This window comes from Peptoniphilus sp. HMSC075B08 (assembly GCF_001815405.1).
Classification (GTDB): Bacteria; Bacillota; Clostridia; order Tissierellales; family Peptoniphilaceae; genus Peptoniphilus_A; species Peptoniphilus_A harei.
This window is the reverse complement of the sequence record NZ_KV820460.1, coordinates 40,377-125,927: the sequence shown is the minus strand read 5'-3', so window position 1 is coordinate 125,927 and position 85,551 is coordinate 40,377. Positions and strand designations below refer to the sequence as shown.

The window sequence follows — 85,551 nt, the reverse complement described above, 5'->3', positions numbered from 1 at the left end:
GACCTTTGCATGGTATCAACAGCATCCCTTGCCAACCTTGGTGGATCAGCATCAGCTCCAATAGTAGCCTCTGCTTATGACGCATCCTATGCAGGTATAGGGGTACTAATGGGAGTACTAGGAGCAGCTGTTGGTAACTTCTTTGGTATCGGAATGGGACAAATCCTCAAGCTATTGAGTTAATTTAATAAGTTTAATAGGTTCAGTAAAAAATTAATTATAAAGGAGGAAGGTTATGTTAAAAAACGTATTTAAAAAATTTAGTTTAATAATGTCGATATTATTTGTTGCAAGCATTGTTTATTCTGGAAATGTATTTGCTAATAGAGATATTAATCAAAATGATGCGGACGATGTTAAAGAAGCAGTATATTTAGGTGTTGAGGGTTATGGTAGTTTGGAAAAAAATGAAGATGAATCATCACTAAAGAATTTCACTCATAAATTTTTTATAGACGGAAAAACTGAAAGTCTAAAAATAAAAAGTGAGGATTTGAGAAGTAATGGATTACCTAAATTTGATTTACAAAATAAACTATGGGAAGGCTACATTTATGATGTAGTAATTTCAAATGGCGAAGTTGTTAATTTATCAAGATTAGATAAATCTGATTCAGACGTGGTAGAAGGAAAAGTTATAGATGTAAAAAATGATAGTATTTTTGTAGATAACAAAGAAATCAAACTAAATGAAGAAAGCAAAGTTTATAAAATTTCTTGGTTACCAGGAGGATCCACTGTTACAGAAAGTAGCATTAATAATCTTGCAAACTCACAAGTTAAAGTTACTTTAAACAGAGATAATACTGCTAAAAACATTTATATAACATTTGTAGCAGAAAAGTATACTACTCCTGTTGTGTATAATCCTGGACAAAGAACACTTAAAAATTTTTTAGCAAGTGCACTTCAACCAGTTGGAACAACACTATATATATATGGTGGAACTTGGGATTGGCAAGATGATGAGTCAAGTATTAATTCAACTAGTATAGGTATAGCAGATTCATGGGTTGATTTCTTCCAATATCAAGATGCAGACTATTCTTATAGCTTAGATGAAACAGATAATGCTAGAGATTATTATCCTAATGGAAGTTGGAATCAATATTATTATGCAGGTATAGATTGTTCAGGTTATGTTGGATGGGCGATTTATAATACATTGAATCAAACTGACGGTAATGAAGGATATGTAATGAGTGCTACAAAAATGGCCAAGACTTTTTCAGAAAATGGATGGGGAACATATACTCAAGATATTTCAATTCCCAAGAACGATATAGAATCAGATTTTAAACCTGGAGATATTTTCTCAATGAATGGTCACGTTTGGATTTGTTTAGGAACTTGTAGTGATGGATCTATTGTAATTATGCACTCAACTCCATCAGATTCAAAAACAGGTAAACCAGGTGGAGGAGCACAAATATCTGCCCTTGGTTATGATAAAAATTGTGAAGCTTACAAGTTAGCAAACTATTATATGACAAGATACTATCCTAGATGGTCAGAAAGATATGACGCTGTATTAAAAGATATTAATGCTTATACTAAATTTAGAGTAGATACTAAAGCTGGAAAGTTTTCTTGGGATCTTGAAAACGGAGTTATAACAGACCCAGATAACTTTGTTAATAAATCTCCTGAAAATATTTTAAAAGAATTATTTGAAGAAACAGATAAGAAAAATCAAGGAAATACAGAATCTTATTATTATAGAGATAGAAATTCAAAGACTTATCCTGTTTTTGTAAGTGTAAAATCTACAGATACAAAAAAATCAACTGATCCAGAAACTAACCAAAACTTATCATCTAAAATTATCTTAACTATTGACTCTAAAGAAGCTAAATTTATAATTAATGGCAAGGAAACAACTAGAACTCTGGACGCTGAAGCTGTTATTAGAAATGGAAGAACTATGATTCCAATGAGATTTTTTGCTGAAAGCATTGGTGTTACAGTAAACTATGATAGAGATACAAGAGTAGCTATATTCGAAAAAGACGGTAAAGTTGCAAAAGTTCAAATTGATGGAAATGAAATTGAACTTAGTGATGGAAGGAAAATAAAAATGGATAGTAATGTCCTTAATATAAACGATAGAATTTTAATTCCTCTAACTAATATAGCTAATGTTTTTGATATGACAAATGGAGATATCAAAGATGGAATAAACCAAGATATAGAATGGGATGCAGATTCAAGAACAGTTACAATTAATCTTATTAAATAAAAAAATCTCTAATTATTAAATAACAATTAATGATTTAGGAGAACCTTGAATTTAGATAGTTTAGTTTTCATTATAGAGACCTCCTAATAAAAATAATTATTTTATTAGGAGGTCTTTTAATTATATTAAATAATAGGAGGAAATTATGATTATAGGTGTTCCAAAAGAAATAATGAAAGATGAAGCAAGGGTATCAGCATCACCAGAATCTATAAAAAAATACATAGATGATGGATTTGAAGTCATTGTTGAATCAAAAGCTGGAGAAGGTGCTCACTATTTTGATGAAGACTACAAAAAGGCAGGAGCGAAAATTGTAGATGGGCCAGCTGAAATATATGAAGAAGCTGACATAGTTTTAAAAGTTAAGGAACCATTATTTAATGAAGAATTAGGTAAACATGAAGTAGATTTAATGCACGCGGGCCAATATTTAATTACATTTATTCATCCTGCAGCACCAGCAAATCATGAGATGGTAAAAAAAATGGCTGAAAAAAGAATAGTTTCATTTACACTTGATGGTATTCCTAGAATTTCTCGTGCACAGAATATGGATGCACTAACATCAATGTCAACATGTGCGGGTTATAAAGGAATCTTGATCGCTGCTAATCTATTAACTAGATTTATTCCCCAAATATTTACAGCAGTGGGTATGATGAAACAAGCTAACGCTCTAGTTATTGGAACAGGTGTTGGTGGTCTACAAGCTATAGCAACGGCAAAGAGATTAGGTGCTAATGTAAAGGCAGCAGACATTAGGCCAGATGCTGCAGAACAAGCTGGAAGTTTAGGGGCTAAAGTAATAGACTTAGGTGTAGATCCTAAACTTGCTGTTGGAGAAGGTGGATATGCTTTAGGACTACCAGATGATGTGTTAGTTAAGGAAAGAGAATTACTAAAGGATCACGTTAAAGAAGCAGATATTATTTTTTTATCAGCTTTAGTTCCAGGAGAATTGGCACCTATTTTAATTACTGAAGAAATGGTAAAGGATATGAAAGATGGATCTGTTATAGTAGATATTTCTATAGATCAAGGAGGAAACTGCGAAATCACTCCTCCAGGGGAAATTGGAAATAAATACAATGTGTCTTTAGTTGGAATAAAAAATATACCAGGTGAATTACCAACTTCATCAACATGGATGTTCTCACAAAACTTATATAATCTTGTAAAGTATCTATTTAAAGATAATAAACCAGTATTTGATTTAGAAGATGAGATAGTTTATAAATCTCTTACAACTTATGATGGAAAAATTGTTCATAAAGGTGCTAGAAAAGCAATGGGATTAGGTGATTAAATGGATATTTTACTAAATCCAATGGCGAAACCTATAATTTCTATATTGCTGTTTGTAGTGTCAATGGTTTTAGGATATAAAATCATAAAAAATGTACCAAGTTTACTTCATACTCCTTTAATGAGTGGTATGAATGCACTATCAGGGGTTACCATAATTGGCGCCCTGATAGTTTTTTCAAAAGAACTTGGAACTTTAGGTAAAATTTTTGGTTTTATAGCTATTGTACTTGCAACTTTTAATGTGGTTGGTGGTTTCAAAGTAACAGATAGAATGTTAAAGATGTTTTCAAATAAGTAAGGAGAATTTTATGTTTATTTTAGGAATCCTTATTTTAGTTATACTCTTTGGAATAAACTTAATGAGTAAGGTCAAAAGTGCAAAGTTCGGTAATAGGTTATCTGCTTTTGCTATGTTTATAGCTATAATTTATACAATGATTGAAGCTGAATTATTAAGTCAACCTATAGTTTTATTAGGTATTTCAGTTGGGCTTTTTGTAGGATACTATGTGGCTATAAAAGTTAAAATGATTGAAATGCCACAAACAGTAGCTTTGTTAAATGCGTTCGGTGGACTTGCTAGTGCTATTGTAGCTATAATATCAATCAATATGGAGGATAAATTTGTAATTATTACAGGAGTATTAGCTATATTTATTGGTGTTGTTACTTTTGTTGGAAGTGTTGTTGCAGCTCTTAAACTTGCGAAAAAGATTAATGGTAGGCCTATAGTTATTAAGGGACATTCAATATTATTAGACATGAGCTTAATAATAAGTATAATAACAGCTATATTAATGATAGCTGGAGCAGCTAATAAAATAATTTCTATATATCTTATTTTAATTTTATCAACAGTCTTTGGAATACTATTCTCTTTAAGAGTCGGTGGAGCTGACATGCCTATAGTAATATCATTACTTAACTCCACATCAGGAGTTGCGGGATCTATTTCGGGAATGGTAATTTTTAATCCTTTGCTTATATCTATTGGATCTATAGTAGGAGCAAGTGGACTTATATTGACACAGATTATGTGTAAATCAATGAATAGAAGATTAATAGATATATTAATAGGATATAAGAAAAAAAATCTTATCAAAAATAAAAGTTTATACGATTCAATAGAAGAAAAGGATTCTGAATCCATTAATAAAGTGTCAGAACAAAAACTCTACAATCATTTTGACTATGGTAATCTAAATAAAGTAACAATAGTGCCAGGCTATGGGATGGCTTTATCGCAAGCACAGTCTAAAGTAAAAGAATTAATGGAGGCTTTAGAGCAGAAAGGTGCAGAGGTGGACTTTGCAATTCATCCAGTAGCAGGTAGAATGCCAGGGCATATGAATGTTTTACTTGCAGAAGTAGATATAGACTACACAAAATTTAAAGAACTAGAAGAAGCAAACCAAGAGTTCAAAAATGATGACTTAGTAATAGTTATAGGTGCAAATGACGTAGTGAATCCAGCAGCAAATACAGCAGAAGGTACTCCAATATATGGAATGCCAGTATTAAATATAGATGAATCTAAAAAAATGTTCATCTTAAACTTTGATAAAAAACCAGGCTATGCAGGAGTAGAAAACCCACTATATGAGGATAGTAATACTAGATTAATTTTAGGAGATGCTAAAGAATCGATAGGTACATTACTAGAAGAAATTAGAAGAGATAATACAAGTCAAACAGTGAACGAGAAAAAAATAAGCGATAAAAACATAAGCTACAATAATTTAAAGAAAGTAACAATAGTACCAGGTTATGGAATGGCTTTATCGCAAGCACAATCTAAAGTAAAAGAACTAATGGAGGCTTTAGAGCAGAAAGGTGCAGAAGTAGATTTTGCAATCCACCCAGTAGCAGGCAGAATGCCAGGACATATGAATGTTTTGCTTGCAGAAGTGGATATAGACTATACAAAATTTAAAGAACTAGAAGAAGCAAATAAAGAGTTCAAAAATGATGATTTAGTAATAGTCATAGGTGCAAATGACGTAGTGAATCCAGCAGCAAATACAGCAGAAGGTACTCCAATATATGGAATGCCAGTATTAAATATAGATGAATCTAAAAAAATGTTCATCTTAAACTTTGATAAAAAACCAGGCTATGCAGGAGTGGAAAATCCTATATATGAAGATAGTAATACGAGATTAATTTTGGGAGATGCTAAAGAGTCGATAGATATATTATTAGATGAAATTAGAGGATGAAATCTATTAAAACTATCAAAATAATTTTTATAACATAAAAAAATAATATAAAGTTATAAAAATATTTTCCTAAAAGAAAATTCCTCCTAAATTGATTAAAAATATTACAAAAAGATCTCCAGTTTTTGGAGATTTTTTTATTGGGTAAAACAAAATTTTTAATAAGAAAACAAAGAAAAATACACTTTTAAATTCTCTATAAAATTGTATTTTTAGAGAAGAGTCTTGAAATTAAATTTTTAAAAATCTAAAATCCTATTTCACTTAAAAGAGATATAGACTTGTATTTCTAAAGGGTCAAAACTTTAACTATAAACTAATTTAAAGCGAAATAAGTCAAAGGTGGGAAGGGAAAAATGTTTTTCTTATTTATTAAATTCACTAGACTAGGCTTTTTGTTAAGGTTATAATTAATTTAATCATGCAATTATTTTTAATGAGAGGAGACTTTATATGCAAGATTCACAAAAGAAAATTAAGTGGAATGCCCTGGCTTTTATGGCCTTCTCCACTTTATGGGGTTTTGGAAATGTTGTTAACGGTTTCGTATTCTTTAACGGAATCCAAGTAATATTTTCATGGATCCTAATGTTCGCACTTTATTTTATTCCAAACGCTCTAATGGTTGGAGAACTTGGTTCAGCCTTCAAGGATGAGGGTGGTGGAGTTACATCATGGATAAGATCAACTTCTAGCGATAAGTTAGCTTATTACGCAGGTTGGACTTATTGGGCATGTCACATTACCTACATTGCTTCTAAGGGTTCTGGTGGACTAAAGGCTATGTCTTGGATGTTCTTCCAAAATGCAGAAGTTTATGACTCCCTACCAACTGTTTATGTACAAATCGCAACTCTAGCAGTATTTTTAATTTTCTGCTGGGTAGCAAGTAGGGGACTTAACCCACTTAAAAACCTTGCAACTATTGCGGGTTCAAGTATGTTTGTTATGGGTATTCTTTACATCTTAATGATGCTAGCTGCACCAAAAATCAACCCAAATGGTGGTTACCAAGCTATGGACTGGTCTCTTAATAATTTAATCCCAACATTTGATATGAAGTATTTCACTTCTTTATCAATTCTTGTATTTGCTGTTGGTGGTATTGAAAAGATGAGTCCTTATGTAAACAACATGGAAGGTAACTCTTCAAAGGAATTCCCTAAGGCAATGATTTTCGCTGCTGTAATGGTAATTATTTCTGCTATCTTTGGTACTATTGCCATGGGTATGATGTTTGATCCTGCTATTATTAATTCAGATCCAGCAACTTTTGACTCTTATGCAGCTAACGGTGCTTACTGGGCCTTCCAAAAAGTTGGAGAATACTATGGTCTTGGAAATTCAATTATGATTGTTTACGCTTTATGTAACACTATCGGTCAATTCTCTACACTTGTTGTAAGTATTGACGCACCACTTAGAATGTTACTTGATGATGATAAGACAAATAAATACATCCCAAGAAAACTTCTTAAGAAAAATAAATACGGTGCTTACATCAACGGTATTAAACTTATAATTGTTCTTGCAGGTTCAATCATACTTGCACAAATCCTTGTGCCAGGTGCTGCAACTGTATTAAGACAATTAACAAAACTTAACTCAATCACAATGCCACTTCGTTACCTATGGGTATTCTTGGCATATATCTTCTTGAGAAAGAACAGGGGCGACGTAGAAAGAGACTTCTACTTCACTCGTAAGCAAGGTCTTGCTCTATTCTTTGGATTCTGGTGCTTCGTAGTTACAGCTGCTTGCTGTATCCTAGGAATGATTTCAGATGACCCAATGCAAATGGCACTTAACATAATTACACCACTTGTACTTGTTGCACTTGGAGTAATCCTACCAATGATTAGGGCAAAGGAAGATCAAAAACTTAGCTAAATTCTAAAAGGAGGAAGTATGAATTATTTAGAAACTTCAAAGGAATTGTTAGAATTTATTAGAAAATCTGCAAGTATGTTCCACACAATTGATACTGTGAAGACATATCTTGACAAGGAAAACTTTAGTGAATTAAAGGAAGGCGAAAGCTGGACTATTGAAAAGGGCAAAAATTATTACACTACAAGAAATGACTCAAGTATTATTGCCTTTAAGGTAGGTAGTGACCTTTCAGATTACCACTACCAACTAGTGGCTTCTCACTCAGACTCACCAACTTACAAGGTAAAGAGTATGCCAGAGCTAGATGGCCCAGGAGACTATGTAAAACTAAATGTAGAAGTTTATGGTGGACCAATTGATTCAGTTTGGTTCGACAAGCCACTTACTCTTGCAGGCAGGGTACTAGTAGAAGAAGATGGCGCCATAGTTTCAAAGCTACTTCACATTGACAAGGATATTTTAATTATCCCTAATGTTGCCATCCACATGAATAGGGATGTAAACAAGGGCTATGAATACAATAGACAAGTTGACCTTCTCCCACTATTTACAAGTGGAGCTATGAAAAAAGGCGACTACAACAAGATGATAGCTGAAGAACTTGGAGTTAGTGAAGATCAAATTATTTCTAAGGACTTATTCTTAGTAAATAGACAAGAAGGAAAAATCTGGGGCTACAAGGATGAATTTGTTTCATCTCCAAAACTTGACGACCTAGAATGTGCCTTCACTTCACTTAAGGCCTTTATTGCAGGATCTAACGACAAGGCAGTAAATGTTTACTGCTGCTTCGACAACGAAGAAGTTGGATCAAACACAAAACAAGGTGCCATGTCTACCCTTCTTCACGACACATTAAAGAGACTTAACGCAGGTCTTGGTTTTGAAGAAGAAGAATACCACAAGGCTGTTGCAAAATCCTTCCTAGTAAGTGCTGACAACGCTCATGCAGTTCATCCAAACCACAAGGAATTAACTGATGACGAAAACAGAACTTTCATGAACGAAGGAATTGTAATCAAGGAAGCTGCTAACCAAAAGTACACATCAGATGCCTTTTCACAAGCAGTTTTCAAAAAGATTTGCGCTCTTGTTGATGTACCAGTTCAACACTTTGCCAACAGATCTAACATGCAAGGTGGCTCAACACTTGGAAACTTATCAAACACACAAGTTTCCCTTCACGCAGTTGACATTGGACTACCTCAACTAGCAATGCACTCCAACTACGAAACAGCAGGAGCAAAGGACCCAGCTTACATGGTTAAGGCCCTTACAAAATACTACAACACAAATATAAAAATCGATGGAGCATCAAAAATCTCTGTTGAAGAATAAAATAAGATTTAAATTCTAAATTTAAATAAATACTTTTTAGAGTAGGCTTAGGCCTGCTCTTTTTTTATTGAAATAAAAATTTTTACAGAGGATTTACTTTTAATAATCTCAATTTAAACAAAATTTTTTTATACTTATCAAAGGAAAATTTAGGAGGTTAAAAAAGTGAAAAATAATTTGAAAAGAAGTTTTTTGTCATTATTTTTACTTGTTGCATTGTTTGTATCACTTATTCCAAGTGGAATATTTGCACAATCAAAAGTAGTTGCAGAGTGGGATTTTAGTAAAGAAAATTCTACTGGTTCCATTGGTGATGGAACTTTAAAGATTAAAGATACAAGTGGAAATAATAATGACTTGGAAATGCAAACTTACACAGGTGGACATTTAACTGATGATAAGTCTAGTGAAAATTGGGAAGATTATCTAAAGTTTTCGAGTGAATCTATAAATGGAAAGGGCTCAATTGAATTTGCTGGACTTGCAAAGGATAAGGGTGCCGATTTTGTAACAGTAAATGACGCGCCAATAAACAAAGAAACATTTAGTGATGGCTATACAATTGAAATCTTGTATTATTTGCCAAAGGACTGGACTAATAATGACAAATGGATGGGAATGCTTGCAAGACAAGTTGCCGACACAAAGAATGTAAAGACAATGGACGAGCCTGAACTTGGTTCAACTTCTATTGCAGTTTCAAATTGTAAAGAAGTTCAATACTTAACTGTGAACGAAGATGATTCTCATCTTATGAAATCTGCTGTATGGTCTGTTGCCATGGATAAGGGCGGTCAATGGTATCACATAGCCATAACTTGTGATAACCAAGGAAATATAAAGTCTTTCTTAAATGGAGCGGAGTCTTTTAGGAATTATAAATCAAGTGATGGTGGAGCTATGAGAGGAATTTTTGCTGACCCAGCAGACGGAAGATTTAGAGTTGGTTCATCTTGGTGGAAAGAAGGAAGTCAAACTCTTGATAAGTTTTTAAATGGAAATATTGAAACAATAAGAATTTCTAAGGGAGCACTTTCTAAAAGTGAGTGGTTAATTCCAAATCCAGAAAGTCTAGCAGGAGATTTTGGTACAAATAAGGAATTTGCCTTGGAGAACAAAAATAATTACAATTTTGTATTTTTACCAGATACACAAAACACTGTAAAATTCAAACCAGATGTAATGGACAGTGCCATTAGAGGTCTAGTTAATGATGCAGACAAGGGAAATATTAAAGCAGTTTCACACCTTGGAGATATTGTAGAAGACTTTGATGACAAGACACAGTTTGAAAATTCTAAAAATACATTTTATAAACTTGCTGATTCTAAAATAAAAACCTTGATTATTCCAGGTAATCACGATTACTGGCCAGAAGAAGGATATGGATATAATGATAAAGAATTTTACATGAATCCAAACAACAATCCTCTTGATATGTTTTATAGAGATTATTATGGAAAAGATTCAGATTTTACTAAAAAGGCCACATATGTAGTAAATGATTCTCCTTCTGGCAGATCATCTTACATGAAGGTAAGGGCAGGCTCCTATGAATATTTAATGGTGGGTCTATCTTGGTATGACCTTGGACGCGATAAGGATTGGTTTGAAAATATTTTAAAAGAAAACAAAGAAAATCCAACAATAATTGTGGCTCACAACATAGTTGACTGTTCAGATACAGAACCATCTTCAGTTCAATTTTCAGGCGTTGGAGATGAAATCTGGAATATAATTAAAAAATATGATCAAGTATTTATGACAGTGTCTGGTCACTATCATGGAGCAGGAAATAAAGTTTATATGAACGACAAGAATAAACCAGTTATAACAATTCTAGCTGATTATCAATTTTCCTATAATGGTGGAAATGGATTTTTCAAATATGCAGAATTTGACGAAGATGCAAATAAAATTTTCTTAAAGACTTATTCACCTTATGCTGCAAGTCTTTCTGATTCTGAAAAAACTTTCTTTGATGTAAATTATATGCTTGGAAAGGGAAATGACGATGTACTTGACTTAAACTTCGACAATAGATTTGATTTTGCAAAAAAATATCCAAGAGAAGTTGAAAAAGATGACAAGAATGTAATTCCTTGGACTGAAATAGAGGACAATGCCAAAATAATTGATAATGATGTGGAAGAAAATTGGAATGATAATTTAACCCACAGAAAACATCATGAAAAAACTTATCCAGTCTATGCTGGCACTTCAATATTTTCTGAAAACAAAAATCTTGAAAAAGAAGTAGACAAGAAAACAGAAGGCAAAAAAGCTGATGTAACAGATTATGAAGGCCACTGGGCAAAAGAATTTATCGAAAAAGTTTTAGATAAGGATCTTATGGACTTAATAAATGGAAAATTCTTCCCAGATAGAAAGGCAACAAGATTTGAACTTGTAAAGGCACTTGCAAAGATGCAAAATGTAAATCCTAAAGAGTACACTGAAAATATTTATAAGGATTTAAATAAAGATTCAGAAGAAAGTGGCTATATTGTATGGGCAAGCAAGAAGGGCATAGTATATGGATATGAAGATGGAGAATTTAAGGGAAATAGAGAAATTTCAAGAGAAGAAGTAGCAGCTATCTTAAATAGATATGTGGAAAAACTTGGAATTGAAAGAAAAGAAGCTGAAGATATTAATTTTAAAGATGAAGCAAAGATATCTTCTTGGGCAAAGAATGAAGTCAAAAAAGCAGTAAGTAGAGGTCTATTTACTGGAAGAGATGATGGAAGCTTTGACCCTAAAGAAAATATAACAAGAGGAGAAATTGCGAGAGTAATTGTAAATTTACTTTAAAAAATTTTCTTTTCTTAATTTAATAGATCCTTAAAGAGTAGGCTTAGGCCTGCTCTTTTTTAATGAAATAAAAATTTTTAACAAAAAATTTTACGGGGTGGTAAAATAAGTCTAGCTAGAGAGATGGCAGGGTGATATTGTGGAAAAATTTATTAGAGTTCGCGACGGCGCAAGGATTTATGTAAAAATTCTTGGAGAGGGCGAGGACCTTCTTCTCCTTCATGGCAACGGTGACGATTCCAATTTTTTTGAAAAGCAAATAAGGGAATTTAAAAAATTTTACAGGGTCATAGCCATGGATACTAGAGGCCACGGAAAGAGTGACAGGTCTAAGGACTTAAACATGGAGGACCTATCTCTTGACGTCCTAGATGTCTTGGACTTTTTAAAAATAGAAAAGATAAACTTGCTTGGCTTTTCTGATGGAGCAAATCTTGCCCTAACCTTTGCCAAGAATTTTCCAAATAGGATTAAAAGACTTATTTTAAATTCTCCCAACAAAGAATTTTCTCAAGTCAAATTTATTCCAAGAGTTTTATCCTATATTTTTTACTACAACCTATTGTTTTTATCCAAGATCTTCACAAGTCTTGAATATTATTTCTCTGTCTATTCATTAAATTTTTCTAAGTTAAAGATAAAGGACTCGGACTACGAGAAGTTTGACTTCCCAGTTTTAATTTTGGCTGGAGAGAAGGACTTAATTTATCTTGAGAACTTTTATAAAATTGCTAAAAAAATAAAAAAATCTAAATTATACATTATAAAAAATCACGGTCACAAGGTTGCCAGGTCAAACCCTAAAGAGTACAACAGGGTGGTCCTTGATTTTCTAAAAAAAGAGGTTAAGAAATGAAAAATTTAAAAAAAATATTGTCTTGGATAAGGCCCATCTTCCTAGGTGGTGTTATCTTACTTGTTGTCCTTGAATTTACAAAACTAAGAAAGGAGATTTCTCCACAAGAAATTTCAGCAATCTTCCATGAACTTTCTTTGGTAAAAGTTTTTGCCATGGGAGCCTTGGGTTTTCTTGCCTTCTCTCCTATGATATTTTATGACATCTTGTTAAGTGACTTCTTGGAACTTGACAGAAAAAAATCCTACATCATTAAGAGGTCCATTACAGTTAACTCCTTTAACAATCTAATAGGTTTTGGAGGAGTTATAAATCTTGGCCTCAGGATAAGATACTACGGACAAGGAAAAGAGGACAAAAACCTTTTAAAGTTTTTAGTTAAGTCCCTCTTATTTGATATAGCAGGCCTATCAAGTTTGGCACTCTTGTCCCTTGTCTATATCCTTGCATCAGGTGAGGAAGTCCTCTTCCACTACAGCCCTTGGCTTTTTGGAGCAATTCTCTACTATCCAGTTTTATTTTTTGTTTCAAAATTTAAAAATGATGGAGACTTTTCTATTTCCAAAAAATACGCAAGAGATGTGTCTTTGGTTTCCCTAGTGGAATGGTCCTGCGCAAGTTTTTTCTTCTATATTATCGGAACTTTTCTTGGTGTAAGACTAAGCATATTTAAGGTCATAGGAATTTTCGTAATTGGATGTATTCTTGGACTTGCTTCCTTTATACCAGGTGGACTTGGATCCTTTGAACTTGTTGTCTTGGGAGCCTTAAAATCCTTCGGCATTGACACAGAATTAATTTTATCCTGGCTTCTCCTATACAGACTCTTTTACTACATCCTTCCCTTTATGGTGGGAGCAGTATTTTTTGTTCATGACTTGGGATTTATCTTTGATGAGAAGAATGACAAGATTCCCTCGAGAATTATAAAGTCACTGGGTCTTGATATTTTCTCTGTAATGCTTTACCTTGGTGGGGCCTTTATGATTTTTTCATCAACAATTCCCGACGAGTTGTCAAAGTTTCATTGGCTTAGGAACTTTTCGCCTATTAATGCCAACTTGCTTTACCAATTCCCAAGTATAATCTTTGGACTTGCCTTTATTATTTTGGGACGAGCCAAGAGGGAAAGAGTGAAGAGGGCAGGAGGCTTAAGCTTAATAATTTTAAGTCTTGCCTTAGTTTATTCAATCTTTTCAGGCTTTGGCTTAATTGAAATTTTCTACATCTTAATATTAATTTACCTAGGAGTGAAAACTAAAGACGTGGCAACAAGAGAACAATTTGTTTATTCGCCAGAGGCCCTAACTTTGGATATTCTTGTCCTTGCCTTCATCTCTCTTGTGACGATTTATTTTATGGCTTTAAACTACAGGCTCACTCCCCTAAACTACAAGGACTTTCTTTTGATCCCCTTTGAAAGATCCTTCCTCAACTTTTTCTTCCTCTTCTTGATTTTAATTTTTATAATGAAGGTTTTGATGGGATACTTAAAGGGAGAAAGAATTAAGCTAGGCGAAGAACTTGATAAGGACAAGGTCATGAAGATTTTATCAGGCTACCAGTCTGGACCAGAAGCTTCCCTAGCCCTAGTTGGCGACAAGAAAATTTATTATTATGAAGAAGAAGGTCAGGCAACTTGCGGCATGTCCATTTACACCTATTGGGACAGGGTTATTGTCATGGGGTCACCCTTTGGTAAGGAAGAGGACTACAAGAAGCTCCTTGAAAAATTTGTAAGCGATGCAGACCTATATGGTTATAAGGCAATTTTTTATGAAGTTGGAGAAGAAGAAACTATTAAGCTCCATGACTTTGGCTTCTCCTTTATAAAGTTTGGCGAAACAGCATTCATTGACCTAGAAGAATTTAGCCTAGAGGGTCGTGACCACAAGTCACAAAGAAATGTAATGTCAAAATTCGAAAAGAACTCCTACAGCTTTGAAGTTGTAAGTGGTCCCTTTGACAAGGACTTCTTAGATACTCTCGAAGAAATTTCTAATGATTGGCTTGGAGGAAGAAGGGAAAAGGGATTTTCTCTTGGCTACTTCGACAGGGACTACCTGGGACTTTGCGACATGGCAATAATAAAAGATGAATATGGAAAAATTCTTGCCTTTGCAAATATTATGCCAAACCCTGGAGATACTTGGGCAACAATTGACCTCATGAGGTATTACAGAGAGGGAACTCCCAACAGCATTATGGAATATTTATTTTTAAATCTCTTCCTCTACTTTAAGGACAAGGGAAAAAAATATTTTGCAATGGGGATGGCGCCACTCTCCAATGTTGGGATCAACAGCAACAGCTTTGTGGAAGAGAAAATTGCTTACTTGGTTTATAAGTTTGGTTACAAGTTTTATTCCTTTGAAGGCCTTAGAGCTTACAAGGAAAAGTTCAAGCCAATTTGGGAGCCAATTTATCTTTCCTACCCAAAGAAGTCTTGGCTTCTTTACACAATGATTGCCATCTTCATGGTGGATAGCTTGGCGGCAAAAAACAAGAATGAATAAAATTATTTGTAAAAACTCATAAGAGAAATTTTGTTAAGATTAAAAAAATATTTAATCGAGAAAAACTTTAAAATTTAAAAGGAATTTCTAATTTACAAATATTTTATGTTATAATGAAGTCATCACATTTATGGAGGATTGTTATCTATGTTTTTAGGCCTAATGTATTCAAGAAAATATACGGATAAAGCTCACGGCCCAATTGACTCTATATTTGCGACTAATTTTTTATAGGTATTATTAGCTCATCTTTTTGATGGGCTTTTTTAATTGGAGGAAGAATGGAAGATTTTTATTTTTGGAAGAATGAGGTGGCAGACTAATGTGTGGAGTTATAGGCATTTACTCACAAAAAGACGTGAGCAAAAAATTATTTTATGGACTCAACTCCCTTCAACACAGGGGACAAGAAGCATCAGGTATTTGTGTTTTTAATGGGGAGGACTTGATACTAGACAAGGGTATGGGACTTGTTTACGATCATTTTGATGATGAAAGCTTTTTGAAGTTAAAGGGAAATGTTGGGATTGGACATGTTCGTTATGCAACAGCAGGTGGATCTTATAGATACAACTCTCAACCCCTACTTGCCTTCTCAAAGAACAAGGAGTTTGCCCTTGCTCACAATGGAAACCTTGTTAACCACAAGTCCATTAGGGAAGAGCTTGAAGACGAAGGTATGCTTTTTCAAACTGCCATTGACACAGAAGTTATCCTTTCACTAGTTGCAAAATACTACCAAGGCGACATTGTGGAAGCAGTTAAGAAGACTATGGCAAGGATCAAGGGAGCCTACAGCGTTGTAATGCTTTTTGAAGACAAGCTTATTGCCTTTAGGGACCCAAATGGTTTTAGACCACTTTTAATTGGCAGGGCAAAAAACGGTGAAGTTATAATTGCATCTGAAAATGCTCCTCTTGAAATTATTGGAACTGACGCCATAAGAAATGTTGAACCTTCAGAAATTATTGTTGTTGATAAGGATGGAATCCACTCAGACTTTTATGAAAAGGACGACAAGAAGCACTGCATCTTTGAATATGTTTACTTTGCAAGAACTGATGCCAACTTAGACGGTGTTAACTCCTACAACTTTAGGAGAAGATGTGGAGAAATTTTATCAAAGGAAGCTCCAGTTGAAGCTGACCTTGTCATTGCAGTTCCAGACTCTGGTACACCAGGAGCCATGGGTTATGCCCAAGAATCAGGAATTCCCTTTGCAGAAGGTCTTGTGAAGAACAGGTACATGGGCAGGACTTTTATAAAGCCAACTGCTGAAGAAAGAGAGCTTTCTGTAAAGTTAAAACTTAATCCCCTTGAAACAGTTTTAAAGGGAAAGAGAATTGTCCTAGTTGACGACTCTGTTGTAAGGGGAACAACTTCCAAAAATCTTATCAAGAGGATGAAAAAGGCCGGTGCCAAGGAAGTTCACATGAGGGTAGTTTCTCCTCCAGTAAAATTCCCTTGCTATTATGGAATAAACACGCCATCTAGACAAAAACTTATTGCCGCAAACTATTCTGTGGAAGAAATAAGAGAAAGGATAGGAGCAGATTCCCTTGCCTTCATATCCATGGAGGGAATGCTAGATGCAACTTTGATGAAAGAAAATAAATTCTGCGAAGCCTGCTTTAATGGATCTTACGCAGTAGAGCCAAAGGAGTTAATTGAAGATGAAAAATAATGTTAAGAGAATTTATATCTGCAAGAAAAATGAATTTGACCACCAATCAAAGGCCCTAAGAGAAGAAATCAAAAATTCTCTTGGAATCGAAGCTACTTATATAAAAACTTATAGAAGATACGACATAGACATAAAAGATGAAAGTCTAGAAAAGACTTTGGCCAGTGTTTTTTATGAAGCTCCAGTAGAAGAAGTTTATTATGAAGACTACAAAAAATTAGAAGAATCTTTTGAAAACCCAATTGGAATCCAATACCAACCAGGACAATTTGACAACAGGGAAGACGGACTTATCCAAACTCTTGCCCTTTTCACTGACGAAAAACTAAGGGCCAAGGTTACAGAAGTTTATGACATTGGAGGAGTGAGTCAAGCTGACCTAGAAAAGATCAAGGCCTTCTTAATAAACCCAGTTGACTCTCAAGAAGTTGATGTTTATAAGGAAACTGAACTTAGAGAAGAGGCACAAGAAAACCACGAAAATTTAGTTTATGATGGCTTTAACAAACTTGACAAGGATGGACTTGTTAAATTTGTTGAAGAAAAATCCCTTGCCATGAGTCCAGAAGACTTAGAAGTATTACAAGACTACTTCAAGTCAGAAAACAGGGACCCAAATGAAACTGAAGTTGCAATAATTGATACTTATTGGTCTGACCACTGCAGGCACACAACTTTTAACACAGAACTTGATGTTGACTTTGGTGTTGTGACTGAACTTGATAGGGAAATCAAAAGAGTCTTTGATGACTACCTAAAAATGAGAGAAGAGCTTGGAGTTAAAAAACCAATTACCCTTATGGGACTTGGCACAATTTTATCCAAGGAACTTAGAAAAAATGGAAAGCTAGATGACTTAGAAGTTTCATCTGAAATAAATGCCTGCTCTGTAAAGATCAAGGCAAAGGTAGAAGTTGATGGCAAAGTAGAAGACCGCGACTACCTACTTATGTTTAAGAACGAAACTCACAACCACCCAACAGAAATCGAACCTGTTGGCGGTGCCTCAACTTGTCTTGGTGGTGCCATAAGAGATCCACTTTCTGGAAGGTCCTATGTTTACCAAGCTATGAGGGTAACAGGAGCAGGAGATCCTTTCACTCCAATTGAAGAAACTCTTGAAGGTAAATTACCACAAAAGAAAATTATCACAGAAGCAGCTCTTGGCTACTCTTCTTATGGAAACCAAGTTGGAGTTGCAACTGGACTTGTAGACGAATTATATCACCCAGGCTATGTGGCAAAGAGGATGGAAACTGGTGCAGTTATAGCAGCTTGTCCTCTTGAAAATGTAAAGAGAATTGAACCAACTGAAGGCGACGTAGTTATCCTTCTTGGTGGTAGAACTGGTAGGGACGGAATTGGTGGAGCAACAGGCTCATCAAAGTCCCACAATATTTCTTCTATAGAAACAGAATCTGCCCAAGTTCAAAAGGGTAATGCTCCTGAAGAAAGAAAAATTCAAAGGCTATTTAGAAATCCTGATGCAGCAAAATTAATCAAAAAATGTAACGACTTTGGTGCAGGTGGAGTTTCCGTTGCCATTGGTGAACTTGCTGACTCTATAGAAATTAAACTTGATAAGGTTCCACTAAAATACATGGGTCTAAAACCAAGAGAAATTGCAATTTCAGAATCTCAAGAGAGAATGGCAGTTGTTATCGACAAGGACGACGTAGACAAATTTATGGAACTTGCTGACAAGGAAAACCTTGAAGCAACAGAGGTTGCAAAAGTAACTGGCGACAATAGACTAAAGATGTACTACCAAGACGAACTTATCTGCGACATGAGTTATGACTTTGTAAACCAAACTGGTGCCAAGAGATTTGAAGAAGTTGAAGTTGTAAGCGAAGATCTTCCTAAGTTCTTAAATAATAAAGGTGGAGTGGAAGACTTTGAAAAATATTTATCTGATTTAAATATAACTTCTAAGAAGAATATGATTGAGCTCTTTGACTCATCAGTTGGAGCATCAACAGTCCTACAACCCCTTGGAGGCAAAAAGCAAAACACACCAGCCCAAGTTATGGCAGCCCTTATCCCAACAGATGATGGCGAATCAAGGACAGCTTCAGTAATGTCCTATGGCTTTAATCCAAAACTTTCTGAAGAATCACAATTCCTTGGCGGCTACTATGCAGTAATAGAATCTATTGCAAAACTTGTGGCAGCAGGAGCGCCAGTAGAAGGTATTAGACTTTCCTTCCAAGAATTTTATGAAAAGATGGACAACAAGAAGTCTTGGTCAAAACCACTTAAGTCACTTCTTGGAGCCCTAAAGGCATCAAGGTTCTTTGACGCACCACCAATTGGGGGCAAAGACTCCATGAGTGGAAGCTTCGAAGACATAAATGTTCCACCAACACTAATTTCCTTCGCAGTAAATACTGCTGATGCAAAAAATATCATCAGTCCAGAATTTAAGGGCAAGGGCAAGATTGGTCTTATAAGAACAAAGAGAGATAATATTGGAGCGCTTGACCTAGATATGGCAAAGGAAAACTTCCTAGAGCTACAAAAAGAAATTGAAGGAGGAAATATAATTTCTGCTGCAGCAATTACTCACAAGGGAAGCCTTCCACAAATTTTTGAAATGGCAATAGATAATGTTGGTTTTGACATAAAATTAGATGACCTTTACTCACCACTTTACGGATCTTTTATAGTTGAATACAAAGAAGACAGGGACTTCATAGAAAAACTTGGTGACTTCAAAGAAGATGAAATGCTTGTAAATGGAGAAAAGTTAGATGTAGAAAAATTATCTAAGGCTTATCTTACAACAATGGATAAAATCTTCAAGCCACTTGACTCACAAAAACTAGAAGAACTTGACCAAGCTAAGGCTCCAAAGAGAAGGATGAAATCCAAGAAGCCAGTTGATGAAGTCAAGGTTGTTATACCAGCCTTCCCTGGCACAAACTCAGAGTACGACACAGCAAGGGCCTTTGAAAGGGCAGGAGCAAAAGCTGAAGTTCTTGTATTTAGGAACAAGGACGAAAAAGCCCTTCAAGAATCACTTGATGAATTGGCAGAAAAAATTTCCAAGGCACAAATCCTCGCAATACCTGGAGGCTTCTCACTGGGAGATGAACCAGGTGGATCTGGTAAATTTATAGCCAATGTAATTAGGTCCGAAAAAGTTAAGAAGGCAATTGAAACTTTATTAGAAGACAACGACGGACTTATACTTGGAATTTGTAACGGCTTCCAAGCCCTTGTTAAGACAGGACTTCTTCCTTACGGCAAGATCAAGGACCTTGAAGAAGATGACCCAACCCTAACTTACAACACTTGCTCAAGACACATTGCAAGAGTTGTGGACACAAGGGTTATATCAAACAATTCACCATGGCTTGCAAGACTAGAAGAAGGCAAAACTTACAAGGTTCCAATTTCTCACGGAGAAGGAAGATTTATTGCAAGTGAAGAAGTTATAAAGGACATCCTTGACAAAGAACAAGTTGCAATTTGCTATGAAGATGCGCCAAATGGTTCACTCTTAAATGTTGAAGCACTTATGTCAGAAGATGGAAAGATCCTTGGCAAGATGGGACACAGTGAAAGATTTGTAGAAAATACTTTCAAGAATATTTTTGACATGGAACTTGAAGACATCTTCACTGCAGGAGTAGAATTCTTTAAAGAAGATTAATTAAAAAACAAATATAAAAAATATCTAGGGGCTAGTTTTCTAGTCCCTTTAAAATACAAAAATTTAGGAGTATAATCTTATAAATAGACTTTTAAGAGGGGGAGAAAAATGTTACTAAAAGAGATTTTTGACGAGATAGACAAGAGACAAGATGAAATGGTGGACCATCGCCGCCACATTCATGAAAACCCAGAACTTTCCTTTGAAGAAGTAGAAACTGCAAAATACCTTGCCGATTACTACAAGGGCAAGGATGTGAAAGTCACAAAAAACATGGGAGGAAATGGACTAAGAGTTGTCATCGACACAGGAAAACCAGGCAAGACTATAGCCCTTAGGGCAGACTTTGATGCCCTACCAATCCAAGAAGAGACAGGCCTTCCCTTTGCATCAAAAAATCCTGGAGTAATGCACGCTTGTGGCCACGATGCCCACACAGGCTACCTAATGGTCTTGGCAGACATACTCCTTGAGAAGAAGGAAAAGCTTAGGGGGAAGATTGTAATTATCCACCAACACGCAGAAGAGACACCTCCAGGAGGGGCAAAAGCTATGATTGAAGCTGGAGTCTTAGATGGAGTGGACAATGTCTTTGGTATCCATGTAATGTCAAATATAGACTACGGAGTAGTCCACTACCACAAGGGCAATATCCAAGCAGGAAGGTCTAGATTTGCCATCAAGTTCCAAGGAAAGGGTGGACACGGGTCCATGCCCCATCTTGCAAATGACACCATAGTTGCAGCTTCACACTTTGTAACAGCAGTTCAAACTATTGTATCAAGAAGGCTATCTCCCTTTGAAAACGGAGTTGTTACAATTGGATCCTTCGAGGGAGAAGGAAGCTTTAATATAATCAAGGACTCTGTGAGACTTACAGGAGACATTAGGTCCCTATCTGACGAAACAAGGGAAACTATTGAAAGAGAAATAGACAGGATTGCAAGAGGAATTGGAGAAACTTTTGGCATGGAAGTAGAAGTAGAATGTACAAGCGACTACCCAGTCCTCTACAATGACCCAGACATGACAGACCTTGTAGTAGATGCAATTAAAGAAGCAGATATAAAAGAAGTGAGAGAAATTTACGATGGAGGACCTCTCCCATCATCAGAAGATTTTGCCTACTATGCCAAAGAAAGACCATCTTGCTTTTATTATGTAGGTGCAAAAAAAGAAGATGCACCCTATGCAAACCACAATCCAAAGTTTGACATAAGAGAAGATGCCATGGTAATTTGTGCAAAGACAATGGCAGCAGTAGTAGTAAAGTATTTAATGGAAGATTAAGAAATATAAAAGAGGAGCTTAGGGCTTCTCTTTTTGTGTGTCTATCTTTTTTACTGAATAATCTTTTATTAAGAGGCAAAGATTATTGTGATATGATAAAATTGTCTTGAGGTTGATATTATGAAAGAGCTTAATTTTTCCTACGACAGGAATATAGAAAAGGAAAAAATAAATTTAAAATGCTACGCTTATTATGTAGGTGCCTTTAACTATAATTGGCACGAAGATGTTGAGTGTTTAGTTGTAATAAATGGAAGTCTTGAAGCCTGCGTCAATGGAAAAATTTACAAACTTTCTAAGGACGATATAATTTTCTTTAATACCAATGAAGGCCATGCAACTCTTGCCAAGGAGAGAGAAACCATTGCCCTTGTCCTTCATTTTAGTCCCAAAATCCTAAATTCCTTCGCAAGAAATAGAGATAGGTATTCTTGGCAGGGAGCAACAGATGAATTTACAAGAAATAGTGAATATGCAAAAGAAATTAGGAAATCTATTGTAAATATTATCTCTTCCTTTGAAGATGATTCTTTGGAGAACAAGATGTTGAGGTCACTAGCAAGTGATAAAATAATTTTAAATTCCTTGCTACACTTTGCAGAGAAAGAGGAAAAAAGTAACAATGAAAAGTCTGGTTCTGACAGCGATGAGGTCATGAGAAAGATAATAAAATATCTAGATGATAATTATAGGGAAAAGATCAGTCTTCAAGACTTGGCAGACCTTGTTGGCTACCATCCAAACTACACATCAGAAATAGTATCAAAGAACTTGGGAATTTCTTTTACAGAATACTTACAGAGGAAGAGACTTTCAAATGCGACGAAGGATCTAAAGCAAAGTGAGAAAAAAATTTCTGACATTGCCTATGACCACGGATTTTCGAATGTGAGGAGTTTCAACAATGCTTTTAGAGAAAGCTTTGGAAGGTCGCCTTCGGAGTATAGAGATAGCCTAGACAAGGAGACTCTTGAGATAGATGCTCAGTTTAAAAAAGTATTTCTAAGTGAAGATAATAAACACTGGTTAAGAGCAAAGAGTGACTGGTCTCTGAAGACAGAAAACAAGGAAGAAGACAAGATAAAGTTAAGGACTCAGGATATTGAGAGAGAAGTTTATAAAAAAATAATTGATAACCTAAAAAAGGAAATGGAATCTTTATAAGGTAAGAAGCTTCGGTTTTGCCGAAGTTTTTTTATTGAAAATTAAAAATATAAATTTTCAAATCTTAAAATTTTACCTATCAAAGATTTAAGTCGAAATTTTTGAATAATTATAATAAAAGATGGATTTAATGGGATAAATTGGGACAAAAGATGTAAAATCTTAAGCTGACATGGAAAAGCTTTTCTTAAAAATTATAAAAAAAATATTTTTTTTCTTTTCATGATAAAATTTTAACTTAAGATATGGATAGATTAGATAGAATGCCTTCCGTATAATGAAATCAACAAAGTTTAAGGAGGGTGCTATGAACACACAAACTATTACTATTGGATTTTTACTTTTTGCTATAGTTATGTTTGCATGGGAAAAAATTCCACTATGGGTTACTGCAATGATAGTTGCAGTGGGTTTAACACTTACAAATATTTTAGAAGCTAAAGATGCCTTTGCCGGTTTCACAGACTCAAATGTACTTTTATTTATGGCGATGTTTATTATTGGGGCTGCTTTTTTCGAAACAGGTATGGCACAAAGAGTAGGTGGACTTGTTACTAAGTTTGCAAAAACGGAAAGACAACTCATCGCTGCAGTTATGATTATAACTGGTTTGATGTCGGGGATTTTATCAAATACGGGAACAGCTGCAGTTTTAATTCCAGTCCTAATCGGAATATCTCAATCTACAAAGTTTCCAAAATCGAAAATTTTACTGCCGCTTGTTTTTGCAGCAGCTATGGGTGGAAACTTGAGCTTGATTGGGGCGCCAGGCAACATGATTGCCCAATCAGGACTTGAAACCATAGGAGAGTCTTTTGGTTTTTTTGAATATGCAAAGATTGGACTACCTGTTTTGATTGTTGGAATAATATTTTTCGTTACAATTGGATATAAACTTCTTCCTGACAATGTAGCTAATGAAGATGCAGATTCAATTTATTCACAAGAAAAATCTTATGAAGATGTTCCTGAATGGAAGGGATGGGTTTCCCTTATAGTTTTAATTTTCACTGTACTTGCAATGGTCCTTGAAAAGAAAATTGGAATAAAACTTTTTGTGTCAGCTTGGATCGGTGCCCTAGTTCTTGTAGTAACAGGAGTTATATCATCATCAGATGCTATAAAGTCAATTGATATGAATACAATTCTATTATATGTTGGATCACTTGCACTTGCATCAGCCCTAAAGGAAACGGGAACAGGTGACTTAATAGCCAACTCAATTGTATCAAAGCTAGGAGATAATCCTTCTCCAACGGCACTTATGATTATAATTTTTATTATCTGTGCAACACTTACAAACTTTATGTCGAACACAGCTACAACAGCTCTTATGGTTCCGATTTCCATTTCAATTTCACAGGCAATTGGAGCAGACCCTAGAGCAGTACTAATGGCAACAGTGATTGGTGGATCTATGGCTTACATTACACCAATTGGAATGCCAGCTAACACAATGGTTTATAACATTGGGGGATATAAGTTTAATGATTATGTTAAGGCAGGTCTGCCACTTATTATAGTTTGCGGAACTCTCGCCCTAATTTTACTACCAATATTTTTCCCATTCTTCCCAAATTAAAAGGAGTATAAAATGAATAAAGAAAATTTAGAAAAGAAATTAATTGATGAAATGTCAGCTTTTGTTGGATTAGTGAGTATGAAACTTCCAAAGGACGTGGAAGATAAACTCGAAGAACTTTCAAAAAAGGAAACTAGTCCACTAGCAAAAACTATTTACGAAACAATGAAAAAGAACCAAGAACTTGCTTGGGAGATGAAGAGACCTTCTTGTCAAGATACAGGTGTCCTACAATTCTTCTGTGAGGTTGGAGAAGACTTCCCACTAAGAGGAAATCTGGAAGAACTTTTAAGAGAAGCAACTTATAAGGCGACAATGGAGACACCCCTAAGACACAACAGTGTTGAGACCTTTGAAGAGTACAACACAGGCAAGAACATTGGAAAGGGAACACCAACAGTATTTACCAAAACTGTTCCAGGTTCATCAGCGAGAATTTACACTTATATGGCAGGAGGTGGCTGTTCACTTCCAGGAGCAGGAGTAACTCTTATGCCAGGTGAAGGCTATGAAGCTGTTGTAAAATTTGTTCTTGATAGGATGACTTCCTATGGTCTTAATGCTTGTCCGCCACTTTTAGTTGGAGTTGGTATTGGTACATCAATTGAAACTGCAGCAGTAAACTCTAAGCTTGCCCTTATGAAAAAGGTTGGAGAAGAAAACGAAGACGAAAGAGCTAGAGACTTAGAGAAGAGACTAGAAGAAGGAATCAATAAAATTGGAATTGGACCTCAAGGTTTTGGAGGAGAAAACTCTGTGATGGGAGTTAATATTGTTAACACAGCTAGACACCCAAGTGTATTATCTGTTGCACTTAACGTTGGATGCTGGTCACACAGAAGAGGCCTAATTGTACTTGATGAAGAAATGAATTATGAAATACTAAGTCATGAGGGGATAGAACTATGAGTAAGAAAATTTTAACAACACCTATATCAGCTGAAGATATAAAAGACTTAAAGGTTGGAGATATTGTTTATTTAACAGGAAGAATGGTAACTTGTCGTGACGTTGCCCACAGGAGGGTAATAGAAGAAGGACTTGAACTTCCAGTGGATGTAAAAGACAAGGCAATCCTACACGCAGGTCCAATTATTGCTGAAAAAGATGGCAAGTATGAAATGATTTCTGTTGGACCAACAACTTCTATGAGAATGGAAAAGTTTGAAGAAGAATTTATAGATAAAACTGGCGTGAGAATAATAATAGGAAAGGGTGGCATGGGCGAAGGAACAGCTCGTGGTTGTAAGAAAAATAAGGCCCTTCACCTAGTTATCCCAGCAGGAAATGCTGTTTGGGCAGCTACAAGGGTAAAAGAAATTGTAGACGCACAGTGGAAAGATCTTGGGATGCCAGAAACTCTTTGGGTATGTGATGTCGAAGAAATTGGTCCCCTAATTGTATCTATTGACAGTGAAGGGAACAATATTTTTGAACAAAACAAGGTAACTTACAACGAGAGAAAAGAAGAAGTCTACAAGGACATCATAGACCACGTTCACTATATCAAATAAGTAAAATAAAATAGAAAAAACCAAACCTTATAGAGAAGATAGGCAAGATACCTATCTTTTCTTACTTTGCAAAAGAAAGGCCATCTTGTTTTTATTATGTAGGAGCAAAAAAAGAAGATGCACCCTATGCAAGCCACAATCCAAAGTTTGACATAAGAGAAGATGCCATGGTGATTTGTGCAAAGACAATGGCAGCAGTGGTAGTAAAGTATTTAATGGAAGATTAATAAAATAAAAATTTTGTAGCTGATTCCTTTATGGGTCAGCTATTTTTGTTAAGTTTAGGTTAAATTTTTAGAATCCCCTACACTAACAAAAATTTTATATTATAATCATAGATACAGAAGAATTTTTCTTATTTTATAAAGGAGGATATTATGGATCCTGTTAAGAGAATTAGTGAGATGGAAAAGATTTTAAATGATCACAATGATTTGATTGTAGAACTAAGGGCTGCAATTGAAAAATTTGCTGACCATCAAGAAGAATATATGAAGCTTAGCAATTATTACAGCTCCCAAGAATATTTTGACGACCTAGAGAGGTATGACAAGGGAGAATTGCCAGAAGACCTTCCATGTGGAGTTCTCTCTGAAGATGCTGTCTTTGACCTCTTTGGTGAAAACTTTAATATTGCCATTGAGATGCTTGAACTTGCAACTGAGGTAATTAAATACCGTTAAAAAAGAAGCCGCAGGATTTTTTCTCCTACGGCTTCTTTTAATGTCTTAGTTAAAATTATTGCTCAAAAATTCTCTTATAGCACTGTTTATAAAACTTAGAACTATTGATGCCCAGAAGGCTGTTCCAAAACTTCCTATGGATGCAGTTGAAACTAGTTTAAAGGCAATTTGAAGTACAACTGCGTTTACAACTAGGGAAAATAAACCCAAAGTCACAACTGTTATTGGAAATGACAAAACCTTTAGGATTGGTTTTATTGTAAGGTTAACCAGTGAAAAGATTATTGCCATTGCCACAAAGGCACTTGTTTTTTGAAAATATATATTGCTAAACATTAAATCTAATAAATAAAATGATAAAAAGTTTGCAACTAAAGCACCAAATATTTTTTTCATGTCTTCCTCCTTTATGTATCGTCTATATCTATTATACCCAAAAGAAAATTTTTTATAAAAGCTTTTCTATTTTAATATTGGCATAAATTAAAGTACAATTTTAATTATTTAACAAGTTAGAATAGTTAATGAGAATTATTTATTGATATAATTATTTGTGTTATACTTGTTTTAAAGATCAAGGAGATGATACTATGAGAAAATTTAATTACAGTTCAGTTATACTTTTAATGATTTTAAGTGGAATTATAGCTGGGGTTTTTGAAAATATTTTTGATGGAAATCTTACTGTAATTGGAACGATATTTGCTTGGATTATTAATTACATAATTTGTAGAGGTCTTTTATATAATAGAGAAGGCAGCTTTAGCGAGTATTTTAGAGGAATAAAGACGATGACGGGAAAAGTCTTCTTGATGAATATTTTAGTTTCCCTTATAAGTGCAGCTGCGCTTATTTTTTCAGCTTTAACTTCATTAACTGGAGCTGATCTTGCTGCATCTGGAATGAGAGGAATTGTATTCATTTCAATTTTATATATTTTGGTTACAGTATTTCTTTCACTTATTTTTGCTTATTCAAATTTTGTTATGGCAGATATGAGATATAGAGATTTGCCATTTTTTAAGTGTTTAAAACTTATTATTAAATTAGGCTTTAAATTATTTTCTGAAACTTTTATAATGGGCTTAAAGGTTTTTAAGGTTACAATTATTTCTTCGATTGTGGCAATTTTTATGGCAATTCTGGAAAGGACTATGCCAGCGATTTTTACAATATCTTTTATTGCCTTGGTAGTTGCAGTAATTGCAGCTGTTATTATGGGACCAAACTATATTGCAAGGCTCTCTGATATATACTTGGACAATATCGAAGGTATTTATGATGACATGAAAGAAGATATAGAAGTTATATAAGACTTATAAATTTTCCACTACTTAATGTAGTGGACTTTTTTTAATAGAAATTTTAAGGGATAATAAAGAAGACTTTTACTTTATCTTCCTTGGTCTAATTATAGTTATCCTCTTGGTAATTTTTAGAGGATAGTCAAAATTCATTGGTGACTTCGACTTAATTAATCCCAATGTTTTTGATTATGTTTATTTATAAAGAAGATTTCCTAAGCTTATGGATAATTAGAAATTTTACACCTGGGTAAAAATTTTGTAATAGCAAATTAATTTGTGATAGAATAATTTTATAAAAAGATCTAAGGAGATGGTTTAATGAGAAAGTACAATTACGGATCTATTATCTTAATACTTATTGTCAATGCAATAATTTCTGGAATCTTGCAAAATATTGCTGACGGTAACTTATCAATTCTAAGTGGCTTTGTAGCCTTTATTTTTGATTACATAATTTGCAGGGGACTTCTTTATAATAGGGAAGGAAGCTTTTCTGACTATTTTAGGGGAATAAAGACCATGACAGGCAAGGTCTTTTTGATGAATATCTTGGTGGGCGCCATAACTGTAACCCTAATTTTGCTTGCCACATTTGCATCAGGTGCAGGCTTTTTACTTACTTCTTATGCAGTAAACAGCCCCAAGATTTTTATAAGTTTTGTAGTTTTAATTGCCCTAGTGACAATCTTTACTTCTCTTCTTTTTGCCTACATGAATTTCTTTATGGCAGATGAGAGATACAGGGACCTGACCTTTTTTGACAGCTTAAAGCTTATTCTTAAGGCTGGTATAAAATTATTCTCTGAAAGCTTTATGGCAGGAGTAAAGGCCTATAAGATTACCTTGCTAGCTGGTGTCATTGTCCTTGTAACAGGGGTTCTAGCATTTCAAACTCCAATGGCAGCTATAATTACATTTATATTTGCACTAATCGCTGCGATATCCCTCTTCCTATGTACACCACCCTTCCGTGCAAGCCTATCTGACATTTACATGGACAGGTCAGAAGAAATTTACGAAGAAGTCATGGGATGTGAAGATTAAAAAAAGAAGTCACTTAAATGTGGCTTCTTTTTTCATTTCATTAGTAGTGGCTTATGTCCTCAACTGTTTCCAAAGTACCCAGATAATCACCAGCTTCATCATAAACTGCAAGGTATTTAACTAAGATTTTCTTTCCCTTAATGTCTTTACATATAACTAAACGATCTCTCTTCCTGCTCTTAAAATCATCAAGCAAGGACTTTACCATTGGCACAACTTTTGGAGGATGACAAGAAGCTACATCTCTATTTAAACAAGACTTAGGTCTAGGAAAAATTTTGTCCTTTCCCTCAGAATAATACCTAACGAAGTCATCCTTATCTATAAAGGTTAGCTCGACATCAATGGTCCTAAAAATTTGAAGGGCTTCCTTTATCTTTAAACTTCCAGTTTCGAATTCAAGACTTCCATAAGAATTTTCTTCCTTTGGTAGGATTTCTTTGGGTTTGTAGTCCTTCCAAAGGGGGACATCATCCACTAGGTCTAGTCCATATTCTCCAAAGTCGCCATAGATTTTATTCCACTCTTCTTCTGTGAAGTTTTCTTTTAAAAGTGGGAAGAGGATATTCTCTTCCTTATATATCATTTCATAGATCCTATCTAAAACCTTATTTAAGTTTTCCTCATTATAAGAATTTATTTTTACAATACGTGACAGGTCACTTCTTATTTCATCGTCGACAGCCCACATAACATCACTGGGACCAACAATATCATATTTAGTTTTCAAAAGGGGATAAATAAGTCCAGCCTTTTTGCCGTAATGAGAATTTATTTTTAAAAGCTCTCTTATCTTAGCTAACTTGTCTTTGCTATTTTTGACTTCGTCAGCTAAAAATTTAATTTTTTTATTTTCTACACTTAGGATATTTAGAGGATGACCTGGAATTTTTTCCAAATCCTTTTGACTCTCATCTACAATATTACTTTCGTGGAAAAGTGCAGAATGGATGTCGCAAAGTTTTTGGACTTTTTCTAGGGGAAGGCCACTCATAATTAGTTCTTGTTCAGCATCAACTATTTCCTTTGAAGAGACATCCTTAAAATTTTTTACAAAATCACTTCTAACAGCTTCCAAGTCTTCGCCCTTAGAAAGTCTTTCGATATAGGATTTTAAGAGACTAAGTCTATCATTATCTTCTTTGGAATCATCACTAACATTTTCAACATCAACTAGATTAAAGCCTTCTTCTCTCAACTTTTCTTTAATTAAATCCAAGTCTATATTTTTTATTTCGGCTCCTTTTTTTATTGAAACCATTTTTCCAACAGTAGAAAGGGCTAGGGGATTTGTAATTTCAATAAAACCTAAATCCTTTAAAATGTTTTTTATATTTGGAAATTTTTCAATGAGATTTGCTACAGGTTCGTCTACGTTTATGTTCTTCATATTTCCTCCTAAAATTTTGTTAGGCATATTATACCCAATATTAGAAAATATTTATTAAATTTAATCAAATAAAAAGAGACTCTGTCGAGCCTCTAGACTTTATTTAGCTTCTAAAATCAAAGCTTCTATTAACTTGTAGACAGCTACAAGGCAGATGAGGATAAAGATGCTTAAGAAGGGGTCCTTTGTGTAAGTAACAAGTCCCAGTCCAAGAAGCATGCTTATTAAACTCCCTAAAAATTTTTTATTTTTCATGCTTATCCTCCTTGTCAAATTTTTATGTACTTAATAGAATATTTCTTATCAATTATTATATACCTCAATAAAAGAATTTTAAAGGATAAACCTTTAATTAGATAAAGAATATTAAAAATTTATAAAATTTCCTTCTTTAAAAATAATTTTTACAATTAAATGTTATCATAGATAAATGGAGGAATTATGTTAATTAATTTTTTTAACGGGATGGTCATGGCAATAGCCGACTCTGTGCCTGGGGTCAGCGGGGGAACCCTTGCCTTCATCCTAGGTTTTTATGATAAATTTATAGATAATTTGCACGAATTTTTTGGAGGTCAAGGGGAAAAGAGGAAAGAAGCCTTTAAGTATCTTTTTAATCTTGGACTAGGCTGGCTCTTTGGCCTCTTATTGAGTATTTTTTTCCTGTCAGAACTTTTTCAAAAGGAAATATACTTTATGACTTCGGTCTTTCTTGGCCTAACCCTCATGTCACTTCCCTTCCTAATCTCTAGCGAGATAAAAATTTTAAGAGACAATAAAGAAGAATTTTACTTTATCTTCCTTGGTCTAATTATAGTTATCCTCTTGGTAATTTTTAGGGGAAAGTCAAAATTCATTGGAGACTTCGACTTAATTAATCCCAATGTCTTTGATTATGTTTATTTATTTTTAGCAGGGGGACTTGCCATATCTGCCATGGTCTTGCCAGGGATATCTGGGTCATCAATTCTTCTCATAGCGGGAGTTTACATACCTGTGGTGGAAGCCCTGGGAGAGGTCATGAGGTTTAACTTCGACAAGCTCATGCCCCTTGTAGTAATGGCACTTGGAGTCCTCTTTGGAATTTTTATGTCCATAAGGATTATAAGGGAGAGGCTTAGAAAGAATCGTGACAAGATGATGTATCTCATTCTTGGTATGATAATAGGGTCCCTTTATGCAATAGTAATGGGTCCCACAACTCTTGGAGGAAATCCTCCACTTAACTTATATAATTTTTCAATCCCTGGGTTTTTCTTGGGAATTTTAATCTTGTTCATATTAGAATTTATTAGAATATTAAGACTTAAAGAAGAAAAGAAGACTGGTCATTAATCAGTCTTCTTTATTTTTTTCCACTAATTCTATTAAATTGTCATTGGTCATGAGGTTTTTGGAGTAGTCGATACATATCTTGGCCCAGTCCGATTCCTTCTTTGCTTGGTCAAGAGGAAGGGGCCTCCTCGTCTTCCTGTCAATTAATCTTGAATTTTCAAAAACTCCGTCACGAGAATATTCGAAGACCTGGTCCCTATTTATATAAGAACCCTTTAAGAGGTAGGTTTGGGGATAGACTGCATTGTTTTCTATTTCTTTGCCCCAGCCAAGCAGGTCAATGCCAAATGTAGGGATGTCACTTCTGTACCAGCCCATGAGATTTAAGATAGTGGGATAGAGGTCAAGTTGTGAGCCAACACTGTGTCTCGTGATATTTTTATTAAAGTCAGGGACATGGATGACAAGGGGGATGTTCATCATGTCGTCGTAGTCAATTTCACGTCCCAGCCACCTCTCCATGGACTCTCTGTCCTTTTCCTTGTTAAGGGTGTAGGCGTGGTGGTCTCCGTAAATAACTATGACAGTCTTATCTAAGATTCCAGATTTTTCTAGCTTGTCAAAAAATTCTTCCATGGCCCTGTCGGTGTAGCGGGCACAGGAAATATAATCGTAGACAAAGTCCGTCTTGTCATCAGCTTCCTTTGGAATTTCACGCAAGTTATCTGGCAGATTGTAGGGAGTGTGGGTAGTAAGAGTTACCATAAGGGCAAAAAACTTTTTGCCTTCATCGTCAACTTCTTTTATCTTGTCAAAGGATTGGTTGAAGAAGGACTTGTCTGATAGGCCCATCATGACTTGGTCAGTCTGGTCATAAGTCTCCCCAAGATAAATCCTGTCAAAGTCAAAATTTTTATAGATTTCTTGTCGATTATAAAACTTGCCAGTGTTGCCGTGCATGGCTAGAGTTTCATAGCCCATCTTCTTGGCTATTTTTGGAAGTCCATAAGTTTTTTTATCCTTGTAGACAGAATAGGCCTGGCCATCAAGGGTAGGATAAACTGATGTCATGGAGACAAACTCTGCATCAGATGTGTTGCCAAAGCCTAGGAGTTCAAAATAATTATTAAAATAGATAGAACCCTGCTTCTTTATCAAGGAATTTAAGAAAGGAGTCACTTCTTCTCCATTATAGGTCCTATTGACCACGGCATTTTGCAGGGACTCGCATTGGATGAAGATTATATTTTTGTCTTTTGCAAGTCCAGTAAAGTCATTGGCTTTAGTCTCTTGTAAGCTAAAGTATTTTTTTATGTCAGTCTTTTCTAGGGACTTGGCATCGTGCCTGGCTTCCACTCTTGTGTAAATAGGAGATAAGAAAGTTGAAGTGTAGACTTCTGTTCCCCTTAGGGGTTTTATAAAAAGTCCAGGTAAGATGAGGATGGCAAAAAATATTCCAAGTTCTTTATAAAATCTTTTCTTATTAAAGGCTTCTTCCCAATAATATTTTTTTATCAGATAGGCAAGGCCTAGGCCAGCTAAAATCATGAGGAAGTAGGCAGGAGAAAAGTCCTTAAAGATCACAGGTAGGACTCCGCCAGCTTCTCTTGCAAGCCCAAGCCTTCCAAATATATCAAAGGAATGGAACTCCCTAAAGTAAATTGAAAGGCCAATCTTTAAAAATACAATTAAGCCCACCACAGTATATTTATAATTTTTCTTGGGATAGAGATTTAAAAGTATATAATCGAGACGGCCTGTCAAGATAATAGAAATAATTAATATGTAAAGACCCTTGTCACTTGTGGGGCTTCCAAGAGAAGTCCTATAGAAAATAAGATTTATAATAAGAAATAAAGTTTTTGTAAGATTTTTAAAGTGTTTTTCCATTTGTCCTCGTCCTTAATAATAAGCTTAAGGAAATTATAAAATAAGAAGGATTTTTAAGCAAGAAAAAACCAGCCTCTTGGCTGGTATGACTTTATATACTTTTTCTATTAAAGGTATCCCATTCTGACAAGTCGCCAGCCTCGTAACCCTTCTTGAACCAACGAACCCTATTCTCACTAGATCCGTGGGTAAAGGACTCTGGCCTTACATAGCCTTGGGCCTTCTTTTGGATTGTGTCGTCACCAATGGACCAAGCAGCTGATACTGCCTCTTCAATGTCGCCTGGGTCAAGATAGCCCTTGTCCTTTTGGTATCTTGCCACAACTCCTGCCAGGTAATCTGCTTGAAGTTCAAGCCTAACTGTCAAGGCGTTTCTTTCTTCTTCAGACATTTGACTAGCAAGCTCTTGGTATTGTTTCATGATGCCAGTGACTTCTTGGACATGGTGACCAACCTCGTGACTAATTACATAGGAGAGGATAAAGTCTCCCTCGTCAGCCCCAAAGTCCCTTATGAGTGAGTCGTAAAAGGAAAGGTCCATGTAGATAGTCTCATCACGTGAGCAGTAGAAGGGTCCCATGCCTGAGTTGGCAATACCGCAACCACTTTTTACTTGGCCCTTGAAGATTTCCATCTTGGGCTCCCTATACTCTATTCCTTCTTTTTCTAAAATTTCGTGCCAAGCATCTTCGGTGTCAGCCAAGACAACTGATGAATAATCGTAAAGAGTTTGCTCTCTCTCAGACAGTTGATATTCCTGTTGAGAGTTTTGGGCTCCCCCACCAAGTCCTGACCTAATAGCATCTCTTGGGCTTCCTGTTATTAAAAAAACTATAAGTGCAATTATAAGTCCTCCGCCACCAAGGGCAACGCCGCCACCCTTAGACCTGGAAACATTTGAACTTTTTCTTCTACCTTGCCATTTCATAATATCCCTCCAAGGCTTTCTTACCCAAATTAAGGAGAGATTATTGGAAAACATTTAAAGATTTACTATAATAAAATACAAGTGATGAATTATGAAAAAATTATTTATAATAAGTTCCAAGTCGGGCAGGGGCCGTGACAAAAACTTTGAGAGGGAACTTTTAAAATATTTTAAGGAAGACGAAATTAAAATTACAGAAAAGCCTGGGGACACAATCTCCTTTGCAGAGGACTTTAGGGATAGTGGCGGCGACCTCCTCTTTATAAAGGGAGGAGACGGTGCCTTATCAGAAGTTGCCAGCGTATTGAGGGGAAGTGACACAGCCCTTGGACTTGTGCCAGGTGGAACGGGCAACGACTTTTCCAAGAACTTCGGGCCCTTTGATCTTTCAAATATTTTAAACTATGAAATTTTCCCCATTGATTTAATAGAAGTAAATGGAAAGACTTGCATAAATGTAACCAGCCTTGGATTTGACACAAATGTCTTGAAGTATGCCTATGACCTCATGAAGAGGAAGAATATTTCAGGCAAACTTGCCTACCTCTACGGGGTCATAAAAAGTGTTGCAAACTTAGAAATTGTAAATTTAAAAATTTCTTATAAGGACCAAGAAGATATTGAAAGAGAAATCAAGGGGAGATTTTTGGTTTCTGCCCTTTGCAATGGGTCTTATTATGGAAATGGATTCAATCCCTCACCAAGGGGAAGGCTCGATGATGGACTTTTGAACTTAATCTTGGCTCATGAGATGGGGCCAAGGGGGATAATAAAATTATTTTTATCTTATCGCAAGGGGACCCACCTGGGAAAGCCTGGAGTGAAAGAAATCATTACAAGGTCTGGGGTGATTTCATCGGACCGAGAATTTTTATATAACATTGACGGAGAAATTTATAGGGCAAGGGAGATAGACTACAAGGTCTTGCCCAAGGCTTTAAAGTGGATTTATTTTAAGGAGTGAGAAGATGAAAGTTGTAGTATTTGCAGGAACTCATGAAGACACAAGGATGGGAGCAGACCTCTTGAGGGAGAGGGGGTTTGAAACTTTGTCCTATCCTATTTCCAAGAACCCCAAGGACCAATCCCTCCTTCAATATTATTCAAGGGAAGAACTAACAAGGCTTGTTGAAGAAAAAATTGTAGATGCAAAAAAATCTGGCGCAGAGAAAATTTTTATCTACTGCAACTCTCTTTCAGCATCAATAGATCGAGGGGACTTATCTAGCCGCCAGGACATCCAAATTATCACTCCCTTGGACTTTTATAAAGATCTTGACTCTAAGTATAAAAAGTTAATTATACTTGCAGCAAACTCAAAGTCAGCTCATGGAGTGGATGCCCTTCTTTGCCAAAAGAACTTTAGGGACACAATTTCTATTGGAATCCTAAGTCTTGTGGAAGAAATCGAAAAGAAGACTGAGCCAGAAAAAATTGTTGATAAGCTTGGTCTAAAAGACCTCTTTAACTTTTTTAACAAGATGGAAGAAAGACCTGATGGAATTATCCTCGCCTGCACCCACTTCCCCTACATGAAAGAGGAATTTAAAAAATTGACAGATATAGAAATCTTGGATCCAGCAGAAGATATGATAAAAAGACTTTAAAGACAAACAATCCACAGAAAATTGAAAAATTACACAAAAAAAAGAGCTTTTTCTTAGCTCTTTTCTTTTTTTACCCACAAAAGTTGATAACTTTTATGAAATTGTGGATAAGATTGTATAATTTTTATAAAATCCCCTTAAAATTCTTGTAAATTTACAAATTTTTCTTGTTTTATGATAATTTTTTCAAAATGTGCATGAAATGTGCAGAACTTTTCAAGACAAATGTTCATATCCTTGTGGATAATGTGGATAAAGCTGGGGATAAAGTCTATATCACAAGTAGGCTTGTGGAAAGAAACTTGATAAGATTTTTATCAGCCCTCAAGTTCCATCCACTTTTCATAAAGCTCTTCTAGAGTATTTGCAAGGCTTTCACGCTCTATTGATAAATCGCTGGCTAGTTGATAATCGCTGTAAGTGTTAGAGTCTGCAAGTTTTGAGTCAATTGTGGACAACTTTTCCTCTAATGTTGAAATCTCTTTTTCAATTTTTTCTTTTTCCTTGCGAAGGGCCTTATTTTTTTTGCGTTTTTCTCTCTCTTCACGCTTTTCTCTTTCAATTTCTGTCCTGGACTTGTAGTCCTCATCATCAGTTTCCACTTCAGTGGTCTTTTCAAGATAATAATCGTAGTTTCCAAGGAAGGTGTTAATACCAGACTCAGTCATCTCAAAAATCTTATCAACAGTCTTATTTAAAAAGTACCTGTCGTGGGAGATGGAGAGTACAGTTCCCTCGTATTTCAAGAGGGCGTCTTCAAGGATTTCCTTGGAGTCAATGTCCAAGTGGTTGGTAGGCTCATCAAGGACAAGGAAGTTTGCCCCCTTTAGCATAATTTTTAAAAGAGATAACCTTCCACGCTCTCCACCCGAAAGCTCGTCGATGGTCTTGAAGATGTCGTCACCCACAAAGAGAAATTCTGCCAGGTACTTCCTGATTTGGAAGTGCTCAAGCCTTGGGAACTCGTCCCAAATTTCATCCATGACAGTTTTGTCTAGGCTTAGGTTGTCAAGCTCTTGGTAGAAGAAGGCCACGTCCACATTGGACCCCAGCCTGACCTCTCCAGATGTTGGGGAAATTTCTTCAGCAATAATCTTAAAGAGGGTGGACTTGCCCACTCCGTTGGGACCAATTAGGCCGATCTTGTCATTCTTGTAGACAAAGGCATTGAGGTCATGAAAGACTTGGTGGTCGCCAAAGGACTTTGAAAGGTCTTTAATCTCCAAGACATCCCTTCCCGAAGTCTTCTTGGGAGTGAAGTGGAGATTGGTCTTCTTGTTGGAAGTTGGCATCTCAATCCTCTGCATCTTATCTAGCATCTTCTTACGGCTCTTGCCCTGCTTGATAAACCTGTCACGACCAAGGTTCATGTACCTTTTTATAATTTCTTCCTGTCTCTTAATTTCCTTTTGCTGGTCTTCATATTGCCTCTTTAGGACCTCGAAGTCCTTCTTCCTCTGCTTCATATAGTTGTCGTAATTGCCCTTGTAAGTTTTAGTTCCACCATTTTCCAAGAGGACAATCTTGGAGACAATGTTGTTTAAAAAGTACCTGTCGTGAGAGATTATGATTACGGCCTTGTCAATGTCCTTTAAGTATTTTTCCAGCCAAGAGATGGCCCCAATGTCCAAGTGGTTGGTAGGCTCGTCAAGTAGGAGCAGGTCTGCATCTTCAAGAAGGAGCATGGCCAGGGCCACACGAGACTTTTGTCCACCAGAAAGGGTGGAGATGTCCTTGTCAAAGTCCTCTTCAGTGAAGCCAAGACCAATTAGGGTTCCCCTGATCTTGGAGTTGTAAGAGTAACCGTCCCTCTTGTGAAACTCGTCTTGGAGCCTTTGGTACTTCATGAGTTCTTCATCTAAGTTGTCTGGATTTTCTGCGATTATGTGCTCTTGATTTCTCAAGTTTTTTTCAAGTTCTATTAGGTCAGCAAAGATTGAAAGGCAGTTGTCGTAAATAGACCCTTCAGTGTGAAGGCTAAGCTGTTGCTCCAAGTAGCCTATCTTTAAATCTTTTTTCCTAAAAATTTCTCCCTCGTCGTAGGAGAGGTTTTCTGTAATTATATTAAAAAGAGTGGACTTGCCACTTCCGTTGATTCCAATAAGGCCAATTTTATCCTTATCTTCCACTATTAGGTTTCCGTCTCTAATAGTTTCTTCATCAATATAGGATTTTTTTATATTTGTTAAACTAAGTATTGGCATAATGACCTCCTGGATATATTTTATCAAATTAGGAAGACCTTTAAAAGAAGCTAGACCTGGAAGGGGTCTTAGAAGAAGTGAGTAAGTAAAAAATTATGACTTGATAAAAAAATACGACTTAATGAAAGTTTGTGACTTGATAATAAATTGTAAGATGATAAAAAATTATGAGTTTAAGAAAAACTGTGACTTTATAAAAAATTATGAATTGATAAAAACTGTGACTTAACAAAAATTTATAAAATAAGAAAAATTCCCAACAAAAAAACTCTACCATTAAAAGTAGAGTAAAAATTAGTCTGAATAGCCCAAATTTTTTGAAAAATCAATGCCGGCATTTTTCACGGCCTCAATATATTCTTTTTTGGACTCTTCTGTGATCCTTTCCTTGGGGATAACCACACCAATGGCGCCAACAAGTTGGTCCTTGTAGTTAAAGACAGGAGCCCCAATTCCAATGACAGAATCGATATATTCTGAATCAGAAACAGAAATTTTATTGTTTCTTATGTGCATTAAGTCATGCCTCAGGGCTTCCTTGTCAACAGGTGAGTCAAGGTAGTCGGAAAGGTCCTTTTTTAAGTAGTAGTTTATATAATCATCAGATTGAAAGGCAAGTATAGTTTTTCTAATTGCTCCCTTGTGGAGGTCAATCTCTATTCCAAAATTTTCCACAATCTTTAGGGAATGCTTGCCTTCAGCTTTTGAAAGCATAAGGCCCTTGTCCCCAGACTTAATAATAAAATAGGAATCCTCCATAGTCACATCAGACAGTTTTTCTAGGACTGCCTTGCCAACAGCTTGTGGATCCAGCTTTGATGATGCCTTGATCCCTAGGGGAATTAGGGCTGGTCCTAAGCCATAGAGGTGGGTCCTCTCATCCTTTGACACATAACCAACACCAATTAGGGTTGATAAAATTCTGTGGGCTGTGCTTGGGGGTATATTTAAAAATTCAGAGATTTCTGCAATTGTAAGTTCTCGATTTTCACTTTTTAAGATGTCTAAAACATTAGCTGCCTTGACTAAACTTTGAATCATAATTTCACCTTCCAGCTAAAATTATACCACATACTGGAAGCTATTTCATTCTTAGAAATGATGTCAGCTTTAACTTTGTCCATAAGTAAGGAAAAAGGAGAGTCTTTTAATTATTATAAGTTATATTTATATTTTTTGTAGGAAAAGTTAATTAAAGTTAATTTTTTGATTTTTTTAGAGCGGGAAAGACAAAGTTGTTGAAAATAATTTTTGACTTGTGAAAGATTATAATTTTATAGAATAGAAAATTTATAAGTTGTTTTTAGTAATAATTATTTTCTTGGTTAGTAGATTTTAGATTGATTTTGAAAAGAATCACAGTACCTGTGAATTGAGAAAAGACTTGTAAAGTTATAGTTAAAAATCAAAAATTATTAAACTATTTAGACAAATTTCAAAATAGTCTTGACAAGAAAAATAAATTTTATATAATTAAATTAACCATTTAGATAATTATCGAAATAGAATTAATGGAAGGGAAGTGGTCCAGTGTTTTCTGATACCTTTAAGGCCTTGTCAGACCCAGTTAGGCTGGAGATTTTAAATATGCTTAGGTCGGGCAGGATGAACGCAGGGGAAATTGCTGAGAAGTTTGACCTCTCCAAGGCGACGATCTCCCACCACTTAAAGATTTTAAAAGACCAAGACCTAATTTACGAAGAAAAAGAAAAAAATTTTATTTATTACGAGCTCAACACTTCAGTTTTCGAAGAAATACTTACATGGATTGTGAAATTCAAAGGAGGTCCAGATGAAAAATAAATTTAGGCTTAGGAAAAGCTCAATAATTTCTATAATTGCATCAATTTTAATTTTAATAACTTTTAATATCTTGTTTTACGACAAGATGCCAGCAGAGCTTCCAACCCACTGGAATTTCCAGGGTCAAGCTGATGACTACAGTTCCAAGTTTGATGCCATGGTCTTGACCCATGGATTTCTTGTAGTCATGAATATCTTCGCGTGCTTTATGCTTGACAACGACCCAAGGAACAAGAAGCAAAAGAACTTCTTAATGACACTTAGCAAGCTTGCCATGCCAGCTATAATGATAGTGGTCTACACTATAACAGTCATGGTTGGACTGGGAAGGGATGTAAATGTCTCAATTATAATTCCACTTTTTGTTGGTCTTTTATTTATCGTCATTGGCAACTACCTTCCAAAGACAAAGAGGAACTACACTATGGGGATAAAGCTACCTTGGACCCTTAACAGTGACGAGAACTGGAGGAGGACCCACAGATTAGGTGGTATTTGCTTTGTAATAATTGGTATTTCTCTTATAGTTTCAGTATTTTTAAAAAGTGAAATTGTATTTTTAGTTCCACTTATACTTGGTGGTTTAATTCCAGGCTTTTATTCTTATTATCTATATACTAAGGGAATTTAAAATTTAAAAAAGACTTGTTTAACTTCCAAGGCGTAAAAAAACTCTTGCAGATATTTTTGCAAGAGTTTCTTTTTTGTAAATTTTTATTTGCTAATTTATAATTTTCTATTTTTCCTAGATACTTCAAGGGGAAGTTTTTCTCTTTCCCTCTTAACCTTATTATTTTCTAATTTTAAGACTGCGTAATTTTTGTCTTCGCCAAGGTCCACTTCAATCTTGCCACTTGGGTCAACTATCAGAGAGTGAGCGTAGGCATTCTTTGATAAGTCATCATCTCTTGCTATGGCAGGAGAGACAAGGTAGCATTGTGAGTCCACTGCACGAGCCCTGTTTAAGAGGTGGAAGTGAACTTCCCCAGTCTTTTTCATGAAGGTAGATGGGACAAAGATGACTTCTGCTCCATAGTCCCTAAAAGTTTGGAAGAGTTCAGGGAACCTCAAGTCAAAACAAATTGCAAGGCCAAAAGTTCCGTACTCTGTTTCAAAAACTCCAAGAGACTTGCCGCCAGAAATTGTGTCTGACTCCTTGTAGCCCTCTATGTCAAAGAGATTGATCTTGGAATATCTGTAGATTTCTCGGCCCTTCTTGTCAAAGACATAGGACCTGTTGTAGATCTTTTCGCCTGACTTAATGGGGATAGACCCACCGATTAAATAAATTTCATTTTCTTTTGCCACTTGGCTCATCTTTTCATAAGTTTCGCCAAAGTCCTCTTCTGCAAATTTTGTGAAGTAGGAATTTTGGTAGGGGCAGTTCCACATTTCTGGTAGACAAACCACATGAGCTCCTTCTTTTTTTACAAGGCCAACATATTCTTCCATTGTTCTTAAGTTTTCCTTTTTGTCGCCCTTAGCAGGCAGCTGAATTATTCCAACATTAAAATCTTTCATACTTTTCACCTCAAATTATATTGAAAAAGCCAAGGCATAGGACCACTAGGCCAAGGACAATCCTGTAATATCCAAAGGGGATAAAGTCGTGTTCACGTACATAGCCCAAGAATTTTTTGATAACAACAAGGGCAACGATGTAGGAGATAACTCCTCCCACAAGGATCAAGAACCATTGCCATAGGCTAAAGGAAAAGCCAATTTTTAAAATCTTTAGGGCAGTTGCACCAAGCATTGTTGGGACTGCAAGATAAAAGGAAAATTTGGCAGAGCTTGTTCTTGAACAACCAAGTAGCATGGCACCTATAATTGTCGCTGCTGAACGAGATGTGCCAGGAACCATGGCAAGACATTGGAAAAAGCCAATGAAGAGGGCAGTCTTAAGGCCAATGTCATTTAGGGTCTCGTACTTAAAGTCCTTGTCCTTATTATTTTTTTCCATGACAATAATTATTATTCCGTAAAAGATAAGTGCAATGGCAACTGTAATTGGGTTGAAGAGGTGAGCGTCGATGAAGTCATCTAGTAGGAAGCCAAAAAAGGCTGCTGGCAAGAAGCCCACAATAATTTTTGCAATTAACCTCATTGTTTCAAGGTCCCTGTACTTAAACTTTTCCTTGAAGCTAAGTTCATTGTACTTTTCTTCTCCAATGACTGGGACAAGCTTACCCTTGGCTATGGGGTTGATGTCATAGAAGTAGAGATAAACTACTGCTAGGATGGCACCAAGCTGGATGATGACACTAAAGGCATTGGAAAAGGCCTTAGGCTCAAGTTTTATAAAACTGTCTGCAATTATAAGGTGGCCTGTTGATGACACAGGCAAAAATTCTGTAAGTCCCTCGATTATTCCAAGGAAGATTACTTTTATTAAGTCTAAAATCATATTTACCTCCAATATTTTTCAAAGTTTATTATAACATTATAGGTTAAAAATATAAATAAGATCCCTGCTTGTGCAAGGGTCTTTAAAAATTTTATTTACTTATTAATCGCTTCTCTGCAAGTTCAAGAATTTTGTAAATTCTTTCTTAAACATCAATTCAACAGTTCCCGTTGGACCGTTCCTGTGCTTGGCAATAATAACTTCACCAACATTTGGCTTTTCCGATTCTTCCTTTGTGTAATATTCGTCCCTGTAGAGGAACATTACAATGTCGGCGTCCTGCTCTATTGCACCAGACTCACGAAGGTCAGATAGGATTGGCCTGTGGTCAGTCCTAAGTTCTGGGGCACGAGAAAGTTGTGAAAGGGCAATGACAGGAACTTCTAATTCCTTGGCAATGGCCTTGAGGTTTCTCGATATGGCAGAAATTTCTTGTTGTCTAGATTCAGACCTTGATGACATCTGCATAAGTTGGAGATAGTCAATTACAATTAAGTCTAGTCCCTTTTCCACCTTCATCCTTCGGCACTTGGCCTTGAGTTCTAGTGGAGAGATTCCAGCTGTGTCGTCGATTTCCATTTTTAGGCTGGACACAATGGGCATGGTGTTGATTATTTTTGTCCACTCTTCTTCGTTTAAGTTACCACTAATTACCTTTTGGAGGTCAACGTGGGAAGTGGAAGAGATAATTCTCTGGAAGAGTTGGTTCTTACTCATTTCAAGAGAAAAGACGGCAACAGATGCCCCACCTCTTAGGGCAGCATTTGTTGCAATGTTAACCATGAGAGCAGTCTTACCCATGGAAGGTCTTGCTGCCAATAAAATCAAATCAGACTTTTGAAGTCCAGAAATTTTTCTGTCAAGGTCCACAAAACCAGTTGTAAGTCCCGTAAGGGCATTGGGGTTTTGGGCCTTTTTTTCCATTTCAGAGAAGGAGTCCAGGGCAATGCTTTTAATATTTACAAGTCCGTTTTTTGTGGAATCCTGAGTTATTTCAAAGACAGACTTTTCTGCAAGCTCAATGATGAGGTCTGCCTTGGCATCAGGAGAATAGGCAGCAGAAATCACCTTGTCTGATGAATCAATAAGTTCTCTTAGGATTCCCTTCTCCTTTATGATCTTGCAGTAGTATTTAATATTTGAAACTGCAGTTACATTTGATGAGAGGTCTGCAAGGTAGGTGATGCCTCCAGCTATTTCAAGGTCGTCAGTCTTTTTGAGTTCTTCAGCAATTGTTATAACATCAGCTGCTTCATTTCTGTTGTAAATATTTAAGATGGCATTATATATTTTTCTGTGGGCCTCTTGGTAGAAGTCTTCAATTTTTAAGAGCTCAATAGATGTTGTGATGGCTTCCTTGGAAAGCATCATGGACCCAAGAGCTGACTCCTCTGCCTCCAAGTTGTGGGGAGGCATCTTTAAATTTGAAACAGAATTAAAATTTAATTCTCCCTTTGCTTCCATATCAATCAAGATTCCGGTCTAACATTAACCTTTAGAGTAGCAACAATATCTGGATAAAGTTTGATGTCAATGTTTTTCATGCCAGCTTCCTTGATGTTTTCTTCAAGAAGAATTTTTTTCTTATCAACATCAATTTTGTGTTCTTGTTTTAATTTCTTTGCAATGTCAGCAGAAGTGATGGCACCAAATAGTCTTCCACCTTCTCCGGCCTTAGCCTTAATAGTTAAAGTTATTTCGCTAATTTTTTTCTTGATTTCATTTGCCTTAGCACGGTTTTCTTTTTCTAATTTTTCTTCTTCTGCTTTATTTTTCTTCCAAGTTTCCATGTTTTCTGGAGTAGCTTCAATGGCAATACCCCTTGGTAACAAGAAGTTTCTAGCATAGCCAGTTTTAGCGTTAACAATTTCGCCTTTTTTACCTAAAGTTTTGTCGTCCTTAATTAAAATTACTTTCATATTATTCCTCGCTTTTATTATCAGTTAAATATTCGTCAATAGCTTCTGTTAAAATCTTTTCTGCTTCGTCTAAGTCAGTGGTATCAAGTTGGGCTCCAGCCATATTCAAGTGGCCGCCTCCACCAATTTTTTCTAAGATAAGTTGGACTGAAACAACCTCTCCACGAGACCTTCCTGATATGTGGGTCTTGCCATCATTTATTGTGAGAACAAAGGATGCGTCAATTCCATTTATATCAAGTAGGGCATCGGCAGCTTGGGCTGCAACGAGAACAGAGTTGTTGGACTCCTTATCAAAGCGTGATACAGCAATATTATCGTGGATCATCTTTGTATTGTGAATTACTTCTGCCCTGTAAACCATGGTATCTAAGTCGTCTTGGAAGAGGGCCTTTACCTTTATCATGTTGGCTCCGGCTCTTTTTAAGACGGAAGCTGCTTCAAAGGTCCTTACACCAGTTTGGAAGGAGAAGTTCTTAGTGTCTACAACTATACCACTCATTAGGGCGTCTGCCTCAAAGTGAGTTAGGTTTAAGTCGCTTGACATATAAGTTAGCATCTCAGTTATAAGTTCACAAGTTGAAGAAGCATAAGGTTCAACATATTGTAGAACTGGATTGTCCACAAATTCCTTGCCCCTCCTGTGGTGGTCTATAACAACAATTTGGTTAGTCTTGTCCAAGAGTTCAGGACATTCTGTAAAGGATGGCTTGTGGTTATCCACTAATACCAAGAGAGAAGAGTGCTTAATCCTATTAATAGCAGTTTCTCTAGAAATTACTTTTTCATAAATTTCTGGCTCTTCTTCCTTCATCCTGTCAATTAAATTGTCAATTGATGGGTTGGATTTTTCAAGGACAATATAGCCTTCCTTGTTCCTATTTAAGGTTGCACGAAGACAACCAATAGCTGCACCAATGGCATCCATGTCAGGATTTTTGTGGCCCATGATGTAGACATTTTCAGACCTCTCAATTAATTGTTTAAGGGCTTCACCAATAACCCTTGCCTTAACCTTGTTTCTCTTTTCAACAGCCTTGGATTTACCACCAAAGAATTCATAGTTATCCTCAACCTTAACAACAGCTTGGTCGCCTCCACGACCTAGGGCTAAGTCAAGAGATGAGTCTGATTCAACATAGGCATCCTTGAAGTTAAGTCCAAAAGAAGAAACTCCAATGGAAAGAGTAATTGGGATTGAGTTCCCCTTGTTTAGGTCTCTCAAGTCATCTAAGATATCAAATTTCTTTTCCTTAATTGCCCTTAGGGACTTAAAGTTCATAACAACAAGGTAGAGGTCCTCATCAGACTTTCTCACAAGGGCATCGTACTCTTCAAAGTATTGAGAAATTGTTGAGTCAATCTCTGCAATGAGAAGGGGTCTGATTTCTGATGGGGCAGAAGATATGGCCTCATCAAAGTTATCTACTTCCACCTTTGCCACAATGGCAAAGTCATCAGTGTACTTGTCCTTTAAATTTTGGTAGGCAGTGTTGTCCACTAGATAAAATAGGACAGACCTGCCTTCTCCCTTTTCAGACTTGTTTTCAACAACGTTGGTATAGATGTTAAAAAATCTTTTGTTTAATTCAACAGGGATTGTCCTCTCACCCTGGGAGTTTAAGATATTAGCGATATCAATATCTCCAATTAGGTTTTCAAGGTCACTGTCTATTACATCCTTTTCGTTGAAAAGATTGATAAAGGGTGTGTTGTACCAAAGTATTTTTGCCTTTTCGTCAGTAACAACTAGGGGAAAGGGCATGTCAAAGATTGCCTGCTTAGTCAGGGAATCAAATCTTTTATTTAAGTTTTCAAGGTTTTTTAAATTTTCTTCATTTTTGCTATTTATTTTGTTGTAGGCCAAGAAGGCTACATAGGCAAGTCCTAGGATCCCAAGAAGACCATAGAGAGGTCTAACAAACAGTAGGATAAGGATAAGTATTATTCCAAAAATAAAAAATGGAAGAAAATCTTTAAAATTATAATTATTTTTCATAGCATTCCCACTTATTTAATTTTTCTAAAGTTAACAATTTGATCAAGACCACCAAGTATTATCACAAAAATCTGAAGAGATGAAATAGTGAAGCTCAGTCCAATTAATATAAATTGTAAAAACCTCTTTACTCCAAACCTCGTCATGTAAAACTTGGCTATGGCAAGACCAGATACATAGAGCATAAAAAACACTAGATTCATTAGGTTTATCATAAAGACTTGTCCTGTGGGTCCAAAGTAGTCGCCAGTTAGTGAAAATAGGGCAAGACTCACAAGAGACAAGATTATAATCTCTCTTGGAAACTTCAAGAACTCAAGAGAAGATGGTTGAATAATAAAGACCCCTCTTGCAAGAAGACTTCTCCCAGCCCATGTATAAGTGACATAGGATGTCACAAGGGATGTGATAATTAGGACTGATGGAAGAATTTGTAAGAACCTCTTGTAGTAAAGCTCAACATTTTCTGTGAAAATCGCCATAGTCCCTGAAGATAATAAATCTTCACCTGCTAGATTTTTGTAAAATTCTGTAATTGCATTAATAGTTTCCTTTGAATTTAGAACTTCACTATTGATCCCAAAGGCAAAGAATAAAACCATTATTGATGTAAAAAATATTAAAGATGTCGCCAAGATAGTCATGGAGACAGATCTTTTCGTAGTTATCATGTAGTGAAAAATTAAGATGAAGGGACCAAAGATTGTAAAGACAACTATGGCTTGGACAGGTCCCATAAAGGCCCCAAGTAATAGTACAACAGCAAGAAGTGTTGCCATTACTTTTATTATTCCTTCCTTCACAGATTCAGCTACATACATAGAAGGAAACAAAATATAGAGAAAGGGAAAGATCATTCCAAGAGTGGAGATGACAATAGACCTTGTGAAGAGTCTAAAGAGTCCCTTATAGTCAGTTTCTTTTTCCAATAAATCAACTCCTATCCACCATATTTTACCATAGAAATCAAATTTGATAAAGAAATCTAGCTTGACTTTAACTTATTGAAGTAAATAAAAAAAGTCCCTAAAATTAGGAACTTTTAAAAACTTAAATTTCTTTACTAAAGTAAGACAAGAATAGGGCGCCTGGACCTGTGTGTGTTCCAACAACGCTACCGATTTGTATAAACTCTGGTGAGGATATTTTATCTTCCCAAAGACTCTTTGTCTCTCTTAGGTATTTTTCAATTTTGCTGCTGTCACGACCTGTGTAGCCAAGTTTTATTGGCATGCCAAAGTCAATAGAACCAGTCTTTTCTATTTCGCTAATGAAAAGATTGTTGGCGTTTTTTATTCCCTTGGCCTTGCCCACAGATGTAATTGCCCCATCCTTCATAGAAAGGAGGACCTTAACAGAGAAGAGGTTTCCTAGAAGAGCTGATGTCTTTGAAATCCTTCCGCCTCTTTCAAGGTATTCTAAGGTGTCAACTAAAACAACAAGTCTAAGTCTCTTCTTAGCTTCATCAAGTAGTTCTTTTATTTCTCTTGCAGACTTACCTTCTTTTACAAGTCTTGTGGCATAGTCCACAAGGGCTCCTTCTGCGTTGGAAACATTTAAGCTATCTACTATAAAAATTTTATCTTCAAGGCCTTCACTGGCAAGCTTGGCACTTTGATAAGTTCCCGATAACTTTGATGACAAGACAATAACCACTGCCTCGTCCCCATTATCGATTACTTCCTTGTAAATATCCATAAAGGCTACAGGAGTTGGTTGACTTGTCATAGGAAACTCTTCCTTCTTCTCTAGTCTTTCATAAAATTCGTCCTTTGTAATATCAACTGAATCTAAAAAGTCTTCATCTCCAAAGGTAACGTGAAGGGGAACTACTATTAAGTCCTTCTTAATATTTTCTTCCACATCACAAGTTGATCCTACAATTATTTTTACTGCCATATATTTCCTCTCAATTATAAATCTATAGTCTAAATTTGAATTCCATCAAATTAAAGTTTTTCTTCTGTCAAGTTCTCAATATTTTCTGAAAGGGCACCTAGGACTTCATAAAAAATTTCCTTTTTGTCCCCTGAAATATTTTTGTTCGCAAGCTCAATGTATTCCATGGTCCTTTCACTTATCTTGGCACCTATGAGCCTTCCCTTTTCTGTGAGATAAAAGCTGCCTCCGTAGTTGTTCTTATTGTTTGATTTTTTTTCTACGATGCCAGACTTTATCATTTGGTTTAGGTTCCTCGACACGTCAGACTTATCCTTGCCGCTTATTTTTACAAGCTCCATAGAATTTAGTTTGTCGTGGTCGTAAAGGGCCAGCATATAGATTAGCTGACTTGCGTTTAGGCCAAAGTCCTTCATGACTTGGCCTGCTAACTTTTGCCAGTTCTTTACAAGATTAAAGATCTCGCTGGAAAAGTAATTGAATTTATCTAGCATAAACACCCCACTAATTTGATGTAAATTTAAGTATAAATAATACTTGTTGACATGTCAACATTTAAATCTTTGGAGATTTTTTATTAAAAATTTGTGTTAAAATGTCATGAGAGATAAACTTCTTAAGGAGATGATTTTATCAATAGGTATTCAAAAATAACTAATAAGACAAAGAGGGAAATTGTCCTTTTAAAGGCAAGGCCTTGCAAGTGGGGGAAGTGTACTTTTTGTGATTATATAGAAGACAATGAGATAGATAATAAGAAGATAGACGAGATAAATCTTGAAGTCTTAAAAAATGTCACGGGAGAGTTTGGAGTCCTAGAAGTGATTGACTCTGCATCAGTTTTTGATTTGACGGAAAATACACTTAAAGAAATAAAAAAAGTAGTTGAGGAAAAAAATATAAAGAGATTATTTTTTGAAGCTCACTGGATTTATAGGAATAGACTTGACGAGATAAGAGACTTTTTTGGAATCCCCATAACTTTTAAGACGGGAATAGAAACTTTTGATAACGACTTTAGGGAAAATGTCCTAAAAAAAGGTGCAAACTTTAAAGACTATAGGGAAGTTAAAAAATATTTTGACTCACCCTGCGTCATGGTGGGCATAAAGGGTCAGACAAGAGAAATGATTGATAGGGACATGGAAATTATAAAAGAATTTTCTCATGCTACAGTAAATATTTTTATGAATAATTCAACCGAAATAAAAAGAGATGAAGATCTTGTGAAGTGGTTCATAGAAAAATACAGGTATCTTGAAGATGATCCAAGAGTTGATATTTTATTTGAAATAACAGATTTTGGTGTAGGCTAAAAAAGACGCTGTGATTAAATTAACAGCGTCCTTTTTTATTAGACTTCTTATATTTTAATATTTTATAAATAGTTAAAATAGATAAGGAACTAAGAAAAATAAAAACATGATTTTGTGGTGATTCAGATGCCATTGGAGAAATAAAATCTCCAATGAAGAATTCTATCAAAACTAAAATAATATAAATTATAGCAATACATTTTAGATGGTTACTAAATTTAAAACTATAAATTTTTTCAAAAAAGCTTAAAATAAGTAGGCTTAAAATACTATATATCAAGACGGCTATTTTATTTATTGGATAAAAATAGTTTACAAATGCAAGTGCTATAAAGACAAATAGATATAGGATATGCAAATTTGTATTTTTTAAAAGTTTCATCATAAGTTCCTTTCAATTAAGAATAGTATTATTTTAACAAAAAATAAGGATTTATGGTTTGAAAATTAAATTTTTTGGAAGCCAGTCATGAATTATTTTCTTACAATTTAATAGAAGCTGACATAAAAATACCCGGTGAATTTCCACCGGGTTTATTTTTATTGAGAATATTTTATTTTAGATAAATAACATTGAAACCATGTCTTGTACATGAAGTGGTGCTTCAGGTCCAACTGGAATTCCAAGTAGGTACCATACAACCATTAATAGTGACCAACCCACTAGGAAGCACATGGAGTATGGAAGCATCATTGATGTAAGTGTTCCAAGTCCAGAGTCCTTGTCGTATTTTTGCATGAATACAACGATCATTGCAAAGTAAGACATAAGTGGTGTGATGATGTTTGTTGAAGAGTCACCAATTCTATATGCAACTTGTGTAAGTGCAGGTGAAAGTCCAAGGTTGTACATCATTGGAACGAAGATTGGAGCCATGATTGCCCATTTTGCTGAAGCTGATCCCATGAATAGGTTAAGGAAGGCTGATAGCAAGATGAACATTAGTAGAAGTGGTAGTCCATTTAGTCCAATTGATTCTAAAAAGTCTGCTCCGTTTTTTGCAAGGATAAGTCCAAGGTTTGTCTTATTGAAATAAGATACGAATTGTGCTGCAAAGAATGCTAGTACCATGTATCCACCAAGACCTTGCATTGCCTTAGTCATTGTGTCAACTAAGTCGTGTGAAGTCTTAATTGTTCCAACTGTCTTACCATAAGCGAGACCTGGAACTAAGAATAGTAGAAGCATTGCTGGGATAAGTCCGTGACCTAAGAAGTTCTTAAGAGTCATTGCGTTCTTACCTTCTTCAAGTTCTCTAAATGGAGCACCTGCTGGGAACATTAGGAAGGCCATTATAGCTACGAAAATGATTAGTGCTATAAGTGCATTTCTAAGACCCTTCAATTCAAGTTCAGTTAATGGATTTTCGTCAACTTGGTAAGTTCCGTGGTATTCTCCTAAGTTCTTTTCAACAATTTTGTTTGTAACAAGTGTACCAACAATTGTGATTAAGAATGTTGAAACAAATAGGAAGTACCAGTTACAAGTTGCTGCTAGTTCCATATCAATTCCACCAGCTCTTAGGGCTTCGTTTGTGATGTTTGTAAGAAGTGGGTCAGTTGTACCAAGGATAAGGTTGGCTGAGAAACCACCACTAACACCAGCAAAGGCAGCTGCTATACCGGCAAGTGGATGACGACCAGCGTTAGCAAAGATAAGTGCTCCTAGTGGAACTACAACTAGGTATCCTGCGTCTGATGCGATGTTTGACATAACACCTGCGAAAACTACTGTAGCTGATAAAACTGTTGGGTTAACATTTGATAATAATTTCTTTAGAGTGGAATCAAATAGTCCACTGTTTTCAGCAACACCAACACCAAGCATAGCTACTAGTACTGTTCCTAGTGGAGCAAAGCCTGTGTAGTTATCAGTTGCAGAGTTAAAAATGTAGCGTAGACCATCCCAGTTAAGTAGGGAAACAGCCTCTTTAGTTACTTCTTCTCCTGCTTTAGCATCGAAGTATGTTACGCTCATGCCAGATTTTGCTGCAAAATATGAAACTATGATTACGATTACACTAAGTATTGCAAAAATTATGGCTGGGTGAGGTAACTTGTTACCAATTACTTCAACACCTTTCAGAAAGCCACCGACATCATTTTGGTCTTTGACTTTTTTGTTTTGTTCTTTCATAAATTCCTCCTTTTAATGAAAATAATATCCTCATAATTTAATACTATATTATCTATGATATACTTGCAAGAAATATTTGGTTTTGCTGCAAATGTTTGTAATACAGCAAAGGGATAAAGTCAAACTTTTGTTAATCCATTCATAAAAGTGAAAGAATAAGTTAAATAACCACTCTTTAGGTCCAAATTCATTTCACAAATTAAGTATATTATGCTAAAATAAGGTCTAAGAAATAAGGGGGAGTCCAATGAAAGAGTATAGTTCGTTTGAAATTCTTGGACCAGTAATGGTTGGTCCATCATCATCTCACACTGCAGGCGCTTGCAAAATTGCAAGACTAGCTGCAAAAATATGTCCAGATGATTATGAAAGCGTTGAGTTTTATCTTCATGGATCTTTTGCTTTTACATACAAGGGCCATGGAACAGATAGGGCACTTTTAGGTGGAATAATGGGATTCAAAACCTACGATAGCTCTATTAGGGATGCCTATGAAATTGCAGATGAGAGGGGAATTAAGTATTCCTTCATACCAATGAATTTAGGTGAAGGTTATCACCCAAACACTGTTAAGATTAAATTTAATTACAAGGATAGGGATAGTGAATATGTAATAGGGTCTTCAATTGGTGGTGGAAACATGATAATTGTTGACATCAATGGAATTGAAGTAGAATATGACGGCAAGTTCCCTACATTCTTATTCCAATATCCAGAACAGAAGGGTGTAATAGCAGACGTGTCAACTATTCTTGCTGACGAGTCCTACAATATTGAATCCATAAACACTACTAAGGATGAGCTTACAAATATTGTAACTCTAACTGTGGAGTTAGATGAAAGTGCAAACAAAAATCTAGTAGATAAATTGTTAAATAATTCCAGATATATCACATCAAAATATGTGGAGGTTTAAATGTTAAATACAGCTAAAGAAGTTATTGAAGCATGTAAAAAAGATAATATCCACATCTACGATTTAGTTCTTAGGGAAGAAACAAAGGCCCTTCATATGACTGAAGAAGAGATGAAGGATAAACTTAAGGGAATATTAGGTGTAATGAGAGGATCATCTCAAGAAACACTGGACAAATCCTTTGAAACTGAATATAAAATGATAGACGGTTTTGCAAAAATGATGAACGACTATCAAAAGGAAAAAGACCCTTTAACTAGCAAGTTCCTAGTTAGGGCAATGGCTATGGCCTTTTCCACATCTGAGACAAACGCAAACATGGGGACTATTGCAGCAGCACCTACTGCTGGAAGTTCTGGCATAATGCCAGCAGCCTTAATGGCAGCCAAAGAAAAGTATGACTTAGATGATGAGGTTTTAATAAATGGACTACTGACATCAATAGGAATAGGGCAAATTATTGGTAAATATGCAACATTCGCCGGTGCTGAAGGTGGATGTCAAGCAGAGTGTGGATCTGCCAGCGCAATGGCAGCAGCTGCACTAGTTGAGATGCTTGGCGGAAGTCCAGAAGAAGCACTAAACGCAGCCAGCATTACACTTATTAATGTAATGGGGCTAGCCTGTGACCCAATAGCAGGACTAGTAGAGTATCCATGTACTTTTAGGAACGCATCAGGTGTTATGAACTCTTTCATATCAACTGATATGGCCCTAGCAGGTATTAAATCAATTGTTCCCTTTGACGAAGTTTGTCAAGCAATGGGAGAAGTTGGTCACTTGCTACATGAATCTATTAGGGAGACTGGTCTTGGAGGATTAGCAGGCACAAAAACTGGCCAAGAAATCAGGGCTAAGTTTTTAAATATTAAGGAGGATTAAGGAAATGAAAGAAAAGAAAAAAATAGGTCTGATTCCTAGACTTATTATTGCCATTGCACTTGGGGTTCTTGTTGGACAATTTTTACCAGAAGTGGTAACTCAAGTAGCAATTACAATATCAGGATTATTTGGAAAGTTCCTAAACTTTATAATCCCACTAATGATTATTGCCTTTGTATCTAAGGGTATAGCAGACCTTTCAGAAGGTGCTGGTAAACTTTTAGGAGCAACTGTAGCTCTAGCATATGGATCTACATTAATTGCAGGTTCACTATCTTATACAATGGCAAGAAACATATTCCCAAGCTTTATTAGACCAGAGCTTGCAGAAGAAATTCAAAAAGCAACAGCAAATGAAGTTGCACCATTATTTGAAATTCCACTAGCACCTTTCATTGATGTAACTGCAGCACTTGTACTTGCATTTATGATTGGACTTACAGTTTCAGCTATAAGAGCTAAAGGATCTGGAGAAGTATTTTACAAAGCAATTAATGAATTCAACGAAATTATAAATCTAGTACTAGCAAAATTTGTAATTCCACTACTACCATTCTTTATCTTTGGTAACTTCTGTAACCTATCATACTCAGGTTCAGTATTTGCAATTCTTGGAATATTCTGGAAAATCTTCATCTGCATCATTGCACTACACCTACTATACCTAATAGTACAATTTTCACTTGCAGGAGCATACACAGGAAGAAATCCTTTCAAATGCTTAAAAGAAGCAGTTCCAGCTTACCTAACAGCAGCAGGTACACAATCATCTGCAGCAACTATTCCAGTTAACGTTGCTTGTAACAGAAAAATGGGTGTTACAGCTCAAATTAGAGAATTCTGTATCCCACTTTGTGCAACAGTTCACTTAGCAGGATCAATGATTACTCTTACAGCTTGCGTATTTACATTACTAACAATGTTTGATATGCCACACTCTTTCCCACTAATACTTAAATTTATCGCAGTTCTTGGAGTTGCTATGGTTGCAGCACCAGGTGCGCCAGGTGGAGCAGTAATGAGTGCCCTTCCATTCCTACCAGTAGTTGGAATCGATTCATCAGGAACACTCGCTACAATTTTAATTTCACTATACCTAACTCAAGACTCTTTTGGTACAGCTTGTAACGTAACAGGCGACAACGCTATTTCTATGGCAGTTGAAAAAATCTATTACAAACACATTGTAAAGAAACCTATCCCAGAAGAAGACTTCGATGATGGTAGAATAAACCTATAATTTAAAAGCATATTTACCTAAAAAGCTATGTCAATGACATGGCTTTTTTCTTTTGCAAAATAATTTTTATAAATTTGGTATAATGAAGTAAAGGTTGGTGGAAGACAGAAGATGAAGACTGTACTTATAACTGGAGCCTCTCGTGGAATTGGAAGAGACATTGCAAGAAGGCTTGCAAGAGAAGATTACAGAATTATTATTAACTACAATAAGTCAGAGGAAGCAGCAAGAGATTTAGAAAAAGAAATAAGAGAAATGGGCAAAGACGCCCTTGCCGTAAAAGCAGACATAAGAAAATTTTCTGAAGTTGAAGAGATGTTTAAAGAAGTAGAGAGAAGATTTAAGGGAGTTGACATCCTAATTAACAACGCAGGCATTTCTTCCTACGCCCTCTTCCAAGATATTGACGAAGAAACTTGGGACGAGATCTTTGATGTAAATGTAAAGGGAGTTTACAATGCAATCCATGCTGCCCTTCCCTATATGCTAAAGAAGCATTCAGGAAAAATCTTGAACATGACATCAATTTGGGGAATAGTTGGTGGGTCCATGGAGAGTCACTACTCTGCAACTAAGGGAGCTATTAACGCACTTACAAAAGCCTTGGCCCAAGAGCTTGGCTATTCAGGCATAACAGTTAACGCAGTTGCCCCAGGTGCAGTGGATACACCAATGACAAGAGAGATTGGGACAGACAACCTCTGCATCTTATCAGAAGACATACCCATGGGTAGACTTGCAACAACAGAAGAGATTGCAGAACTCGTTGCCTTTATGGTGTCAGATAAGAATTCTTACATGACGGGACAAATAATTTCTCCCAACGGTGGAATGATTGTATATTGATGTAAAAGAGAGATGTTAAAATGAAAATTTTATTTATTTACAACCCAAATTCTGGGGATGAAAGTGGGAAAGAATTTGTTGGAAAAATAGAAGATAAGCTTAAAAAATATTTTGATGAAGTTATCTTAAAAGAAACAAAAAAAGCTGGAGATGGGACAAAGTTTGTTGAAGAAATAAGAGGTGTAGATTCCATTGGAGTTTATGGTGGCGATGGGACTGTAAATGAAGTCCTACTTGGAATGAAAAATATTGATTCTAGAGCAAAACTCCTAATACTGCCAGGTGGAACAGGAAACTTATTGGCCAAAAGTCTTAATATTTCTCAAGATAAAGAAGAAGCACTTGAGTCTTTTGATTTTAAAAGGACAGAAAAGATTGACTTAGGAAGGGTTAACGATAAAATTTTTAGTCTCTTTGCATAAATTGGGCCAGTGCCAGAAGCAATTCATGAAGTTTCTTCTGAAGAGAAGTCAAAAATTGGAGGACTTGCTTATATAAAAAAGTCCATTGAAATGTTAGCTGGCTCGGAAAAATATAATCTTGACGTTAAATCAGATGGTGGAAATTATTCTGGTCCAGTAGACCACCTAATGATTGGACTTTCAAATAAAATTGGAAAGCTGGAATTCACATCTGAAAATAAAGAGATGAATAATGGATATGCAAATTTATTTATTCTAACTAAGGATTCTATTAAAGATAGGCTTGAATTATTAAAAGACTCATTAGAAGGAGAAGTGGAGCAAGGCAAAAATGTTTTAGACTTCACCGTTAAAGAAGCGGAGATTTCTTCAATAGATGATAAAGAAGTAAGACTTGATATAGATGGAGATGAGGGACCAAAACTTCCTGTAAAGATAAAGATTTTAAAGGAAGCTGTTGAAGTTTATATCCCGAGAGAGGAATTAACATGACAAAAATTTTATATGCCAAGGACTATGTTGAAAAGAAGACTGGTGACCTAGTTGAAAAAATTAAAAAATTAAAGGACAAGCCAATAATTTCTATTATTAGGGTGGGTGAGGACTATGGATCTCTTGCCTATTTAAAAGGAATAAAAAAATCTGCGGAAAAACTTGGAGTAAGTGTAGATGTAAATGAATTTAAAGAAGATGTGAGTCAAGATGAAATTTTGGATTGCCTAGAAGATTTAAACCAGGACAAAAAAATTGGTGGAATACTTGTCTTTAGGCCCCTGCCAGAAAGTATTGACGAAGATGTGATTTCCCTTGCTATTGATCCCGAGAAGGACATTGACTGCATGAATCCTATTAATAGAGCCAAGGTTTATAGCGGCCACTTAGATGGCTTTATCCCTCTTGCACCAAAGGCTGCTCACGAACTTTTAGAATTTTATGATTACGAATTAAAGGGGAAGGACGTTGTTATCATTAACCACTCCAATGTTGTTGGCAAACCCCTTGCCATGATTTTACTAAATGAGCTTGCAACTGTGACTGTTTGTCACGTGGGGACAAGAGACCTTAGGAAGCACACAAAAGCTGCTGATATAATCTTCACTGCCATGGGCAGGGCTGAGGTTCTTGACGAAACTTACTTCGATGAAGATGCAGTGGTAATTGATATTGGGACTTCAAAGAACAAGGAAGGAAAGTATCGTGGAGACCTTGACGAAGAAGCAGTTGATGGAAAAATTGGAGCTTTCTCACCAGTTCCTGGTGGTATAGGAAGCATCACAAACCTACTTCTACTTGAGAATGTAATAAATTATTACTTGTAAAAACTTAAATAAGAATTCATCCCTCCTCCTGGAGGGTTTTTTATTGAAAATTTGTTATAATTATTTTGTAACTTAAATAAAGGAGAAATTATGATAACAAATAAAGTGATTTTAGTAAGGCCCTACGCCTTTAATTTTAATATAGAGACAGCGACAGACAACATCTACCAAGTTAGCCCAAAGAAGGCTTCTGATGAAGAAATTCAAGAAAGGGCCCTAAGAGAATTTGACAGGGCAGTGGAAAGTTTAAGGGCAAAAAACATTCAAGTTGATGTAATTAGTGACTTTGATGATAGGACACCAGATTCAATTTTCCCCAACAATGTCTTTGTGACCTTCCCTGGCAAAATTTTTATTTCAGAGATGTACACAGACAATAGGAATGAAGAGTATGACAAGATTTTACCTCAGCTTAAAAAAATTCTGGACTACGACAGGGCAGAAGTTGTCGACTTTAGAAATGATGAGGGAAAAGTCCTTGAAGGGACTGGGGCTCTTGTTATAGACAGGTGGAACAATATTTGCTATGGAAGTCTTTCAAAACGTTGTGACAAGGGCGAATTTTTTAAATTTTGCAAGGCCTTTGATTTAAAGCCAGTTTATTTCAGGGCTAAGGACAAGGGGACTTATATCTACCACACCAATGTCATGATGATGGTGGGAGAAAAGTTTGCAATTATTGCGGATGACTTAATTGTGGAAAATAAAGAAGAAGTCCTTAAGTCCCTAAGAGAATCTGGAAAGGAAATTATTTCTCTTAACAAGGAAGAATTTGAAAACTTTGCAGGGAACTCCCTTGAGTTAAAGGGAGAGGACAGAAATATTCTTGTAATGGCCAAGTCAGCCTATGATCATCTTAGAAAAGAAAATAGAGAAAAAATTGAAAAACAGGATGAGATCCTGCCAGTTGATGTAGACACAATTTCAAAATACGGTGGCGGATCAATAAGGTGCATGATAGCAGAAAATTTCTTTGACATAAGGGAGGGTTGATATGGATTTATTAAAATGCCTGGCTTTTATAATTTTTGCCATCTTTTGGGCAAGACAAGTCCCCGAAAATTATAAAATATATAAGGAAGACAAGTCATGGGAAAATTTTTTGATACTATTAGGAAAAATTTTAATGGTCATAGCCTCAATAATTTTGGCAATTGGAGTTTATGTATAATATTGAGAGATAAATTTTATCTCTCTTTTTTATATTAATCTTTTTTATTATAAAATTTTAAAAAAGCTAATCCCAAAAGTAACCAAAAGAAGAAAATAATTAGGGCAGTGTAGCCCATAAAAGAAGGAGTTTTTGGTATGAAAGTGGAGATTACAATTACAGCAGAAATTATTATTGCTGGATAAATAGTTAGTTTTCCACCTGGGGCCTTGAAGGAAGTATAATAATCCTTATCCTTATTAATAAGAGCAGCTAAGGATAGGCAAGTTAAGAACCATCCAATTACAAAAGAAACTGAACCAAGACTGGTCAAGGGGTCAATTAAATTCATGCCCACAAAAGGACCGACAGCAGCAAAGAAAAAGCAGAAAACAAGAGCCGTTACAGGAGTTCCATATTCAGCATGCTCCCTTGCAAAAACCTTTGGAATAAGATTATTTTTTGCCATAGATTGAAGTAGTCTTGCCGATGCCATAAACATTCCATTCCAAGTTGAGAAAAGTCCGGAGACAGTTCCTATTACAATTAATTTATCAAGAATAAAACCAAGCCTTCCTCTGTAAGCATCTTGTAGCAAATATCCCATGGCAGGTGGACTTGCAAGAGAATAGGCTTGCCAATTGGACACGCTTCCTGTTGAAAGAATCACAAGTGAATAAAAAGCACCTGCTGCTACTATAGACAGAACCATGGCAATGGCGACATTTTTAAATTTTTTATCGGGTGAAGTTTCTTCCACAGATTGGGCAATAGTGTCAAAACCTGACATAAAAAAGGGAACAATTACAATAACTGCTATTATTCCACCAAAAAGTGAAGAGTGATTTCCCTCGCCGACGTTTTTATAGAGTGGATAGAAATTATAAATACTTCCAGCTTTAAAGGAAAAATAGATGACTATAAAACCTATTAAAATTATTAAAATAGAAAGTATAGATTGAAGCTTTGAAGCAAAATTTGCCCCCTTAAAATTTATAAAAAATAAGAGAAGAGCGAGTATTACTCCCATAAAAATTGAAGAAGCTTGTATAGGGTAACCAGCCACATAATAAAGGACCTTTGAACTAGATAAAAAAGGCACTAATTTTCTAAGAATTGTGTTTATATAAATAGCCTCCCAAGGCAGTATCGTTAGATAAGAAAGAGCAAGAAACCAAGATGAAATAAAGGATAAGTTTCGACCAAAGGCTTTACTAGTATAGACCATGACCCCACCAGCCTGTGGCAGGGTGGCAAGTAGCTCCCCGTGACATAGTCCAATTGGTATTAAGAGAATAGTTGCAATTACAAATCCAAGAAAGGCAGGAATAGGACCACCAGCTAGAGCTATCCAGCGATTAGAAGAAACTGCCCAGCCAACTCCAACCATAGATCCAAAACCAAGCATGAAAAAATCTAGATAACCCATATCACCTTTCTTTCTACTTTGTCTAATTCTCATTATATTTTTTATATTTGGAATTTTCTTTTTCATTTCACTATATTTATCTTTTTTCAAGAAAAACACCTCTATCAAAAGTATCTACATCAATTTACTGTGTTAAACTATACTATAATAATAAGTTAAAAATAAGTCTCTTGTCAAATTTATAAAGAATACAATTCTTATTTAATACTAAAAACAACTTGAACTAATAAAAATTAGAATATAAGATACCATAAGAAAGGAAAAATATGAAAAATAAAATTTTAACTATAATAGAAATTATTCTTGTGATAATCTTGCTAGTAAGTCTTTATAGGATTTACAATTACAACAAGGAAGACAAGGAGTTTAAGGACGCCACAAGAGAAGTCCAAGAAAAATTCGAAAGAGAAGAGCTAAAGACTCCTGATCCAAAAGTCGATGAAAAAGAAAAAAGAAATCGTGAAGCCATAAAAAAAATAGAAGACCTAAGAAAAGAATATCCATCAATTGTTGGCTGGATAAGGGTTGGTGGGACAGAAATTGACTATCCTATAGTCAAGGGAAGTGACAACGACTACTACCTAAACCACAATTACAAGGACGAGTATAATGTCTTTGGGGCCATCTTTATGGACTACAGGAACGATGAAAACTTTTCTGACCAAAACACAATTATCTATGGACACAACAATGTTAGGGCAGGTAACTTTAAGGACCTTCACAAGTATGAAGAAGAAGGGTTTTTTGCAGAAGATAGGTTTATAGAAATTTATTCCCTTGATGGCTACAAAAAATACAAGGTCTTTGCAGTCTACAATGCAAGTCCCTATGACAAGTTTAGGAGTCCATCTTATACTGAGGAAGAGGGAGAAGACCTCCTTAGATATATAAAAGAAAAAAATACTTTTAATGGAGATCTTCCAAAGAAGATTGAAGACATCTTGACCCTACAAACTTGTTCTCCAGGAGATACAAGGCTTGTAGTTCAAGGAATATTAGTTGATGAATAAAAACTCAGAAAGTCGCCTTAGGGCGATTTTTTTGTGAGAATTTTTAAGGTGCCAAGTCACAAAGCTAGGTTTTAAATTTTTTTATCTTATAAAATTTTTATCAAGTACAATTAAAATACAAGTTAATAAAAAACTACAAGTTCATAAAAAAATATGAGCTTATAAAAATTCGCAAGTTCATAAAAACACATAAGTTAAAATAAAAAGATGAACTAGCTTTAATTTACAAAAGATGAAAAGATTGTTATAATATAAACAATTAGGAGGTGTTAATTTGCCGAAGGATGCAAGGAGTATTTCCGAAACCGTAATAAGGAGAATGCCAGTCTATCACAGATACTTAAAAGAACTCATAGAAGATGGAGTAGAGAGAGTTTCTTCTAAGGAACTTAGTGGCCTCACTGGTTTTTCTGCTTCGCAAATTAGACAGGACTTAAATAATTTTGGGGGATTTGGCCAACAGGGATATGGTTACAATACCAAGGCTCTTAAAGACCAGGTTGATAAAATTCTTGGAATAGACAAGTCTTACAAGAGTATAGTGATTGGTGCTGGTAGACTTGGACAAGCCATTGCAAGATACAATGGATTTAGGGATTCTGGTTTTAATGTCATTTCACTTTTTGACATTAAAGATGACATAGAAGACATTAGTGGGATCAAGGTCCGTAATATGAAGGACTTAGAAAATTACATAAGATATGAAGGTGTAGACGTTGCAATTATCACTGTGCCAAGAGAAGTTTGTGAAGAGGTGGCAGATAGGGTAATTGATGCAGGCGTAAAGGGAATTTGGAACTTCGCACCCTACGACCTAAAGGGACCGGAAGGCATTGTAGTTGAAAACATAAGACTTAATGATTCCCTTTTAACCCTATCTTATTTTATGAAAGAAATTAGCTGACCTATTATTTAATAATAGGTTTTTTATTTATAGGAGTTTTTTATTGATGAAGATAAATTTTGATGAAGGCTTTTGCAAGATCACTGACCTAGAAGAATTTGACCCAAGAGATATTTTCACTTGCGGCCAGGCCTTTAGGTGGTACGAAGAAGAGGACGGGTCCTTCTCCTTTGTAACCCACGGCATAGTTGCCAATGCAAAAAAAGTTGGAGATGAAATAATTTTAAAGGGAGTAGATGAAAAGTCCTTTGAGGAAATTTTTTATGACTACTTCGACCTTTCTCGTGACTACAAAATAGTTATGGAAGAACTTTCCAAAGACGAGGTGATGAAAAGGGCAACAGAATATGGCAAGGGGATAAGGATCTTAAACCAAGACAAGTTTGAGACAATAATCTCCTTTATAATTTCTGCCAACAATCAAATACCTAGGATTCAAAAGGCAATAGAAAAGATTTCTGAAATGTATGGGGACTATCTTGGGGAAGATGAAAATAGAAAATACTATTCCTTCCCAAGTCCAGATCAGCTTGCTCTTGCCAAGCCAGAAGACCTTCGTGAGTTTGCAAGGGTGGGCTTCCGTGACAAGAGGATAGTTGAAACATCAAAATTAATTGCATCAGGTCAAGTTGACATCAATAAAATCGACGACATGGACCTGGAAGATGCAAGAAAGGAACTCCAAATCCTGCCAGGAGTTGGTCCAAAGGTTGCCGACTGCATCCTCCTCTTTGCCTTTGACAGGAAGGAGTCTTTCCCAGTTGACGTGTGGATAAAGAGGGTTATGGAGGAACTTTATTTAAAAGAAGTGACACCAAAGTCCAAGATTGCCATGCGTGGAAGAGAAGTCTTTGGCAAGAATGCAGGATTTGCCAACCAATATCTCTTTTATTATGGAAGAGAAAACAAGTTGGGAAAGTAATTTATAAACTTATAAGAAATAAAGAAAGACTGAGTTTTTTATGACTCAGTCTTTTTTGTGGATTTTTAATTTTTTCTTCTTAAATATATTTGTTTTCAAAAGAAAATCACTTTTGAAAGATTTCTAATTTTTCTATCCTATCAAAGGCCTCGTTAATCCTGTCCTTGTTAACTGTAACGGCAATTCTAATAAAGCCATCGCCAGCATCACCAAAGGCCTTTCCATCAATTAAGTTAACGTGGGCCTTTTCTAAAATTTCTTTTACAACTTCATCAGTTGTCATGCCTGGGACAGAAATTTTTGGGAAGATGTAAAAAGTTCCCTTTGGTCTCATAACTTCAACGTGATTTAACTTCTTTAGCCTATCGTAGGCAAGGTACATCCTCTCCTTGTACTCTTCTGCAAGGGGCGGACAAATTCTCTTCCTGTTTTCAATGCCAACAACTCCTGCGTATTGGCAAATTGTTGGGACTGCGTAAACTGTGTTTGTGTGAATGGAAGTCATGGACTTAATAAGGTCCTTGTGGGCAACAATGGCACCAAGCCTCCAGCCAGTCATTACATAGTCCTTGGACATTGAAGAGATTGAAATCACCCTGTCAAAGTTTTTATCCCACTTGATCATTGGAGTGAAGGCAGACTCGTAGGAATAAATTGTGTAGATGTCGTCACAAATCACTAAGATGTCGTGTTTAACAGCAAGATCATAAATTTCTTTTAGGGTCTCGTCACTATAAACTGCCCCAGTTGGATTGTTGGGAGTGTTTATTATAATGGCCTTAGTCTTTTCATTTATTAATTTTTCAAGTTCAGATGGGATAATGTCAAAATCATTTTCGAACTTTGTGTCATAGAAGACAGTTTTACCACCAGCCATGTCAACTTGGTCTGGGTAGACACTAAAGTAAGGTGAAGGAACTATTACTTCATCGCCTTCTTCTAGGATAGCTTGAAGGATTAAAAACATCCCTTCAGTTCCTGACATAGTAATCATAACTTCATCAGGGTCGCAAGTCACTCCAAAGTCTTCCTTATAAAAGTCTGCTATGGCTTTTCTTAGGCCTATGTAACCTTGTGGATCTGCGTAGTGGGTGTGACCTGCCATTTGTGAGTCGTAGGCTTCCTTTATTATGGTCTCATCAGTAGCAAGGTCTGGGTCGCCAACGCCAAAGTTGATAAAGTCATCATAGATCTCTGAGTAGTCAACAGCGTAAATAGATTCTTCAACATCCCTATATTTTTCACGGATAAATTTCTTCATAAAAACCTCCCTTTATTTCTAATAGTTTATTTTATCATAAATAAATATTTAATTAATAGGCATTGTTTTAATTCCTTAAATAATAAGATTCTCTATGATATAATTAATTTAATATAAATAAAAATATGGGAGGAATCCTTTTGGATAAAATATTAGTAAAATCAAAGGGCCCACTAAAGGGCAAGGTTAGAATTTCTGGTGCGAAGAACGCAGCTCTTCCAATTTTAGCAGCGACTATTCTTGGCACAGAAAAAATTATTTTGGAAGATGTTCCAGAGCTAAAGGACGTTGAGATAATTACAGAAGTCTTAAGAAAACTCGGACTTAAAATAGAAAAAGATGGCAATAGACTTGAGATTGATCCAAGTGGTCTTAATTCTTATGAAACTGACTACGAACTTATGAGCAAGATGAGGGCATCCTTCTTGGTCATGGGACCTCTTCTTGCAAAGTTAAAGAAGGCCCACAACTCTCTACCTGGTGGATGTAACATTGGATCAAGACCAATTGACCTACACTTAAAGGGCTTTAGGGCACTAGGTGCAAATATAGAGATGACTCACGGAGAAATTATGGCTGAGTGCGACAAGCTTGTTGGAACTAGGATTTATCTTGACTTCCCATCAGTTGGGGCAACAGAAAATATTATGACTGCGGCTGTTCTTGCTGAAGGCGAAACTATTTTGGAAAACTGTGCCATGGAACCAGAAATTGTTGACCTTGCAAACTTCCTAAATAAAATGGGAGCCAAGGTGACAGGGGCAGGAACTTCTACAATAAAGATTAAGGGTGTAGAAAAGTTGACTGGCTGCACTCACCAAATTATTCCAGACAGGATTGAAGCAGGGACTTTTATGGTAGCTGCAGCAATTACTGGTGGAGACATCACAATTGAAAATATTATTACTTCCCACTTAAAACCAGTTATAGCAAAGCTAGAAGAAACTGGTGCTCAAGTAATTGAAAATGGAGAGACTGTTAGGGTAATAGGTACAGATGAAATTAAACCGATTGAAATAAAAACCTTGCCTCATCCAGGCTTCCCAACAGACCTACAAGCACAGTTCATGGCTCTATTAACTCAAGCCGAAGGACAATCTTCTATTATAGAGACAGTTTTTGAAAATCGCTTCATGCACGCCGATGAACTTAAGAAAATGGGTGCAAAAATCAAAGTAGTAGATAGAGAAGCTATACTTTTGGGTAAGAACAAACTATACGGATCCAAAGTTGCTGCAACTGATTTAAGAGCGGGAGCTGCCCTTATACTTGCAGGCTTAGTTTCCGAAGGAGAGACTGAAATCTCTGAAATTCATCACATCGATAGGGGATATGAAAAAATTGAAGAGAAATTTAGAAATCTTGGAGCCGATATCAAAAGAATCTAAGAAAGGACGATGATAATGAAGAAAAAAATAATTATTGGAATGCTTTTAGTGCTTTCCCTATTTATGACAGCTTGCTCCTCCAAGGACAAGGGTGATGAAGAAGGAAAGATACTAAAAGTTGCAGTTTCAGAAGATACAACATCTCTTGAAACTTCTTCAATAGATGATGACTATGCTGAAAACATCTTGATCCAAGTTTATGACACTTTGGTAAAGAGAAATGCAAAGGGTGAAATTGTAAATTCACTTGCAGAATCTATTGAAAACCCAGACCCACAAACTTTTAAGATAAAGTTAAGAGAGGGAGTTAAGTTCTCCAACGGAGATCCTCTAACAGTAGATGACGTAATATTTACACTAAATAGGGCTGCAGAAACTGACAAGTTCAAACCATTTTATGGAAAAATCGATAAGAACTCTTATCAAAAAGAAGACGACTTGACTTTCTCCTTTAAATTAACTGAACCAGATGCTGCTTTCTTAAGCTCACTTTCTCACCCAGCAGTTTCAATCCTTTCAAAGGCTTATGTTGAAGGTGGAGCAGATCTTGCTACTGAACCAATGGGAACCGGTCCTTTCGTATTAGACGAATGGATTCAAAATGACCACGCTACTTTCTCAGTAAATGAAAACTATTGGGGAGAAAAGCCACAAATTGCTGGAATCGAAATGAAGGTTATTCCAGAAGCATCTCAAAGGATTATTGAGCTTGAATCTGGTGGAGTAGACTTAGCTTATAAGGTTGATCCAAGTGAAATTCCTAACATCGAAGAAAATGACGAATTAAAACTTTATAGAAAGTTAGATAACTCAGTTCACTTTATTGGATTTAATATGGAAAAGGCACCTTTTGACAAGAAGGAAGCTAGAGAAGCTATGGTAAATGCCATTGACATGAATACAATTTTTGAAACTGTCTATATGAACAGTGGAAAACTTGCAACAAGTCCAATTAACCCTAACTTCAAATACTCTATTGCAGATTCACTTGAAACAAATAAGGTTAACAAGGACAAGGCAAAGGAACTTTTTGCAGCAGCAGGCATGGGAGAAGGAACAAATCTTTCAATCTACACATCTGACAACACTCAAAGAGTTAATGTTGCAACTATGATGCAAGCCCAATTAAAGGAATATGGAATTGGACTTAATGTGGAAAGACTTGAATGGGGTGCTTTTGTTGACGCACTTAAGAGACAAGAACACAATATGTTCATCATGAGCTGGAACCCATCAATTGTAGATGCTCATTATGAACTTTTCCAACCATTCCATTCATCAAACAAGGGCCAAGGACCAAACTACATGTACTTTGGCAATGAAGAACTTGATAATTTAATGAAGGAAGGTCTTTCAACAGTTGATGAAGCAAAAAGAGCAGAAATCTATAAGAGGGCTCAAGAGCTTATAAATCAAGAATATCCATGGTTATACATTTGCTATGGTGAAACACTTGTGGCAGCTAACAATAGAGTAGAAGGACTTCAACTACTTCCAAAATATCCACAAGAACTTAAAGATGTAACTTTATTAGAAAAATAATTTTTTTGAAATTCACCAAGTTCTTATTTGGTGAATTTCGTCTTTTCTAGGAAAGAAAGGATTAGATATGACAAAATATATTTTAAAGAGACTCTTAATTTTAATACCTACTCTCTTGGGAGTAAGTTTTATAGTCTTCTTGCTCCTCTACCTTTCACCAGGTGATGCTGCCCTTGCAGCAGCTGGACCCAACGCAACCAAGGAAACTGTAGAAGCTATAAGAGAGAGTCTGGGACTAAATGAACCCTTTCTGGTTCAATATGGGAATTATTTAAAAAATTTAGTCTTCCACTTTGACTTGGGGACAAGCTACCAATCAGGAAGATCTGTTACAGCAGCCCTCTTAAGAGTATTTCCAACAACAATTAAGCTTGCTGGCGGAGCACTTCTTATTGCAGTAGTAATGGGAATATCCTTTGGAGTCCTTGCAGCCATAAAGAAAAACACAATCATTGATTCTATAATCACAGCTGTGGGAATGGTAGGACTAGCTATGCCAATCTTTTGGTCAGGACTACTACTTATAATAATTTTCTCTACTAAGTTAAAGCTCCTACCGGCATCAGGCTTTTCATCTATTAAACAGATGATCCTTCCATGGTTTGCCCTGGGCTTCCAATCTTCAGCAGTTATTATGAGGATGACAAGGTCAGCCATGTTAGATGTCTTGGACAAGGACTACATCAGGACAGCCTATGCCAAGGGACTTCCAAAATCCAAGATTATCTTTGTTCACGCCCTAAAAAATGCCATGGTCCCAGTTATAACAACTATTGGACTTCAAGCTGGTGGACTTCTTGGTGGAAGTATTTTGACAGAGACAATTTTCTCCATACCAGGAATTGGCAGGTTAATGGTTGACTCCATAAAAACTCGTGACTATCCAATAATCCTTGGAGCCATTATGCTTATTGCCATAGTTTACTCAGTGATATCTATTGTGGTAGACATTCTCTATGGATTTATAAATCCTAGAATTAAGTCAGAGTACAAGTAGGTGGAATATGCTAAAGAGATTTAAAACATTTTTTAAATATTATAAGAGAAACAAGATTGCAGTTGTTGCTCTTGGGATTTTAATCTTAATAATACTTGGAGCAATTTTTGCAGACTATCTTGCGCCCTATGATTACACAGAGCAGTTTCCAGCTGACAACTTCTTGAAGCCAAGTTCAGATCACCTAATGGGGACAGATAACTTTGGCCGTGATATATTTTCAAGAGTCCTAAAGGGAGCCCAAGTCTCTCTTAAGATTGGATTCTCATCAGTAATTATATCTACATTTGTAGGAGTTATCATTGGGGCCCTTGCAGGTTACTATGAGGGAGTCTTTGATGCCATAATCATGAGGGTCATGGATACTATTTTATCTATTCCTCAACTTGTACTGGCTATTGCCCTTGCAGCAGCTCTTGGTGGTGGAATGAGAAACTTAATCTTAGCAGTTTCCCTTTCATCCGTTCCATCCTATGCCAGAATTGTAAGAAGTCAGGTTATGTCTGTTAAGAATTTGGAATATATAGAATCGGCGAGACTTGCTGGAGTAAAAACTTTTAAATTAATTTTTGCAGAGATCCTTCCCAATTGCTTTGCCCCAATAATTGTCCAAGCAACAATTGGGGTTGGAACTGCAATCCTATCAGCAGCCTCTCTTTCCTTTATTGGAATGGGAATTATGCCGCCAGAAGCAGAGTGGGGTCAAATGCTTTCTGAGGGAAGGGCCTATATAAGGAACTATCCTCACATAACTCTCTTCCCAGGTATAGCCATCGCCCTAACTATTTTAGTCTTAAATATAGTTGGCGATGCCCTAAGAGATGCCTTTGATCCAAAGTTCAGGAGGTAGTATGTTATTAGAAATAAAAGATCTTGAAGTTTTTTTTAAAAGCTCTCAAGGTATTGTCAAAGCAGTAAACAAGGTTAATATAAATACTCGTGACGGTAAGACAACTGCCATAGTAGGAGAAAGTGGATCAGGTAAGTCCGTTACCACTCTTGCCATTATGGGACTTCTCGACAAGTCATCTCTTGAAAAAATTTCTGGAGAAATAAATTTTGAAGGTAAGAACTTGTTGGAAGCAACTCCTGAAGAACTTAGGAAGATAAGGGGAAATGAAATCTCCATGATTTTCCAAGAGCCAATGACATCTCTCAATCCAGCCCTAAAGGTTGGCTATCAAATGTCAGAAGTATTTAGGACTCACTTCGATATGGACAAGAAGACTGCAAAGGAAAAGTCCATTGAGATGATAAAAAAAGTTGAGATTCCTAGGGCAGAAGATGTTTACAACTCTTATCCCCACGAACTTTCTGGAGGAATGAGACAGAGGATCATGATTGCCATGGCCCTTTCATCATCTCCCAAACTCCTAATAGCAGATGAGCCAACAACAGCCCTTGACGTTACAATCCAAAAGGAAGTCTTGGAGCTTATGAAAAAGTTAAAGGAAGACATGAATACTTCAATTATTTTCATAACCCACGACCTGGGAGTTGTATCTGATATCGCGGACTATGTCAACGTAATGTACGCAGGCAAGGTTGTGGAAAGAGCCAAGGCAGAAGATATCTTCACCCATCCCCTTCATCCTTACACAAGAGGACTTATTAAGGCTATACCAAGTGCCCACAAGAAGAAGGACGAGCTTTACACAATTAGGGGATCAGTTCCCAATCCAATAGGACTTCCAGATCGTTGTAACTTCTGTGAAAGGTGTGACGAGAGAATGAAAATTTGTGAAGAGAAGGCTCCCGAAGAAGTTGATGTAAATGGCCAAAAGGTCAGCTGCTTCTTGTACAGGTGATATTATGGAAGAAAAAGTAATTTTACAAGTTAAGAATGTAAACAAGGAATTTAATCTTGGCAAGAAGAAGGTCCTAAAGGCAGTAGATGATATTTCCTTTGACCTAAAGACTTCACACACCCTTGGAGTTGTAGGTGAAAGTGGTTCAGGCAAGTCAACTCTTGCCAGGTGCATAATGGGCCTTTATCCCGATGCCACAGGCCAGATAATTTACAAGGGAAAGAATATTTTAGAAGAAAACCAAAGGGAACTTAAAGAATATAGGAAAGACGTCCAAATGATTTTCCAAGATCCTTATTCATCACTTAACCCAAGAAAAAAATGCAAGGACATAATTGCCTCTGGCATAAGAAATCTTTTGGGAGAGAGGGACAAGAAGAAAATCCACAAAAAAGTCTTGGAGACAATGGAAATTTGTGGTCTTTCAGAATACCACATGGAGAGATATCCTCATGAGTTCTCGGGGGGACAAAGGCAGAGGATTTCTATTGCAAGAGCCCTTGCTGTTGATCCCAAAATAATTATTGCTGACGAACCAACTTCAGCCCTTGATGTTTCCATTCAAGCTCAAATAATTAACTTGATGGAAGATTTGCAAAAGGACTTGGGACTTTCTATGATCTTCATTTCCCACGACCTTTCAGTTGTTAGGCACGTGGCAGAAGAAGTTCTCGTAATGTATCATGGCCAGTGCGTGGAATACGACGAGTCAGAAGAAGTTTTTGAAAACCCAAAGATGGACTACACGAAAAAATTATTATCATCAGTACCTGGAAAGACCCTTGCTGAAGTTGAAGAAGTGTAGAAAATTTTAAGCTTGGGTATTATAATTAAATAAAGTAGATAAAACTGTAGGCTTCTACAGTTTTTTATTTTGGAGGTGAAAAGATGCTTGACCCAGATGGCAGAAAAATTTTTTATAGCGATGGAGAAAATAATTTTGACCTTCCTCTTGACTTGATTGAAGATATTTATGAAAAAAATGAAGATGAGATAAAACTAAATTCAAGTGAAGGGTTTGAAAATCCAAAGGAAGATAAAGAAGAAGACTCAATCGATGAGACTTTTGAAGATAAGGGAGAAGCCCAAGAAGAAAGTAAAGAAGATACAGATTCAGAAGATGAAGAAGAAAATGAAAATAAAAATGACACAGGCTTAAAGGACGAAGAAAATTATGACTCTTATTACCTAGAGAGAATTGACGAAGTGGAAGAAATCTTGGAAGACATCTGCGAGTTCATACCATCTTATGCCTTTGACCATCTAAATGGTGGTATAATTCTTTCAGAGGATAAAAAATACCACGAAGAATCTCGTGAAGATGACCTCCTAATAATGGGAGAATACCAAAGGTCTATCCTTGGAAATATGATAAAAATTTATTACGGATCCTTTATGGAGATGTATAGGTATTCATCCAGGGAGAGGCTGAAGGAAAAGCTAGAAGAAGTTCTCCTCCACGAGTTCACCCACCACTTGGAATTTTTGGCAAATGAGTGGGGACTTGTCATTGAAGATAAGAAGTTTTTAGAAGAATATAGAAAAGGGAAAAATAATGAATAAATTTTTAGGATATTTTTATAAGGGGCTGGGGAAATTTTTTGACCTCATCTTGACCCTCTTACTTGTAATAGTTAACATTGCTGTTGATCTCTTCTCGGCAGTGAGAAGATTTTTCTTGTACATAATTTCTATGGGAGGCTGCTTAATAATATTTTTGCTCCTAAATCCCTTTGCCTGGAGGGGCTTGGCAAAAAATGATTGGCTATCAACCCTAATAATCTTGGCAATATTTGTGCCCTTACTTGGTAATGTGTCTGAGTCCTTCTTGAAGTACGTCCACTATGTTGTGACAGAATTTTTCTACGACAGGGCAGACCACTATCTCCTTGGTAAGGAAAATGAATTTGAAAGTATATCTGGCTACGGAAGAGCCTACTGGGAAAAGAAGGAAAGAGAAAGAATTAAAGCAGAAGAAGAGAGGAGGAGACAAAGAGAAGAAGAGTACAGGCAAAGGTTTAAGGACTTTGGCGGCTTTACTTGGACGACTTTTGACGACTTCTCACAATTCGAAGAATTCTTTAGGCAATCAGGCTACGGTGGATTTTATGAAAATCAAGGAGGGTCTTACGGCAACAATTACGGTGGATCTTATGGTGGCTCTTCATCATCAACTGGAGGCTACGGCTTCAAAGACCAATACGAAGATGCCTGCGACACTCTTGGAATAGATTATAATGCAGATAAGTATGAAATCAAACTTGCCTACAGGAAGATGGCAAAAAAATATCACCCTGACCTAAACAAGGAAGAGGGCGCCAAGGAAAAATTCCAAAAAATAAATGCAGCCTACGAATTCTTAAACGACACAAATGTGGAAATGTATAAGAAGATGACTGGGGCAAATTAAATAAAAAAAGAAAGGACCGCGAGGGTCCTTTTTTGGTGTCTAGATTTTTAAAATTTACAACTATTTAATTTATAAGAAAAATGTTCTAACTAACTGCGAGAAATTATTTTATAATTTCTTCTGCCATCCTATAAAATTCATTTACGTCCATATCATCTCCGGCCATTAAGGCATATTGGACTCCCTTGTAGTCAAAGATTAGGTGCTTTGAAGAGTCTTCTTCTCTTTTATCTGAACCAACAGCTAGGTTAAAGAAAGGATCTTTCTTTGATCTTTCAAGTTCTTCTTTTGTTGCATCTTTTTCATCTGGTAAAATTACACTTTCCAGTCTTGAGTAATAAACTTGCACGCCCTTAATAGCTCTCATTTCATGATAAAATTGTTTATCAGTTTTTGAATTGTCGGGACGTTTGTCAATTGCAAGTAAAACTTTGTCGTCTGCTTCGTTTTTATAAGTTACTCTAATTGCCTTTCTCTTATTTAGTTTTGCTCCAGTGTCATCCATGTCTGCCATGTTAACCATTGTGATTCCGTCAAACTTATAGTCCCCTAAACTTTCTGGGGCATAGACATCGAAGCCAGACTTCTTTTCTGCCTTAGCCATGTCAGTATAGTTTGTGTAGTTATATTGAGATGATGAGGATGAAATTGTTCCAGTAATTTTTCCTGCTGCAAATACGCCCACTGAAAGGACAAGGGCAGCGGCTGCCACTAATACAAATCTTTTTTTCATTTTAAATTCTCCTTTTTCTCCTTGTGAATTGATTTCTAAATCAATTTTATTTTTAAGATAATCAGAAGGAGAAGAATCTTCAACAGACTTATTGAGTTCATTTTTTATATACTTATCAAAATCTTTCATAATAACTCTCCTTCATATTCTTCTTGTGTTTTTAAAAGTTCTTTCTTTAAATTCTTGCGAGCCCTATGGAGTCTAGACTTCACTGTACCCTGGAAGGTCTTGCAAATGATTGCGATTTCTTCTATGGAAAAGTCGTTGTAGTAATAGAGGACCAGGACTTCTCTTTCCTTTTCCTTTAGAGTCATGAGGGCATCTTGAATTTCTGATTTTTCTGCAAAGTCATCCTCTCCAAGATAGGTGGGACTTTCTTCTGCCCTATCAAGGACAAATTCATCGGGAAATTCCTTCTTCCTCTTCTTGTATCTTGTGTAGGAAGTGTTCTTTAAGATAGAGAAAATCCAAGGCCTTAGTTTTTCAAAATCAGAAAGAGTTTGTGCATTTTTATAAATTGAAACAAAAGTGTCTTGGAGGACATCTTCTGCATCTTCCTTATTGCCCAAGATCAAGAGGGCAGTCCTATATAAGACTAGGTAGTAGTCTTGGTAAAGGAGGTCAAAGGAATCCTTGTCGCCAGTTTTTAATTTTTTGAAATCTTCTTCTGTAAATTTTATTTCATGATTCATTTTATCCTCCTCTCTTAGATGCATCTACTTATAAGACTATTTAGGACCTAAAAAGGTTCATTTATTTTAAAAGTTTTTATAAAAAAAATCTCCACGCCTTGTGGAGATTCTTAGTTTAGTGTTTTATTTGATATCCAGCCCTTTATTGTGCCTTGTGAAATTGGGCTTTCAACTTCGACATGACACCAAATTCTTTGTCCTTGTTCGATTTTTGTCTCAAGGACGTAGAGTTCTGTTCCCTTGTCGAGAATTTTTAGGATGTCAGAGTCAACGCTAGGTTCGGCCCTTAGGTTGGCTTTCTCTGTTGAGACGGTCCTATAAGTGTGAAGGAGGTCCGAAGCTTTTTTTGCAGTTTCTGCTGAGTCCTTATCCCTCTCTTCCTTCTCAAAGTTTTCTTGGCTTTCCTCTGTATCTACATTTAATTTGTTAGCTTTCTCAATTTCTCTTTTTAATCTTGAAGCCCTTGCTGATTCAGGGACAACATTTAAATAAGAGTTTAAGAGCAAGAGGGCATCAGTCCTATTTACTTCATAGGATGACTTAACTTGGTCTAAAATAATATTTTCTATAGATGTAAGCTTGTCTTGGGCAGGCTTATAATTTTTTTCATCTTCTTGGATGACCTTTTTGAAGTTGTAGGCAGCGTCGATATAGTCGCCTTCATCAAAGAAGTTAGAGGCCCTTTGATAAAAGTTATCTGATGCCACAAGTTTCTTTAGCTTTTCCATCTCGTTTAAGATTTCTGGGCTAGTCTTGTCCCTTGTTGCGTCGTTGTATATTTCAAGGGCCTCTTGGTAGCTGCCAGATAGGGCAAGGCTCCTTGCGTCCTCAATCTTGCTTTTGTTTCTCGATGTCTTTGCAATATTAATTAAAAATAAGGAGACTAAGGACAAAAATATTATAAAGATAAGAGCAAAAAACATTTTCTTCCAAGGGAATTTCTTGGACTTCTTTGGGACCTCTTCATTGGTCCTGTCAATCTTTAGACTTTCCGTCGTAGGAGCAATCTTTGAAAGATTAGTTTGGGTCAAGTGGGTCTCAAGAGTTTTTAAATTTATACCATCAGTTGCCCTTGTGTTCTCGATTACATTTAAAATCTTGGAATTAATAAGGGCCTCTGTCAAATTGTTTAGGACAAAGCTCTTGTTTCTTCCACAAAACTCACACTCACTAGTTTCATCTTCGTTGATAAAACCGCAGGCACATCGCCAAAAATCCATTTGGTTTTCTCCGTAAGTTTTTATTCCCTCGCCAAGGGTTTCCTTAATTTGGGCCCTCTTCTTTTCAGGAATAACAGGAAGATTTATTTCATATTTTTTGTCATCACAAGTAATATTTTTTCCGTCGGCAGTGTATTTTGAGATGTAAATATCAATGGCCCTTGCGTCGTGAAACCTCTCGTCCAGAATAAAGGGATCTAAGAAGTATCGGGTGTAGGGTGGGATATTTACGGTTTGTTGAAAATAAAATTCACGTCCATTAAATAAATAGGACCTTTCAATGGACTTAAACTTTACTGCAAACTCAATATTAGTTACGAAAGAGTCTTGGGCATTTAGGACGTCAATAGCCAGTGCAAAGTCACCTGAAGTTAGCTCTGCATTTGCTATTTGAATTTTTTCACTTGTATTAAAGCTAAGCTTTGTTGGTAGGGTTCTAAAAAAGCTCATAAAGACTCCTTTCAAATTACCAATTAATTATATTATATTTAAAAAACTTTTACAATAAGCCGCCTATTTACTAAAATTCTCACATGACCTATAATTTAATTGGAATGCGAATTAATCTATTAAAGAATAAATATTATAAATGGAGGTAGAAATGAAAGTTTTATTGAGCCAGGGTCTGGCAAGAAAGTATGGAGAGAAAATAGAAAAACTAGGCTACAAAGTCCTAAGCTATGATGAAAAAAATCCCAATGAAAAAGCTGACTATGGCGAAGATATTTTGATTGGGGCCATAGATTTAAAAAAGATAAACTATAAGGACCACAAGAATTTAAAATATATATTTTTAACCTCAGTTGGCATAGACTTCCTTGACTTGGACTATATCAAGGAAAAGGAAATAACTCTTTCCAACAACAACGGAGCCTACGACGACCCAATAGGAGAGTGGATAGTCTATGGACTCCTACAAATAAACAAGGACGACAGAAAAAATATTGAAAATCAAAAAGAAAAGATCTGGAAGAAGAGGGCCTTTGCCTACAACCTCTATGGAAAGAAGGCACTCTTCATGGGAACAGGAACTATTGCAGTGGCAGGAGCCAAAAGGCTGAGGGGCTTCGACATGGAATTAAATGGATTTAACACCAGCGGGAGGAAGGTTGAGCCCTTTGACAATGTCTATTCACTAGAAGAACTAGATAAGATTTTAAAAGACATGGACTACATCATCATGTGCCTGCCAGGAACAGAAAAAACTCACCACATCTTAAATACAGAGAGATTTGCAAAATTAAAAGATGGAGTTGTAGTAGTGAACATCTCAAGAGGATCAACAATTGACGAAGATGCCCTAGTTGATGCAATAAAATCTGGCAAGGTGAGGGGAGCAGCTCTAGACGTCTTCGAAGAAGAACCCCTAAGCAAGGACTCAGAACTTTGGGATCTTGAAAATGTCTACATCTACCCCCACATCTCCTTTGCCTGTGAAGACCTAAGCACAAGACAATTTGCCACAGCATATCAAAACCTCAAGGCCCTAAAAAACGATGGCGACTTCAAAAATATAGTAGACTTCGACAAAGGATATTAAGAATATTTTTAAGATCAATTACAAAAAATTTGAGGTGGTTTAATGTTAGACAAAATGTATGCCCACATAGATGGGGATGAGAGAGAAAAGAAGCAAACACTTTATGCCCATCTTTTAGAAACTGGCATCGAAGCAAAAAAAATTGGCAAAAAAGTTGATATGGAAAATATCAGCTTCTTAACAGGGCTTCTCCACGATATAGGCAAGGCCAGCCTTGATTTTCAAGATAAAATCACAAAAAATTCAAATAAAAAAGTAGACCACTCAAGCTTAGGTGGTCTATTTGTCGTGAGAATTTACAAGTCAGTTTTTGAAGAAATCAATGATAGTAAAAAGAAATCTATTTTAGACTTGAGAAGTGTTTTGGAAAAAGATAGATTGGCGTTTTTAGACCTAAGCGACTATATAAATATTTTGATTTACACAATTATGTCCCACCACGGCCAGTACGACATGGTGAAGAAGAACGATGACATGGCCTATGTCTTGACTAGCCTTGATAGGCTCAAAAAAATTGAAAATTCTTCTTATAGGTTTGGGGAGAATAAAGAAGAGAGTCTTATTATTGGTGACTTTTATAAAGAAGTTGAAAAATTTTATGAATCCCGAGGTCTTTATATGAAAGATGTTTTTTGTAAGGGATTTTTAGAATATCTTGAAATAATAAAAAAATTAAAGGACTCTGCCAAAGATTACTCAGAGAAAAAAGAATCTGAGGCCCTGTATTTTTATAAGTCACTTCTCATAAGGCTTTTAGTTTCAATTCTAAAGTCTGCAGACATCAAAGACACAATAAATGCCTACGACAAGGTCATACTTGATGAAGATGTAGAAAAGTTAAGACAAGTTGAGAAACAATTTGAAGAGAACATAAATGAGAAGTACGAGTCTTTTGGAGAGCCTGAGGGAAAATTAAATATTTTAAGAAGCCAAATCTCCAGAGATATATTAATGAGATCCAAGGAGGACGAGCTTGGAATTTATAAACTAGACCTGCCAACGGGAGCAGGTAAGACCCTCTTGTCCCTTCGCTATGGAATAAATCAAATGAACTATCAAGGCAAGGAGAGGTTCTTTTATGTAACATCTTTTTTGTCAGTCCTTGAACAAAATGCTTCTGAGATGAGAGAAATTTTAAACAATGATGACTTTGTATTGGAACACCACTCCAATGTTGTCGATGATAAAGATGAGCTTGTAAATGATGACAGGGACGACAAAATAGACCAAGTAAGGAAGAAGTTCCTCCTAGATGATTGGACTTCGCCTGTTGTTTTGACAACCATGGTTCAATTTTATAACTCCATATTTAAGGGGAAGTCAGCCAACCTAACGAGGTTTAAGTCCTTCATCAATTCTGTAATTATTTTGGACGAGTGGCAGTCTATCCCAACACAATTTTTATACATGACAAACTTAGCCCTTAACTTTATGAAAATTGTAATGAGGGCGACTTTTGTTTTGTCCACAGCGACTCAACCTACAAATGCCTTAGAAGATCTTGACCATAAACTTTCTTATGGAAATTATGCTGGTCAGTGTGAAGACATTATAGACTACAAAAATTATGATTTTTCAGCCTTTGAGAGAGCTAAGCTAAAAATTTATGGTGACATAAATAAGATGTACGGTATAGAAGACATAAGAGACCTAGCCTTGGAAAACCTCGATAAGTCTAATCTAATTATTTTAAACACAAAAAAACTTGTGAGAAAGTTATATGACTTGCTTGAAAGTAATTATGATGATAAGGACCTCTATTATCTAACAACTAATTTGACTGCCAGCGATAGGTTAAAAAAGATTGGAGAAATAAAAAAGAGGCTAGAAGCTGGAGATAAGATTTGTGTTGTGTCTACTCAACTCATTGAAGCAGGGGTGGACGTGGATTTTGACCTTGTCATAAGGTCTCTTTCTGGCATGGACTCAGTAGTTCAAGCCATGGGAAGATGCAACAGGGAAGGCAAGCTTAAGTCTGCCTTCACCTATTTGATAAACTTAGATAAAAACGAAGAAAAAACTTCTATGTTAAAGGGTGTAGATGAAAGAAAGGCTGCCTGCAAATTTGCCATCAATAAGTCATCGGGAGACTTGGATTTAAAGAAACTTACAAAAGAATATTTTGAAAAACTCTATAGCAATTTAAAGAACGACCAATATTCTGATGTCTTAAAATTATTGGCTGAGAATAAAGAAGTTTCAGGTAATTTTAAAAAATTAAATAAGACAAAAAAGGAACTAGAAGATGAGTCAGGATACTTATTTGATAGTGAGAGAGGAATTTTCTTTGATTTATTTCAATCCTTTAAAGAGGCCTACAAGGACTTTGACTTAATCGAAGATAAGAATAGAAGTGTGATTGTTGATTATAAGGATACTGAAGAGGATTTAAACAAAATTAGAGAGCTTTCTTCAGAAATATATGGGCCCGATTATCTAAAAAATTTGAAAGAGCTAAAGAGAATAGTAAAAAAACTTTCGAGACATACTGTGTCTATTAAAAAGGATTTGGATTCCTGCGAAAATATTTTAGATGGATACATTTATATTCTTCCAAACTCTTATTACAATGAAAAATTTGGAGTAAGTTTCGATGAGTTTGGGCTAATGAGTCATTAAAAAAGAAAAAAGACCCTTATTAATAATAGGGTCTATCCTCAATAAAAGAATATTTCAATCCACAGCTTTCGCTGACATTTTTATTATACCAAAAAAAGTTGAATTAAAACAGTTGACAAAATTATTACTAAATAATAGAATGAATACAAAAGAAAGATGATATCGTTTTCGCAAATAGAAATCAAAGGAGGTGTTATTTATGAATAAGTCAAAATATTTTTATTCAAAAGTATATGGAGACAGAGCCCTCTTTACTTCTCCAGAAAGTAAGGCAGGGGGAGAAAAGATATCGTATGATGTGCCTACGCGAGCCGCTATACAAGGGATAATCGACGCAAATTATTTTAAACCCACAATTACAAACGTAATTGACGAAGTGAGGATAATGAATAAAATTGAATCCTACACCCAAGGAATGAGACTTCTCTTAAGAGATTATTCGTCAGAATTATCAGCTTACACATATCTCGCGAACCCATGTTATTATGTAAAATTTCACTTTGAGTGGAATGAGGACAGGGAGGACCTGAGGAATGACAGAAACTTTATGAAGCATGAGGCCATAACAGAAAGATCCCTTAAAAGAGGAGGCAGAAGACCAATTTTTTTGGGAGTTTCTGAATGCCAAGGCTACATTGAATACTTGACAGAAGAAGAGTATGAAAATGATGAAGGCTATTACGATGATACTAATTTAGGCTTTGGCCTTATGTTAGTTGGGCTAATCTATCCTAAGAAGTCTGGCGAAATGTTGAGATCAGCCTATGGACCAATCAATATGAAAAATGGAAGAATAGCCTTTCAAAGGCCTGAAGACTGTCCAATAATAAATGAAGTTTCAAACTATTCCTTTAAGGAGCCAGGCCTAACTAAGACGGTAGACCAAGAATTAGAAGACTATTAATGGAGGTGATATATTGAGTTTTTTAACTGCCTTATACAGTTCATATAACTTTGGACTCGAAAACAATTTAATAGGAGATTTAAAGGATAAATCGAATTTAATACTGCCAATTTATCACAACTCCATGAAGTCCAATGGTAAGAATATTGTAGAAATTACTATTAATAAAAAAAGCGAGTTAGTTGATGCAAAGTTTTTAGATGAAGGAGACCTTGTCATCTTTCCAGTGACAGAAGATTCTGTAGCAAGGTCCAGCGGGGTTGCACCCCATCCCATCTTTGATAACTTCGATTATGTAATCCAAGACAATACAAAAAAGTCTCTAGCCTACATCAATCAGCAAGAATCTTGGCTTAACTCAGACAGGGACGACTTTGTAGAGATTGTCCATGACTATATAGTTAAAGAAAAGGTTTTCGAAGAAATATTATCTAAACTTTATAGAGACTATAAAATCACAAAAGATAAAAATGTTGAGTACGTAGACAATTCTGAAAAGAAAGCCAAGACTGTAAAAATTGATTTTTCAAAAGTATTTTTAACTTTTGCAGTAGAAGATTATGAGGGCAAGAAAAACCTAAGCTTGTCTGAAAATAAAAACTTACAAGAAAAATTTATAAGATACACAGAAGAAAGTTTTGCCAGGGACAAGGACTCTGAAAAAATAATTTGCAACATATCAGGTAAAGAAGACTTCTTGTGCCTAAAGCATAAGTCTATAATAGGCAAATCAAAGCTTATTTCTCAAATAACGGCAAAAAAAGAAAATTTTTTTGGTAGATTTGATAAGCCTGATGAAACCGTAAAAATTGGTAAGGACTCAAGCCAAAAAATAATGCTGATGGTAAAAGCTTTGTTGGAAGGCTCAAACACTTCAAGATGGCTTGGTGAAAAAACCTATGCCATAAGTTGGTTTTCTGATGACATCCAAAACAAGTCCGGAATGGACGTGACAAAAAAATCAGAAACAAGTATTGAAAGGTCAGAAAAAACAAACTATTTAAATTTTAAAGACTTAATTCCATCTAATGAAGAATTAAGGGAAAAAGCTAAAGAAGAAGCTAAAGATACTTCTATGACTATTGCAGACAAGAGGTCTGAGGATATAGTTAAGTCCTTTACTAGTGGAAGAATTTTATTTGACGACACATCAAAATATTATATTGCTATAATTTACCAAATTAATGATGGCCGAGTTTCATTAAAATATTTTAGGGAGATGGAAGCATCAAGATTAAAAGAAAATTTAATCAGCTGGCAAAATAAGTATAGCTGGATTAGATATGATGAAGAAAAAAGAGAATATTGTGAATATACTCCTAGTCCCATCACTTTAATTAGAGCAGCTTATGGGGTTGAGAGGGATAAAGGTCTTGAAATTTCCAAAAAGAGTTTCTCAACAGATCAATACAAAAACATTTTAATGGCTATTGTTGAAGGCAGAGAAATGCCTAAAAATATTCTTCATGCCTTAGAAATTAATATAAGAAATAGGTTGAACTATGAAAAATATTGGAATTTAGTTAAATTATGTGCCTTGGCAGCTTTAAGAGAAAAGGAAGGGATTGAAAGCAATATGTTAGACAAAAAAGAAACAGATAGGTCTTACTTATTTGGTAGACTTCTGGCTATATACGAAAGAACTGAAGCTTTTACTTATAAAAAAGACGACGAAAGAATAACAAATGCTGAAAAACTTTGGTCAAGTTATTTAAATAAACCTGCTACTATGAGCATGAGACTTAGCGATTTAATCAAGCCCTATGATTTTAAGTTGCATGCAAATGAAAGAACTAGAGAAATAAGAAATATTTTGAAGAGAGAAGGTGGAGATGTGATTGACCTTATAGGGGAAAATTACAAATTCAATGGCCTAGAAACCAATAGACCTTTGAACTCGGGATTTTTATTTGGATATCAAGCACAAATTAAAGAATTAGATTACTTATACAAAAAAACTACAAGAGAAAGCGAGGAAAAAAATGATTAACAATAAGGTGGATTTTATTTTTACAATAGAAGTTTCTGGAGCTAACCCAAATGGAGATCCTCTAACAGGAAATATGCCAAGAATTGACAACAGGGGTTTTGGAGAAATCTCAGATGTTTGTTTAAAGAGAAAAATCAGAAATAGGATGCAGGACATGGGTAACGATATCTTTGTAAAGTCTCTTGACAGGAGTGACGATGGCTTTAGGTCTCTTCAAAAAAGATTTGAGAATGAATTTAGCAAAGAATCTGATGAAGAAGTTGAAAAAAGAGCCAATGAAAAATGGCTTGATATTAGGTCCTTTGGTCAAGTCTTTACTTATCAAAAAAGATCACTTGGAATAAGGGGACCAGTTTCCATATCTATTGCAAAATCACTTGATCCAATAGAAATCACAACAATGCAAATAACTAAATCCATAAGTGGAATGGAACCAGGAGCAGGAAAAACTAGAAGTGCAGATACTATGGGAACAAAGCACTTTGTTGACCACGGAGTATATTTAGTTAATGGAAGTATAAACTCTTACTTTGCAGAAAAAACTGGCTTTGATGAAGAAGATGTTGAAACTATAAAAGAATGTATAAAAACTTTATTTTTAAATGACGTATCATCAGCAAGACCAGACGGATCCATGGAAGTAAAAGATATCTTTTGGTTTAACCACTCATCAAAGGTTGGCGATGTGTCAAGTGGAAAGATAAAAGACCTATTAATTTATGATTTACCAAATGTAGAAGACCTAAAGGTAAAATATGAAGACTACAATATTAGACTTGATGAAGAAAAATTAAAAGAATATGAGGAAAAGGGCTTAAAAGTAGAACACATTCAAGGAATTTAAAATGTATCCTGAAGACGAATATTTAATGTTAAGTGGAGTCCAACATTTTTTATTTTGCAAGAGACAGTGGGCCCTTATTCATGTTGAAAATATTTGGACAGAAAACTCCTTTACAGCAGAAGGTCAAGTCATCCATACAAAGGTAGATAAACCCTTTATAAAAGAAAAGAGAAAAGACCTTATAATATCGAGAGCCATGTCAGTGAATTCCAAAAACTTGGGACTTTCTGGCAGGCTAGATGTAATTGAATTTCACAAATCAGATGAGGGAGTGGAATTAAAAAATAGGAAGGGCAAGTGGCTACCCGTAATCGTAGAGTATAAAAGAGGCAAGAAGAAAAAATACAACTACGACAATGCCCAGCTTATGGCTCAGGCAATCTGCATAGAAGAAAACTTTAATATTAAGTTAGACTACGGTTATCTTTACTACAACGAAAGAGACTTGAGAGAAAAAGTTGAATTTACAGAAGAACTTAGAGACTTAACTACAAAAGCAGCCCAAGACATGCACTACTATTATAAGAATAAGATTATCCCCAAGGCAGAAAATTATAAGAATTGTAGGATGTGTTCCTTGTATAATGAGTGCAATCCAAGGCTGACAAAGAAGATGAAAAATGTTGGAAACTATATTTATGGGGCAGAATTATGAAAAAATTACTGAACACCTTATATGTAACAAATCCTGATTACTATCTTAGAAAGGAAGGAAGAAATATTTCCATAACCAAAGATTCACAGAGAATCGCAAGGTATCCCATCCACATCTTAAAGCAAATAGTTTGTTTCAACTACATGGGAGTCAGCCCAGATCTCATGAAGATGTGCATGGAAGAAAATGTGGCAATAACATTTTTCACACCCTATGGAAAATATTGTGGAAGGGTTATAGGGCCATCCTATGGAAATATTTATACGAGAAAAAGACAATACAAGATGCAAGAATCAGAAGAATCCTTGGATTTTGTAAAAAATATAATTTATGCTAAGGCCTACAATTCTAGAAAAATTTTAATAAGAGGAAAATTAGACAATAAGGACAAGGTAGATGTCAAAAGATTAGAAGAAGTAATAGAAGCAATAAAGCTGCTTATGCTAGAAATAAAAAACTGTGAAAACAAAGATAGCGTGAGAGGTATTGAGGGAATAATTGCAAGAGGATACTTCTCTGTCTTAGATGAACTAATAATAAAACAAAGAGAAGACTTCTTCTTTATAGACAGGAGCAAAAGACCGCCAATGGATAGGTTTAATGCCCTAATATCCTTTCTCTATTCTCTACTTACCAATAACATTGCTGCAGCCCTTGAAGGAGTTGGGATTGATTCCTACGCAGGATTTTTCCATACAGACAGACCGGGAAGGGTCAGCATGGCTCTTGACATAATAGAGGAGATGCGAGCCCCTCTAGTTGATAAGTTTACACTTTCAATGATAAACTTAAACAGAATAAACAAGAATCATTTTGAAGTAAAAGAAAATGGAGCAACCCTCTTAAACGAAAAGGGCAGGCAGGTAGTTTTAGAAAATTGGAACAAGAGAGAACAAGAAGAAATCTACCATCCATTCCTAGAAGAAAATATAAAGACTGGACTCCTCCCTCATGTACAGGCCCTTTTATTAAACTCTTACCTAAGAGGAGATATAGAAGCCTATCCACCCTTTATGATAGGAGGATAAAATGCAAGTGCTAATTACTTACGATGTAGAGACGATAACGCCAGCTGGTAAGAAAAGATTGAGACAAGTAGCAAAAGTCTGCCTTGATTATGGACAAAGAGTACAGAACTCAGTATTCGAACTAAACATATATCCAGCTGACTTAGTAGAAATAAAAAATAAATTAGAGAAAATAATTGATCCCAAAAAAGATTCCATAAGGATTTATAATCTTGGAAAAAATTGGGAAAGAAGAGTGGAAAGTCTGGGAAGAGACGACACATATAACCCAGAAAAAGACTTGTTGATATTGTAAAACTTATGAGACTTGGACCTGGACATAAAAAACCTAGACCTAACTCACAAAAAACAAAGAAAAAAGAGACAAAACTCTTCCAAAAATGATTAGCTGTATTTTTTAGCAGGAGATAATGGCTAAAAAATGCAGTCGCACTCCCCGTGAGTGCGTGGATTGAAATAGACCAATCTTAAAAGATTATCAAGATAAATTTGAGTCGCACTCCCCGTGAGTGCGTGGATTGAAATTGTGTGAACTTGGTTGTTTGTGTAGACAAATGGACTGTCGCACTCCCCGTGAGTGCGTGGATTGAAATATAAAGCATAGCCTCGTCAAATCCACTCTCTTGTAGTCGCACTCCCCGTGAGTGCGTGGATTGAAATTTAAGAAAGAGGTCAAATATGGCTTAGTAACATTAGTCGCACTCCCCGTGAGTGCGTGGATTGAAATTCTTCCATCTTCAGCTAGTAATTCACTATCAAGCATGTCGCACTCCCCGTGAGTGCGTGGATTGAAATATTGTCATGACAAGAGTTGTAGCAGTAGCATTTGAGTCGCACTCCCCGTGAGTGCGTGGATTGAAATCTAATTTTTCAATGTTTTCAATTTCCCTTATGGAAGTCGCACTCCCCGTGAGTGCGTGGATTGAAATTGTGTTGACTGCATCCATAGATGCCTTAGATTTTTGTCGCACTCCCCGTGAGTGCGTGGATTGAA

The 85,551-nt window shown here is 35.9% G+C and carries 75 protein-coding genes and 1 CRISPR repeat array; of the genes, 54 read left to right on the top strand and 21 right to left on the bottom strand.

The window, feature by feature from the left end:
• From HMPREF3023_RS09285 to HMPREF3023_RS09060, 18 genes are all read left to right on the top strand, one after another.
• Positions 1-183 (top strand): DUF819 family protein (locus tag HMPREF3023_RS09285; RefSeq protein ID WP_144019637.1); only part of this gene is annotated, 183 nt, incomplete at its 5' end.
• A gap of 52 nt (positions 184-235) precedes the next feature.
• Entirely contained in the window at positions 236-2,239 is a 2,004-nt protein-coding gene (locus HMPREF3023_RS09140; protein WP_070702785.1) for a copper amine oxidase N-terminal domain-containing protein, read from the top strand.
• A 145-nt stretch (positions 2,240-2,384) separates the two neighbouring features.
• Positions 2,385-3,548, top strand: coding sequence for an NAD(P) transhydrogenase subunit alpha (locus HMPREF3023_RS09135; RefSeq protein ID WP_070702784.1), 1,164 nt, complete (start codon positions 2,385-2,387; stop codon positions 3,546-3,548).
• Positions 3,549-3,848: an NAD(P) transhydrogenase subunit alpha part 2 gene (locus HMPREF3023_RS09130; protein WP_210400927.1), complete on the top strand. Its 300-nt coding sequence runs from the start codon at positions 3,549-3,551 to the stop codon at positions 3,846-3,848.
• A 10-nt stretch (positions 3,849-3,858) separates the two neighbouring features.
• The gene (locus tag HMPREF3023_RS09125; protein WP_070702783.1) at positions 3,859-5,769 is read left to right on the top strand and encodes an NAD(P)(+) transhydrogenase (Re/Si-specific) subunit beta; all 1,911 of its coding nucleotides are present in this window, start codon (positions 3,859-3,861) and stop codon (positions 5,767-5,769) included.
• 453 nt (positions 5,770-6,222) lie between these two features.
• On the top strand, positions 6,223-7,659 hold the full coding sequence (locus HMPREF3023_RS09120) for an APC family permease (RefSeq protein ID WP_070702782.1): 1,437 nt from the start codon (positions 6,223-6,225) through the stop codon (positions 7,657-7,659).
• Between the two features lie 18 nt (positions 7,660-7,677).
• A complete protein-coding gene (locus tag HMPREF3023_RS09115; protein WP_070702781.1) occupies positions 7,678-9,000 on the top strand; it encodes a M18 family aminopeptidase in 1,323 nt (440 codons plus the stop codon).
• Between the two features lie 165 nt (positions 9,001-9,165).
• Positions 9,166-11,814, top strand: coding sequence for an S-layer homology domain-containing protein (locus HMPREF3023_RS09110; protein ID WP_070702780.1), 2,649 nt, complete (start codon positions 9,166-9,168; stop codon positions 11,812-11,814).
• Between the two features lie 139 nt (positions 11,815-11,953).
• Positions 11,954-12,670: an alpha/beta fold hydrolase gene (locus tag HMPREF3023_RS09105; protein ID WP_070702779.1), complete on the top strand. Its 717-nt coding sequence runs from the start codon at positions 11,954-11,956 to the stop codon at positions 12,668-12,670.
• Positions 12,667-15,186: a bifunctional lysylphosphatidylglycerol flippase/synthetase MprF gene (gene mprF, locus HMPREF3023_RS09100; RefSeq protein ID WP_070702778.1), complete on the top strand. Its 2,520-nt coding sequence runs from the start codon at positions 12,667-12,669 to the stop codon at positions 15,184-15,186. The genes HMPREF3023_RS09105 and mprF overlap by 4 nt, the downstream gene beginning before the upstream one ends.
• A 322-nt stretch (positions 15,187-15,508) precedes the next feature.
• Entirely contained in the window at positions 15,509-16,870 is a 1,362-nt protein-coding gene (gene purF, locus HMPREF3023_RS09095; RefSeq protein ID WP_070702777.1) for an amidophosphoribosyltransferase, read from the top strand.
• On the top strand, positions 16,860-20,528 hold the full coding sequence (locus HMPREF3023_RS09090; RefSeq protein ID WP_070702776.1) for a phosphoribosylformylglycinamidine synthase: 3,669 nt from the start codon (positions 16,860-16,862) through the stop codon (positions 20,526-20,528). The genes purF and HMPREF3023_RS09090 overlap by 11 nt, the downstream gene beginning before the upstream one ends.
• Before the next feature lie 108 nt (positions 20,529-20,636).
• Positions 20,637-21,818 carry an amidohydrolase gene (locus tag HMPREF3023_RS09085; protein ID WP_070702775.1) on the top strand — a complete coding sequence of 394 codons (1,182 nt, stop codon included), beginning with the start codon at positions 20,637-20,639 and terminating at the stop codon, positions 21,816-21,818.
• Positions 21,819-21,938: 120 nt separating this feature from the next.
• The gene (locus HMPREF3023_RS09080) at positions 21,939-22,982 is read left to right on the top strand and encodes an AraC family transcriptional regulator (protein WP_070702774.1); all 1,044 of its coding nucleotides are present in this window, start codon (positions 21,939-21,941) and stop codon (positions 22,980-22,982) included.
• A gap of 307 nt (positions 22,983-23,289) precedes the next feature.
• Positions 23,290-24,564, top strand: a complete 1,275-nt coding sequence (locus tag HMPREF3023_RS09075) for an SLC13 family permease (RefSeq protein ID WP_070702773.1) — start codon at positions 23,290-23,292, stop codon at positions 24,562-24,564.
• 12 nt (positions 24,565-24,576) lie between these two features.
• Positions 24,577-25,473, top strand: coding sequence for a L(+)-tartrate dehydratase subunit alpha (gene ttdA, locus HMPREF3023_RS09070; protein ID WP_070702772.1), 897 nt, complete (start codon positions 24,577-24,579; stop codon positions 25,471-25,473).
• Positions 25,470-26,078 (top strand): L(+)-tartrate dehydratase subunit beta, encoded by a 609-nt coding sequence (gene ttdB, locus HMPREF3023_RS09065; RefSeq protein ID WP_070702771.1) that lies wholly within the window; start codon positions 25,470-25,472, stop codon positions 26,076-26,078. Before ttdA ends, ttdB begins: the two co-directional genes overlap by 4 nt.
• Before the next feature lie 377 nt (positions 26,079-26,455).
• Positions 26,456-26,761, top strand: a complete 306-nt coding sequence (locus tag HMPREF3023_RS09060; RefSeq protein WP_070702770.1) for a DUF4298 domain-containing protein — start codon at positions 26,456-26,458, stop codon at positions 26,759-26,761.
• A 45-nt stretch (positions 26,762-26,806) separates the two neighbouring features.
• On the opposite strand, the gene HMPREF3023_RS09055 is transcribed toward HMPREF3023_RS09060, so the two are convergent.
• Positions 26,807-27,157 carry a phage holin family protein gene (locus HMPREF3023_RS09055; protein ID WP_070702769.1) on the bottom strand — a complete coding sequence of 117 codons (351 nt, stop codon included), beginning with the start codon at positions 27,155-27,157 and terminating at the stop codon, positions 26,807-26,809.
• A gap of 194 nt (positions 27,158-27,351) precedes the next feature.
• Here HMPREF3023_RS09055 and HMPREF3023_RS09050 point away from each other — a divergent pair, with 194 nt between their 5' ends.
• Positions 27,352-28,074 carry a hypothetical protein gene (locus HMPREF3023_RS09050; protein WP_070702768.1) on the top strand — a complete coding sequence of 241 codons (723 nt, stop codon included), beginning with the start codon at positions 27,352-27,354 and terminating at the stop codon, positions 28,072-28,074.
• Between the two features lie 312 nt (positions 28,075-28,386).
• Entirely contained in the window at positions 28,387-29,112 is a 726-nt protein-coding gene (locus HMPREF3023_RS09045) for a hypothetical protein (RefSeq protein ID WP_070702767.1), read from the top strand.
• Between the two features lie 40 nt (positions 29,113-29,152).
• On the opposite strand, the gene HMPREF3023_RS09040 is transcribed toward HMPREF3023_RS09045, so the two are convergent.
• Positions 29,153-30,502 carry a DUF438 domain-containing protein gene (locus HMPREF3023_RS09040; RefSeq protein WP_070702766.1) on the bottom strand — a complete coding sequence of 450 codons (1,350 nt, stop codon included), beginning with the start codon at positions 30,500-30,502 and terminating at the stop codon, positions 29,153-29,155.
• Between the two features lie 99 nt (positions 30,503-30,601).
• Entirely contained in the window at positions 30,602-30,757 is a 156-nt protein-coding gene (locus tag HMPREF3023_RS09510) for a hypothetical protein (RefSeq protein ID WP_168165811.1), read from the bottom strand.
• Between the two features lie 186 nt (positions 30,758-30,943).
• Here HMPREF3023_RS09510 and HMPREF3023_RS09035 point away from each other — a divergent pair, with 186 nt between their 5' ends.
• Entirely contained in the window at positions 30,944-31,837 is an 894-nt protein-coding gene (locus HMPREF3023_RS09035; protein WP_070702765.1) for a DUF368 domain-containing protein, read from the top strand.
• On the opposite strand, the gene HMPREF3023_RS09030 is transcribed toward HMPREF3023_RS09035, so the two are convergent.
• Entirely contained in the window at positions 31,838-33,667 is a 1,830-nt protein-coding gene (locus HMPREF3023_RS09030; RefSeq protein WP_070702764.1) for an LTA synthase family protein, read from the bottom strand.
• Positions 33,668-33,758: 91 nt separating this feature from the next.
• Positions 33,759-34,595: a KPN_02809 family neutral zinc metallopeptidase gene (locus HMPREF3023_RS09025; protein ID WP_070702763.1), complete on the bottom strand. Its 837-nt coding sequence runs from the start codon at positions 34,593-34,595 to the stop codon at positions 33,759-33,761.
• Positions 34,596-34,686: 91 nt separating this feature from the next.
• Between HMPREF3023_RS09025 and HMPREF3023_RS09020 the strand changes: the two genes are divergently transcribed.
• Positions 34,687-35,559: a diacylglycerol/lipid kinase family protein gene (locus tag HMPREF3023_RS09020; protein ID WP_070702762.1), complete on the top strand. Its 873-nt coding sequence runs from the start codon at positions 34,687-34,689 to the stop codon at positions 35,557-35,559.
• Between the two features lie 4 nt (positions 35,560-35,563).
• Positions 35,564-36,202, top strand: a complete 639-nt coding sequence (locus HMPREF3023_RS09015; RefSeq protein WP_070702761.1) for an aspartate/glutamate racemase family protein — start codon at positions 35,564-35,566, stop codon at positions 36,200-36,202.
• 317 nt (positions 36,203-36,519) lie between these two features.
• Here HMPREF3023_RS09015 and HMPREF3023_RS09010 read toward each other — a convergent pair whose 3' ends face one another.
• Both HMPREF3023_RS09010 and HMPREF3023_RS09005 read right to left on the bottom strand, forming a co-directional pair.
• Positions 36,520-38,406, bottom strand: a complete 1,887-nt coding sequence (locus HMPREF3023_RS09010) for an ABC-F family ATP-binding cassette domain-containing protein (protein WP_070702760.1) — start codon at positions 38,404-38,406, stop codon at positions 36,520-36,522.
• A gap of 294 nt (positions 38,407-38,700) precedes the next feature.
• Positions 38,701-39,447: an IclR family transcriptional regulator gene (locus HMPREF3023_RS09005; RefSeq protein WP_070702759.1), complete on the bottom strand. Its 747-nt coding sequence runs from the start codon at positions 39,445-39,447 to the stop codon at positions 38,701-38,703.
• Between the two features lie 489 nt (positions 39,448-39,936).
• Here HMPREF3023_RS09005 and HMPREF3023_RS09000 point away from each other — a divergent pair, with 489 nt between their 5' ends.
• Positions 39,937-40,209 (top strand): autorepressor SdpR family transcription factor, encoded by a 273-nt coding sequence (locus HMPREF3023_RS09000; RefSeq protein WP_070702758.1) that lies wholly within the window; start codon positions 39,937-39,939, stop codon positions 40,207-40,209.
• Positions 40,199-40,840, top strand: coding sequence for an SdpI family protein (locus HMPREF3023_RS08995; protein ID WP_070702757.1), 642 nt, complete (start codon positions 40,199-40,201; stop codon positions 40,838-40,840). Before HMPREF3023_RS09000 ends, HMPREF3023_RS08995 begins: the two co-directional genes overlap by 11 nt.
• Positions 40,841-40,935: 95 nt before the next feature.
• On the opposite strand, the gene HMPREF3023_RS08990 is transcribed toward HMPREF3023_RS08995, so the two are convergent.
• The 8 genes from HMPREF3023_RS08990 to HMPREF3023_RS08955 form a co-directional block, all read right to left on the bottom strand.
• Positions 40,936-41,730 (bottom strand): carbon-nitrogen hydrolase family protein, encoded by a 795-nt coding sequence (locus HMPREF3023_RS08990; RefSeq protein WP_070702756.1) that lies wholly within the window; start codon positions 41,728-41,730, stop codon positions 40,936-40,938.
• 10 nt (positions 41,731-41,740) lie between these two features.
• Positions 41,741-42,616 (bottom strand): undecaprenyl-diphosphate phosphatase, encoded by an 876-nt coding sequence (locus tag HMPREF3023_RS08985; RefSeq protein WP_070702755.1) that lies wholly within the window; start codon positions 42,614-42,616, stop codon positions 41,741-41,743.
• Positions 42,617-42,718: 102 nt separating this feature from the next.
• The gene (dnaB, locus tag HMPREF3023_RS08980; protein ID WP_070702788.1) at positions 42,719-44,080 is read right to left on the bottom strand and encodes a replicative DNA helicase; all 1,362 of its coding nucleotides are present in this window, start codon (positions 44,078-44,080) and stop codon (positions 42,719-42,721) included.
• 5 nt (positions 44,081-44,085) lie between these two features.
• Entirely contained in the window at positions 44,086-44,535 is a 450-nt protein-coding gene (gene rplI / locus HMPREF3023_RS08975) for a 50S ribosomal protein L9 (protein ID WP_070702754.1), read from the bottom strand.
• 1 nt (position 44,536) lies between these two features.
• Positions 44,537-46,534: a DHH family phosphoesterase gene (locus HMPREF3023_RS08970; protein ID WP_070702753.1), complete on the bottom strand. Its 1,998-nt coding sequence runs from the start codon at positions 46,532-46,534 to the stop codon at positions 44,537-44,539.
• A gap of 11 nt (positions 46,535-46,545) precedes the next feature.
• Complete coding sequence (locus HMPREF3023_RS08965; protein WP_070702752.1) at positions 46,546-47,463, bottom strand: DUF2232 domain-containing protein; 918 nt, start codon at positions 47,461-47,463, stop codon at positions 46,546-46,548.
• Between the two features lie 121 nt (positions 47,464-47,584).
• A complete protein-coding gene (locus HMPREF3023_RS08960) occupies positions 47,585-48,433 on the bottom strand; it encodes a DegV family protein (RefSeq protein ID WP_070702751.1) in 849 nt (282 codons plus the stop codon).
• A gap of 50 nt (positions 48,434-48,483) precedes the next feature.
• A complete protein-coding gene (locus tag HMPREF3023_RS08955) occupies positions 48,484-48,927 on the bottom strand; it encodes a MarR family winged helix-turn-helix transcriptional regulator (RefSeq protein ID WP_070702750.1) in 444 nt (147 codons plus the stop codon).
• 327 nt (positions 48,928-49,254) lie between these two features.
• Between HMPREF3023_RS08955 and HMPREF3023_RS08950 the strand changes: the two genes are divergently transcribed.
• Positions 49,255-49,749, top strand: a complete 495-nt coding sequence (locus HMPREF3023_RS08950) for a radical SAM protein (protein ID WP_246829209.1) — start codon at positions 49,255-49,257, stop codon at positions 49,747-49,749.
• A gap of 559 nt (positions 49,750-50,308) precedes the next feature.
• On the opposite strand, the gene HMPREF3023_RS08940 is transcribed toward HMPREF3023_RS08950, so the two are convergent.
• Positions 50,309-51,886: an AbgT family transporter gene (locus HMPREF3023_RS08940; RefSeq protein ID WP_070702747.1), complete on the bottom strand. Its 1,578-nt coding sequence runs from the start codon at positions 51,884-51,886 to the stop codon at positions 50,309-50,311.
• A 247-nt stretch (positions 51,887-52,133) separates the two neighbouring features.
• Between HMPREF3023_RS08940 and sdaAB the strand changes: the two genes are divergently transcribed.
• The 9 genes from sdaAB to HMPREF3023_RS09505 all read left to right on the top strand — a co-directional run bounded on the left by sdaAB (position 52,134) and on the right by HMPREF3023_RS09505 (position 58,682).
• Entirely contained in the window at positions 52,134-52,802 is a 669-nt protein-coding gene (gene sdaAB / locus HMPREF3023_RS08935) for an L-serine ammonia-lyase, iron-sulfur-dependent subunit beta (RefSeq protein ID WP_070702746.1), read from the top strand.
• Entirely contained in the window at positions 52,803-53,684 is an 882-nt protein-coding gene (sdaAA, locus tag HMPREF3023_RS08930) for an L-serine ammonia-lyase, iron-sulfur-dependent, subunit alpha (RefSeq protein ID WP_070702745.1), read from the top strand. It begins immediately after the preceding gene.
• Between the two features lie 4 nt (positions 53,685-53,688).
• Complete coding sequence (locus HMPREF3023_RS08925) at positions 53,689-54,924, top strand: dicarboxylate/amino acid:cation symporter (protein ID WP_070702744.1); 1,236 nt, start codon at positions 53,689-53,691, stop codon at positions 54,922-54,924.
• Positions 54,925-55,035: 111 nt separating this feature from the next.
• A complete protein-coding gene (gene ymfI, locus HMPREF3023_RS08920) occupies positions 55,036-55,770 on the top strand; it encodes an elongation factor P 5-aminopentanone reductase (protein WP_070702743.1) in 735 nt (244 codons plus the stop codon).
• A gap of 20 nt (positions 55,771-55,790) precedes the next feature.
• The gene (locus HMPREF3023_RS09730) at positions 55,791-56,192 is read left to right on the top strand and encodes a diacylglycerol/lipid kinase family protein (RefSeq protein ID WP_246829208.1); all 402 of its coding nucleotides are present in this window, start codon (positions 55,791-55,793) and stop codon (positions 56,190-56,192) included.
• Positions 56,193-56,201: 9 nt separating this feature from the next.
• Positions 56,202-56,684, top strand: a complete 483-nt coding sequence (locus HMPREF3023_RS09725) for a diacylglycerol/lipid kinase family protein (protein WP_246829207.1) — start codon at positions 56,202-56,204, stop codon at positions 56,682-56,684.
• Positions 56,681-57,511, top strand: a complete 831-nt coding sequence (locus HMPREF3023_RS08910; protein ID WP_070702741.1) for a bifunctional 5,10-methylenetetrahydrofolate dehydrogenase/5,10-methenyltetrahydrofolate cyclohydrolase — start codon at positions 56,681-56,683, stop codon at positions 57,509-57,511. The genes HMPREF3023_RS09725 and HMPREF3023_RS08910 overlap by 4 nt, the downstream gene beginning before the upstream one ends.
• Positions 57,512-57,601: 90 nt before the next feature.
• Positions 57,602-58,504, top strand: a complete 903-nt coding sequence (locus HMPREF3023_RS08905) for an arginine deiminase-related protein (RefSeq protein ID WP_070702739.1) — start codon at positions 57,602-57,604, stop codon at positions 58,502-58,504.
• A gap of 1 nt (position 58,505) precedes the next feature.
• The gene (locus HMPREF3023_RS09505) at positions 58,506-58,682 is read left to right on the top strand and encodes a hypothetical protein (protein ID WP_005955075.1); all 177 of its coding nucleotides are present in this window, start codon (positions 58,506-58,508) and stop codon (positions 58,680-58,682) included.
• Between the two features lie 34 nt (positions 58,683-58,716).
• On the opposite strand, the gene HMPREF3023_RS08900 is transcribed toward HMPREF3023_RS09505, so the two are convergent.
• Positions 58,717-60,156, bottom strand: coding sequence for an APC family permease (locus HMPREF3023_RS08900; protein WP_168165810.1), 1,440 nt, complete (start codon positions 60,154-60,156; stop codon positions 58,717-58,719).
• Positions 60,157-60,356: 200 nt separating this feature from the next.
• On the opposite strand from HMPREF3023_RS08900, the gene srtB reads away from it, so the two are divergent.
• The 3 genes from srtB to HMPREF3023_RS08885 all read left to right on the top strand — a co-directional run bounded on the left by srtB (position 60,357) and on the right by HMPREF3023_RS08885 (position 62,926).
• Entirely contained in the window at positions 60,357-61,100 is a 744-nt protein-coding gene (srtB, locus tag HMPREF3023_RS08895) for a class B sortase (RefSeq protein WP_070702735.1), read from the top strand.
• A gap of 274 nt (positions 61,101-61,374) precedes the next feature.
• The gene (locus HMPREF3023_RS08890) at positions 61,375-62,004 is read left to right on the top strand and encodes a redox-sensing transcriptional repressor Rex (protein WP_070702733.1); all 630 of its coding nucleotides are present in this window, start codon (positions 61,375-61,377) and stop codon (positions 62,002-62,004) included.
• A 46-nt stretch (positions 62,005-62,050) separates the two neighbouring features.
• Positions 62,051-62,926, top strand: coding sequence for a DNA-3-methyladenine glycosylase family protein (locus tag HMPREF3023_RS08885; RefSeq protein ID WP_070702731.1), 876 nt, complete (start codon positions 62,051-62,053; stop codon positions 62,924-62,926).
• A 106-nt stretch (positions 62,927-63,032) separates the two neighbouring features.
• Here HMPREF3023_RS08885 and HMPREF3023_RS08880 read toward each other — a convergent pair whose 3' ends face one another.
• A complete protein-coding gene (locus tag HMPREF3023_RS08880) occupies positions 63,033-64,187 on the bottom strand; it encodes an aminotransferase class I/II-fold pyridoxal phosphate-dependent enzyme (protein WP_070702729.1) in 1,155 nt (384 codons plus the stop codon).
• A gap of 140 nt (positions 64,188-64,327) precedes the next feature.
• On the opposite strand from HMPREF3023_RS08880, the gene murA reads away from it, so the two are divergent.
• From murA to HMPREF3023_RS08840, 8 genes are all read left to right on the top strand, one after another.
• Positions 64,328-65,575, top strand: coding sequence for a UDP-N-acetylglucosamine 1-carboxyvinyltransferase (murA, locus tag HMPREF3023_RS08875; RefSeq protein ID WP_070702727.1), 1,248 nt, complete (start codon positions 64,328-64,330; stop codon positions 65,573-65,575).
• 15 nt (positions 65,576-65,590) lie between these two features.
• The gene (locus tag HMPREF3023_RS08870) at positions 65,591-67,117 is read left to right on the top strand and encodes an ABC transporter substrate-binding protein (protein WP_070702725.1); all 1,527 of its coding nucleotides are present in this window, start codon (positions 65,591-65,593) and stop codon (positions 67,115-67,117) included.
• A 67-nt stretch (positions 67,118-67,184) separates the two neighbouring features.
• Entirely contained in the window at positions 67,185-68,114 is a 930-nt protein-coding gene (locus tag HMPREF3023_RS08865) for an ABC transporter permease (protein ID WP_070702723.1), read from the top strand.
• 7 nt (positions 68,115-68,121) lie between these two features.
• Positions 68,122-68,964 carry an ABC transporter permease gene (locus HMPREF3023_RS08860; protein WP_070702721.1) on the top strand — a complete coding sequence of 281 codons (843 nt, stop codon included), beginning with the start codon at positions 68,122-68,124 and terminating at the stop codon, positions 68,962-68,964.
• Position 68,965: 1 nt separating this feature from the next.
• Positions 68,966-69,922: an ABC transporter ATP-binding protein gene (locus tag HMPREF3023_RS08855; protein WP_070702719.1), complete on the top strand. Its 957-nt coding sequence runs from the start codon at positions 68,966-68,968 to the stop codon at positions 69,920-69,922.
• Between the two features lie 4 nt (positions 69,923-69,926).
• Positions 69,927-70,727: an ATP-binding cassette domain-containing protein gene (locus tag HMPREF3023_RS08850; protein ID WP_070702717.1), complete on the top strand. Its 801-nt coding sequence runs from the start codon at positions 69,927-69,929 to the stop codon at positions 70,725-70,727.
• Between the two features lie 83 nt (positions 70,728-70,810).
• The gene (locus tag HMPREF3023_RS09280; protein ID WP_083315546.1) at positions 70,811-71,485 is read left to right on the top strand and encodes a metallopeptidase family protein; all 675 of its coding nucleotides are present in this window, start codon (positions 70,811-70,813) and stop codon (positions 71,483-71,485) included.
• A complete protein-coding gene (locus tag HMPREF3023_RS08840) occupies positions 71,478-72,332 on the top strand; it encodes a DnaJ domain-containing protein (protein ID WP_070702714.1) in 855 nt (284 codons plus the stop codon). Before HMPREF3023_RS09280 ends, HMPREF3023_RS08840 begins: the two co-directional genes overlap by 8 nt.
• A gap of 103 nt (positions 72,333-72,435) precedes the next feature.
• On the opposite strand, the gene HMPREF3023_RS08835 is transcribed toward HMPREF3023_RS08840, so the two are convergent.
• From HMPREF3023_RS08835 to HMPREF3023_RS08825, 3 genes are all read right to left on the bottom strand, one after another.
• Entirely contained in the window at positions 72,436-73,194 is a 759-nt protein-coding gene (locus HMPREF3023_RS08835; protein WP_070702712.1) for a hypothetical protein, read from the bottom strand.
• Positions 73,191-73,757, bottom strand: a complete 567-nt coding sequence (locus HMPREF3023_RS08830; RefSeq protein WP_070702710.1) for an RNA polymerase sigma factor — start codon at positions 73,755-73,757, stop codon at positions 73,191-73,193. The genes HMPREF3023_RS08835 and HMPREF3023_RS08830 overlap by 4 nt, the downstream gene beginning before the upstream one ends.
• A 110-nt stretch (positions 73,758-73,867) precedes the next feature.
• Positions 73,868-75,427, bottom strand: a complete 1,560-nt coding sequence (locus tag HMPREF3023_RS08825) for an SH3 domain-containing protein (RefSeq protein ID WP_070702708.1) — start codon at positions 75,425-75,427, stop codon at positions 73,868-73,870.
• A 151-nt stretch (positions 75,428-75,578) separates the two neighbouring features.
• On the opposite strand from HMPREF3023_RS08825, the gene HMPREF3023_RS08820 reads away from it, so the two are divergent.
• The 8 genes from HMPREF3023_RS08820 (at position 75,579) to cas2 (ending at position 84,852) form a co-directional block, all read left to right on the top strand.
• On the top strand, positions 75,579-76,517 hold the full coding sequence (locus HMPREF3023_RS08820) for a phosphoglycerate dehydrogenase (RefSeq protein WP_070702706.1): 939 nt from the start codon (positions 75,579-75,581) through the stop codon (positions 76,515-76,517).
• 42 nt (positions 76,518-76,559) lie between these two features.
• On the top strand, positions 76,560-79,136 hold the full coding sequence (locus HMPREF3023_RS08815) for a CRISPR-associated helicase/endonuclease Cas3 (protein ID WP_070702704.1): 2,577 nt from the start codon (positions 76,560-76,562) through the stop codon (positions 79,134-79,136).
• A 199-nt stretch (positions 79,137-79,335) separates the two neighbouring features.
• Positions 79,336-80,040, top strand: coding sequence for a type I-C CRISPR-associated protein Cas5c (cas5c, locus tag HMPREF3023_RS08810; protein WP_070702701.1), 705 nt, complete (start codon positions 79,336-79,338; stop codon positions 80,038-80,040).
• A 13-nt stretch (positions 80,041-80,053) separates the two neighbouring features.
• Positions 80,054-82,030: a type I-C CRISPR-associated protein Cas8c/Csd1 gene (gene cas8c / locus HMPREF3023_RS08805; RefSeq protein WP_070702699.1), complete on the top strand. Its 1,977-nt coding sequence runs from the start codon at positions 80,054-80,056 to the stop codon at positions 82,028-82,030.
• Entirely contained in the window at positions 82,023-82,874 is an 852-nt protein-coding gene (cas7c, locus tag HMPREF3023_RS08800; protein ID WP_070702697.1) for a type I-C CRISPR-associated protein Cas7/Csd2, read from the top strand. The genes cas8c and cas7c overlap by 8 nt, the downstream gene beginning before the upstream one ends.
• Before the next feature lies 1 nt (position 82,875).
• On the top strand, positions 82,876-83,529 hold the full coding sequence (cas4, locus tag HMPREF3023_RS08795) for a CRISPR-associated protein Cas4 (RefSeq protein ID WP_070702695.1): 654 nt from the start codon (positions 82,876-82,878) through the stop codon (positions 83,527-83,529).
• A complete protein-coding gene (cas1c, locus tag HMPREF3023_RS08790) occupies positions 83,526-84,557 on the top strand; it encodes a type I-C CRISPR-associated endonuclease Cas1c (RefSeq protein WP_070702693.1) in 1,032 nt (343 codons plus the stop codon). The genes cas4 and cas1c overlap by 4 nt, the downstream gene beginning before the upstream one ends.
• Before the next feature lies 1 nt (position 84,558).
• Positions 84,559-84,852, top strand: a complete 294-nt coding sequence (gene cas2 / locus HMPREF3023_RS08785) for a CRISPR-associated endonuclease Cas2 (RefSeq protein WP_070702691.1) — start codon at positions 84,559-84,561, stop codon at positions 84,850-84,852.
• A gap of 131 nt (positions 84,853-84,983) precedes the next feature.
• Positions 84,984-85,551: a CRISPR direct-repeat array (repeat unit 30 nt; unit sequence GTCGCACTCCCCGTGAGTGCGTGGATTGAA).

What these genes read in the sequence shown, in the direction of transcription:
- HMPREF3023_RS09140 (WP_070702785.1), top strand. Translation starts at nt 236, where the DNA reads ATGTTAAAAAACGTATTTAAAAAATTTAGTTTAATAATGTCGATATTA.
- HMPREF3023_RS09135 (WP_070702784.1), top strand. Translation starts at nt 2,385, where the DNA reads ATGATTATAGGTGTTCCAAAAGAAATAATGAAAGATGAAGCAAGGGTA.
- HMPREF3023_RS09130 (WP_210400927.1), top strand. Translation starts at nt 3,549, where the DNA reads ATGGATATTTTACTAAATCCAATGGCGAAACCTATAATTTCTATATTG.
- HMPREF3023_RS09125 (WP_070702783.1), top strand. Translation starts at nt 3,859, where the DNA reads ATGTTTATTTTAGGAATCCTTATTTTAGTTATACTCTTTGGAATAAAC.
- HMPREF3023_RS09120 (WP_070702782.1), top strand. Translation starts at nt 6,223, where the DNA reads ATGCAAGATTCACAAAAGAAAATTAAGTGGAATGCCCTGGCTTTTATG.
- HMPREF3023_RS09115 (WP_070702781.1), top strand. Translation starts at nt 7,678, where the DNA reads ATGAATTATTTAGAAACTTCAAAGGAATTGTTAGAATTTATTAGAAAA.
- mprF (WP_070702778.1), top strand. Translation starts at nt 12,667, where the DNA reads ATGAAAAATTTAAAAAAAATATTGTCTTGGATAAGGCCCATCTTCCTA.
- purF (WP_070702777.1), top strand. Translation starts at nt 15,509, where the DNA reads ATGTGTGGAGTTATAGGCATTTACTCACAAAAAGACGTGAGCAAAAAA.
- HMPREF3023_RS09090 (WP_070702776.1), top strand. Translation starts at nt 16,860, where the DNA reads ATGAAAAATAATGTTAAGAGAATTTATATCTGCAAGAAAAATGAATTT.
- HMPREF3023_RS09085 (WP_070702775.1), top strand. Translation starts at nt 20,637, where the DNA reads ATGTTACTAAAAGAGATTTTTGACGAGATAGACAAGAGACAAGATGAA.
- HMPREF3023_RS09080 (WP_070702774.1), top strand. Translation starts at nt 21,939, where the DNA reads ATGAAAGAGCTTAATTTTTCCTACGACAGGAATATAGAAAAGGAAAAA.
- HMPREF3023_RS09075 (WP_070702773.1), top strand. Translation starts at nt 23,290, where the DNA reads ATGAACACACAAACTATTACTATTGGATTTTTACTTTTTGCTATAGTT.
- ttdA (WP_070702772.1), top strand. Translation starts at nt 24,577, where the DNA reads ATGAATAAAGAAAATTTAGAAAAGAAATTAATTGATGAAATGTCAGCT.
- ttdB (WP_070702771.1), top strand. Translation starts at nt 25,470, where the DNA reads ATGAGTAAGAAAATTTTAACAACACCTATATCAGCTGAAGATATAAAA.
- HMPREF3023_RS09060 (WP_070702770.1), top strand. Translation starts at nt 26,456, where the DNA reads ATGGATCCTGTTAAGAGAATTAGTGAGATGGAAAAGATTTTAAATGAT.
- HMPREF3023_RS09055 (WP_070702769.1), bottom strand. Translation starts at nt 27,157, where the DNA reads ATGAAAAAAATATTTGGTGCTTTAGTTGCAAACTTTTTATCATTTTAT.
- HMPREF3023_RS09050 (WP_070702768.1), top strand. Translation starts at nt 27,352, where the DNA reads ATGAGAAAATTTAATTACAGTTCAGTTATACTTTTAATGATTTTAAGT.
- HMPREF3023_RS09045 (WP_070702767.1), top strand. Translation starts at nt 28,387, where the DNA reads ATGAGAAAGTACAATTACGGATCTATTATCTTAATACTTATTGTCAAT.
- HMPREF3023_RS09040 (WP_070702766.1), bottom strand. Translation starts at nt 30,502, where the DNA reads ATGAAGAACATAAACGTAGACGAACCTGTAGCAAATCTCATTGAAAAA.
- HMPREF3023_RS09510 (WP_168165811.1), bottom strand. Translation starts at nt 30,757, where the DNA reads ATGAAAAATAAAAAATTTTTAGGGAGTTTAATAAGCATGCTTCTTGGA.
- HMPREF3023_RS09035 (WP_070702765.1), top strand. Translation starts at nt 30,944, where the DNA reads ATGTTAATTAATTTTTTTAACGGGATGGTCATGGCAATAGCCGACTCT.
- HMPREF3023_RS09030 (WP_070702764.1), bottom strand. Translation starts at nt 33,667, where the DNA reads ATGGAAAAACACTTTAAAAATCTTACAAAAACTTTATTTCTTATTATA.
- HMPREF3023_RS09025 (WP_070702763.1), bottom strand. Translation starts at nt 34,595, where the DNA reads ATGAAATGGCAAGGTAGAAGAAAAAGTTCAAATGTTTCCAGGTCTAAG.
- HMPREF3023_RS09020 (WP_070702762.1), top strand. Translation starts at nt 34,687, where the DNA reads ATGAAAAAATTATTTATAATAAGTTCCAAGTCGGGCAGGGGCCGTGAC.
- HMPREF3023_RS09015 (WP_070702761.1), top strand. Translation starts at nt 35,564, where the DNA reads ATGAAAGTTGTAGTATTTGCAGGAACTCATGAAGACACAAGGATGGGA.
- HMPREF3023_RS09010 (WP_070702760.1), bottom strand. Translation starts at nt 38,406, where the DNA reads ATGCCAATACTTAGTTTAACAAATATAAAAAAATCCTATATTGATGAA.
- HMPREF3023_RS09005 (WP_070702759.1), bottom strand. Translation starts at nt 39,447, where the DNA reads ATGATTCAAAGTTTAGTCAAGGCAGCTAATGTTTTAGACATCTTAAAA.
- HMPREF3023_RS08995 (WP_070702757.1), top strand. Translation starts at nt 40,199, where the DNA reads ATGAAAAATAAATTTAGGCTTAGGAAAAGCTCAATAATTTCTATAATT.
- HMPREF3023_RS08990 (WP_070702756.1), bottom strand. Translation starts at nt 41,730, where the DNA reads ATGAAAGATTTTAATGTTGGAATAATTCAGCTGCCTGCTAAGGGCGAC.
- HMPREF3023_RS08985 (WP_070702755.1), bottom strand. Translation starts at nt 42,616, where the DNA reads ATGATTTTAGACTTAATAAAAGTAATCTTCCTTGGAATAATCGAGGGA.
- dnaB (WP_070702788.1), bottom strand. Translation starts at nt 44,080, where the DNA reads ATGGAAGCAAAGGGAGAATTAAATTTTAATTCTGTTTCAAATTTAAAG.
- rplI (WP_070702754.1), bottom strand. Translation starts at nt 44,535, where the DNA reads ATGAAAGTAATTTTAATTAAGGACGACAAAACTTTAGGTAAAAAAGGC.
- HMPREF3023_RS08970 (WP_070702753.1), bottom strand. Translation starts at nt 46,534, where the DNA reads ATGAAAAATAATTATAATTTTAAAGATTTTCTTCCATTTTTTATTTTT.
- HMPREF3023_RS08960 (WP_070702751.1), bottom strand. Translation starts at nt 48,433, where the DNA reads ATGGCAGTAAAAATAATTGTAGGATCAACTTGTGATGTGGAAGAAAAT.
- HMPREF3023_RS08955 (WP_070702750.1), bottom strand. Translation starts at nt 48,927, where the DNA reads ATGCTAGATAAATTCAATTACTTTTCCAGCGAGATCTTTAATCTTGTA.
- HMPREF3023_RS08940 (WP_070702747.1), bottom strand. Translation starts at nt 51,886, where the DNA reads ATGAAAGAACAAAACAAAAAAGTCAAAGACCAAAATGATGTCGGTGGC.
- sdaAB (WP_070702746.1), top strand. Translation starts at nt 52,134, where the DNA reads ATGAAAGAGTATAGTTCGTTTGAAATTCTTGGACCAGTAATGGTTGGT.
- sdaAA (WP_070702745.1), top strand. Translation starts at nt 52,803, where the DNA reads ATGTTAAATACAGCTAAAGAAGTTATTGAAGCATGTAAAAAAGATAAT.
- HMPREF3023_RS08925 (WP_070702744.1), top strand. Translation starts at nt 53,689, where the DNA reads ATGAAAGAAAAGAAAAAAATAGGTCTGATTCCTAGACTTATTATTGCC.
- ymfI (WP_070702743.1), top strand. Translation starts at nt 55,036, where the DNA reads ATGAAGACTGTACTTATAACTGGAGCCTCTCGTGGAATTGGAAGAGAC.
- HMPREF3023_RS09730 (WP_246829208.1), top strand. Translation starts at nt 55,791, where the DNA reads ATGAAAATTTTATTTATTTACAACCCAAATTCTGGGGATGAAAGTGGG.
- HMPREF3023_RS08910 (WP_070702741.1), top strand. Translation starts at nt 56,681, where the DNA reads ATGACAAAAATTTTATATGCCAAGGACTATGTTGAAAAGAAGACTGGT.
- HMPREF3023_RS08905 (WP_070702739.1), top strand. Translation starts at nt 57,602, where the DNA reads ATGATAACAAATAAAGTGATTTTAGTAAGGCCCTACGCCTTTAATTTT.
- HMPREF3023_RS09505 (WP_005955075.1), top strand. Translation starts at nt 58,506, where the DNA reads ATGGATTTATTAAAATGCCTGGCTTTTATAATTTTTGCCATCTTTTGG.
- HMPREF3023_RS08900 (WP_168165810.1), bottom strand. Translation starts at nt 60,156, where the DNA reads ATGAAAAAGAAAATTCCAAATATAAAAAATATAATGAGAATTAGACAA.
- srtB (WP_070702735.1), top strand. Translation starts at nt 60,357, where the DNA reads ATGAAAAATAAAATTTTAACTATAATAGAAATTATTCTTGTGATAATC.
- HMPREF3023_RS08885 (WP_070702731.1), top strand. Translation starts at nt 62,051, where the DNA reads ATGAAGATAAATTTTGATGAAGGCTTTTGCAAGATCACTGACCTAGAA.
- HMPREF3023_RS08880 (WP_070702729.1), bottom strand. Translation starts at nt 64,187, where the DNA reads ATGAAGAAATTTATCCGTGAAAAATATAGGGATGTTGAAGAATCTATT.
- HMPREF3023_RS08870 (WP_070702725.1), top strand. Translation starts at nt 65,591, where the DNA reads ATGAAGAAAAAAATAATTATTGGAATGCTTTTAGTGCTTTCCCTATTT.
- HMPREF3023_RS08865 (WP_070702723.1), top strand. Translation starts at nt 67,185, where the DNA reads ATGACAAAATATATTTTAAAGAGACTCTTAATTTTAATACCTACTCTC.
- HMPREF3023_RS08860 (WP_070702721.1), top strand. Translation starts at nt 68,122, where the DNA reads ATGCTAAAGAGATTTAAAACATTTTTTAAATATTATAAGAGAAACAAG.
- HMPREF3023_RS08855 (WP_070702719.1), top strand. Translation starts at nt 68,966, where the DNA reads ATGTTATTAGAAATAAAAGATCTTGAAGTTTTTTTTAAAAGCTCTCAA.
- HMPREF3023_RS08850 (WP_070702717.1), top strand. Translation starts at nt 69,927, where the DNA reads ATGGAAGAAAAAGTAATTTTACAAGTTAAGAATGTAAACAAGGAATTT.
- HMPREF3023_RS09280 (WP_083315546.1), top strand. Translation starts at nt 70,811, where the DNA reads ATGCTTGACCCAGATGGCAGAAAAATTTTTTATAGCGATGGAGAAAAT.
- HMPREF3023_RS08840 (WP_070702714.1), top strand. Translation starts at nt 71,478, where the DNA reads ATGAATAAATTTTTAGGATATTTTTATAAGGGGCTGGGGAAATTTTTT.
- HMPREF3023_RS08835 (WP_070702712.1), bottom strand. Translation starts at nt 73,194, where the DNA reads ATGAAAGATTTTGATAAGTATATAAAAAATGAACTCAATAAGTCTGTT.
- HMPREF3023_RS08830 (WP_070702710.1), bottom strand. Translation starts at nt 73,757, where the DNA reads ATGAATCATGAAATAAAATTTACAGAAGAAGATTTCAAAAAATTAAAA.
- HMPREF3023_RS08825 (WP_070702708.1), bottom strand. Translation starts at nt 75,427, where the DNA reads ATGAGCTTTTTTAGAACCCTACCAACAAAGCTTAGCTTTAATACAAGT.
- HMPREF3023_RS08820 (WP_070702706.1), top strand. Translation starts at nt 75,579, where the DNA reads ATGAAAGTTTTATTGAGCCAGGGTCTGGCAAGAAAGTATGGAGAGAAA.
- HMPREF3023_RS08815 (WP_070702704.1), top strand. Translation starts at nt 76,560, where the DNA reads ATGTTAGACAAAATGTATGCCCACATAGATGGGGATGAGAGAGAAAAG.
- cas5c (WP_070702701.1), top strand. Translation starts at nt 79,336, where the DNA reads ATGAATAAGTCAAAATATTTTTATTCAAAAGTATATGGAGACAGAGCC.
- cas7c (WP_070702697.1), top strand. Translation starts at nt 82,023, where the DNA reads ATGATTAACAATAAGGTGGATTTTATTTTTACAATAGAAGTTTCTGGA.
- cas4 (WP_070702695.1), top strand. Translation starts at nt 82,876, where the DNA reads ATGTATCCTGAAGACGAATATTTAATGTTAAGTGGAGTCCAACATTTT.
- cas1c (WP_070702693.1), top strand. Translation starts at nt 83,526, where the DNA reads ATGAAAAAATTACTGAACACCTTATATGTAACAAATCCTGATTACTAT.
- cas2 (WP_070702691.1), top strand. Translation starts at nt 84,559, where the DNA reads ATGCAAGTGCTAATTACTTACGATGTAGAGACGATAACGCCAGCTGGT.